General features: G+C 59.1%; 105 protein-coding genes and 2 pseudogenes (2 of these 107 running past the window's edge). 40 read left to right on the top strand and 67 right to left on the bottom strand.

Going from position 1 to position 112,943, the window contains the following annotated elements:
- A protein-coding gene (locus BLL42_RS14410) for a cation:proton antiporter (RefSeq protein ID WP_071552704.1) crosses the window boundary here: on the bottom strand, positions 1 to 694 show its 5' end (the start). Its footprint begins 1,070 nt before the window's first position; only the first 694 of its 1,764 coding nucleotides appear in the window; its start codon is at positions 692 to 694; its stop codon lies off the left edge, out of view.
- A 263-nt stretch (positions 695 to 957) separates the two neighbouring features.
- On the opposite strand from BLL42_RS14410, the gene BLL42_RS14405 reads away from it, so the two are divergent.
- Positions 958 to 1,440 carry an acyl-CoA thioesterase gene (locus BLL42_RS14405; RefSeq protein WP_071552703.1) on the top strand — a complete coding sequence of 161 codons (483 nt, stop codon included), beginning with the start codon at positions 958 to 960 and terminating at the stop codon, positions 1,438 to 1,440.
- A gap of 92 nt (positions 1,441 to 1,532) precedes the next feature.
- Here BLL42_RS14405 and pdxY read toward each other — a convergent pair whose 3' ends face one another.
- Positions 1,533 to 2,405: a pyridoxal kinase PdxY gene (gene pdxY / locus BLL42_RS14400; RefSeq protein ID WP_071552702.1), complete on the bottom strand. Its 873-nt coding sequence runs from the start codon at positions 2,403 to 2,405 to the stop codon at positions 1,533 to 1,535.
- 115 nt (positions 2,406 to 2,520) lie between these two features.
- Here pdxY and BLL42_RS14395 point away from each other — a divergent pair, with 115 nt between their 5' ends.
- Positions 2,521 to 2,919 (top strand): DUF3301 domain-containing protein, encoded by a 399-nt coding sequence (locus tag BLL42_RS14395; protein ID WP_071552701.1) that lies wholly within the window; start codon positions 2,521 to 2,523, stop codon positions 2,917 to 2,919.
- 13 nt (positions 2,920 to 2,932) lie between these two features.
- Here the strand turns inward: BLL42_RS14395 and BLL42_RS14390 are convergent, their stop codons facing one another.
- Positions 2,933 to 3,904: a CobW family GTP-binding protein gene (locus BLL42_RS14390; protein WP_071552700.1), complete on the bottom strand. Its 972-nt coding sequence runs from the start codon at positions 3,902 to 3,904 to the stop codon at positions 2,933 to 2,935.
- A 27-nt stretch (positions 3,905 to 3,931) separates the two neighbouring features.
- Between BLL42_RS14390 and BLL42_RS14385 the strand changes: the two genes are divergently transcribed.
- Complete coding sequence (locus tag BLL42_RS14385; protein ID WP_071552699.1) at positions 3,932 to 4,288, top strand: NADH:ubiquinone oxidoreductase; 357 nt, start codon at positions 3,932 to 3,934, stop codon at positions 4,286 to 4,288.
- Position 4,289: 1 nt separating this feature from the next.
- On the opposite strand, the gene BLL42_RS14380 is transcribed toward BLL42_RS14385, so the two are convergent.
- The 3 genes and pseudogenes from BLL42_RS14380 to BLL42_RS29670 all read right to left on the bottom strand — a co-directional run.
- On the bottom strand, positions 4,290 to 4,931 hold the full coding sequence (locus BLL42_RS14380) for a DUF1826 domain-containing protein (RefSeq protein WP_071552698.1): 642 nt from the start codon (positions 4,929 to 4,931) through the stop codon (positions 4,290 to 4,292).
- Positions 4,931 to 6,139: a zinc metallochaperone GTPase ZigA gene (gene zigA / locus BLL42_RS14375; protein ID WP_071552697.1), complete on the bottom strand. Its 1,209-nt coding sequence runs from the start codon at positions 6,137 to 6,139 to the stop codon at positions 4,931 to 4,933. Before zigA ends, BLL42_RS14380 begins: the two co-directional genes overlap by 1 nt.
- A 27-nt stretch (positions 6,140 to 6,166) precedes the next feature.
- A pseudogene (locus tag BLL42_RS29670) lies at positions 6,167 to 6,238 on the bottom strand (RNA polymerase-binding protein DksA); the annotation flags it as partial.
- A gap of 146 nt (positions 6,239 to 6,384) precedes the next feature.
- Here BLL42_RS29670 and BLL42_RS14370 point away from each other — a divergent pair.
- Positions 6,385 to 6,762: a glutamine synthetase gene (locus tag BLL42_RS14370; RefSeq protein ID WP_071552696.1), complete on the top strand. Its 378-nt coding sequence runs from the start codon at positions 6,385 to 6,387 to the stop codon at positions 6,760 to 6,762.
- Here BLL42_RS14370 and BLL42_RS14365 read toward each other — a convergent pair.
- Positions 6,759 to 7,970 carry an N-acetylmuramoyl-L-alanine amidase gene (locus BLL42_RS14365; RefSeq protein WP_071552695.1) on the bottom strand — a complete coding sequence of 404 codons (1,212 nt, stop codon included), beginning with the start codon at positions 7,968 to 7,970 and terminating at the stop codon, positions 6,759 to 6,761. The two genes, BLL42_RS14370 and BLL42_RS14365, sit on opposite strands and share 4 nt — an antisense overlap.
- Before the next feature lie 86 nt (positions 7,971 to 8,056).
- Here BLL42_RS14365 and folE2 point away from each other — a divergent pair, with 86 nt between their 5' ends.
- The 4 genes from folE2 to BLL42_RS14345 are packed head-to-tail and all read left to right on the top strand — an operon-like array spanning position 8,057 to position 11,380.
- On the top strand, positions 8,057 to 8,953 hold the full coding sequence (folE2, locus tag BLL42_RS14360; protein ID WP_071552694.1) for a GTP cyclohydrolase FolE2: 897 nt from the start codon (positions 8,057 to 8,059) through the stop codon (positions 8,951 to 8,953).
- Positions 8,950 to 9,618, top strand: coding sequence for a metal ABC transporter ATP-binding protein (locus tag BLL42_RS14355; RefSeq protein WP_071552693.1), 669 nt, complete (start codon positions 8,950 to 8,952; stop codon positions 9,616 to 9,618). The genes folE2 and BLL42_RS14355 overlap by 4 nt, the downstream gene beginning before the upstream one ends.
- A complete protein-coding gene (locus BLL42_RS14350; RefSeq protein WP_071552692.1) occupies positions 9,618 to 10,484 on the top strand; it encodes a metal ABC transporter permease in 867 nt (288 codons plus the stop codon). The genes BLL42_RS14355 and BLL42_RS14350 overlap by 1 nt, the downstream gene beginning before the upstream one ends.
- Before the next feature lie 11 nt (positions 10,485 to 10,495).
- Positions 10,496 to 11,380, top strand: a complete 885-nt coding sequence (locus tag BLL42_RS14345) for a metal ABC transporter substrate-binding protein (protein ID WP_071552691.1) — start codon at positions 10,496 to 10,498, stop codon at positions 11,378 to 11,380.
- A gap of 111 nt (positions 11,381 to 11,491) precedes the next feature.
- Here the strand turns inward: BLL42_RS14345 and BLL42_RS14340 are convergent, their stop codons facing one another.
- Positions 11,492 to 12,013, bottom strand: coding sequence for a DUF3617 domain-containing protein (locus BLL42_RS14340; protein ID WP_071552690.1), 522 nt, complete (start codon positions 12,011 to 12,013; stop codon positions 11,492 to 11,494).
- A gap of 131 nt (positions 12,014 to 12,144) precedes the next feature.
- On the opposite strand from BLL42_RS14340, the gene cls reads away from it, so the two are divergent.
- Entirely contained in the window at positions 12,145 to 13,584 is a 1,440-nt protein-coding gene (gene cls / locus BLL42_RS14335; RefSeq protein ID WP_071552689.1) for a cardiolipin synthase, read from the top strand.
- On the opposite strand, the gene cfaB is transcribed toward cls, so the two are convergent.
- From cfaB to BLL42_RS14305, 7 genes and pseudogenes are all read right to left on the bottom strand, one after another.
- A complete protein-coding gene (gene cfaB / locus BLL42_RS14330) occupies positions 13,581 to 14,768 on the bottom strand; it encodes a C17 cyclopropane fatty acid synthase CfaB (RefSeq protein ID WP_071552688.1) in 1,188 nt (395 codons plus the stop codon). The two genes, cls and cfaB, sit on opposite strands and share 4 nt — an antisense overlap.
- Before the next feature lie 84 nt (positions 14,769 to 14,852).
- A pseudogene (locus BLL42_RS30490) lies at positions 14,853 to 14,975 on the bottom strand (HvfC/BufC N-terminal domain-containing protein); the annotation flags it as partial.
- A gap of 54 nt (positions 14,976 to 15,029) precedes the next feature.
- A complete protein-coding gene (locus BLL42_RS14325; protein ID WP_071552687.1) occupies positions 15,030 to 16,940 on the bottom strand; it encodes a cation-translocating P-type ATPase in 1,911 nt (636 codons plus the stop codon).
- Complete coding sequence (gene hflK / locus BLL42_RS14320) at positions 16,937 to 17,995, bottom strand: protease modulator HflK (protein WP_071552686.1); 1,059 nt, start codon at positions 17,993 to 17,995, stop codon at positions 16,937 to 16,939. Before hflK (BLL42_RS14320) ends, BLL42_RS14325 begins: the two co-directional genes overlap by 4 nt.
- On the bottom strand, positions 17,992 to 19,035 hold the full coding sequence (gene hflC, locus BLL42_RS14315) for a protease modulator HflC (protein ID WP_071552685.1): 1,044 nt from the start codon (positions 19,033 to 19,035) through the stop codon (positions 17,992 to 17,994). The genes hflK (BLL42_RS14320) and hflC overlap by 4 nt, the downstream gene beginning before the upstream one ends.
- Complete coding sequence (hflK, locus tag BLL42_RS14310; protein ID WP_071552684.1) at positions 19,032 to 21,005, bottom strand: protease modulator HflK; 1,974 nt, start codon at positions 21,003 to 21,005, stop codon at positions 19,032 to 19,034. The genes hflC and hflK (BLL42_RS14310) overlap by 4 nt, the downstream gene beginning before the upstream one ends.
- A 180-nt stretch (positions 21,006 to 21,185) precedes the next feature.
- Complete coding sequence (locus BLL42_RS14305) at positions 21,186 to 21,659, bottom strand: Lrp/AsnC family transcriptional regulator (protein WP_054594814.1); 474 nt, start codon at positions 21,657 to 21,659, stop codon at positions 21,186 to 21,188.
- Positions 21,660 to 21,803: 144 nt separating this feature from the next.
- Between BLL42_RS14305 and BLL42_RS14300 the strand changes: the two genes are divergently transcribed.
- Positions 21,804 to 22,433 (top strand): LysE family translocator, encoded by a 630-nt coding sequence (locus BLL42_RS14300; RefSeq protein ID WP_071552683.1) that lies wholly within the window; start codon positions 21,804 to 21,806, stop codon positions 22,431 to 22,433.
- A 3-nt stretch (positions 22,434 to 22,436) separates the two neighbouring features.
- On the opposite strand, the gene BLL42_RS14295 is transcribed toward BLL42_RS14300, so the two are convergent.
- The 7 genes from BLL42_RS14295 to BLL42_RS14265 all read right to left on the bottom strand — a co-directional run bounded on the left by BLL42_RS14295 (position 22,437) and on the right by BLL42_RS14265 (position 31,727).
- The gene (locus BLL42_RS14295) at positions 22,437 to 24,581 is read right to left on the bottom strand and encodes a hypothetical protein (RefSeq protein WP_071552682.1); all 2,145 of its coding nucleotides are present in this window, start codon (positions 24,579 to 24,581) and stop codon (positions 22,437 to 22,439) included.
- Positions 24,568 to 25,767, bottom strand: coding sequence for a DUF3142 domain-containing protein (locus BLL42_RS14290; RefSeq protein WP_071552681.1), 1,200 nt, complete (start codon positions 25,765 to 25,767; stop codon positions 24,568 to 24,570). Before BLL42_RS14290 ends, BLL42_RS14295 begins: the two co-directional genes overlap by 14 nt.
- Before the next feature lie 216 nt (positions 25,768 to 25,983).
- Positions 25,984 to 26,817, bottom strand: a complete 834-nt coding sequence (locus BLL42_RS14285; RefSeq protein WP_071552680.1) for a class I SAM-dependent methyltransferase — start codon at positions 26,815 to 26,817, stop codon at positions 25,984 to 25,986.
- A complete protein-coding gene (locus BLL42_RS14280; RefSeq protein WP_071552679.1) occupies positions 26,811 to 27,965 on the bottom strand; it encodes an acyltransferase family protein in 1,155 nt (384 codons plus the stop codon). The genes BLL42_RS14285 and BLL42_RS14280 overlap by 7 nt, the downstream gene beginning before the upstream one ends.
- Positions 27,962 to 28,849, bottom strand: a complete 888-nt coding sequence (locus BLL42_RS14275; RefSeq protein ID WP_071552678.1) for a class I SAM-dependent methyltransferase — start codon at positions 28,847 to 28,849, stop codon at positions 27,962 to 27,964. Before BLL42_RS14275 ends, BLL42_RS14280 begins: the two co-directional genes overlap by 4 nt.
- A complete protein-coding gene (locus BLL42_RS14270) occupies positions 28,846 to 30,150 on the bottom strand; it encodes a glycosyltransferase (RefSeq protein WP_071552677.1) in 1,305 nt (434 codons plus the stop codon). Before BLL42_RS14270 ends, BLL42_RS14275 begins: the two co-directional genes overlap by 4 nt.
- Positions 30,144 to 31,727: a glycosyltransferase gene (locus BLL42_RS14265; protein WP_071552676.1), complete on the bottom strand. Its 1,584-nt coding sequence runs from the start codon at positions 31,725 to 31,727 to the stop codon at positions 30,144 to 30,146. Before BLL42_RS14265 ends, BLL42_RS14270 begins: the two co-directional genes overlap by 7 nt.
- A 274-nt stretch (positions 31,728 to 32,001) precedes the next feature.
- On the opposite strand from BLL42_RS14265, the gene BLL42_RS30045 reads away from it, so the two are divergent.
- From BLL42_RS30045 to BLL42_RS14225, 9 genes are read left to right on the top strand one after another with little or no spacing between them, the layout of a single operon-like run.
- Positions 32,002 to 32,172, top strand: a complete 171-nt coding sequence (locus BLL42_RS30045) for a hypothetical protein (RefSeq protein WP_161492347.1) — start codon at positions 32,002 to 32,004, stop codon at positions 32,170 to 32,172.
- A gap of 12 nt (positions 32,173 to 32,184) precedes the next feature.
- Positions 32,185 to 33,099 carry a GDP-mannose 4,6-dehydratase gene (locus BLL42_RS14260; RefSeq protein WP_071552675.1) on the top strand — a complete coding sequence of 305 codons (915 nt, stop codon included), beginning with the start codon at positions 32,185 to 32,187 and terminating at the stop codon, positions 33,097 to 33,099.
- Positions 33,096 to 34,067 carry a GDP-mannose 4,6-dehydratase gene (gene gmd / locus BLL42_RS14255; protein WP_071552674.1) on the top strand — a complete coding sequence of 324 codons (972 nt, stop codon included), beginning with the start codon at positions 33,096 to 33,098 and terminating at the stop codon, positions 34,065 to 34,067. Before BLL42_RS14260 ends, gmd begins: the two co-directional genes overlap by 4 nt.
- Positions 34,068 to 34,070: 3 nt before the next feature.
- Positions 34,071 to 35,513 carry a mannose-1-phosphate guanylyltransferase/mannose-6-phosphate isomerase gene (locus tag BLL42_RS14250; RefSeq protein ID WP_071552673.1) on the top strand — a complete coding sequence of 481 codons (1,443 nt, stop codon included), beginning with the start codon at positions 34,071 to 34,073 and terminating at the stop codon, positions 35,511 to 35,513.
- Complete coding sequence (locus BLL42_RS14245; RefSeq protein ID WP_071552672.1) at positions 35,514 to 36,311, top strand: ABC transporter permease; 798 nt, start codon at positions 35,514 to 35,516, stop codon at positions 36,309 to 36,311. It begins immediately after the preceding gene.
- Positions 36,311 to 37,576 (top strand): ABC transporter ATP-binding protein, encoded by a 1,266-nt coding sequence (locus tag BLL42_RS14240; protein WP_071552671.1) that lies wholly within the window; start codon positions 36,311 to 36,313, stop codon positions 37,574 to 37,576. Before BLL42_RS14245 ends, BLL42_RS14240 begins: the two co-directional genes overlap by 1 nt.
- Entirely contained in the window at positions 37,573 to 38,949 is a 1,377-nt protein-coding gene (locus BLL42_RS14235; RefSeq protein ID WP_071552670.1) for a glycosyltransferase family 4 protein, read from the top strand. Before BLL42_RS14240 ends, BLL42_RS14235 begins: the two co-directional genes overlap by 4 nt.
- On the top strand, positions 38,933 to 40,063 hold the full coding sequence (locus BLL42_RS14230) for a glycosyltransferase family 4 protein (protein WP_071552669.1): 1,131 nt from the start codon (positions 38,933 to 38,935) through the stop codon (positions 40,061 to 40,063). The genes BLL42_RS14235 and BLL42_RS14230 overlap by 17 nt, the downstream gene beginning before the upstream one ends.
- A complete protein-coding gene (locus BLL42_RS14225) occupies positions 40,064 to 41,194 on the top strand; it encodes a glycosyltransferase family 4 protein (RefSeq protein ID WP_071552668.1) in 1,131 nt (376 codons plus the stop codon). It abuts the gene before it with no gap.
- An 82-nt stretch (positions 41,195 to 41,276) separates the two neighbouring features.
- Here BLL42_RS14225 and BLL42_RS14220 read toward each other — a convergent pair whose 3' ends face one another.
- The 5 genes from BLL42_RS14220 to BLL42_RS14200 all read right to left on the bottom strand — a co-directional run bounded on the left by BLL42_RS14220 (position 41,277) and on the right by BLL42_RS14200 (position 48,149).
- Entirely contained in the window at positions 41,277 to 43,307 is a 2,031-nt protein-coding gene (locus tag BLL42_RS14220; RefSeq protein WP_071552667.1) for a 2Fe-2S iron-sulfur cluster-binding protein, read from the bottom strand.
- A 63-nt stretch (positions 43,308 to 43,370) separates the two neighbouring features.
- Positions 43,371 to 43,994 carry a glutathione S-transferase family protein gene (locus BLL42_RS14215; protein WP_071552666.1) on the bottom strand — a complete coding sequence of 208 codons (624 nt, stop codon included), beginning with the start codon at positions 43,992 to 43,994 and terminating at the stop codon, positions 43,371 to 43,373.
- Positions 43,995 to 44,123: 129 nt separating this feature from the next.
- Complete coding sequence (locus tag BLL42_RS14210) at positions 44,124 to 45,026, bottom strand: LysR family transcriptional regulator (protein ID WP_071552665.1); 903 nt, start codon at positions 45,024 to 45,026, stop codon at positions 44,124 to 44,126.
- Between the two features lie 43 nt (positions 45,027 to 45,069).
- Complete coding sequence (locus tag BLL42_RS14205) at positions 45,070 to 46,392, bottom strand: ABC transporter ATP-binding protein (RefSeq protein ID WP_071552664.1); 1,323 nt, start codon at positions 46,390 to 46,392, stop codon at positions 45,070 to 45,072.
- Positions 46,393 to 46,406: 14 nt separating this feature from the next.
- Complete coding sequence (locus tag BLL42_RS14200) at positions 46,407 to 48,149, bottom strand: ABC transporter permease (protein WP_071552663.1); 1,743 nt, start codon at positions 48,147 to 48,149, stop codon at positions 46,407 to 46,409.
- A 1,319-nt stretch (positions 48,150 to 49,468) separates the two neighbouring features.
- Between BLL42_RS14200 and BLL42_RS14195 the strand changes: the two genes are divergently transcribed.
- On the top strand, positions 49,469 to 51,109 hold the full coding sequence (locus BLL42_RS14195; RefSeq protein ID WP_071552662.1) for an Nramp family divalent metal transporter: 1,641 nt from the start codon (positions 49,469 to 49,471) through the stop codon (positions 51,107 to 51,109).
- A gap of 201 nt (positions 51,110 to 51,310) precedes the next feature.
- On the opposite strand, the gene glmS is transcribed toward BLL42_RS14195, so the two are convergent.
- The 21 genes from glmS to rpmH all read right to left on the bottom strand — a co-directional run bounded on the left by glmS (position 51,311) and on the right by rpmH (position 71,672).
- Complete coding sequence (glmS, locus tag BLL42_RS14190) at positions 51,311 to 53,143, bottom strand: glutamine--fructose-6-phosphate transaminase (isomerizing) (RefSeq protein WP_071552661.1); 1,833 nt, start codon at positions 53,141 to 53,143, stop codon at positions 51,311 to 51,313.
- A 1-nt stretch (position 53,144) separates the two neighbouring features.
- A complete protein-coding gene (locus tag BLL42_RS14185; RefSeq protein WP_071552660.1) occupies positions 53,145 to 53,921 on the bottom strand; it encodes a DeoR/GlpR family DNA-binding transcription regulator in 777 nt (258 codons plus the stop codon).
- A 206-nt stretch (positions 53,922 to 54,127) separates the two neighbouring features.
- Positions 54,128 to 55,495, bottom strand: coding sequence for a bifunctional UDP-N-acetylglucosamine diphosphorylase/glucosamine-1-phosphate N-acetyltransferase GlmU (glmU, locus tag BLL42_RS14180; protein ID WP_071552659.1), 1,368 nt, complete (start codon positions 55,493 to 55,495; stop codon positions 54,128 to 54,130).
- A 116-nt stretch (positions 55,496 to 55,611) separates the two neighbouring features.
- A complete protein-coding gene (locus tag BLL42_RS14175) occupies positions 55,612 to 56,037 on the bottom strand; it encodes a F0F1 ATP synthase subunit epsilon (protein ID WP_071552658.1) in 426 nt (141 codons plus the stop codon).
- Positions 56,038 to 56,081: 44 nt separating this feature from the next.
- Positions 56,082 to 57,461: a F0F1 ATP synthase subunit beta gene (gene atpD / locus BLL42_RS14170; RefSeq protein WP_042556890.1), complete on the bottom strand. Its 1,380-nt coding sequence runs from the start codon at positions 57,459 to 57,461 to the stop codon at positions 56,082 to 56,084.
- A 27-nt stretch (positions 57,462 to 57,488) separates the two neighbouring features.
- Positions 57,489 to 58,349, bottom strand: coding sequence for a F0F1 ATP synthase subunit gamma (atpG, locus tag BLL42_RS14165; protein WP_054048164.1), 861 nt, complete (start codon positions 58,347 to 58,349; stop codon positions 57,489 to 57,491).
- Between the two features lie 50 nt (positions 58,350 to 58,399).
- Entirely contained in the window at positions 58,400 to 59,944 is a 1,545-nt protein-coding gene (gene atpA / locus BLL42_RS14160; RefSeq protein ID WP_071552657.1) for a F0F1 ATP synthase subunit alpha, read from the bottom strand.
- A gap of 21 nt (positions 59,945 to 59,965) precedes the next feature.
- Complete coding sequence (locus BLL42_RS14155; protein WP_071552656.1) at positions 59,966 to 60,502, bottom strand: F0F1 ATP synthase subunit delta; 537 nt, start codon at positions 60,500 to 60,502, stop codon at positions 59,966 to 59,968.
- A 12-nt stretch (positions 60,503 to 60,514) separates the two neighbouring features.
- On the bottom strand, positions 60,515 to 60,985 hold the full coding sequence (locus BLL42_RS14150; protein ID WP_019694394.1) for a F0F1 ATP synthase subunit B: 471 nt from the start codon (positions 60,983 to 60,985) through the stop codon (positions 60,515 to 60,517).
- A gap of 58 nt (positions 60,986 to 61,043) precedes the next feature.
- Positions 61,044 to 61,301 carry a F0F1 ATP synthase subunit C gene (gene atpE / locus BLL42_RS14145; RefSeq protein ID WP_019694395.1) on the bottom strand — a complete coding sequence of 86 codons (258 nt, stop codon included), beginning with the start codon at positions 61,299 to 61,301 and terminating at the stop codon, positions 61,044 to 61,046.
- Positions 61,302 to 61,434: 133 nt separating this feature from the next.
- Entirely contained in the window at positions 61,435 to 62,304 is an 870-nt protein-coding gene (atpB, locus tag BLL42_RS14140; protein ID WP_071552655.1) for a F0F1 ATP synthase subunit A, read from the bottom strand.
- 16 nt (positions 62,305 to 62,320) lie between these two features.
- Positions 62,321 to 62,728, bottom strand: a complete 408-nt coding sequence (locus tag BLL42_RS14135; protein WP_071552654.1) for a F0F1 ATP synthase subunit I — start codon at positions 62,726 to 62,728, stop codon at positions 62,321 to 62,323.
- 148 nt (positions 62,729 to 62,876) lie between these two features.
- A complete protein-coding gene (locus BLL42_RS14130) occupies positions 62,877 to 63,749 on the bottom strand; it encodes a ParB/RepB/Spo0J family partition protein (RefSeq protein ID WP_071552653.1) in 873 nt (290 codons plus the stop codon).
- 9 nt (positions 63,750 to 63,758) lie between these two features.
- Complete coding sequence (locus BLL42_RS14125; RefSeq protein ID WP_019694399.1) at positions 63,759 to 64,556, bottom strand: ParA family protein; 798 nt, start codon at positions 64,554 to 64,556, stop codon at positions 63,759 to 63,761.
- Positions 64,557 to 64,574: 18 nt separating this feature from the next.
- Entirely contained in the window at positions 64,575 to 65,210 is a 636-nt protein-coding gene (gene rsmG, locus BLL42_RS14120) for a 16S rRNA (guanine(527)-N(7))-methyltransferase RsmG (protein ID WP_174553357.1), read from the bottom strand.
- Positions 65,211 to 65,215: 5 nt separating this feature from the next.
- Positions 65,216 to 67,108: a tRNA uridine-5-carboxymethylaminomethyl(34) synthesis enzyme MnmG gene (mnmG, locus tag BLL42_RS14115; protein ID WP_071552651.1), complete on the bottom strand. Its 1,893-nt coding sequence runs from the start codon at positions 67,106 to 67,108 to the stop codon at positions 65,216 to 65,218.
- Positions 67,109 to 67,746: 638 nt separating this feature from the next.
- Positions 67,747 to 69,117, bottom strand: coding sequence for a tRNA uridine-5-carboxymethylaminomethyl(34) synthesis GTPase MnmE (gene mnmE, locus BLL42_RS14110; protein WP_071552650.1), 1,371 nt, complete (start codon positions 69,115 to 69,117; stop codon positions 67,747 to 67,749).
- Positions 69,118 to 69,196: 79 nt separating this feature from the next.
- Positions 69,197 to 70,879: a membrane protein insertase YidC gene (gene yidC / locus BLL42_RS14105; protein ID WP_071552649.1), complete on the bottom strand. Its 1,683-nt coding sequence runs from the start codon at positions 70,877 to 70,879 to the stop codon at positions 69,197 to 69,199.
- A gap of 2 nt (positions 70,880 to 70,881) precedes the next feature.
- The gene (yidD, locus tag BLL42_RS14100) at positions 70,882 to 71,127 is read right to left on the bottom strand and encodes a membrane protein insertion efficiency factor YidD (protein ID WP_071552648.1); all 246 of its coding nucleotides are present in this window, start codon (positions 71,125 to 71,127) and stop codon (positions 70,882 to 70,884) included.
- Complete coding sequence (rnpA, locus tag BLL42_RS14095; protein WP_031319651.1) at positions 71,120 to 71,521, bottom strand: ribonuclease P protein component; 402 nt, start codon at positions 71,519 to 71,521, stop codon at positions 71,120 to 71,122. Before rnpA ends, yidD begins: the two co-directional genes overlap by 8 nt.
- A gap of 16 nt (positions 71,522 to 71,537) precedes the next feature.
- Entirely contained in the window at positions 71,538 to 71,672 is a 135-nt protein-coding gene (gene rpmH / locus BLL42_RS14090; RefSeq protein WP_003213577.1) for a 50S ribosomal protein L34, read from the bottom strand.
- Between the two features lie 564 nt (positions 71,673 to 72,236).
- On the opposite strand from rpmH, the gene dnaA reads away from it, so the two are divergent.
- The 5 genes from dnaA (at position 72,237) to BLL42_RS14065 (ending at position 79,047) form a co-directional block, all read left to right on the top strand.
- On the top strand, positions 72,237 to 73,748 hold the full coding sequence (dnaA, locus tag BLL42_RS14085) for a chromosomal replication initiator protein DnaA (protein ID WP_071552647.1): 1,512 nt from the start codon (positions 72,237 to 72,239) through the stop codon (positions 73,746 to 73,748).
- Between the two features lie 39 nt (positions 73,749 to 73,787).
- The gene (gene dnaN / locus BLL42_RS14080) at positions 73,788 to 74,891 is read left to right on the top strand and encodes a DNA polymerase III subunit beta (RefSeq protein ID WP_071552646.1); all 1,104 of its coding nucleotides are present in this window, start codon (positions 73,788 to 73,790) and stop codon (positions 74,889 to 74,891) included.
- Positions 74,892 to 74,911: 20 nt separating this feature from the next.
- A complete protein-coding gene (gene recF / locus BLL42_RS14075; RefSeq protein WP_019694407.1) occupies positions 74,912 to 76,015 on the top strand; it encodes a DNA replication/repair protein RecF in 1,104 nt (367 codons plus the stop codon).
- Between the two features lie 4 nt (positions 76,016 to 76,019).
- Complete coding sequence (gyrB, locus tag BLL42_RS14070; protein WP_071552645.1) at positions 76,020 to 78,437, top strand: DNA topoisomerase (ATP-hydrolyzing) subunit B; 2,418 nt, start codon at positions 76,020 to 76,022, stop codon at positions 78,435 to 78,437.
- A 280-nt stretch (positions 78,438 to 78,717) separates the two neighbouring features.
- Positions 78,718 to 79,047 (top strand): hypothetical protein, encoded by a 330-nt coding sequence (locus BLL42_RS14065; RefSeq protein WP_071552644.1) that lies wholly within the window; start codon positions 78,718 to 78,720, stop codon positions 79,045 to 79,047.
- A gap of 145 nt (positions 79,048 to 79,192) precedes the next feature.
- Here BLL42_RS14065 and BLL42_RS14060 read toward each other — a convergent pair whose 3' ends face one another.
- Complete coding sequence (locus BLL42_RS14060; RefSeq protein WP_071552643.1) at positions 79,193 to 79,906, bottom strand: response regulator transcription factor; 714 nt, start codon at positions 79,904 to 79,906, stop codon at positions 79,193 to 79,195.
- Positions 79,907 to 80,088: 182 nt separating this feature from the next.
- On the opposite strand from BLL42_RS14060, the gene BLL42_RS14055 reads away from it, so the two are divergent.
- From BLL42_RS14055 to BLL42_RS14045, 3 genes are all read left to right on the top strand, one after another.
- A complete protein-coding gene (locus BLL42_RS14055) occupies positions 80,089 to 80,379 on the top strand; it encodes a hypothetical protein (RefSeq protein ID WP_071552642.1) in 291 nt (96 codons plus the stop codon).
- Between the two features lie 429 nt (positions 80,380 to 80,808).
- Entirely contained in the window at positions 80,809 to 81,810 is a 1,002-nt protein-coding gene (locus BLL42_RS14050) for a FecR family protein (protein ID WP_408003998.1), read from the top strand.
- An 18-nt stretch (positions 81,811 to 81,828) separates the two neighbouring features.
- Positions 81,829 to 84,135, top strand: a complete 2,307-nt coding sequence (locus BLL42_RS14045) for a CHASE2 domain-containing protein (protein WP_071552640.1) — start codon at positions 81,829 to 81,831, stop codon at positions 84,133 to 84,135.
- Positions 84,136 to 84,618: 483 nt separating this feature from the next.
- On the opposite strand, the gene BLL42_RS14040 is transcribed toward BLL42_RS14045, so the two are convergent.
- The 5 genes from BLL42_RS14040 to glyQ form a co-directional block, all read right to left on the bottom strand.
- A complete protein-coding gene (locus BLL42_RS14040) occupies positions 84,619 to 85,644 on the bottom strand; it encodes an IS110 family RNA-guided transposase (protein WP_071550690.1) in 1,026 nt (341 codons plus the stop codon).
- A 229-nt stretch (positions 85,645 to 85,873) separates the two neighbouring features.
- On the bottom strand, positions 85,874 to 86,644 hold the full coding sequence (locus tag BLL42_RS14035; RefSeq protein ID WP_071552639.1) for a lysophospholipid acyltransferase family protein: 771 nt from the start codon (positions 86,642 to 86,644) through the stop codon (positions 85,874 to 85,876).
- A gap of 81 nt (positions 86,645 to 86,725) precedes the next feature.
- Positions 86,726 to 87,259: a D-glycero-beta-D-manno-heptose 1,7-bisphosphate 7-phosphatase gene (gene gmhB, locus BLL42_RS14030; RefSeq protein ID WP_071552638.1), complete on the bottom strand. Its 534-nt coding sequence runs from the start codon at positions 87,257 to 87,259 to the stop codon at positions 86,726 to 86,728.
- A gap of 10 nt (positions 87,260 to 87,269) precedes the next feature.
- On the bottom strand, positions 87,270 to 89,324 hold the full coding sequence (gene glyS / locus BLL42_RS14025) for a glycine--tRNA ligase subunit beta (protein WP_071552637.1): 2,055 nt from the start codon (positions 89,322 to 89,324) through the stop codon (positions 87,270 to 87,272).
- Positions 89,321 to 90,274 carry a glycine--tRNA ligase subunit alpha gene (glyQ, locus tag BLL42_RS14020; RefSeq protein ID WP_031319418.1) on the bottom strand — a complete coding sequence of 318 codons (954 nt, stop codon included), beginning with the start codon at positions 90,272 to 90,274 and terminating at the stop codon, positions 89,321 to 89,323. The genes glyS and glyQ overlap by 4 nt, the downstream gene beginning before the upstream one ends.
- 81 nt (positions 90,275 to 90,355) lie before the next feature.
- Here glyQ and tag point away from each other — a divergent pair, with 81 nt between their 5' ends.
- The 3 genes from tag to BLL42_RS14005 all read left to right on the top strand — a co-directional run bounded on the left by tag (position 90,356) and on the right by BLL42_RS14005 (position 92,218).
- Entirely contained in the window at positions 90,356 to 90,919 is a 564-nt protein-coding gene (tag, locus tag BLL42_RS14015; RefSeq protein WP_071552636.1) for a DNA-3-methyladenine glycosylase I, read from the top strand.
- Positions 90,920 to 90,970: 51 nt separating this feature from the next.
- Positions 90,971 to 91,858, top strand: a complete 888-nt coding sequence (locus tag BLL42_RS14010) for a lysophospholipid acyltransferase (protein WP_071552635.1) — start codon at positions 90,971 to 90,973, stop codon at positions 91,856 to 91,858.
- A 120-nt stretch (positions 91,859 to 91,978) separates the two neighbouring features.
- Entirely contained in the window at positions 91,979 to 92,218 is a 240-nt protein-coding gene (locus tag BLL42_RS14005) for a PilZ domain-containing protein (protein WP_071552634.1), read from the top strand.
- A gap of 16 nt (positions 92,219 to 92,234) precedes the next feature.
- Here the strand turns inward: BLL42_RS14005 and BLL42_RS14000 are convergent, their stop codons facing one another.
- The 5 genes from BLL42_RS14000 to def all read right to left on the bottom strand — a co-directional run bounded on the left by BLL42_RS14000 (position 92,235) and on the right by def (position 96,905).
- Positions 92,235 to 92,549: a tetratricopeptide repeat protein gene (locus BLL42_RS14000; protein WP_071552633.1), complete on the bottom strand. Its 315-nt coding sequence runs from the start codon at positions 92,547 to 92,549 to the stop codon at positions 92,235 to 92,237.
- 115 nt (positions 92,550 to 92,664) lie between these two features.
- Positions 92,665 to 94,038 (bottom strand): Trk system potassium transporter TrkA, encoded by a 1,374-nt coding sequence (gene trkA, locus BLL42_RS13995; RefSeq protein ID WP_071552632.1) that lies wholly within the window; start codon positions 94,036 to 94,038, stop codon positions 92,665 to 92,667.
- A 27-nt stretch (positions 94,039 to 94,065) separates the two neighbouring features.
- On the bottom strand, positions 94,066 to 95,376 hold the full coding sequence (gene rsmB, locus BLL42_RS13990) for a 16S rRNA (cytosine(967)-C(5))-methyltransferase RsmB (RefSeq protein WP_071552631.1): 1,311 nt from the start codon (positions 95,374 to 95,376) through the stop codon (positions 94,066 to 94,068).
- Positions 95,373 to 96,332: a methionyl-tRNA formyltransferase gene (gene fmt / locus BLL42_RS13985; protein WP_071552630.1), complete on the bottom strand. Its 960-nt coding sequence runs from the start codon at positions 96,330 to 96,332 to the stop codon at positions 95,373 to 95,375. Before fmt ends, rsmB begins: the two co-directional genes overlap by 4 nt.
- A gap of 66 nt (positions 96,333 to 96,398) precedes the next feature.
- On the bottom strand, positions 96,399 to 96,905 hold the full coding sequence (gene def, locus BLL42_RS13980; protein ID WP_071552629.1) for a peptide deformylase: 507 nt from the start codon (positions 96,903 to 96,905) through the stop codon (positions 96,399 to 96,401).
- Positions 96,906 to 97,075: 170 nt separating this feature from the next.
- Here def and BLL42_RS13975 point away from each other — a divergent pair, with 170 nt between their 5' ends.
- From BLL42_RS13975 to tsaC, 3 genes are all read left to right on the top strand, one after another.
- Complete coding sequence (locus tag BLL42_RS13975) at positions 97,076 to 98,101, top strand: LysM peptidoglycan-binding domain-containing protein (RefSeq protein WP_071552628.1); 1,026 nt, start codon at positions 97,076 to 97,078, stop codon at positions 98,099 to 98,101.
- Between the two features lie 80 nt (positions 98,102 to 98,181).
- Entirely contained in the window at positions 98,182 to 99,285 is a 1,104-nt protein-coding gene (gene dprA / locus BLL42_RS13970) for a DNA-processing protein DprA (protein WP_071552627.1), read from the top strand.
- Positions 99,286 to 99,352: 67 nt separating this feature from the next.
- Positions 99,353 to 99,910, top strand: coding sequence for an L-threonylcarbamoyladenylate synthase type 1 TsaC (tsaC, locus tag BLL42_RS13965; RefSeq protein ID WP_071552626.1), 558 nt, complete (start codon positions 99,353 to 99,355; stop codon positions 99,908 to 99,910).
- Positions 99,911 to 99,952: 42 nt separating this feature from the next.
- Here the strand turns inward: tsaC and BLL42_RS13960 are convergent, their stop codons facing one another.
- Positions 99,953 to 100,930 carry an NADPH:quinone reductase gene (locus BLL42_RS13960; protein ID WP_071552625.1) on the bottom strand — a complete coding sequence of 326 codons (978 nt, stop codon included), beginning with the start codon at positions 100,928 to 100,930 and terminating at the stop codon, positions 99,953 to 99,955.
- A gap of 179 nt (positions 100,931 to 101,109) precedes the next feature.
- Here BLL42_RS13960 and hemF point away from each other — a divergent pair, with 179 nt between their 5' ends.
- On the top strand, positions 101,110 to 102,024 hold the full coding sequence (gene hemF, locus BLL42_RS13955; protein WP_071552624.1) for an oxygen-dependent coproporphyrinogen oxidase: 915 nt from the start codon (positions 101,110 to 101,112) through the stop codon (positions 102,022 to 102,024).
- Positions 102,025 to 102,037: 13 nt separating this feature from the next.
- Complete coding sequence (gene aroE / locus BLL42_RS13950) at positions 102,038 to 102,859, top strand: shikimate dehydrogenase (protein WP_071552623.1); 822 nt, start codon at positions 102,038 to 102,040, stop codon at positions 102,857 to 102,859.
- 79 nt (positions 102,860 to 102,938) lie between these two features.
- Here aroE and BLL42_RS13945 read toward each other — a convergent pair whose 3' ends face one another.
- From BLL42_RS13945 to betC, 3 genes are all read right to left on the bottom strand, one after another.
- Complete coding sequence (locus tag BLL42_RS13945) at positions 102,939 to 104,507, bottom strand: SulP family inorganic anion transporter (RefSeq protein ID WP_071552622.1); 1,569 nt, start codon at positions 104,505 to 104,507, stop codon at positions 102,939 to 102,941.
- Positions 104,508 to 104,582: 75 nt separating this feature from the next.
- The gene (gene choX, locus BLL42_RS13940) at positions 104,583 to 105,515 is read right to left on the bottom strand and encodes a choline ABC transporter substrate-binding protein (RefSeq protein WP_071552621.1); all 933 of its coding nucleotides are present in this window, start codon (positions 105,513 to 105,515) and stop codon (positions 104,583 to 104,585) included.
- A gap of 15 nt (positions 105,516 to 105,530) precedes the next feature.
- Positions 105,531 to 107,045 carry a choline-sulfatase gene (betC, locus tag BLL42_RS13935; protein WP_071552620.1) on the bottom strand — a complete coding sequence of 505 codons (1,515 nt, stop codon included), beginning with the start codon at positions 107,043 to 107,045 and terminating at the stop codon, positions 105,531 to 105,533.
- A 114-nt stretch (positions 107,046 to 107,159) separates the two neighbouring features.
- Here betC and BLL42_RS13930 point away from each other — a divergent pair, with 114 nt between their 5' ends.
- Positions 107,160 to 108,110, top strand: a complete 951-nt coding sequence (locus BLL42_RS13930) for a choline sulfate utilization transcriptional regulator (protein ID WP_071552619.1) — start codon at positions 107,160 to 107,162, stop codon at positions 108,108 to 108,110.
- A 56-nt stretch (positions 108,111 to 108,166) separates the two neighbouring features.
- Positions 108,167 to 108,493 carry a DOPA 4,5-dioxygenase family protein gene (locus BLL42_RS13925; RefSeq protein ID WP_071555760.1) on the top strand — a complete coding sequence of 109 codons (327 nt, stop codon included), beginning with the start codon at positions 108,167 to 108,169 and terminating at the stop codon, positions 108,491 to 108,493.
- A gap of 68 nt (positions 108,494 to 108,561) precedes the next feature.
- On the opposite strand, the gene BLL42_RS13920 is transcribed toward BLL42_RS13925, so the two are convergent.
- From BLL42_RS13920 to trpB, 3 genes are all read right to left on the bottom strand, one after another.
- A complete protein-coding gene (locus tag BLL42_RS13920) occupies positions 108,562 to 108,996 on the bottom strand; it encodes an anti-virulence regulator CigR family protein (RefSeq protein ID WP_071552618.1) in 435 nt (144 codons plus the stop codon).
- A gap of 123 nt (positions 108,997 to 109,119) precedes the next feature.
- Positions 109,120 to 109,932, bottom strand: a complete 813-nt coding sequence (gene trpA, locus BLL42_RS13915) for a tryptophan synthase subunit alpha (RefSeq protein WP_071552617.1) — start codon at positions 109,930 to 109,932, stop codon at positions 109,120 to 109,122.
- Positions 109,932 to 111,152, bottom strand: a complete 1,221-nt coding sequence (gene trpB / locus BLL42_RS13910) for a tryptophan synthase subunit beta (RefSeq protein WP_071552616.1) — start codon at positions 111,150 to 111,152, stop codon at positions 109,932 to 109,934. Before trpB ends, trpA begins: the two co-directional genes overlap by 1 nt.
- 112 nt (positions 111,153 to 111,264) lie before the next feature.
- Here trpB and BLL42_RS13905 point away from each other — a divergent pair, with 112 nt between their 5' ends.
- On the top strand, positions 111,265 to 112,155 hold the full coding sequence (locus BLL42_RS13905; protein WP_071552615.1) for a LysR family transcriptional regulator: 891 nt from the start codon (positions 111,265 to 111,267) through the stop codon (positions 112,153 to 112,155).
- A 156-nt stretch (positions 112,156 to 112,311) separates the two neighbouring features.
- On the opposite strand, the gene BLL42_RS13900 is transcribed toward BLL42_RS13905, so the two are convergent.
- Positions 112,312 to 112,638, bottom strand: coding sequence for an ElaB/YgaM/YqjD family protein (locus BLL42_RS13900; RefSeq protein WP_071552614.1), 327 nt, complete (start codon positions 112,636 to 112,638; stop codon positions 112,312 to 112,314).
- A gap of 154 nt (positions 112,639 to 112,792) precedes the next feature.
- Here BLL42_RS13900 and BLL42_RS13895 point away from each other — a divergent pair, with 154 nt between their 5' ends.
- Positions 112,793 to 112,943: the 5' portion of a dodecin gene (locus BLL42_RS13895; protein WP_071552613.1), read on the top strand. The gene runs 65 nt beyond the window's last position; only the first 151 of its 216 coding nucleotides appear in the window; it begins with the start codon at positions 112,793 to 112,795; its stop codon lies off the right edge, out of view.

Here is a 112,943-nt window from a genome sequence, read left to right as displayed (position 1 = left end):
AGCCAAAACACAGGCCAAGCACGGTAATCAGCAACATTTCATTGCTTTCGAACTTCGCCACATAGGCCAGCAAACGCGGCACCAACAGGATGCCGACCACCAGCGCGACGATCATGAACAGCGAGAGTTTGCCGACGGTGGAAAACACTTCGCCGGAGCTCACGGTGCCGCTGACGGCGATACTCGAGAGCAAGGCAATGATGCCGATTCCGAGGATGTCTTCGACGATCAACACGCCGAAGATCAACTGGGCAAAGCGCTGATTCTTCATCTTCAAGTCGTTGAGCGCCTTGACGATGATGGTGGTCGAGGAAATCGCCAGGATCGCGCCGAGGAACAGCGAATCCATGGTGCTCCAGTCGAACCAGCGGCCGATTTCGTAACCGATCCAGATCATCAGCACAATTTCCAGGAACGCCGCAATGAACGCCGTGGCGCCGACCTTGAACAGCTTGCGCAAACTGAACTCCAGGCCCAGGCAGAACATCAGGAAAATCACCCCGAGTTCGGCGAGGGTCTTGATGGTTTGCTCGTCGTGGATCAGCCCGAACGGCGGGGTGTGCGGGCCAATGATGAAACCAGCAACGATATAGCCCAGGACGACCGGCTGTTTGAGCCGATGAAAAACAATGGTCACCACACCTGCAACCAGCATGATCACTGCCAGATCCTGAATAAAACTGATGGCATGCATGGCGAAGGCTCCTAAGCGGGTGTGCCGAAGGCGTTAAGTCGTTGGGTGGTTACCAGATCGGATGAAAGGGCCCTTGAGGCGGGCTTTTGAAGGGTAACACCGCGACTTCGGGCGCAAAGGCGGTGCAATATATGGAAACAGATCGATCCGGGCGTGACGGCCGCCATCGGTGCGGCGTCCCGTTAACGGTGGTTTTGAAAAGCCCGCCAGGCACCCACAGAGGTGCTCCCGAAATCCCAGCCTTGAACCGTGAGTAGTGTGCTATGGAACCCGGAAACGCCCAGCTGTCGATGACGGTATTGATGACCCCCGACATGGCCAACTTCTCTGGCAATGTCCACGGTGGCACCCTGCTCAAATACCTCGACGAAGTCGCCTACGCCTGCGCCAGCCGTTATGCCGGGCGCTACGTGGTAACCCTGTCGGTGGATCAGGTGATCTTTCGCGAACCGATCCATGTCGGTGAGCTGGTGACCTTTCTGGCGTCGGTCAACTACACCGGCAACACCTCGATGGAAGTGGGTATCAAGGTAGTGACCGAGAACATCCGCGAGCGCTCGGTGCGTCACACCAATAGCTGCTTCTTCACCATGGTTGCGGTCGACGATCAGCGCAAACCAGCGGCCGTCCCACCGTTGCAACCGCAGAACAGCGAAGATAAACGCCGATTTGCCCAAGCCAAACAGCGCCGACAGATTCGTCAGGAACTGGATCAGCGTTATCGCGAAATAAAGGCTGACGCTTAAAGCACAAGATCGCAGCCTGCGGCAGCTTCTACAGGGATACGTATTCCTATGTAGGAACTGGCGCAGCCTGCGATCTTTGCGCCGCGACCGGACTACAAGCTGATCGCCGTCGCCTCGAACCTCACCCGAGGATGGGCAATACGGTCCTGGGCGCGCACCAGTTCCAGCTCATAGCTTGCGCAGGCCTGGGTTTCCAGCAGTACTTCATGCACTGCGGACGCCGTAAATTCGAAGGCCGCGACCAAACTGTCGCCCAACAACACCCGAGCCAGGAAAAGGCCCGACGTCAGGTCGCCCACGCCCACCGGCTGACGTGGAAACGCCAGCAATGGACGACGCAGATGCCAACTGCCTTCGGCCGTCACCAGCAACATCTCGAAGCTGTCCGGCAATTTGCCGGGATAGTCCAGATGCTTGACCAGCACCGCCTTCGGGCCACGCGTCAGCAGCGCGCGGGCCATCGCCAGGCAATCGAACAATGACTGCGGCTTACGACCGGAGAAACTGTCCAGCTCCAGCTGATTCGGGCACATGAAATCCGCCACCGCTGCCGCTTCATCCAGCAGGAAGTCGCTGACTTCAGCCGGCACGATGCAGCCTTTCTCCGCATGCCCCATCACCGGATCGCACAAGTACAAGGCGCTGGGGTTGATCGCCTTGATGCGTGCAACGCCGCTGAGGATCGCCCGTCCTTGAGCTGCACTGCCCAGGTAACCGGACAGCACGGCGTCGCAGTTGCCCAGCTCACCAATGGCCGCGATGCCTTCCACCAGCTCGGGAATCTGCTGCGGCGCCAGCACTTCACCGGCCCACTGACCGTATTGAGTGTGGTTGGAAAACTGCACGGTATTGAGCGGCCAGACGTTCACCCCGACCCGCTGCATCGGGAAAACCGCGGCGCTGTTGCCGGCGTGACCGAAAACCACGTGGGACTGGATGGCGAGCAGATGGGGAGTACGTTTCATGCGGGATTTCCGTAAAACGATTGAAATTCGAGCCGCGCAGTATGCGACTAAACGGAGCCTGTACGACAGACCAGAGACACAGTTAAGCTGACACTAATTTGTTGGAGCACTGTTCATGCTGACCCTTGGAAATATCTTCGTGCTGATGCTGCTGGCGACCGGTGCCGCCTGGCTGTGGCACAACCATGGCTTGCGTGAGAGGGCCCTGGAACGGGTCAAGCGGCATTGCGCCAAACTCGACATCGAATTGCTCGACGGCAATGTGGCGCTGAAAAAAATCGGCTTCGTGAAGGACGCCAACGGGCGACGACGTCTGGCCCGTGTGTATAACTTTGAGTTCACCGTGACTGGCGAAACGCGTCATACAGGCACCATCACCCAGTTCGGCGCCCACAGCGCGCAGATCGAACTGGCGCCCTACCCGTTTCCATTCGAGGAAAAACCTGTGCTGCCCAGCGCTGAAGTGATTGAGCTGAGTCAATGGCGCCAGGACCACAACAAGTCGCGTAACTGAGCCCTGAACCGCGTTAAATCAGGTTCACCCGGCAACTCGCGAGTTTCCTCTGTAGTGATTCGGCATCCTGTGGCTTATCGAAAATAAGCTCGATGCGCGAATCCTGGCGCCATTCACTGGGTTGCCAGTGCAGCGCAGCGTTATCCAGCGAATTGGCCGAAACCCACCCCTCGGCGCTGTGGATAACCAGCTTGGCCCGGCGCCACTCCAGCGCCTCCAGGTAGGCCTGGATCAGTGAAAGGTCGAACGACTGTCCCGGATACCAACGCCAACCGATGCTCCAGCCACCTTCCTGCTGCTGGCTCAGGCAAATCGGCTGCGTCGGATCAGTCCAGACTGCCGGCATTTGCGCCAGACCTTTTGGCACACTGAAGTTATCCACACCCTCAACCGATCGACTGTGCACGCCCGGCAAGTCACTCAACGCCAGAGTGCCCTGCTGCGTCCAATACAGCGGGCATTCTGGCAATTGCGCAGTGATGCGCTGGCGCTGTTCGTCGTTCAGTTGCTCGGCCTTGTTCAACAGCAACAGACCGGCGCTCGGTAGCGCTTGCTGTTGCGCTTCTGGCAGTGGTTTTCCGGCAGCGAGTGCTTGCGCGTCGAGCACTAGAACGCTTGGCTGAATCGCCAGCACCCCCTGCCACGGCGCTTCGCTTAATTGCTTGAGTAGTTGCGCCGGATGCCCCAGCCCCGAGGGTTCGATAAACAAGCGATCCGGCCGTGATTTGCGCAGCAACCGCCCGAGGCCGATCTGAAACGGCGCACCATTAACGCAACACAAACAGCCGCCAGCCACTTCACCCAGTGCGATACCATCGGCGCCGGTGGTCAACAGCGCGGCGTCGAGACCGATCTGGCCGAACTCGTTGATCAGCACCGCCCAGCGCTCGTTCGCCGGCCGCTGCGTCAGCAGATGCTGGATCAGGCTGGTCTTGCCGGCGCCTAACGGTCCGGCAATGACGTGAGTGGGAATGTTCTGCAACATGTTCGACGGCTTCTTGGGAGAAAAAGGATGCGACTGATCGGCTTGCCGTTGCTGTTAGCCTTCGCTTCGGGCGAGGCGCTGGCCCAGGCCTGCGTGGTTCATAGTCAGGCGGAGCGGCTCGACGTCAAAGTCTGCCAACAGAACCGCAACATCCCGGAAAAGATGTTCCATGACGGCTTCTGTCAGCCAAACCTCGCGGGGCAGAAGGTCGAAGTCGCATTCCTCGAGCAATGCCCCAGCGGCGCCTTCGGTGTGTGCAACAACGCTCAAGTCGCCAATATGCCTTACCGGCAGGATATTCACTATTACGGCGTGGCCACAGACGCGGCGTACCTGAAACCGTATTGCGAAAGCCAAAGCCAGGGCGCTTGGCTCACGCCTTGAGTCACGCGAGCCAGTCGAGGGTCAGAATCAGCCGGCGCTCACCCGGTGCCGGTTGCGGCGAACGATGAATCAACCCGAAGCCCTCGTTGCCGTACCATTTTTCGCCCTTGAGCAACGCCACTTCACCACAAGCCATTTGCTCACAGTCCTGCGGCTCGCCCTCCACGCTGGCCAGGTTCTTACGATCCATGGCGCCCTCTCTGAGCCACTGACTGCCGATGCCGGCGTAGGTGGTGATCAGCCGCACCGGCACATGATCAACATGAAAACGCGGGCACATGGCGTTATCCAGCACCCGCAAACGCAAGCCGATACGCGTCGCGCCGAGCAAGCAGGCAAACGCGCTGACCAACCATGAAACATCGGCTATAAAGCCTTCATAGCCCTCCAAGTCACTGAAGCTTTCGGCCAGGCCGCGCAGATCGGGATCAGCGTCGTCAGTCGCCAACTCCACCACCAACGACTCGGCCAGCGGTTCGTTCAGCGATAACAACAAGGTGCCGAAGTCGGCGATGTGTGCCGGCAAACAGCGCTGCCAGAGCGCCAGGTTGGTGCCGTCTTCAAGTATCTGCGTGAAGACGTCAGGGGTTTGGCCCTGTACCTGACGAACCACCGGGTGCGCTTTCAGGCTCGGCGCTAACATCAGGCCGCCTCCTCTTCGAGCCATGGACCAAACGGGTCTGCCATCAGACGCCAACCTTCGACACCCAAGGACATTTCGTCATCGTTGAGCAGGCAGTTGTCGAGGCGTGCAGTCAGTTGGGCAAAGTCAATGTTCTGACCGATGAACACCAGTTCCTGACGGCAATCACCCGTGACGGATGTCCAGTTCTCCATGATCGCTGTAGTACTTTCCTGATCCTGCGGCCACTGCGCTTTCGGCACAAAACGCCACCAGCGACCGGCGAACCCGTGACGCATCAAACCACCGGCCTGGGACCAACTACCGGCGTCCTGGTGCTTGCTGGCCAACCAGAAAAAACCCTTGGAGCGCAACAACTTGCCATTCACCCATGGACGATTGATGAAGCTGAAGAAGCGCTGCGGATGAAAGGGCCGACGTGCCCGATAAGCCATTGAAGCGATACCGTATTCAGCAGTTTCCGGCACATGTTCGCCGCGCAACTCCTGCAACCAACCCGGCGCTTGGGAGGCTTTTTCAAAATCGAAGCGGCCGGTGTTGAGGATCTGTTTCAGCGGTACTTCGCCCATGACCATCGGGATAATGTGCGCCTGAGCGTTGAGCCGTTTGAGGATTGCGATCAACTCTTCGCGCTCCGAGCTGCTGATCAGATCGATCTTGCTGATCAGTAATACGTCAGCGAATTCAATCTGCTCGATCAGCAGGTCGGTGATCGAGCGCTCGTCTTCTTCGCCCAGGGTTTCACCTCGTGAAGCGAGGCTTTCGGCGGCCTGATAATCGAGCAGAAAATTCATCCCGTCGACCACCGTGACCATGGTGTCGAGCCGCGCGATGTCGGCCAGGCTTTGGCCTTCCTCGTCGCGAAAGGTGAACGTTTCCGCCACGGGAAGAGGTTCGGAAATGCCGGTGGACTCGATCAGCAGGTAATCGAAGCGACCGTCCCTGGCCAGTTTGCTGACCTCTTCCAGCAAGTCTTCGCGCAAGGTGCAGCAGATGCAGCCGTTGCTCATCTCGACGAGTTTTTCTTCGGCGCGGTTCAAGGTGACATCGCGCTGAACTTCGCTGCCGTCAATATTGATTTCGCTCATGTCATTGACGATCACCGCAACCCGGAGGTTCTCGCGGTTGCGCAGTACGTAGTTGAGCAGCGTGCTTTTGCCGGCGCCGAGAAAGCCGGACAACACGGTAACGGGGAGACGATTGGGCATCAGGTATTCCTCATCAGGAGTAGCCGGTCAAATCGCCCGTTGATGGCGTTCGCGCAGCTCTTCACGTTCTTTGGCTTCGATACACAGGGTGGCGGTGGGCGAGGAGTTCTTGTTCCGTCAGGGGCGGATCACAGGTCAGGCAACCGTTTTATGTTATAGTATAACAACACAAATAAGCCAATCCCCTCTTGCTCCCAACGACGAAGGGCGCAATGCTTGAGCCCGTTCGCACCACGAGAAAACCTATGCATAACGCCTTGAAATGCACGCTGTTAAGCCTTTCGCTGTTGGCCGCGGCAAACGCTTGCGCGCAGGCACCGAGCCTGGCGAAGTGCACGCGCAGCGCCAATCTGCTGGCCTGCGTGGACCCCGACGGCAATGCTTACAGCGTCGCCACGGCGGGCAGTACGACCTACATGCGCGGGTTTGAAGTGAGCGGTAAACGCTACTGGGCGCAGACCAGCAGCCGTTACGGCCAACTGACGTTCTTCACCGGTTTGGCGTCCGACGGCGAAGCCTGGGTCGGTTACAGCCGCCGCGTTGGCTGGACCACCCTTAATCGGTTTTCCAGCTCCGGCGGTTCCAGCGGCAAATTCACCTGTAGCCGACTGACTGGCTGCTAGACCTGCGATTTTTGCTGCGACTGCTGCCAGGCCATGTAGCTGTTCACGGGCGGATTCTTCTGAAAATAGCGCTGTAAACCTTCAAAAAGACCGTCGGCTACCGCCTTTTGGTGCCGCGCCGTTACCAGCCGCCGACTGTCGCGGGCGTTGGACATGAAGCCGGTCTCGACCAGAATCGATGGCACATCCGGTGACTTCAGCACTGCAAAACCGGCCTGCTCCACGCGTTTCTGATGCAGCGTAGTAATGCCCGCCAGGCTGCCGAGCACCGAGTTGCCGAGCTGCAAACTGGCGGCGATGGTGGCGCTCATCGACATGTCGAGGATCACTCCGGCGAGCATCGGATCCTTGTCCTTCAAGTTGAGCAGACTGGTCGCACCCAGCAAGTCGGCACCGTTTTCCCGTTGCGCCATGAAGCGCGCCGTGGCCGAAGTCGCACCCCCTTCGGACAATGCGTAAACCGAAGCGCCAGACGCCGTGAGCCGTGGCGCCGCGTCAGCGTGCACCGAGATGAACATGTCGGCCTTGTGCGTACGGGCGATCTCCACGCGCTTGCGTAGCGGCACGAAGAAGTCGTCGTTGCGCACCAATTTCACATCAAAACCTTTCTCGCGCTTCAAACGCTTGGCCAGCAATTGTGCGATGGACAGCACCACGTCTTTCTCGCGCTCGCCTTTGGCGCCAATCGCGCCGGGGTCCTTACCACCGTGGCCGGGGTCAACCACGACGATGATGTCGCGCTTGGGATGAGCCTTGCCGAGCGGTGTTTCACGCTGAACAAAAGGCGCAGCCGCAGCGATCTGCGCAGGCGCCGCGCTGAGCAGGTCGAGCACCAGGCGATGGCCCTGCCCGTCCTGTGGCGGCAGTTGAAAACTATTGAGTCGCACCGGGCCAGTCAGGTCGAGCACGATCCGCGTAATGCCTTGCCCGAAGTGCCCTGAACGAATCGAACGAATCACCGTGTTGGTGAGCGCTAATTGGCTGAAGTCACCGCTGAGTTGCGCACCGCTCAAGTCGATGATCAGTCGCTCGGGCGCGCTCAACGAGAAGGTTTTGTACTGCACCGGTCCGCTCAGATCGAGTACCAGGCGAAGCTTGTCATCCGAACGCCAGAGCCGCGCATTGCGGATCTGCGTCGCCGACGCGCCGAAAGGTAAAACCAGCGCAGCGCTGGCCAACAACAGTTTGAGCAATTGTCGCCTGTGCATAGTGAAAGACCGCTCGAGAAAAAGGCATCGTCGATTTTATTGTTATAATATAACATGGCAAAACATTTCCAACGATGGACCTGCTCATGAATGCGCTGACTCTGCCGGATATCGCCGCGCAGGCCTCACGCCAAGCCTTGCCACTCGAATGGGTGGGCATGTGCGGCATTGCTCTTCCTGTTGTGTTCGACGGCCAGCGATTAAGCGCGAGAGCCGACGCAGGCGTCAGTCTCAATGATGGCGAAGCGCGCGGCATCCATATGTCGCGGCTGTATCTGGCGCTGGAAATGCTTGAACAGGAAAACCTAACCCCGGCGCTGTTGCGGCACGTTCTGCAACGCTTCCTCGACAGCCACAAGGGTTTATCCAATGCCGCTTACCTGCGCATTCACGCCGATTTACTGCTCAAACGCCCAGCCTTGATCAGCCCTTTGGCCGGTTGGAAAAGCTATCCGATCACCGTCGAAGCACGTTTTGAAAACGCAGTGTTCCACGTGGAACTAAAAATTGAGGTGTCTTACTCGTCCACGTGCCCCTGTTCAGCTGCACTTTCGAGACAACTTATTCAGCAGCAGTTCATCGACGACTTCGCCAACAAACCATTGCAGCACGCTGACATTCTGGCTTGGCTCGGCTCTTCGAAAGGCATCGTCGCGACGCCGCACAGTCAACGCAGCAGTGCGCAATTGCGGCTACGACTGGATGACTATCTGGACGATCTGCCCTTGATCGCGGCGATCAACGACGCCGAAGCCGCGCTCGGCACCGCCGTTCAAACCGCAGTCAAACGCGCCGACGAACAAGCCTTCGCTCTCGCTAACGGTCAAAACCTGATGTTCTGCGAAGACGCTGCACGACGTTTGAATCTGGCGTTGAAACGCTCGTCCGGCATCAAGGCATTTCAATTGCGCGTGGTTCACGCCGAAAGTCTGCACGCCCACGATGCGGTCGCCGAAAGTCGTTGGAACTGGGAGGCCGCATGATTCGTTGCCAAGGACTCCGCTGGGGTGCACCCGGCCAACCACTGACGCCCCCCGTCGATGTCGAGTTGCCCACTGGTAGCCTGACGGCAGTAATCGGCGCCAACGGCTCGGGTAAAAGCAGCTTGCTGAAAGTCATCGCAGGCCTGCAAAAACCGTTAGCGGGCAAAGTCGTCCTCGATGTTTCACCACGGGGTGGTTTGTCTTTTTTGCCACAACAACAGCACCTTGACCGACAGTTCCCCATCAGCCTCCAAGCGTTGGTGAGCGCCGGATTCTGGGGCAGCAAACAAGCGCCAGACGTTCGCCGCCAACGCCTCGACAGCGTGCTGAATGACTGGTGTTTGAACGGTTTGGAGCAACGCCCATTGATGGCGTTGTCGGGCGGCGAATTGCAACGCGCCCTGCTCGCCCGTTTGAGCCTCGCCGAGACGCCGCTGTTGTTGCTCGACGAGCCTCACGCAGCGCTGGATGACCTCGGCCAGGCGCTGCTGTGGAAACACATCCACACCTGGCACAACGAAGGCCGAACGCTGGTCGTGGTGTGTCATGACCTGGCTGCGGTTCGACAGCACATGCCTCAAGCATTGCTGATCAAAAACACTGGCTGCGCCCTGGCGCCGAGCCGTGAACTGATTCTCCAGCAACCACACACGCAGGTGGCGTAATGCTCGTCGCTGCGCAACTTTGGCAACCCTTCCACGAATTCGTGTTCATGCGCCGAGCCCTCATCGGCGGTCTGGTATTGGCTTGCAGCACTGCACCGCTTGGGGTGTTTTTGATCCTGCGGCGTATGAGTCTGATCGGCGACGCCGTGGCTCACGGCATCTTGCCCGGTGCCGCGTTAGGGTTCTGGTTCGCCGGTTTGAGCTTGCCAGCGCTGACCATCGGAGGCCTCGGCGCCGGCCTGAGTATGGCCGGATTGGCGGCATGGATCACCCGCCGCACCGGTCTTCGGGAGGATGCAAGCCTCGCGGCGATCTACCCCATCTCGTTGGCCAGCGGCGTGTTGATTCTGGGGATCGCCGGAAAACGCCTCGACTTGCTCCACCTGCTGTTCGGCTCGGCGTTGGCCGTCGACGGCCCGACGTTGACCGGCATGCTGTGGGTCTCGGGGATCAGCCTGATCGCCATGGCGCTGATCTATCGGCCACTGCTGCTGGACACCCTTGACCCGTTATTTCTTCAAACCGTCAGCCGTCTTGGCCCGTTGGCCCACGGTGTGTTTTTGACCCTGGTGGTGCTGAATCTGGTGATCGGTTTCCAGGCCATCGGTGCACTGATGGTGGTCGGTTTAATGATGTTACCGGCCGCCGCTTCACGCTTCTGGAGCCGCCACTTGCCGATGCTGATGGCCATCGCCGGGCTGCTCGGCTGCCTCTCGGTATGGCTCGGTCTGTTGCTGTCGTTCTACTACTCGCTGCCCAGTGGCCCGGCCATCGTGCTGGTGGCCGGCGCGTTGTACCTGCTGTCCGTGGTGTTCGGTCCGGTGCACGGTTTACTGCGCCGCCCGCCTTCGCTCACATCCCAATGAGGTGTTTCCCGATGCGCGCTCTACTTGTGCTGTTCAGTGTGTGGTTGTCGATGTCGCTATCAACGGCATCGGCAGCAGAAAAGCTCCCGGTGGTCACCAGCTTCAGCATCCTTGCCGACATGGTTCATCAGGTAGGCGGTGAGCATATTCAGATCACCAACATGGTCGGTCCGGATGCTGACGCTCACACCTACGAGCCCACTCCGGACGACGCCAAGGCCCTGCTCAAGGCCAAGCTGATCTTCAAGAACGGCCTCGGTTTCGAGCCATGGCTGGACCGCATGGTTGCCAGTACCTCCACCAAAACCCCGGTAATCACTGTCAGCCGCGGAGTCATTCCAAGGACCATGAATGAGGGCGGTGAGACCATGCCCGACCCACACGCCTGGCACAATCTGGCGAATACCGAACTCTATGTGAACAACATCACCAAGGCGCTGATTGCCGCAGACCCGGTGAACAAAGCCGACTACGAACACAACAGCCAGACCTACCTGAAACAGATCTACCATTTGCTGGCAGAAGCCAAAGCCAAGCTCGGCGCATTACCGCCGGGTAACCGCAAGATCGTTACCTCTCATGACGCCTTCGGCTATCTGGGTCAGGCGTACGGCATCGACTTCATGGCACCTCAAGGCTTGTCCACCGAACGTGAGCCGTCCGCCGCCGAAGTCGCCGCATTGATCACGCAGATCCGTCAGGCCAAGGTCAAAGCGGTGTTCATGGAAAACATCAGGGACGCCCGGCTGCTCAAGCAAATCGCCGATGAAAGCGGCGCGCAAATTGGTGGCACCCTGTACTCGGACGCGCTCGCCGCCGAAGGTCCGGCCAGCACCTTTGCGGGGCTGTTCGAATACAACCTCAACACGCTTTACGACGCCTTGAGCACGCCATGATCTGCAAGCAGCGGGATCTGGGGCGGATGAGTGTTGAGGCGATGTGTGAACGGTTGCGGATCGAAGAGGACGCTATCGCTGGCAAGGCCAGGGCCTTGCCAGCGATAGATATCAGGCGCGAGGTTTGACCGCCCCGCAATCCTGCCCGAGCCACACGGCGCGAGTATCCATGCTGCCGTTTTGCTGGACGCCGGTGGCGTTGAACGTGCCGTTGACCGTGGTGTTGAACTCACGGTCGCTAAGGAACGTAGCAACACCGGCGCCCTGCGCTTTCGGACAACTGAAGCGGAACTTCCATTGGTTGCCGGTGCGGTCGGTGACCTGCTGAGTGCAACCCGACTGCGGATCTTGCAGGGGAATGGTATCGGATTGAACCTGTGCCTGAGTCAGGCACACGCGAATCCCTTTACCGCCCATAGTGATGCCCTGTTTCTCCAGTGCAGCCTTTTGTGCCGGCGTCATCTGGCTGCCCAACTGGTTAAGGATCAACTGCAGATCCGGCAGATTCTGGTCATCAACCTTCATGTTACTTGAGGTCAATTCCCACAAACCCGGTTGCAGCATCTGTGCTTGAGCGACCACAGGAAGTGACAAGCCAACAGCCATGGCCAAACCCAGCAGACGTACGTTCATCGAGTAACTCCTAGACATTAGTGGCCGTTAGACGTCGCCAATCTACTTCGGTTGCATGTCTAATTAAATAGCGACATTCACCGTGGAACATGGTCTGTTAAGCATTGAATTGTCAGGAGCACGATTGCCCCATGGATTTTTTTGGACCCCATCTTTTCGCTTATCTGATCGCACTCATCCACTCGCTGGGCACGATCGCGGCCATTCATGCCGTATTGACCGTCAGGACTGCTCAAGGCTCGATTGCCTGGGCCTTGTCACTGGTGTTCATACCCTATCTGACGCTCATCCCTTATCTGGTCTTTGGTCGCAGCAGCTTCGACGCTTATATCAAGGCGCGTCGACAGGCCAACGAAGAAATGCGCAAGGCCATCGCCGATCTGGACTGGCGCCCGTGGGTCGAGGAAGCGTTAACCGCGCGCGCCTCTAATGCCTACGCGTCGTTGCGGGCGATGCCGAAGCTGGGGCGGATGCCGTGCCTGGCGAACAATCAGGTGCGCCTGTTGATCAACGGCCATTCGACCTTTGATGCGATTTTCGAAGCGATACGCACCGCCCGCGAAGCTGTGCTGATTCAGTTCTTCATCATCCATGACGACCAGCTCGGCCGACGCCTGCAAACACTGCTGATGGAAAAATCCGCGGAAGGTGTCGCCATTTACCTGCTCTACGATCGAATCGGTAGCCACTCCCTGCCTTACAGCTACGTTGAACCTTTGCGCGATGCCGGGGTGCAGGTCGAAGCATTCGCCACACGCAGTGGCTGGCTCAATCGGTTCCAGGTGAACTTCCGTAACCACCGCAAGATTGTCGTGGTCGACGGTCTGCAGGGATTTGTCGGCGGGCATAACGTCGGCGACGAATACATGGGCGAGAAACCACCGCTGGCACCGTGGCGCGATACCCACGTTGCCGTCAGCGGCCCCGTGGTTGCGTGCATGCAGGAGTCATTCGCGGAAGACTGGTTCTGGGCCTCCCGCAAACTGCCACCGCTGATACTGCCGCAGAGCTACCCCGATGACGGCGTGCTCTGCCAACTGCTGGCCAGTGGCCCGGCGGACCCTTACGAAACCTGCTCACTGTTTTTCGTTGAAGCCATCCAGTCCGCGACCGAGCGCGTGTGGATCACCAGCCCGTATTTCATTCCTGATGAGGCAGTGTTTGCCGCGCTGCGCCTGGCGGTGCTGCGCGGGGTCGATGTGCGAATTCTGCTGCCATCTCGCCCGGATCACCGGATCGTCTACGCCGCCTCCAGCCTGTACGCCTTCGAAGCGGTACGCGCCGGGGTTCGGGTGTTCCGTTACCAGCCGGGTTTCCTGCATCAGAAGGTCGTGTTGATCGACAGCGAAATCAGCGCCATCGGCAGTGCGAATCTGGACAACCGTTCGTTCCGACTCAACTTCGAAGTGATGCTACTGACCGTCGACAGCACATTCGCTAATGAGGTGGAACACATGCTCAACGACGACTTTGCTCAGGCCCACGAAATTGCCAAAGGCGAAAGCCGCAAGACCCACCGCCTGCAACAGCTTGGCATGCGGATCGCCCGGCTTATCTCGCCGATCCTTTAAGGGTTGTAGATGTCGTCACGCGTCCACGGTAGCTCATGGCTGCCGTCGGCGTGGGTCTTGACCGCGAGGATCTGGTGCAAGTTGATCCAGCCCCGCGCAAACGCGTAGGCGCAGCCTGCCAGATACAGTCGCCAGATCCGCAACGCCTGCACTGGAACCTCTTTAGAAGCGGCTTCCAGGTTGTCCTCTAGCCGCTCGCTCCAGTGGTCCAGCGTGCGTGCGTAATGCAAGCGCAGGCTTTCGACATCGACGATCTCCAATCCCGCGTCACTGATCTCGGCCGAGATCATCGACAGGTGCGGCAATTCCCCGTTGGGGAAAACGTAACGCTCGATGAACTCACCGGCACCGCGCCCCACTGGCCGGCCATCGATGTGTTTGGCGGTAATGCCGTGGTTCATCACCAGGCCACCTTCGCGCACGACACCGAACAATGTCTTGCAGTACTCCGCCAGGTTGGCATGCCCGACGTGTTCGAACATGCCGACACTCACGACCTTATCAAACCGCCCGTCCTGCGGCAGGTCGCGGTAATCGAGCAGCTGTAGCTCGACCTGATCCTGCAAACCTTCAGCGATCACCCGTTCCCGGGCCAACGCCAGTTGCTCTTTACTCAAGGTGATGCCAAATACTTTCACCCCAAACTCCCGCGCAGCATAACGCGCCAACCCTCCCCAGCCGCAGCCGACATCCAACAGATACTCGCCGGGTTGCAGGCGTAGTTTGCGACACAGGTGGCGAAACTTTGCTTGTTGGGCCTGTTCCAGGGTTTCGCTGCCGGTCTCGAAGTAGGCGCAGGAGTACGCCATGTCACTGTCGAGCCAGAGCTGATAGAAGGCATTCGAAAGATCGTAGTGATAGGAAATTGCCGCCGCGTCAGTGGCTTTGTCATGGACAGAGCGCACCGGTTGATTGTCGTCAGCTTCATTCAGCAAAGCCTGGCTCCACTCATCACACACCCGGATCACATCGCTGATCGAGCCTTCGAGTTCGAGCTTGCCCTCGACGAAGGCAGCCCCCAGCAAGTCGAGGCTTGGGCGGGTGAATTGAGACACCAGTTGCGGGTCCTTGACCACAATCGTGACGCTGGGCGCGGGCCCCAGATTAAATTCATGACCATCCCAGAGTCGCAAGCGAAGCGGTAATTGCAGATTCTGTAAGGCCGGCGGAAGTTGCGCGAGCATGAATAGCCCCCCTTGTTTCAGACGTCTGAATTGAGGGTAGACCATCATGGAAAATTAGCTGGCTATCGATTTAATAGCCTTTTCCTATAAGTCACGACGGAGCAACAAACTGTCGTAAACCCATTGCTTCAGCCACGTGACGGCCTGAAGAGGTGCGCCCTCTTCACAGTTGACTGTCAATTGTGCGCACAGTTCGGCAAAGCTCCACGTTCAGCGCCTGTGCCTTATCAGGCGGCAGGCTGACCTGGTAAGGCCAGGCCCTCAACCCTCTTCTTTCAGCTTGAGCAGCGGCTCCTGGAACCGCAGCAAACGCCCGGCATTGCCCAGCACCAGCAAAGTGCTCAGGTTATGCAGGACCGCAGCAATCATCGCCCCCGCGGCCCCCAGCCAGCCAAACGCGGCGAACGCAACAATCGCCAGCGTCCAGCCCAGACCAATGATCACATTGACCTGCAGGGTCTGCCGGCACTGGCGACTCAGGCGTACACAGGTGCCGAGCCGACGCAAATCGCTGCCGATCAACACGATGTCGGCCGAGGCCAGAGCAATGTCCGCCCCGCCCGCACCCATGGCCACACCAACCACACCGGCCTTGAGCGCCAACGAATCGTTGATGCCATCGCCCACCACCATCGGCCGGAAACCATTGTCGATTTCGGTCAGAACCCGATTGAGTTTGTCTTCCGGTAAGGCTTGAGCCTCGACATCGCTGATCCCGACTTCCTGGGCCAGGCTGTGGGCGACGCTCTGCCGATCACCCGTCAACAACAACTGCCGGCCAAGGCCCAGCTCGCGCAGTTCTCTCATGGCAAAACGCGCTTCCGGTTTGACGCTGTCCGCCAGCAACAACCACGCAAGGAAACGCCCATTCAACGCCAGACCGGCAATAGGCCCGTCGTGCTCCGGCACGGTCGAGGTGGCGATGCCCAATTGCGCAAACAACTCCGGTCGGCCGAGCGCCGCTTCGCCCTGCTCGGTCATCGCCACCACACCCAGGCCCTGGCGTTCGCGAATGTCCGACAGCAGCAGGAAATGCTCCTGAGCGACCAACCCGGCCAACGCCCGACTGACCGGGTGACTGCTGGCCGAGCCGAGGCTGGCGGCCAGCTTCAGCAAGGGGCCGCGGTCCTCGATCGGGCTGTCGATTGACTGTAAACGCAACGTGCCGAACGTCAGGGTGCCGGTCTTGTCGACCACCAGTGATGTCAGGTCCGCCAACTCTTCGAGGAATGCCGAGCTGCGAATCAGGATCCCGTGGCGCGCCGCCACCGCGATCCCGGCAATCGCGGTGGCCGGGGCCGACAGCACCAACGCGCACGGGCACGCGGCAACCAGTACCGCGAGCATCGCTTGCGCATCATTGGTGACAAACCAGGTCACAGCGGCCAACAGCAACACCAACACCATGTAGCTGCCGGCATAGCGTTCCAGCAAACGGGTGATCGGTGGTTTGGAGCGCTCGGCACTTTGCATCAGCGCAATGACTTTGCCGAGGGTCGATTCGTTACCGGTGCGGGTCACTTCCAGCCGCAGCAAACCATCAAGGTTGATCGCCCCGCCGAATACCTGCATGCCGACAGTGGCCTCAAGCGGCACCGACTCACCGGTAATCGGCGCGGTGTCCAGGCTCGCCTGGCCAGACAGCACCAATCCATCGGCCGGTACTCGATCGCCTGCGCGCACTTCGACGATGTCTCCAGCCTTCAACGCAGCGTTGTCGATTTCGATTATCGAGCCATCGGCCTGAACCTTGCGGGCGTGGCTACGCGTCAGACGACCCAGCGCGTGGATCGCTTCCTGCGAGCCAATCACACTGCGCTCTTCCAGCACGTGGCCAAAGATCATGATGATCGGCAACAAGGCCGCGGTCAGCAGATCGCCCGTAGCCCAGGCCCCCATCATCGCCAGAGCGATCAGTTGATCGGTGATCCCGTGCAGGCTCGGGTAACGCAGGCTGTACCAGGCCGAACGCATGACCGGAACGGCTACCAGCAACGAAGCCAGCCCGAGCAACAACTGGCTGACACCGGTTTGCTCCGGCGACAACCAGCGCCAGACCAGCCCCAGACCGAGCAAGCCCAAAGCGAGCATCGCCAAGGTCAATTGGCGTGCAGCGCTGCGTTGTTCGGCCGTGCTGAGCATGCTTGGCGCGGCGGCGGTTTGAGCTGTCATTGTTCGGCTCCCTGAATGATCAGGCGGGAATCGTCTTTAGGGTTGACCGTCGTGACCGAGCCGGCTTGGCCGAGAATTTTCGGCATACGCTCGCGGTAGATCCGCAGAAGCATTTCCGGGTCGGTCCCCTTCTGTTGCGCCTGCGCCAAGCTGAGCACCGCAGCGGTGTCGGCCGACGCTTTGGCCAGGCGTTCGCTGGCTTGAGCGTGAGCCACTTGCAGTGCGCGGTCAGCTTGCTGGGTAGCGGTCTGAGTGAGTTTTTCGGCATCAGTACGTGCGTTGGCGACGGCTTTATCTGCCTGCTGACTGGCGGTCAGTACCGCGTTGAAAGCATTGACCGCAGGTCCGGGCAGACTCGATTGCACGTCGACCCGGGCGACCTCGATGCCCAGTCCCTGCCCCGTCGCGGCTAACTCGGCCAAGCGTTGATTGATCCCTTGCACCAGATCACCGCGCAGGCGTTCGCGACGTTCGGCGGCCTGATTGTCAGCACCGATCAACTCCGGCCGAGCGACCAGAATAGTGTCGAGGTCTCGCGCAGCCGTCAGCGCCACCGCACTGCGAGTCACCAAACGATCCAGCGCCGGCAGTACATGTTCACCCTGCCGGACGAAGGCGTAAGGTTCGGTCACTTTGTAAAACACCCGAACGTCCAGTTGAACCACGCCCGAATCGCCGGTGAGCAAATACCCCGAGCCGGCCAGCGCATCGCTGAGCGGTGTGGCGAAACTCGCCACTCGCTCACCTTGCAGTGCGGCATCAGAGCGCAGCAGATTCTCTACCCGCCGCTCGATCACCCGATCCGCCGCCGGCAACAAAATCACCTGTTCGAACGGACGCGGCCACGCCAACAGCAAACCGGCGTTCTGAATACGATCCAGTGCTCCGAAGTGCAACACCACGGCGCGATTCTGCGGATCAATTTGCCGCACATTGGAGAAAGCCCAAGCCAACGCAGCCAGCACCGTAATCGCATAAAGCGCGAGAAATGTCAGGCGCCCCGCCTGAATCCACGGGCTGCCAAGTTCATTTGTTCCACGTGGAACCACACTCATGGCTGCGACCCGGATTTGTTATCCAGTGTCGGTGGCCCATCCACCAACACCCGGAATGGCGCGGCATCGGTACGCAGGATCAGCTTGGTGCCCGGCGTTACCATCGTGCCCAAGGTGTCCAGCGAACGCAGCAAGTTGTACAACTGCGGCGAACCAGCGTAAGCCTTGCCGTAGATTTGCGCGGCTTCAACCCGCGATTGAGCCTCAATGTCTGCAGCTTTCACCGTGGCGTCGGCCTGGACGATACGCGCATCGCGCTCGGCGGCAGAACGGATTTGCGCCGCTTCGCGCTTACCGATAGCCGTGCGTTCAGTGGCAATGGTTTCACGCTCGGCGCGCATACGGTCGACGGTTGCGGTCAGGGTTACGGACGGCAATGTCAGCCGTTCGATGCCCACTTGCAGCACACGCACGCCGTAAGTGGTCAGCAGTTGCTGATCGATCTGCTTACGCAGTTGCGCCTCAAAATCAGCGATATGCACCTGGTTGGCGTCGGTGTTCACCAGATTGGCCAGGTCGAAACTGCTGGCGGTAGTTTCGAGCGCGGAGCCCACAAACGTACGAATCTGCCGCGCCGCCTCGTCCGGTTGGTTCTGCACCGCTCGCATGAAGCGCTGCACATTGTCCGGATCACCCTGCACCTGCCACGCGACGTAGGCCTGAACGATGATCCGCAAACCATCGCGTGTGCCCACGTCCTGCAAACCGCTGGAGGTGGTACGCAGTCGCAGGTCTACCGGAATCGCCGCCTCGAACGGTGCCGGCCAGCGCCAGCCGAGGCCTGGCTCCAGCAGTACTCGCGAAGGATTGCCAAAACGGGTAATCACCGTCGCCTCGCCCGAGCGCACTTGCACCAGACTGGCCGCGGCAATGGCAAACAGTACCAGCAGCGCCGCCCAGCCCATACGCCGCCACGGGAACGGACCCGCCTCTTGCGGATCACCATGGTGATGATGATGGTGGCCGTGATGATGTCCGCCATGGTCATGGCCGACGTGGTCGTGATGATCATGCGGCTCGTGGGTATGTGACGGGCTCAATTGACGGCTCCTGACTGAACGGGTTGACGTGACGGCGCAGTGTCAGTCGGTAAAGTGGCGGGTAACGCGTAGCTGCGTAAGTCGATGGTCGGCGTGCTGTTGCCGCCCAGACGATGATCAAGAACCAGCACTTTGGCGTTGGCCAGGCCTTGCGACAGCTGGGCGAAGTATTGCTCCAGCACGAAGGCCCGACCGGCTGCCGCGTAAGCCTTGCGCTCGGCTGCAAAACGCAAGTCGGCGGCCTGGGCCGTGGCGTTGACTTCGCGGGCCGTGGCCAGCGCCTGGTCATGGGCGACACTGGCCTGAAATTGCGCCTGATTGGTCTGCTCGGCAGCCGCACCGCGCTCGCGCGAGATCAAGGCTTGCGCGCCAATTTGCGCGGCTTGCACACCGTGATAGGCGTTGGCCGCACCGGCCGGCGGATGAATGGCTTCGACGACTGTGGCGAGGATTTCCACGCCGCTGTCGAGTTTCTGCAAATCAGCCTGCACCGCACGACCAATGTCTTCGGCGAGTCCTATCCGATCTGCGCCTAGTAAACCGTCGAGGGTCCGTGAGGCGAAGTCGTGCACCAGAATCCGGCTGGCGGTGCTGCGAATCAGCGTCGGGACATCGGCGCTGTTGTAAGTCGCGGCCAACGCCGCCTGATCGCTCAGACCGATGCGATAAACGAAACGCACGTCCATGTTGACGATCTGGAAGCTCTGTTTATCGTTGCTGCTACTGGCAATCACCTGAGACTTGTCATTCACGTGGCTGGCGTCCCACAACCGATTGGCAATGGCCGGCGCAGGCCCCTCCGCAGGATCGGCCACCGTCACCGCTGGCGCGTCACCGACGCTGGTCGCCAATTCGTGAACCACGCCATTTTCGACGCTTAGCACCCGACCCAGCGGCCAAGGCAAACCCGCATGCAAACCCGGACCAAACACCTGCACCGGTTTGCCGAAGCGCTCGTAGATCCCCCGCGCTTGCAGCGGTATTTCGTGAATCCCGGTGAGCAGCCAACCCACGACCAGCACCACGGTCAGCACAGGCAAGAATGCCCGACGCATATAAGTGAAAGCCCAGATCTGCCGCAGGTCGATGCCAAAACGGTTATGCAGCTCGTGCTGCAACGCCAGCAAGGGTTGTGGCGGCCAACGCAACATATCCGCGACAAAACTTCGCGCCAGCAACGTCGGTTCGAGCAGATCGCGACGCGGACTGAACAACGACAACACCGCACGCAGCAACAATTCTGCGGCGACCAGCCCCGGCAGTAAACCAATCAACACCGCCAGGCGCACCGGCCAGACGGCAGTTTCGCTGCTGAACAACAGGCAGAATGCGCTGGTCACCAGACAGATGATCGCCACGCGGGTGAGCTGCGCCAACTGCCCGGCTTCGGGCCACTCGGCGGGATTTTCCTGGGCCAGTTGGCGCTCGCACACCAGCAAACCGAACGCCAGGAGCAACGATAGCGCTGCCCCGACACTGGCCGAAAGGCCCAGCGCAGCAGCGGGTAACGTCAGGTTCCAGAACTGTTCGAGGCTGAACAACGCCAGCAATGACCAACCAGCCAGCCACAACGTCGGCGCGCCGATCTGCGCCAGCAACCCGGCCCATCGCTCGCTGATGCGTGTCAGCAGGCGTTCATACCAGCCCTGCGCCTCAAGAGGCTCGACGGTTTCCGCAGCCAGCACAACCACCGGTTCAACCAGCGCCCGCGCTCGCCATTGGGTAATCCACCAGGCCGATTGCAGACCCGCCACCCCCACGATCAACGCCGAGGACTGACTGACCAATAGCGGCGCCCAGAGCGATTGCGGTGCAAACAGCCCGACAAAAAACGCCAACAACAATCCTGCCACCGCGAGACTCGCCAGGCCGATGCCCACCCGCTTCAACCGACGTCCGTGAAACACCGCCTGCTGAAAGCGCGGCAGTCCTTCCACGTTCGCCCCCTCAGCCTCCAGATCGACTTGCATACCACCTCAGTACTTGCTGTTACGTGAACCAGGCCTGTGGATAAGTCATCAGACCGTTGCATTTATTGCAAATCGTTACGATATAACGATGGTAGTGAATTTACTGTGCTCCGCCCATCACCAAACTCGCACAAATGATGAATCAGAAAGATGAAAGCGTAGCCGGGCTGAGCAAGGGCATCAGCTCGGCAAATGCCCCAGCGGCAGCGGCCCTGGGGTTTTCACGGTGTGAATTGCAAAGTTGCTGCGAATATCACTCACGCCTGGCAACTTGAGCAGGCTGCCGGTCAGAAAGCGCTCATAACCGCGCAAATCCGGGACCACCACTTGCAGCAGAAAATCCGACTCGCCTGACACCAGAAACGCCGAAATCACCTCGGGCAATGCCGTTACTGCCAGACGAAACGCTTCGGCCTCTTCATCGTTGTGGCGCTCCACCTTGACCCCGACAAACACGGTCAACCCCAGCCCCACTTCGTCGCGGTCCAGGTTGGCTTGATACCCGCGAATCACCCCGGCCTCCTCCAGCATCCGCACCCGGCGCAAGCACGGCGAAGCCGACAGGCCGATCTCATCCGCCAGCTGCACGTTGCTCAAGCGACCGTCGCGTTGCAGCGCGGCGAGAATTCGGCGGTCGTAGGCGTCCAGTTTCATGGTTTGGCAGTTCCCGACTGTTTTCGTTCATGGATTGGTAGAAGCTGCCAAGTCTAGCCGTTTCCGAGCGCGACTACGCAAGCACCTGCCCTGCCCTTCGGCCCTAGACTTTGATCACCGAATCGCTAACGAATGGGGCGCAACATGGCAGAACTCTGGATGTTCCTTTTAGCCTTGGCAGTGGTTTACCTGTTGCCCGGGCCGGACATGATTCTGCTGCTGCAAACCGGCGCCCGGCAGGGCAAAGCCGCCGCGCTGGCCACCGCCATCGGCCTGGCGATTGCCCGGGGTTGCCACGTTGCACTGGCCGCACTGGGCTTGGCGACGCTGTTCAAGGCTGCGCCCTGGACCTTTGAAGTGGTGCGCCTCGCGGGTGCGGCCTATCTGCTGTGGCTGGGGATTCAATGCTTGCGTTCGAACATGCTGCCGAACCTGAACGCCAATGGCCCGGCCGCCGCTAAACTGGCGTGGCGCGAGGCGATCCAGCGCGGCTTGCTGACCAATCTGCTCAACCCCAAGGCGCTGCTGTTTTGCTCGGTGCTGTTGCCGCAATTCATCGACCCGCAAGCAGGGCCGGTGTTGACGCAGTTCGCGACCCTGGGCGTGTTGTTGGTGGTGGCCGGTTTGCTGTTCGACAGTTGCTACGCGCTGATCGGCGCCTGGCTCGGGCGCTGGCTGGAACGCAGCCCATCGGCGCAGCGCGTGCAGCAATGGCTGTTTGGCAGCCTGCTGATCGGTTTTGCGCTGCGCCTGACGTTTGTTCAGCAGGCCTGAAACCTACGACGCCTTGCGCCGACGGCGATTGATCAGCAGCAAGGCGGCTGCCGTGACGACTACCACGCCTCCCATCTGCAGCCACTTTTTATACGGCCGCAAGGTTGAGCGCACGGGCTCCAGCGCTTGGGTCACATAACGTTTATCGGCGCTCTGAAAGTCGGGAGAGGGGCATTGATGCCCAAAGTTCACCGCCCAATCCACATACGGACCTTCTTTGACGTAGCGCTGATAGAACGCACTCTCTTCCTCAAGACTGGTTCCCCAGCCCGCCGCGGAACACAGCACCGCGGCAAAGGCCTGGCTGCTATGGGGCAGCAGGTCGGCGGCTTTGCTGGCCAACCCCGTGGCGACATACCGGTAGTGGAAGCGTTCATCCGGTTTGGCGGCGCTGGCCCGCTGGCGTTGCACCTCACCTTCGGTGATCAGCGGACCGACTTTTAGCTCAGTCCTCTCAAGGCTGTAGTTGCCATCGAATGTGGCGTAATCCGGGCCCATTTCGTAACCGAGCAGCTCCATCCCCCACTCGCGAGCAGCCATGCCTGCGTTGAAATAAGCCGCTGCACGACGAGAGGGCCACCAGGCTGATTCAGCCAGCTGACGCTGTTCTGCGTAGTGCTTGGCCTTGGCTTGCAACTCAGGATTATCGAAGTACCCCGGCGCTTCGTCATAGCGCTCCTCCCGCAGTAACCGACGCCCGAGCAAATCACGCAGACGTGCTGCGACCGACAGGGGTACATAGCGCTCGCGCTCCTGCTGGGTCAACGGCGCGGGCGCCGGGACCTGGCGGTCGACAAACTGCTTGAGTTCATCGACAGTCAGCACCCGTTCCGCCACGACAGCCGCGTCCTGCCAATACAGATCCTGGCTCCGATACAGCTGCTCGAAAGCTTGCAGATAATCGCCACGGTCCAGTGCCAGCAGCGCACTTTCACCGTCGACCCGGCAGCCGGGCTTGAGCGTTTCATAGTCGCCGCTGAAGGTGCTGCGCTCACCCCAGTTTTCATCCTGCGGGAAGGCTTTGGCCGCCTTGGCATAGGCGCTGGCAGCCGCCGCTTTGTCACCCTCACGCAACGCCATTTTGGCTCGCAGCCACCAGGCCAGGCCGCCGTCACCGGCATGTTCGAGCAAGGTTTTGGTAGTGCCGTAATCACCGATCTGATAATTCAGCGCCGCCAGGCGGTCAGCGTTATCCAGGCTGCCGACGGTGCTCCCCGTCAGCGCCTTGATCAGTTTTTGTTCACTGGGGGGTTGTTCACCGTATGACCAACCGACATGGCTGATCAACGCCGCCGTGATCAATTGCTGCACCGCTTTGCCCTTGAGCAACTCGCTGAGCTGCGCGTCTGGTATCGCGCTCAATTCACCTATCAATTGCTTGAGCGAGCTGTAGCCGACCTGCGAGCCTTGCAGGCTTTGAGTCGCGTAAAGCTCGATGGCGGTGTTCCAATCGCCCGTCTGACGCACCAGCCGCGCTTCCTCGCCGAGGCTCGCGATGCCCAGCTCCAGAGGATCGCTAAAGCCTTCGACACTCAATTGGCGAGCCTGCACAAAGGCCTGACGGGCCTGCTGCAGACTCTCGCGGCGCCCAGCTTCGTCGAGGTCATTGGCCTCCTGGCTGATGGCGAACAAGGCCCGCCCCAGCGAGTAAGCCGCCCAGGTGCTACGCAACGCACGCTGATCGGCCGGCAGCGCCAGCACGTTGCGGAAATACTCCGCCGCTGCGGCATGTTCGCCCGCCTTGAAGGCCACGGCGCCGGCGGTGTACAGGCTGAGTTCAGGCGGCAGGCTGGCGCCCTCGGCTTGCACGTGCTGCGCATCCTGAAGCGTTCGAAGCTGCGCCACCTGAATGCGCTGGGCGTCGCTCAAACCCATCTGTTCAGCGGTGTTTCGCGCCTGCACATAAAGATCATTGTCAGCGCCATAAACGTAGTCGACCGTCATCCTCTCGGCCTGCTTCAGACCGGTGATGGCTTTGCCCAGTCGATTCACTTCGAACCGGAAGCTGCCTTCCGGCAATTCGCCCAGGGTCTGTGCCCGGTCGCCGAGCAAGCGCAGCGGAAAATCAGGCCCACAGGCCATCGCGCAGCCCAGCGGCAGACAGAGACTTAAAGCGAGCAATTGACACGGCCAGTTACGGATAGACATGTGAGCTTCCTTGATCGATTTTTGTACAGCGCGCCCAACCAAGGGTGCGTTCGGCATCCGCCAGTAAACGGCCGTCTTGGAGGCGGGTAAAGCTGAGTTGTCCGGGCGTTTGATGCACGGCATAACCGTTGACCGCGTCAACCGCATCGCATTGCGTGACCGCCAGCGTCACGCGTTCGGGCAGACCACCGTCGAGGTTGCCGCGATTGCTCACGCGGATGTCGTACAGACCGTCGTTGCTGGAAAGGTTCAACTTGAGCTGACTCGCCAGCCGATCCCCCCGCGCCACCGCACGCAACGTTGCCAGGCTCCAGGCACGTCGGTCGCCCTTGAGCGGCAGACGGAACCAGATCAACCCGGCCAGATGAGGCGGTGGCTCGGCGCGCAATTGGCTGGCGAGTTTCGATAACTGCAGCGGGTCGGCCAGTAACTCACGGCGCTGCCCAACGTGCTCGATGGGCACTTCGCTTTCAACCATCGGTGCCCCGCTATCCCCCGGCAACAAAGCAATGCCGTAGGCCGGCAACGCCAGATAGAAGGGTTTCGCAGTGATCCGGCTCCAGCGCCCGGCCCATTGCTTCGCCTGCGCCGGATCAAACAACCCGCGTTCCGGACTGCTCACCGCATGCACCTGCAACACGCTGCTGTCGACCACGGTCAGCAACGCGGGTAACTCTGGACTGTCGAGCCAGGCGGGCAGCGCGGTGATGCTCAGTTTCAGTGTGGCAGGCAACACGTTGCGCAACCCGGCGAGAAACTCACGGTAGGCCGGCAAGCGCGCCGTGCCGGCATCGTGGTCAATCTCGACGCCGGCCAGCATCAGGCCCTGAGCCTGCCAATCGGCCACTACACGCTGGATCTGCACCGTGGTTTCGGTTTGATCCAGGGTCTTGAGCTGGCCATCGAGTCGAATCACCGCGATCAGTGGGCGACCATCGTTTTTCAATAGCGCCGGGTTGATTCGCGCACGACGCCAGCCGGCCTGTGGATAAGTCTGCAAGGCCAGCACCCGCAATGTTGAAAAGTCCCCGCGCGATTGAGCCAGGGCGTCGTCATGGGCGTCGGTCCATTGCCGCTGCCAGACGTAAAGCTGTTGATCGAGCGGCGGCGCGTCCTGCTGCTGGCAACCGTTGAGCAGCACAGCGGCTAGCAATAGCGCGCAACGGACGAAAAAAGTCGCTGACATAAAGGCCTGTGGTTGAGCTAATCCCTTAACGCAAAAAGGGCCTTTCACAGGCCGTGTGAAAACGTAGCGAGCGAAGGCAAGACAAGGCAAAAACAGGCGAGGAAGCGGAGTTTACGGGTTGTAAATGAGCATTCCGAGCCTGTTTTTAACGCAGGATTGTCGAGCGCAGTAGTTTTCACACGGCCTGCTCAGGGACCTTGTTGCTCAGCGCGCAGCCTACTCAGCCAACGGCTTGCGAGCAATGATCACCTGACTTTTCGCCACAACGGCGTCCAGCGCCTGTTTGATTTGCGCTCCACGTGGTGAGTCCAGCACAGCCTGCCAGGTGTCGGCCCAGTGATTGAGCAGCGGATGATCGGCGTTGCTGAAATCGACCTTGGCTTCCCAGAACAGCAGCATCCACATCGACCAGTAGAAGCCGTACTGGCTATGGCTGATCAGTTCGAGGCCGGCATCGCTGACCATCTGCTTGAACTGCTCTTCACTGATGATGCGAATGTGGTTGGGCTTCTGGAAATACTCGGGAGCGGCGATGTCTTTTTGCAGATCTTCGGAACTGGGGTGCGGAACGCTGAGCAAATACAGCGCGCCGGGCTTGCCTACGCGCACCAGTTCGGCGAGGAACTGTGCCGGATCATCGACGTGTTCAATGACCTCGGTGGAGACCACCCGCGTGGCGGTTGCATCGGCAATCGGCAAGGGATTGCAATCTGTGACGTGGCACTCGACGCTGGGTGCAATGGTGTCACTGAGACGCTGACGGGTTGCCTCGACCTTGGCCGCGTCGATGTCGGCAATGATGATCTTCGCCCCCCGCGTGGCACAGAAATGCACGTTACCACCGTCACCGCAGCCGACGTCGAGCAGCGTGTCCTCGGCGGTCACCGGGAAACCGGTGAACAGCTCGCCGGTTTGCTGGTTGAACCAGCCGCTGAGGATCGCATCGTGCAGCCCCAGCATGTATGGATCGACTTTGGCCGCGGGCGCCTCTGGCTGCACGGGTGCGGGGACGGGTGCACCCGCCGTGAGTTTCTTCAAAAGGCTCAGCATGAGGTCACTCCAGAGGATGGGACGGCGGTTCGGGCCGTGCCCAAGCGTTGCACCAGCGCAGCGCCACGGTTACGCATGGGCATTTCGATGCAACGGTAATTGAGCTCACTCAACAGGACGATCAGCCCGCCAGCGATCAGTAGGGTCAGGATTGGGTGCCCGGCCGGATTGGGCAGATCGACCGCCTGCAAGCGGAAGATGAATTCGCGGACCAGCGAATAGGCCGGGATATGAATAAGGTAAATACCGTAGGAGCGACTGCCGATCCAGGTCATCAGATTCTTCAGCAGTCCCCCTGGCATCAGGTAATCACGGTTGTAGGACGCCACCCAGACCAGCACCGCACTGAGCACGGCAATCGCGCCGATTCGGTAGTGGGTGAACGTGAAGCGATCGGTGGCCAGCACACTCAGCGCCACCGCAACGACCAGCAACACCGACACACCGGCCCATGGCCGACGCAAAAACGTTGGTTCCCAGCGCACATAACCGGGTCGCGCACTCCACATGGCCAACAGCACGCCAAGGGCCAGCGCGTCGGTTCGGACCACCATCAGAATCGGCGTGCGCAATGTCAACAACTGCACCACGACCAACGCCAGCAGTGCCCACACCAGGTGTTTGCGACAGACAAGGATCAGCAGCGGAAACAACAGGTAGAACTGCTCCTCCAGCGACAGGCTCCAATAGACGAAACTGGTGCCGTACTCGTAGTGGTAGAAGCTGTCGGCGAAGCGAAAATTGGCGTACTCCGCGATCCCCGCCAGGGTCGCCTGCAAATTGGCGTACAACGTGCCAAAGGCCCCGGAGCGGTTGAAAAACACACAGGCCAGCAACATCAGCGCCAGCCACAGCCAGCCCGACGGCAACAGCCGAAAGGCTCGGCGCAGCCAGAAGTTGCGCGTCTGTTGCCAGTATTCCTGACGCGTGCTGCAGCCTTGTAACGCCGGTATCAGACTGCGAGCGATGACAAACCCCGAAATGGCGAAAAACAGATCGACGCCCCACCAGGGTTGGCCATACTCGGTAATGGTGTGCAGCAACGGCACAACGTCCGTGAACAGACTGCCTTGCAGGTGATGAAACAGTACGCCGAGCACTGCAATGCCCCGCAACAATTCGATGTCCATGATCCGTTTGCGGCTCATGCCGTCCTCCTGGACGCTGCATCGGCATCCGTCGGTTTGCGGGCAATGATCACCTGGCTCTTTGGCATGAATTGATCGAGCATCTGCTTGATTGCCAGCCCGTTGGGTTGCGCCAGCAGGTCTTGCCAGGTTCGCGCCCAACTCTCCATCAGGGGTGGGTATGGCGCCTGAATCCGATCCCGCACCGCGCCCCCAAGATCGCGCCCGGCTGCCCGTTCGCTGGCCCAGAAGAAGATCATGCCCATGACCCAGAAAAACCCGCTGGCCTGACGATGCTCGATCACCAGCCCGGCCTCCTCGACCAGCGCGGCAAAACGCTCCCGGGAAAAAATCTGCACATGGTTGGGTGACTGGAAGTAGCCCGGCGGCGCGATGCCCTTTTGCAGGTGCTCGCCCACAGGGTCCGGCACGCTGAGCAAATACTGAGCACCGGGACGGCCCATTCGTACCAGCTCGGCCATGAATTGTTCAGGCGCATCGACGTGCTCCAGCACTTCCATGCACACCACTTTGGTCGCACAGCCGTCGGCCAATGGCAGCGGCAGGCTGTTGCTGACCAACCCCAGAGACGACGCCTGAGTCTGGGCGTTTACCTGACGGGCCAGGTCACGCACCTTGTCATGCTCGCTGTCAGTGAAAATCACTGAAGCACCCTGGCGCACCGCAAACAGGGTCGCCACGCCCTCGCCACACCCGACATCGAGCAACGTGTCCTCAGCGGTGATGGCAAAGCCTTTGAGTAACTCACCACTGTCGCCCAGGAACCAGCCGTCGAGCATCGCGTCGGTCAACCCGCAATCGCGGGGCGACACCGGGCTTACCGGGGCAGCCACAGGTGCGGGAGCAGGTGTCGGACGCAACCACCCGAGCAGCCCGCGAATCATACTTGGGCGGTTTCCGGGACGAGCGCCTTGGTGCGCTGCAATAACTGCGCGAAAAAGGTCTCCAGACGTTGCTCGGTACTGGCCTGGCTGCAGAATTTCTCCAGGCTGTTCACAGCATGGGCGGACATTCGCGCATAACGCTCGTCATCCGCCTTTGCCACTTCGTAGCTGGCCTGGTACGCCGCACACAGAGAGTCCCAGTGGGTGATGTAACGCAGGGTCCGATAGGCTGCACGAGGATCGTGGGGCCACGCTGTCAGCTCATCCGTCGAGTCGACGATGAAGGTGTTGTCGCGGTCGATGTAATCCGCCATCGCCGTGTTGCAGGGGGCAACGGCCGGTTTACCGCAAGACATGAACTCCATCAACGGCAAGCACTGACCTTCGCCAAACGAGCTGTTGACCACGTAACAGGTGGCTTCGACCAGACGCTCATAATCGGCATCGGCAAGGAAGCCGTGAATCAGCACAATGCGGCAGCTGTAAGACTGGTTCTTGTAGAGGTGATGCAGCATGTCGTTCAGCGCATCGGCGATATCGTGGTGCGTCAGCTTCAGCACCAGCGTGGCATCGGGCGTATTGCGGAACGTGGTACAGAACGCACTGAGCATGTCCTGCCAGTTTTTGCGGCCATCGTAAGGGTTGAAGACCGAGGTATAGATCACGCCATCGAGCACCAGCTCGCAATCACGCACCGGCCCATCGAACGCCACCGCCTCGCCTTCGCGCAGCGCCTCGGGCCCGTAAGGCCGCAGGTCCAGCTCGCGACTGTCGATCAACAGGCCGCGCAAGTTGAGTTTCACCTGTTCGGCCTGGGGCTTTTTACTCAAGCCCCGGCCCCGCCCGGCAAAGCGGTCCCAGACCGGTGCCGGGATGGCGCTGATCGGGTAGTCCGGCCCCATCACGTCGCGCACGGCGTTTACCGTGAAACTGGAATGGGTAATCGCCGCACCCGATGCGCCCAGCACCAGACGCCAGTCATGCCGTGGCTCGCCGTGCCAGCTTTCGGTGGGAATGGTGCTGAACTCCCAGGCGAACACCGGAATGGTCGGGCAGGCGTAGTGCATCGGGGTGCGATGCGGTGGCGAGAAGGACAGGAACACACAGTCCTCGCCACGGCTTTGGCAATCGAAATACAAACGGTCGACCAGTTCGTCGGGATTGCTGACCTCGATGACCTGCCCCAGCCGCTCCAGCACCGGGCGAAATTCCTTGAGCACAAAGTAGTAGCTGTACTCGGGGCGACCGAGGTTCTGCACGATGTTGCTCTTGTTGGTTTCCGAATGAATGATGATCAGCATGATGCCGTACCTGCCACAGCGGCAATCGATGCCGGCGTAGGCTCAGAGGCCTGGGCTGATTCGAAAAAACCCGTCAGGCGTTTTTGCACCGCCGTGAAACTGCAGTAATCGCGCATGCGTTCGCTCGCCGCCACAGACATCGCCTGGTACCTGGCCGGTTGTTCTTTGGCCATCCGGTAACTGTTTTGATAGGCGGTTTTCAGCGAGCCCCAGTCGGGTCGATGGCGCAAGGTGCGGAACAGGATGCGCGTGTCCTGCGGCCAGACGGCCGGCTCCTGACTGGACTCGACGATGAAGGCCACGCGGTCGTCGATGTAATCCTGCATCGCGGTATGCGCCGGTGCGATCACCGGCTTGGCGCACGCCATGAATTCCATCAGTGGCAAGCACAACCCTTCGCAACGCGAGGCATTAACGTAAAAGCTCGCAGCCCCATACAACCGGGCGAACTGCTGATCATCCAGGTAGCCATGCATGACGACCACGCGACAGGCAAAGGGCGACAGCTGCGACAGCAGGGTCAGCATTTCGACGTAGTAGGTGGACAGGTCACTCTGGGTCATTTTCAGCACCAACGTGGCGTCTTCGACGTCACGCATGGCCCAGCAAAACGCGGTGATCAGTTGGTGCCAGTTCTTGCGCCCGTCATCGGGGTTGAACACGCTGACGTAAATCACGCCATCGACCCGGGTTTCGACCAGCTCGGTGGTCTGCGGGAAGCAGGCTTGCGGGTGCAGGTCTTGAGGCGGCGGAGCCTCGACCACTACCTCAACCACCGCGTCCGCCACAGGCTCTGCCACGACCGGACGCTCGGGTCGCAGACTGGCGATCAGCGTACGCAGCCGCTCGGGTAGCAGATCGCGAAAGGCTTCACGATAGGTCTGCCGCAGGTAGTGCTTGACGATGAACAGACGTCGGCACCAGGTCAGAGGGGGCGCCTCGTTAACGATTTCGGGTTCTGCTGGCGCTGACGGTTGCGCCGGCTCAAGTTCTGGCTCAGTGACTATCGGTGCAATCAGCCCGTCAGCGGAAAGACCCAGAACGCGACTGTCGATGATGCAGCCCTTGGTCTGCAACGTCGTGCCCGGATTGATCGGTACATTCGCGAACTGGTTGCGAACCTCGGCGAAGGTTTCCCATAGCGGTGTCGGCAGGACCAGCACCGGGAAGTCCTCGCCCAACGCGTTGCGCACAGCCTGCGCAGTATGGCTGGACAAGGTAATCACCCGCCCATGACGTGTCAGCGTGCGGCTCCAGTCCTGCTGCGGGTCGTTATCCCATGACTCGTTCGGGACCGAATCGAACTCCCAGGCAACCACGCAGATCGTCGGGCATTGCAGGTGGGTCGGGGTTTTGTGGGGAGGCGTGAACGAGAGGAACAGGCTTTCTTCGCCATTGAGCTGAAGCTGCCGATACAGCGGATCGATCTCGGTGGTCGATTCAACCACGTGGACCCGCCCAAGGCTTTCCAGGACTGGACGATAAGCCTTGAGGACGAAGTAATAACTGTATTCGGGACGGCCGAGGCTCAGGCTGATCGAGCGGTCGTTGACGTCCGAGTAGAGAATGAAATTCATGGCATCCCACGATGAAACCACCACACCGGCAGCCTCATTCTTATGACGGTAGCGCCACAGGTCGAGCCGGTAAACGGTGCTCGCCCATCGTCTGCATGCCCGCCTGCATTCTTGTTTTAGTGGTCAGCTTCGCCTGGTCAGATAACCGCCATGCTGATCGCTGGGCAATCGTGATGAAGGGCATTCTAAACACATCCGCTGGGGATTCGTGAACCGTCCGGCGAGAATAAATCAGGCTACGCTGACGAGAACTGACCGGTCACGGTGGGACCTGTTGAAATTGCCGCACAATTGGCACAGATTGGCTACCAAACAACTACAACAACAACAACAACAACAACAACAACAACAACAACAACTTCGCACGTTAGACATTTCCGAGAAAGCAGCCAGTGCTTTCCGGTTTACCCAGCAAAGACTGGGGGTGCCGAAGTCTGCTCATTGAGGGAGCTGCTGTTTGAAGAAGCGTCTGTTCGTGACGGGGCTCAGTGGATTCGTAGGACGTCACATCCAATCTCGCCTGAACGCTTCGGAGTCGGAGTGGGAATTGTCGCCCGTCCCATCCCGTTATGATCTTTGCGAACCCAAGAGCCTCGACGGCCTGTGGCCGCAACTGCCTGATGCCGTAATTCACCTGGCGGGACAAACCTTTGTCCCCGAAGCCTTTCGTGACCCGGCGAAGACTTTTCAGGTCAACCTGCTGGGTACCCTGAATCTGCTGCAAGCCCTCAAGGCCCGAGGCTTCAACGGCACCTTTCTGTATATCAGCTCCGGCGATGTCTACGGCCAGGTTCGTGAAAGCGCCTTGCCGATCGACGAGCACCAGCCGCCCTGCCCGCGCAACCCCTATGCCGTGAGCAAACTCTCGGCGGAAATGCTGTGTCTGCAATGGGGCATGACCGAAGGCTGGCCGGTACTGGTCGCGCGCCCCTTTAACCACATCGGTGCCGGGCAGCTGGACAGCTTTGTCATCGCCAGCGCCGCCCGGCAGATCTGCCGGATCAAGCACGGCCTGCAAGCGCCTGAACTGGAAGTGGGTGACATCGACGTGACACGCGATTTTCTCGACGTCAGCGATGTCGTCTCCGCCTACCTGGCATTGCTTGAACGCGGTGCGCCCGGGCAGGTCTACAACATCTGCTCCGGTGTCGAACAGAGCATCCGCGCCCTGATCGAGCAACTGGCGGATCTGGCCCAGGTCGACATGCAACTGATTCAAGACCCCGCGCGCCTTCGCCGCGCAGAACAGCGTCGCGTCTGTGGCAGCCATGCCAAGCTGCACCAGGCCACAGGATGGGCGCCTGAACTTACAACACAACAATCCTTGCGGGCGATCCTGTCCGACTGGGAGTCACGGGTACGACAAGAATGACAAAAAGTGCATTGATCACAGGGATCACCGGTCAAGACGGCGCCTACCTCGCCAAGTTGCTGCTCGACAAGGGCTATAAAGTCCACGGTCTGGTGGCGCGGCGCAGCAGCGACTCGCGCTGGCGTCTGCGCGAAATGGGCGTCGAAGGTGACATCGTCTATCTGGACGGCGACATGGCTGACGCCTGTTCGGTGCAGCGCGCGGTGATCAAGTCGGCGCCCGACGAAGTCTATAACCTGGCAGCGCAAAGCTTTGTCGCCGCGTCCTGGGACCAACCCGTGACCACCGGGATCGTCGACGGGTTGGGCGTGACCCACCTGCTCGAAGCGATCCGTCAGTTCAGCCCGCACACCCGTTTCTACCAGGCCTCGACCAGCGAAATGTTTGGCCTGATCCAGGCCGAGCGGCAGGACGAAAACACCCCGTTCTATCCGCGCAGCCCGTACGGCGTGGCCAAGCTCTACGGTCACTGGATCACCGTGAACTACCGCGAAAGCTTCAACCTGCATGCCAGTAGCGGCATCTTGTTCAACCACGAATCACCGCTGCGCGGGATCGAGTTCGTGACCCGCAAAGTTACCGACGCCGCCGCACGGATCAAACAGGGCAAACAGCAGGAATTGCGCCTGGGCAACATCGACGCCAAACGCGACTGGGGCTTTGCCGGCGACTACGTCGAAGCCATGTGGCTGATGCTGCAACAGGACAAGGCCGATGACTTCGTGGTCGCCACAGGCGTGACCACCACCGTGCGCGAGATGTGCCAGATCGCTTTCGAACACGTCGGCCTCGATTACCGTGATTTCGTGAAGATCGACCCGGCGTTTTTCCGCCCGGCCGAAGTCGACGTACTGCTGGGTAATCCGGCCAAGGCGCAACGATTGTTGGGCTGGAAGCCAAAAACAGATTTGCAGACCCTGATCCGCATGATGATGGATGCGGACATGAAGCGCGTCGCCAAGGAGTAGGCCATGCTGATTCCCGTGATTCTTTCAGGGGGTGCCGGAACCCGGCTGTGGCCGGTTTCGCGTGAAGGTCATCCCAAGCCGTTCATGACCTTGCCCGATGGCCAGACGCTGCTGGGCAAGACCTATCAGCGCGCGGCCGGGTTGCTCGGCACACACGGTGATATCGTCACGGTGACCAACCGCGACTACTACTTTCAAAGCAAGGATCACTATCAGGACGCCCATCTGGGTCATCACCGCGGCCACTTCGTGCTGGAACCGGTAGGCCGCAACACCGCCCCGGCCATTGCCGTCGCCGCCCTGTCGCTGCAGGCATTGCATGGCAACGAAGCGATTCTGGTGGTGATGCCGGCAGACCACCTGATCCAGAACGAAGAGGCTTTCAAGACCGCCGCCAGGCATGCCGTGAAACTGGCCGAGGCCGGGCATCTGGTGACCTTCGGTGTGATCCCGACGGCGCCGGAGACCGGCTTCGGTTATATCGAACGTGGCGAGCCACTGGGCGAGCAAGGGGCGGCCAAGGTCGCACGCTTCGTCGAAAAACCCGACCTGCAAACCGCCACACACTATCTGGAAAGCGGCAACTTCCTGTGGAATTCAGGCATGTTCTGCTTCTCGATCGGCACCTTGCTGACGGAGTTGCAGACCCACGCCCCACAACTGCTCGAACAGGCCGACGCGTGCCTGGCGGCCAGTGCCACGGTCGAGACCGGCGGCTGCCTGCAACAGGAATTGTCGGCGACACATTTCGCCGAGATGACCGATATCTCTATCGACTATGCCTTGATGGAGCACTCCGACAAGGTGGTGGTAGTGCCCGCCGGTTTCGACTGGAGCGACATCGGTTCATGGGGCGCCGTCAGTGCCCTGGTTCCAGCCGACGCGCAAAACAATCGCGCCAGCGGCGATGCGCTGTTCATCGACAGCCACAACAACTTCGTCCAGAGCGATGGCCGTATGATCGCGACGGTGGGTGTGGATAACCTGATCGTCATCGACACCGCCGACGCCGTGCTCGTGGCCCATGCCGACCGCGCGCAAGACGTGCGCAAGGTGGTCAAACAGCTCAAAGAGAAAGAACACGAAAGCTATCGCCTGCACCGCACCGTCAGCCGGCCGTGGGGCACTTACACCGTGCTGGAGGAAGGCCCGCGCTTCAAGATCAAACGCATCGTGGTCAAACCCGGCGCCAAGCTGTCGCTGCAGATGCATCACCACCGAAACGAACACTGGGTGGTGGTCGAAGGCATGGCCAAGGTCACCAACAACGGTTCGGGGTCGCATCTGGTGGCCAAAAACGAGTCCACCTTCATTGCCGCCGGGCACAAGCATCGTCTGGAAAACCCGGGAGTGATCGACCTGGTGATCATTGAAGTTCAAAGCGGTGAGTATCTGGGAGAGGACGATATCGTCCGCTTCGAAGATCAGTACGGCAGGACGGTCTGAATGTTGCTCAATTTGTATCGCTCGCTGTGGAGCTACCGGGGCTTCATCCTCGGTAGCGTCAAGCGAGAGTTCCAGTCGCGGTATCGCAATTCGCTGTTCGGTGCGCTCTGGACCGTACTCAACCCGCTGTCGATGATCGTCGTCTACACGGTAATTTTTTCCCAGATCATGCGCGCCCGGTTACCGGGCGTGGATGACGGGCTGGCCTACAGCGTTTACCTCTGCGCCGGTCTGCTGACCTGGGGGCTGTTCTCCGAGATCACCCTGCGCAGCCAGAACATGTTCCTGGAAAACGCCAATCTGCTGAAAAAAATCAGCTTCCCGCGGATCTGCCTGCCTGTGATCGTGTTGCTCAACGCGGGGATCAACTTTGCGATCATCCTTGGCCTGTTCCTGGGCTTTTTGCTGATCAGTGGGCGTTTGCCCGGCATGGCGTTGTTGGCACTGGTGCCGCTGCTGATACTCCAGGTGATCTTCTGCGCCGGGCTGGGGATGATTCTCGGGGTGCTGAACGTGTTTTTCCGCGATGTCGGACAGTTCTTCGGGATTTGCCTGCAGTTCTGGTTCTGGCTGACACCGATCGTCTACCCGATGTCGATCCTGCCCGAACCCATTCAACGGTTGCTAGGGCTCAACCCCATGACCGCCTTGATGCACAGCTACCAGAATCTGTTTCTCTACAACCAATGGCCGGTCTGGAGTTCGCTGACACCGCTGTTGGTGATTGGCCTGCTGTTCTGCGTGATGGGGCTGCGGCTTTTCCGCCAGCGTGTCGGTGAAATGGTGGACGAGCTCTGATGGGACATATACGCGTCAGTGGCCTGGGCAAGGCCTATAAACAGTATCCAAACCGCTGGAGCCGGCTGTTCGAATGGCTGGTGCCGTTTTCCCGGTCCCGCCATCACTTGCACTGGGTTTTGCAAGGTGTCGATTTTGAAATCCAGCCAGGTCAAGCGGTCGGCATTGTCGGGGTCAACGGCGCCGGTAAAAGTACCTTGCTGAAGATGATCACCGGCACCACTCAACCCACGTGCGGGCAGATCCAGCTGCAAGGGCGTGTTGCCGCGTTGCTTGAGTTGGGCATGGGCTTTCACCCCGATTTCACCGGCCGCCAGAACGCCTTCATGGCCGGTCAGTTGCTGGGGATGCACGTCGAAGAGATCGAAGCGCTGATGCCGGAAATCGAAGGTTTTGCCGAGATTGGCGAAGCCATCGACCACCCGGTACGCACCTACTCCAGTGGCATGCAGATGCGGCTGGCTTTCAGTGTCGCCACGGCACGGCGGCCAGACATCCTGATCGTCGACGAAGCGCTGTCAGTGGGTGACGCCTACTTCCAGCACAAGAGCTTCGAACGCATCCGCAGCTTCCGTCGGGCCGGGACTACCTTGCTGATCGTGTCTCATGATCGCTCGGCGATTCAGTCGATCTGCGACACCGCGATCCTCCTGGAAAAGGGCCGCATGGCCTTGCACGGCAAGCCGGAAGAGGTGATGGACTACTACAACGCCATGCTCGCCGAACGCGAAGGCCAGATCGTGCGCCAGGAAATGCTTGCCAACGGCCAGGTGCAAACCATCTCCGGCACCGGCGAAGCGACCATCCACAGCGTGCGTTTGCTGGATCAACGCCAGCGCTCGGTGGAAGTGGCCGAAGTCGGCCAGCCGATGGTGCTGGAGGTGCAGGTTGACATCCGCCAGGACATCGAACGACTGGTGCTGGGTTTCCTGATCAAGGATCGCCTGGGCCAGGCGATGTATGGCATCAACACCCACCGGCTTGAACAGGCGTTGACCGGCCTGAGCGCCGGAGAACGGGTGACCTACCGCTTTGCCTTTCCCATGCGTCTGGGCAAGGGCAACTATTCCGTCGCCCTGAGCCTGTCGCGCCTGGACTCGCACCTGGACCGCAATTTCGAATGGCGTGATTACGGCCTGGTGTTCCATGTCATCAACAACCGTCAGGAAGACTTCGTCGGCTGTTCATGGCTTGAGGCGCAGACCAGCATTACTCGCTCATCGGCCACCCCGGTAGAACCCATCACCCCGGAGACAGCACCATGACGCGGTTACTGGTCGAGTGCACCTATGTATTCGAGCATCCCCAGACCAATTCCGGGATTCAGCGCGTGGTGCGCAATGTCATCCGCGAGTTACCCAAAAAAGACCCGTCGGTGGAATGCATTCCGGTGGTGATGCTCAACGGAACACTGTATCGAGTGACAAGCCTGGCCCCCCTGCCGACGCCGAAGCTGGACCTGATGAGCCTGCGTATACGGCTTGAGCAAGTCGCCAACAACTTCTGGCTGCGCCAGCGAACCCTCGAACGCCGCCGGCCGTTCCGCCAATCGCTGTTCGCCCGTCGCGTGCTGTACATCGGTTGCCGACTCTTTGCATTCGCCTGCTTGAGCATTCCCTTGCGGATTCTCGATCGCTGCCTGAGGAACCAGGAAATCCCAACCCGTTGCACGCCGCTGCAACACCAACCGGGCGATCAACTGGTGCTGCTGGATTCCTCCTGGCATGCGGATTTTTTCCCCTTGGCCGAACAGCTCAAGCGTGACGGCGTGGGTATCGTTTCGGTGATCTACGACCTGATTCCGCTGACCCATCCGCAGTATTGCGACGCTGGGCTCGTCAGGGTGTTCAATGACTGGTTCGACTGGATCGCCCGCACCGCGGATGGCTATATCGCCATTTCCGCGACCATTCGCGATCAGGTCTGTGATGAAATGCTGCGCCGGGTCGGGGCCGAGCACGTTCGACATCGCTGGTTCGACTACTTCCACCTGGGCAGTGAACTGGACTTGTGCGATGACGCGTCGAAGGTCGACGCAGACCTTCAGCAGATGTTCAAGAGCAAGGACCCGGTGTTCCTGATGGTCAGCACCATCGAGCCGCGCAAGAACCACGACTATCTGCTCGATGCGTTCGAACTGGCCTGGGCCAAAGGGTCGCGGGCACGTCTGTGTATCGCTGGACGCATTGGCTGGAAGTGCGATGCATTGATTGAGCGGATTCGTGAACATCCGGAGCTCAATGCGCGTTTGTTCATGTTCAACACGCTCTCGGACAAGAGTCTGGAGTACGCGTATTCCAAAGCCACATCGCTGGTGTTCCCCTCGTACGTCGAAGGTTTCGGCCTGCCACTGGTGGAAGCGATGCAGCGCGGCTTGCCGGCGATGGGCAGTGACATTCCGGTGTTCCGCGAGATTGGCGGTGAGTTCATGGCCTATTTCGACCTCGCGTCCCCGCAAAGCCTGGTCGATCTGGTCACCCACCTGGAAAACACCGGGACCTTTCCGGCCGCACGCAAGGTAAGCGAGTGGCGCTGGCTTGGTTGGCGCGAGGCCAGTACGCAATTGGTCGAGCGAATCCTGCGCAACCTGAAGAAGACTCCGATCACCGTTGAGAGGCAGCATGCAGATTGCCCTTAACGCACGAATTCTGCAGGCACCTCGAACCGGTATCGGCCACTATCTGGCCGAACTGGTCAGCGCCCTGACCCATGAGCCAGACCTGGAACTGTCGTTGTTCCACGGCTGGGGCTGGAGTTCGTCACTACCGCAGGCGGCAATGCCCGGCTACTCACGGCTGACACCGTTGCTGCGGCAGATCCCCGGTGCCTACCAGGCACGGCGCTGGCTGGAGCAACGGCGCTTCGACCGGGGACACTCGGCGGCCATCGACCTCTACCACGAACCGAGTCTGTGGCCCTTGGCATTCAAGGGCCCGACCATCATCACCCTGCACGACCTGACCCATCTGCACTACCCTTCGACCCAACCGGCAGCGCGGTTACGGGAGATTGAACGTCGACTGGGCAAAGGCGTGCGACAGGCACGCCTGATCCTGACCGACTCGCAGTTTGTCGCCGACGAGGCCCAGCGCTACTTCGGCCTCGGGCCTGAGCGTTTCGTGGTTGCGCCACTGGGGGCCGCGACACGTTTTCATCCACGCTCGAACGAGTCCTTGCAGCAGACGCTGCAACCTCACGGTGTGCAGCCACAGCGGTACTTCCTGTGTGTCGGGACTCTGGAGCCGCGCAAGAACCTGTCGCTGGCATTGCGTGCTCACGCGCAACTGCCGCAGGCACTGCGTCAGCGTTTTCCTTTGCTGGTCATCGGCATGGCCGGGTGGAAGGGAGACCAACTCAATGATGAACTGCACAAGGCCCTGGCAGCCGGCCATGTCCGCCTGCTGGGGTACCTGCCTGATGAGCAGGTCGCACAACTGGTAGCTGGGGCCCGGGCGCTGGTTTTCCCCTCTGTTTATGAAGGTTTTGGTCTGCCGGTTCTGGAGGCCATGTCCAGCGGCACACCCGTAGTACTGACCCGATACTCGTCCATGCCCGAAGTTGCGGGCACCGCGGGCAATTACATTGAGCCGGATGATGTGCACGGGTTGTGTGAAGCCATGAGTCGTTTGGCCGACGATGAAGCGCATCGGCAAGTATGCCGAGAAGCGGGATTGCAACGGGCGAAGCTTTTTTCCTGGGAGCGCTGCGCGAAGCTGACCGTCCGCGCCTACCGCCAGGCTTTGGGAGGTTGAATGCGTGTTCTTCATTTTTACAAAACGTATTTATCAGAAACCGTCGGCGGTATCGAACATGTCATGTTCGAACTATGCGAAAGCGGCGCACAGCACGGCATTCAGAGCAAGGTTCTGACGTTAAGCGCCAACCCGACGCCTGCGGTCATCCGGTTTTATCAGCACGAGGTCCATCGCGCCAAACTCGATGTGCAATTCGCATCTACCGGTTTGTCCTACAGCGTCTTCAAGCAGTTTCGGGAATTAGCCGCAGAAGCCGACGTGGTCAACTATCACTTTCCCTGGCCGTTCATGGATGTGGTGCATTTCCTCAGCGGCATGAACAAACCCAGCGTAGTGACGTACCACTCGGACATCATCCGGCAAAAGCATCTGCTCAAACTCTACCGGCCGTTGATGACGCGCTTTCTTGCCAGCGCTGACCGGATTGTCGCGGCGTCGCCAAACTACCTGCATACCAGTGACGTCCTGAAAAAATTCTCGGACAAAACCCGGGTCATTCCCTACGGCCTGAACAAATCCGCTTATCCAAAACCCGACATCGAACGCATGGCCTGTTGGCGGCAACGCCTGGGAGAACGTTTCTTTCTGTTCGTCGGTGTCATGCGTTACTACAAGGGTCTGCACATCCTGCTCGATGCACTCAAAGATATTGATTACCCGGTGGTGATTGTCGGCGCCGGGCCTCTGGAAAATGAGCTGCACGCCCAAGCCGCCGCGCTGGGTCTGCGCAACCTGCATTTCCTCGGGCGCCTGGATGATGAAGACAAAGCCGCGGTGCTACAACTGAGCTACGCGATTGTCTTTCCGTCACACCTGCGCTCGGAAGCGTTTGGCATCTCCCTGCTCGAAGGGGCAATGTATGGCAAACCGATGATCTCCAGCGAAATCGGCACCGGCACCAGTTATATCAATATTCACGAAGAAACCGGGCTGGTGGTGCCTCCGAGTAATCCACAGGCGTTTCGCGAAGCCATGCGCGCACTCTGGGAAAACCCTGTCCGCGCAGCGGAAATGGGCGTGAAGGCTGAAGCTCGTTACCGGCAGCTGTTTACCGCTGACGAAATGGGTCGCAAATGGACCGAGCTGTATCGGGAGCTGCTGGAGGAGAAATCGCTGTCCTACGCTTGATGATCAAAAGATCGCAGCCTGCGGCAGCTCCTACGAAGTACGCCGATCCTCTGTAGGAGCTGCCGCAGGCTGCGATCTTTTATTACAGGTCGAGCACCAGCGGTGTCTGGCCCTGAGCCGGAACTGCACAGCAAATCAGCACTTCCCCGGCACCGGGTAACTCCGCCGGAGGCTGTGGATAATTCACCTGACCGCTGATCAAACGAGTCTTGCAGGTGCCACAGGATCCGCCGCGGCAGCTGAACTCTGGCCGCAATCCCTGGCTTTCCGCCAACTCCAGCAAACTGCCGCTGTCCGGCTGCCAGCGTGCATCAATGGCCGAACGCTGGAACACCACCGCAACCGAGGCGGTGGCCGCTGGAGGCTGCTCGATGACTACCGCCTCTGGATCCGGCTGCCGACGCAGTGTCGAAGGACCAAAGGTTTCGGCGTGAATCCGCTCATCGCGGATGTCCAGCCTACGTAAATCGTCGTACAGCCCTTGAGTGAAACTGCTCGGGCCGCACAAGACAAAAGCCACCTGATCGTAGTCTTCCACCAACAGGATGGTTTTAAGCAGCGCCAGGTCGATACGCCCGGTCAGGTCAAAATCCTCGCCCTCCCGGGCCTGACTTTCCGGTTGGCTGAGCAGCCGAACGACCCGCACAGCGCCATCCGCCCCCTCCAACAAGCGATCAAGCTCAACCCGAAACGGTTGATCGGCCAGGCTGCGCGAACTCTGAATCAACCAGCTCGGCCGGGTACGCCGGGTGCGCTGGCCCTGGTAAACCACTTCACGCAGCATCGACAACAACGGCGTGATGCCGACCCCGGCCGCCAACAGCACCAGTGGCCGAGGCTCATTGGCGGCTACCGTGAAATGCCCTTGCGGTGCGCGTGCTTCAATCAGGTCACCGACCCGAATGTGTTCATGCAGATGCGAAGACACCAATCCATCACGCTTCACGCTGATGCGGAAGAATTCATCGGAGGGCGCACTCGACAGACTGTAAGTACGGATATGCACCTGGCCATCAAGCGTGAAACGCACCGGCAAGTGCTGCCCGGCCAGGAACAGCGGTAACCCTGCGCCGTCAGCCGGTTCCAGATAGATCGAGCGAATGCTCTGGCTTTCCCGCTCGATTCGGCTGACCCGCAAGGGCCGCCAACGATCGCCCAATGCCGCTGCCTGCAACCTGGCGGCAGCCTGTTCCCAGGTGCCGGTCATCAAACTGTTGGGCGAAACCCCGTCGAAGCGCCAGCGCAACGCCAACGCTGCGGGCCGCCGTACGACGTGCTGCACGTGCAGCTTCCACAACCGTTCGGCACCTTGAAAGGCCTTGACTTGCAGGCCATCGAGGATGATTTCCGTGCGACCGCTGACCTGCAACAGGTCACCCGAGGTGAAATCGATAAACAGCAACCCGGCTCGCGGATTGAGTAACAGGTTGCCCAAGGTATTGAAGTGCAGATTGCCGGCAAAATCAGGGATGGTCAGGCAGTCGCCCTCGACTTGAACGAAACCCGCCTGACCACCGCGGTGGGAAACATCCACAGCCCTTGAGTTATCCACATCCACGTAACTGGCGACAAAGAAGGTGTCTGCACCACAAATCATCGCCCTCGCTGCGTCATCCAGGGTATTCAGACGCTGTGCGATACGGGTCGACGGATCCGCCAGCGGCACCGATTTGAACTGACGTAATTGAATGTACTGCGGGCAATTACCAAAGGCCTGCTCAACCACGACGCTCAGGCCTTGGGCACCGATTGTGCTGACCCGGCCATTGATCCGGTTACGGCGCCGGGTGTGCAGCTCGATCCCCAGCAAACCCATCGCCACCCCAGCCTGCAATTGCGCCGGGTCATCGACAGCAGGCAAACTATCCAGTTGCAAAAGCGCAGGCTCAGGGGAATGGGCAAAGCCCGGTTGACCTTCGAGGATGCTCGCCCAGGGGTTACCGTCGATGTCCACTGCACCGAACAGCATGAACGGCAGCTGCCGATAGAACTGCCGATGCTGATCCGGCATTTCACTGCGGATCACCTTGCGCCCGTGCGCTTCCATACGCTCGGCAACCCCTGCATGAGCCTGCAACTGTTTCTCGCCCGCATGCCAAGGTGAAAGCTCCATCGCAGTTCTCCCCTGCGCACCCGGCGCAGTGTGAACGGCCCACATCGTCGGGCCGTAAGCGCTTCAGGCAGTTTGCAAACCGGCCACGGTGCGTGGCATGCCGACGAAGCCGGGCAAGGCCTCGACACGCGCCAGCCAGGACTGCACGTTCGCATAGTCGGCCAGCGACACATTGCCTTCCGGCGCATGGGCGATGTAGCTGTAGGCAGCAACATCGGCGATGGTCGGCTCATTGCCGGCGAGGTAGGTAGATTTGCTCAGTTCCTGATCAATCACCTTGAGCAGATTGTGGGAACGAGCGATCACTTCTTCGGCATTGTAAGGCGCACCGAACACCGTGATCAGCCGTGCAATGGCCGGACCGAAGGCAATCGGCCCGGCCGCCACCGATAACCAGCGCTGAACCCTGGCCGTACCGACCGGGTCGGCGGGCAGCCAGCGGCCCTTGCCGTATTTCTGCGCCAGGTACACCAGAATGGCGTTGGAATCCGCCAGCACTACACCTTGGTCATCGATCACCGGGACTTGGCCGAAGGCGTTGAGTGCGAGAAAGTCCGGTTGTTTATGCGCGCCTTTCGCCAGATCGACAAAAATCAATTCCGTTGGCAGCTCAAGCAAGGACAGCATCAACTCCACGCGGTGGGCGTGGCCGGAACGTGGGAAGTTGTAGAGTTTGATAGCGTGCATGGTCGACTCCGGGGTGGATTGCGCCGCTCGGTAAAGAACCGCGCTGGATGGCCCTATCTTCTATCCGTCACCCAAACAACAGAATAGCCAGAAAAGACAATCCATCATTTCATCCCGTGCAATAACGCCTCAGGTACGTAACGCCGGATGTTCCCGTAACGCGCTCACCGCATAGTCCACAAAACTGCGGACCCGCACCGGCGCCTTGCGTCCGCCCTGATACACCACATGGATGGGCAACGGTGGAAGTTCGAAGTCTTGCAGGACGATTTCCAGCTCACCGGTAGCAACCTTGCTGGCCACCTGATAGGAAAGAACCCGGGTCAATCCAAGCCCCAGGGCTGCAGCCGTGATTGCCGCCTGATTCGCCGTCACCACCAGACACGGTTCAGGGCGAACGCTCAACACCTCACCGGCCTCGGTAAAGGGCCAGTTTCGCTGTTGCCCAATGGACGAGGTGGCGACGATCCGCGCTCGGCCCAGATCATTGGGATGCACAGGCCGGCCATGACGCCTCAGATAATCAGGAGACCCGCAGATAACCCGCCGCACCTCACCCACCAGAATGGCGTGCTGGTTGCTGTCGGGTAGCTCACCGATGCGCACGGCGACGTCGATGCCCTCCTCGACCATGCTCACCACTCGGTCGACCAGCAACGCGTTGATACTGATATCGGGAAACTGCTCAAGGTAGCCAACCATCACCGGCGTCACGAACAACTCACCGAACAGCACCGGTGCGGTGATCGTCAGCTGCCCACGCGGCTCTGCGTGACTGCCCGCGGCCGAAGCCTCGGCTTCCTGAATGTCCGCCAGAATGCGTCGGCAGTCTTCCAGGTAACGCTGACCGGCCTCACTCAAATGCAGACTGCGCGTGGTCCGTGTCAGCAGTTGAGTGCCGATCCGTACCTCCAGCGCCGCCACCGCCCGCGTCACGCTGGCCGCCGACAACCCCAGGCGCCGCGCCGCCGCAGAGAAGCCCTGCTCTTGCGCCACGGCAACGAATACCTGCATTTCCTGGAGTCTGTCCATGAGCTACCTGTTGCACCGTCGTGGCCAACCTTGAATGAGCCGGTTACAGACTGCCTTCGACATCCTCCAGACTGAAGGTTTCGGTGTTGTCGTCATAGGAGAATATTTCGGCGTACCGGCCCCAACTGATCACGTTCTCCAGTGTTTCTTCTACCGCGGTGTCATTGAGCGAATCTCCCAATTCCTGCTCGAAACGCACACGCGGCGCCCAGTGACCACGTCTTTCCTGCAACACCTGGCGAATACGGGCGGCCAATGGCACATACCTGAGCAGATGGTCGGCAAAAATGGTTTTGCGTTCCTGGGTACCGTACTCATCGAACAGCTTGCCCGCGTCGGTCAACTTGATGTCGGCGCCCTTGAGCTCGGCAAACCCCAGATGCTCGAGCATCTCCGCGACGGGAAACAGGTCATCGACCTCCAGCAGCAGACGCTCGGCGACATTGGAGAGACTGTCCTGCCCATAATACGGTTCGGCCGCCAGCGCCGAAATCAGACCGGCCATAAGGTTGGTCGATACCTCAGGCAACGGGCTGCCCAATTGCAGTTCGGCCTTGCCGGTTTTGGCGTCGGCACTGCGTCGGTTGGTCATCAGTGCATAGATGTCATCGACCATTTTGCGAAAGGCCGGGTCCAGACGGTTGCGCGGCTGGGGGAACGGCACATTGATTTGCGCTACGACCCGGCCGGGGTTTGACGACAACACCAGCACGCGGTCGCACATCAACACCGCCTCTTCGATGTTGTGGGTCACGATCAGGATGGACTTGATCGGCAACTGGCCGCCGCTCCACAGGTCCAGCAAATCGGTTCTCAGGGTTTCTGCCGTCAGTACATCCAGCGCCGAGAACGGCTCATCCATCAGCAGCAGGGTCGGGTTGACCACCAGCGCCCGGGCAAAGCCCACCCGCTGGCGCATACCGCCCGACAATTCCCGAGGGTAAGCGTTTTCGAATCCGTCGAGGCCGATCAGGTCGATGGCGGCCAGCGCACGTTTGCGCGCTTCCTTGGGTTCGACCTGCAACGCCTGTAGACCGGCCTCAACGTTTTCCAGAACCGTCAGCCAGGGAAACAGGGCAAAGGTCTGAAAGACCATGGCCACGCCTTCGGCAGGGCCGGTCAACAACGAGCCGTTATAGCGAACCTCGCCTGAAGAGGGCAGGATAAGCCCGGCAATGATCCGCAGCAGCGTCGACTTGCCGGACCCGGAGCGGCCCAGCATGCCAACGATTTCGCCCTCGCGCAGGGTCAGGTCAACATCGCTGAGCACCTGCAACTCGTCCTTGCCCTTGCCGAACCCGCGGCTGACGTTCTTGAGTGCATAAATTTCGGAGTGCGCGCCTGTTTTTTCAGTCTGGCTATTCATCAAATCGACACCTGTTAATTCAGACGGAGTTTGTTTTCAGCGATGGCGTACATCGGCCGCCACAGCAAGCGGTTGAACGCCACGACAAAGAACGACATCACCACCACGCCCAAGGTGATTTTTGGAAAGTCGCCAGCCGCGGTGGTCTGAGCGATGTACGCACCCAAACCGTGAGCGACCACTTTGTCCTGTCCCCAGGAAACGAATTCGGACACGATACTGGCGTTCCACGCCCCGCCCGAGGCAGTAATCGCACCGGTCACGTAATACGGGAAAATGCCGGGCAGCATGACCTTGCGCCACCACTGCCAGCCGCGAATGCGGAAGTTGGCCGCGGCCTCGCGAAAATCGTTGGGAAAGGCGCTGGCGCCAGCGATCACGTTGAACAGGATGTACCACTGGGTACCCAGCACGATCAGCGGGCTCAGCCAAATGTCCGGGTTCAACTGGTAGTGCAGAATCACGATGACAAACACCGGAAACAGCAGGTTCGCCGGGAACGCCGCCAGGAACTGGGCCAGCGGCTGGATTTTCTCCGCCAGATGCGGGCGCAAGCCGATCAGCACGCCCAGCGGTACCCAGATCAGCGAGGCCACCAGAATCAACAAGGCCACCCGCAGCAGGGTAATGGCACCCAGACCGATCACATGCCAGAGTTCGTCCAGCGTCACCTCGCTGCCGACGTAGATGACAATGTGATACAGAGCGTAAAGAGTCATCGCCACAATCGCCGCCGCCCAGACCCAATCGATAGCCCTTGAAACCGTCGGACTGGCCTGAACCACCACCGCTTTGGAGCGTGGCAGGCTCAGGCGCATATTGGTAATACGCACGATGGCCCGCAGAAATGGCCGCAACAGGCGCTGAACGACCCGGGTACGCTGGATCAGATTCAGTACCCAGGACTCCGGGGCCCCGGCCTGTGAAGCCGTGTCTTCCATCCGGAACTTGTCTGCCCAGGCTACCAGCGGCCGGAACAGGAATTGGTCGTAAATCAGGATGACCACAATCATCGCCAGAATGACGTAACCCACTGCGTGCATGTCGCGTTGCTCGATGGCCGTTGCCAGATAGGAACCGACCCCCGGCAAGGTGATGGTCTTGTCACCCACGGTGATCGCTTCCGAGGCCACCACGAAGAACCAGCCACCGGACATGCTCATCATCATGTTCCAGACCAGGCCCGGAATGGCGAACGGCACATCGAGCTTCCAGAACTTTTGCCAGCCGGAAAGCTGCAGGTTGCTGGACACCTCCTCCAGATCTCGAGGCACCGTGCGCAGCGACTGGTAGAAGCTGAACGTCATGTTCCAGGCCTGGCTGGTGAAGATGGCAAAGATCGCCGCGCACTCCGCGCCCAGCACCCGTCCTGGAAACAGCAGCAGGAAAAATGTCACGGTAAACGAGATATAGCCCAGCACCGGCACCGATTGCAGGATATCCAGTACTGGCACCAGCAGCTTCTCTGCCCGCCGGCTTTTGGCCGCCAATGTCCCGTACACCAGGGTAAAGATCAGTGACGCGACCATGGCGGCGAGCATGCGCAATGTCGTGCGGATCGCATATTCGGGCAAGTCGGCCGGATCCAGCGAAATGACCTGCGTCTGCAACGTCGAGATTGGAGCCCAGGTCTGGTGTGCGCCAATCGAGAAAAACAGCAGGAAGCCAATCACCAACGGCATGGCGATCAGATCCCAGCGATTGGGAAGCAACCGTTGTGCCGTGGCCGGTATGTAATGACGCAATACCTTATTCATGTTCAGTGATTCCAGTAGCGTTCTGGAGGTGATCGTTGACCACCGATCAACAGTTTCTAGAGCGACCGCGCACAGAACAGCTCAACAAGCAGTTGAAGCACAGCTAAGTACACTCTAGCGGGGTAATAAAACGACGGAGGGAGGCCACACAAACGAACGCTATAGGGGCGATGCAGAAAATGGTTCAGTGGCTCAGAAATCCAGGGAATCTGAACACACCATTTACCCTCTGCGCCTCATTTGGCATCTCAATGGGTGGCCCGCCGAGAATGGGCGGGATCCATGGCTGGAGTCTCCTGAACGGGAGTGAAAAGGACATTTGGACGGAAAATCACGACGTCATCCAGCCGCAGATTTTGCCTGCGGCACACGTAATCGAAATCGATGCCGACGCGCTGCATTTCCGGGGCGGATTGTACGTTTCAAATTGTTACAGAAACATAAACTTGACGTATTTTTTACGTATTTGTGAATGGCCACCATCCCATTGACGGAATCGATGCCCATTGCCGCATCTCGACTCCCCCGCCCAGCAGGTAGCGCGCGGGGGGGCGAATGAGCTGTGTTGACTTTCCCTGCTCGGCCGGCCAGAATTTACAACTTGTTACATCTGAGGTCATTTTTCTTTGGACAGTCATTGTTGTGAATCGGAGAAATTCTCCGTAAAAGCTTGGCACGACCTCAGCTAGTTCCCCTTAGCCAACGTCTTGCCGAGTGCAGGACGTTGCGCGCATCAGTATCAAACTCCTTCGCGTAACTAAAACATCAAACCTGAGCGGGCAGATTTTTCTGTGCGCTCTCTGATCCGTGCGTGCGTCTTGCGTTCGCTGCGGTCACAGGTTTGCGACCCCATCGCCTGCCTTCATCTGTGCAGTAGCGATTGTTTTTACGTGTTCGTACCGCCAGGTACGGAAAGGAGGGCGTCATGCCACCTGAAAGTAATCAAAGGCCATCTCAATATTCGAAGTTGTGCCGCCACGAAAATCATGAAGGAGAGACCCCTTATGGACCCCAGTAGTAGTAGTCCGGTCACTCTGACTGAAATGGCGGCGTCTAGCGGGTAGCAGTACAGCCATCACTGGCTGATCTCCTCCCTGCACTTCCCCCCGCATTTCTCTCCGAGTGACCTCTTCACGACCCTGACCAGTTTTGGTCGACGGTTTAGTGCCCGTTTATTTCGCGCCCCTGAGCGCCAGGACGCCTGATTTTCCACTCTGATCCAGCTTTAGGCTGTGGTTTGCAGAGGGAAAACACCTGCATACCTGTCCGGCGCGAATCGAAAGCGGCATCCAGCGTTACGCTTTTGGAGAGATTTTGTTATGTCCAACATGAAGATTGAAACTGCTGTTCTTGACAGCGCCCACGTCGGAGACATCCGCGGAGCATTCGGTACCATCCGTCATGACGACATCGCCCCGCGCAAGGGTTGGTGGCAACGCTTCAAAACACTGATGGCCATCCTGGGCCCAGGGTTGATCGTAATGGTCGGCGATAATGACGCCGGCGCATTCAGCACCTACGGCCAGGCCGGCCAGAACTACGGGACCATGCTGCTGTGGACAATGGCACTGTTGATCCCTGTGCTGTACGTCAATCAGGAAATGGTGCTGCGTCTGGGTGCAGTGACGGGTGTCGGCCACGCCCGGCTGATCATCGAACGCTTCGGCAAGTTCTGGGGTGCATTCAGTGCGATCGACCTGTTCATTCTCAACGCGCTGACCATCGTCACCGAGTTCATCGGCATCAGCCTCGGAATGGAGTTTCTCGGTGTGCCCAAGGTGGCCGGGGTGTGCGTGGCAGCAGTGTTCATCATGCTGGCAGCCTCTACCGGCGACTTCCGGCGCTTCGAACGCTTCGCATTGATCCTGGTCGTGGGTAGCCTGCTGCTGGTACCGATTTTCGTGATGATCCACCCACCCATGGCGCAAGTCGCTCACGACTTTTTCATCCCGCAACTGCCTGCTGACGGCAAGCTGTCGGAAGTGTTGCTGCTGATCATCGGCATCGTGGGTACCACCGTCGCACCATGGCAGCTGTTCTTCCAGCAAAGCTACTTGATCGACAAACGCATCACCCCGCGCTTCATCCAGTACGAACGCGCGGATCTATGGCTGGGCATTGCGATGGTGGTGATTGGTGCAGTGGCCATGATTGCCTTCACCGCGCAAGTTTTTGTCGGTAACCCGGAGTTCGGCCAGTTCACCGATGCCGGCGCCATCGCCACAGGCATCGCCAAATATCACGGGCGCCTGCCGGGCGTACTGTTTGCCATCGCGCTGATCGACGCCAGTATCATCGGTGCAATGGCGGTGTCGCTGTCGACTGCCTACGCACTGGGCGATGTACTGAACCTGAAACACTCGCTGCACCGTAAACCAAGCGATGCCAAAGGCTTTTACCTGATGTACTGCGGCCTGATAGCGCTGGCTGCGGCGCTGGTGTTGATTCCAGGTGTGCCGCTCGGCCTGCTGACCAATGCGGTGCAAACACTGGCTGGCGTGCTGCTACCGAGCGCCACCGTGTTCCTGTTGCTGCTGTGCAACGACAAGGAAGTGCTGGGCCCATGGGCAAACAAGCGCTTCACCAACGTCATTACTGCGGTCATTGTCGCGGTACTCGTACTGCTGTCGATCATCTTGACAGCAGCGGTGGCCTTCCCGGATATGTCCGGTGAAACCATCACCAACATCCTCATCGGTGGCGGCCTGGTGGGGCTCGTCATCGCCATTGCCGTGAATGTGCTGCACGCCCGCAAAGAAGTCGACGACGGGCTGTTGCCTGAAAACACCGTTACCTTCACCCAACAAATGATGTACTCGTGGCGGATGCCGCCACTGGCACAACTGAAGCCGATGGTCCTGTCGCAACGTAACCGCATCTGGATGGGGGTGTTGCGCGGTTACCTGGTGGTGGCGATGGGCATGGTGATTTACAAGGTCATTCAACTGGCGCTCGCATAATCTGTTAACCGGCCGGACGAATCGCGCACGCTTTCGTCCCGCCTTTAACGGCAGCCCCCTATCCCCTCCCTGGAAAACGTCCTCACAGCCACTTCGTGATGAAAGGGCCAGATAATAAAAAACCCCCTGAATCAGGGGGTTTTTGCATAACGTCGAAACCGGTTGGTAAGCACCCACTCAGGTTTCAGTCTTGTGGATAACTCACTCCACCGTCACCGACTTCGCCAGGTTGCGCGGCTGGTCGACGTCGGTGCCTTTGAGCACGGCGACGTAGTACGAGAGCAACTGCAGCGGAATGGTGTAGAGGATCGGCGACAGGATGTCGTGGATGTGCGGCATGTTGACCACATGCGTGCCTTCGCCATTGCTCATGCCGGCTTTTTCGTCAGCAAACACAATCAGCTGGCCGCCACGGGCACGAACTTCCTGCAGGTTGGATTTCAACTTCTCCAACAGTTCGTTGTTCGGTGCCACCGTTACCACCGGCATGTCGTCGTCGACCAGTGCCAACGGGCCGTGCTTGAGCTCGCCGGCTGGGTAGGCTTCAGCGTGGATGTAGGAGATTTCCTTGAGTTTGAGCGAGCCTTCCATCGCCACCGGGTACTGCGCACCACGGCCGAGGAACAGCGTGTGGTGCTTGTCGGCAAACAGCTCGGAGATTTTTTCGACGGTGCTGTCCATCGCCAGCGCTTCGCCAAGACGAGTCGGCAAGCGGCGCAGTTCTTCGACCAGTTCTGCTTCCACGTCTTTGTTCAGGGTGCCCCGCACCTGACCCAGGGACAGGGTCAACAGCAGCAGCCCCACCAACTGAGTAGTGAACGCTTTAGTCGAGGCCACACCGATTTCGCGACCGGCCTGGGTCAGCAAAGTCAGGTCAGACTCACGCACCAGCGAGCTGATGCCAACGTTGCAGATGGCCAGGCTGGCGAGGAATCCCAGCTCTTTGGCGTTGCGCAGTGCGGCCAGAGTGTCAGCGGTTTCGCCAGACTGAGAGATCGTGACAAACAGCGAATCGGGTTGCACGACTACTTTGCGATAGCGGAATTCGCTGGCGACTTCGACCTGACACGGGATCCCGGCCAGTTCTTCCAGCCAGTAACGCGCAACCATACCGGCGTGATAACTGGTGCCGCAGGCGACGATCTGCACGTTGCGGACCTTGGCGAACAGCTCGGCGGCTTGTGGGCCGAACGCTTGTACCAACACCTGATTCGGGCCAAGGCGGCCTTCCAGCGTGCGTTGCACGACCGATGGTTGCTCGTGGATTTCCTTGAGCATGTAGTGACGGAACTCGCCCTTCTCGGCGGATTCGGTGTTATCGCGGTACTGCACCGCTTCGCGCTCGACAACGTTGCCATCGATATCCCAGATCTGCACGCTGTCACGGCGGATCTCAGCGATGTCGCCTTCTTCCAGGTACGTGAAACGGTCAGTGACCTGACGCAGCGCCAGTTGGTCGGACGCCAGGAAATTCTCACCCAGACCCAGACCGATCACCAACGGGCTGCCACTACGAGCCGCGACCAAACGATCCGGTTGCTGTGCGCTGATAACGGCCAGGCCGTAAGCACCGTGCAATTCCTTGACGGTGGCCTTGAGGGCAACGGTCAGGTCAGGGAGGTCCTTGAGTTTGTGGTTCAGCAGGTGGGCAATGACTTCAGTATCGGTGTCCGAGGTGAACACGTAACCCAGTGCCTTGAGCTGCTCACGCAGGGCTTCATGGTTTTCGATGATGCCGTTGTGCACCACCGCCAGATCGCCGGAGAAATGTGGGTGAGCGTTACGCTCGCATGGCGCACCGTGAGTCGCCCAACGGGTGTGGGCAATACCCAGACGGCCGGCCAACGGCTCGGCGGCCAGCGCTTGTTCCAACTCGCTGACCTTGCCCGGGCGACGCATGCGCTCAAGTTTTTCACCGTTGGTGTAAACCGCCACACCTGCGCTGTCGTAGCCGCGGTATTCGAGGCGCTTCAGACCTTCGAGCAAAATGGCGGTGATATTACGTTCCGCGACTGCGCCGACAATTCCACACATGCTATTTCTCCTGGCTGACTGCCGCGCATATCAAGTTAATGCCGCGGGCCTGAATCTGGTCGCGAGCCTCTTGCGGCAGGCGATCATCGGTAATAAGGGTATGGATGCTGCTCCATGGCAGTTCCAGGTTTGGAATCTTGCGGCCGATCTTGTCGGATTCGACCATCACGATCACTTCACGGGCCACGTCGGCCATCACTCGGCTTAGACCGAGCAATTCGTTAAACGTCGTGGTACCTCGTACCAGATCAATGCCGTCGGCACCGATGAACAACTGATCAAAATCGTAAGAGCGCAGGACCTGCTCGGCGACCTGCCCCTGAAATGACTCGGAATGCGGGTCCCAGGTTCCACCGGTCATCAATAGCACCGGTTCATGTTCAAGCTCGCTCAACACATTGGCGACGTGCAAGGAATTGGTCATGACGACCAGACCCGGCTGTTGCCCAAGTTGCGGAATCATCGCGGCGGTCGTGCTGCCGCTGTCGATGATAATTCTCGCGTGTTCACGAATCCGCGTTACCGCAGCTCGAGCAATCGATTGCTTGTATTGGGAGACAGCTTGGCTCGGATCACTGACCAACTCGTGCGGCATGGTGATCGCGCCGCCGTAACGGCGTAGCAACAAGCCATTGCTTTCAAGCGCCGCCAAATCTTTGCGAATTGTAACTTCCGAGGTTTCAAAGCGCTTGGCCAATTCATCCACACTGACTTCGCCCTGCTCAGTCAGCAAGGCAAGGATATTATGGCGACGTTGTGGTGTATTGCGCTTTGACATGAGCTGGCAAATTTCGATTCGAAAGATAACGGAAGCAATCAAAACCTATCAGCGAAACTTCGTCAAGCCGGCGCACAAAAAAAACCTCTGTGGGTAACTCATGGAAACGATCGCAGCCTGCGGCAGCTCCTACGACGATCGAGTACACCTATTCCGTAGGAGCTGCCGAAGGCTGCGATCTTTTGATCTTGCGATCTGTGGATAACTCAGCTTTTGTGGACTTTCACCGGGCGCTTCCAGCCATCGATGTTCTTCTGTCGAGCCCGACCAACGGCCAACTGGGATTTATCCACATTCGAGGTAATCGTCGAACCCGCCGCAGTAGTCGCACCGTCCAAGATATCCACAGGCGCCACCAACGAGTTGTTGGAGCCAATGAATACGTCTTCACCCAGGACAGTTTTCCACTTATTGACGCCATCATAGTTGCAAGTGATGGTGCCGGCGCCGATGTTGGTGCGAGCACCGATCTCGGCGTCGCCCAGATAGCTCAGATGGCCGGCCTTGGCACCTTCACCGAGATGGGCATTCTTCAGCTCGACAAAGTTACCCACATGGGCGCGGGCTTCCAGCACAGTGCCCGGACGCAGACGCGCGAATGGACCGGCATCGCTGCCCTCACCCAGTACCGCGCCTTCGATGTGGCTGTTGGCCTTGATCACCACACCTTTGCGCAAGGTGCTGTCCTTGATCACGCAGTTCGGACCAATGACCACGTCGTCTTCGATGACCACACGACCTTCGAGAATCACGTTGATGTCGATCAGCACATCACGGCCGACAGTCACTTCACCGCGTACATCAAAACGTGCCGGATCGCGCAACGTCACGCCCTGGGCCATCAGTCGACGGCCTTCGCGCAACTGATAGTGACGCTCAAGCTCTGCGAGCTGTACGCGGTCATTGGCACCCTGCACTTCCATCGCGTCGTGAGGTTGCTCGGTGTCTACTACCAGACCGTCGCTGACTGCCATGGCAATTACGTCGGTCAGGTAGTACTCGCCCTGAGCGTTGTTGTTGGAGAGCCGGCTCATCCAGTCACCCAGACGATTGGCCGGCACCGCAAGAATGCCGGTGTTGCCTTCAGTGATCGCACGCTCGGCTTCGCTGGCATCTTTGTGCTCGACGATAGCGGTCACCCGACCGTCAGCGTTGCGCACGATACGACCATAACCCGTCGGGTCATCGAGCTCGACGGTCAACAGTCCCATTTGCAGCGGCGCTACAAGCTTGAGCAAGCGTTGCAGGGTCGGAACTTCAATCAGCGGCACATCACCGTAAAGAATCAACACGGTATCGGCGGTAATGAACGGCACAGCCTGGGCCACTGCGTGACCGGTGCCGAGTTGTTTGTCCTGCAACACGAAGTTCAAGTCATCTGCTGCCAGACGCTCGCGTACCGCGTCGGCGCCATGGCCGATCACCACATGAATGCGCTGTGGATCAAGTTGGCGGGCGCTGTGGATAACATGGCCAAGCATGGAGTTCCCCGCCACCGGGTGAAGAACCTTCGGCAGAGCTGAACGCATGCGAGTGCCTTGACCGGCAGCAAGAATAACGATTTCAAGTGACATGACTGGCTACCAATCCTGGGGGTCAGCGGCTGCGACCAAGAAGTGAATTACAAAAAAAGAAAAAGGGTAGCCGAGGCTACCCTTTTTAATCAATCACACAAAAAGCGGATGGCTGGTTAGCCGCCGAACTTTTTGCGGATTTGCTGGACGGTGCGCAGCTGAGCTGTCGCCTCTGCCAAACGTGCAGCAGCGGAACCGTAGTCGAACTCGGCGCCTCTTTCATGCAAGGCCTTCTCGGCAGCCTGAACGGCTTGCTGAGCGGAGGCTTCGTCCAGGTCGGCAGCACGTTGCACGGTGTCGGCAAGAACCTTGACCATGTTCGGCTGAACCTCGAGGTAACCACCGGAGATGTAAAACACCTCGGCTTCCCCACCCTGTTTTATCAGGCGGATCGGACCTGGCTTGAGTTCAGTGATCAGCGGAGCGTGACCCAGAGCGATACCAAGATCACCCAGGCTGCCGTGCGCAATCACCATCTCGACCAGACCGGAAAAGATTTCTCCTTCCGCACTGACGATGTCGCAATGGACTGTCATAGCCATCTGCTTGCCTCAACCTGATTAGCGCCCGTTGCCGGGCGCCGGGATTACAGTTTCTTGGCTTTCTCGATCGCTTCTTCGATGCCGCCGACCATGTAGAACGCTTGTTCTGGCAGGTGGTCGTAGTCACCGTTGAGGATGCCTTTGAAGCCAGCAATGGTGTCCTTCAGGGAAACGTATTTACCCGATGCACCGGTGAAGACTTCAGCCACGAAGAACGGCTGCGACAAGAAGCGCTGGATCTTACGAGCACGGTTTACCAACTGCTTGTCGGCTTCCGACAGCTCGTCCATACCCAGGATCGCAATGATGTCCTTCAGTTCTTTGTAACGCTGCAGAACATACTGAACGCCGCGAGCGGTGTCGTAGTGGTCCTGGCCGATCACGTTCGGGTCCAGCTGGCGCGAAGTCGAATCCAGTGGATCGACCGCTGGGTAGATACCCAGGGAAGCGATGTCACGGGACAGAACGACGGTGGCGTCCAAGTGGGCGAAGGTGGTCGCTGGCGACGGGTCGGTCAAGTCATCCGCAGGTACGTATACCGCTTGGATCGAAGTGATCGAACCTTCCTTGGTCGAAGTGATACGTTCTTGCAGAACGCCCATCTCTTCAGCCAGGGTCGGCTGGTAACCTACTGCCGAAGGCATACGGCCCAGCAGTGCGGATACTTCAGTACCGGCCAGGGTGTAACGATAGATGTTGTCGACGAACAGCAGAACGTCGTTACCTTCGTCACGGAACTTTTCGGCCATGGTCAGGCCGGTCAGTGCTACGCGCAGACGGTTACCCGGCGGCTCGTTCATCTGACCGTAAACCAGTGCCACTTTGTCCAGAACGTTGGAATCCTTCATCTCGTGGTAGAAGTCGTTACCCTCACGAGTACGCTCACCCACACCGGCGAACACGGAATAACCGCTGTGCTCGATGGCGATGTTACGGATCAGTTCCATCATGTTTACGGTTTTGCCTACACCGGCACCACCGAACAGACCGACTTTACCGCCTTTGGCAAACGGGCAAACCAGGTCGATAACCTTGATGCCGGTTTCCAGCAGGTCGTTGCCGCCTGCCTGTTCAGCGAACGAAGGTGCCGGGCGGTGAATGCCCCAGCGCTCTTCGGTGTCGATCGGGCCAGCTTCGTCGATCGGGTTGCCGAGGACGTCCATGATCCGGCCCAGGGTCGCTTTACCGACCGGTACGGAGATGGCTGCGCCGGAATCGGTAACTTCCAGACCGCGCTTCAAGCCCTCGGTGGAACCCATCGCAATGGTACGAACCACGCCGTCGCCCAGCTGCTGCTGAACTTCCAGAGTGGTGCCGGCATCGCTTTGTACTTTCAAAGCGTTGTAGATGCTCGGTACGCTGTCGCGTGGAAATTCCACGTCGATAACGGCGCCGATGATTTGAACGATACGTCCGCTACTCATAGCTGGATCCTCTGAATATTTGAACCGTTAAACCGCGGCAGCGCCGCCGACGATTTCCGAGATCTCTTGGGTGATCGCAGCCTGACGCGCCTTGTTGTAGATCAGCTGCAAATCGCTGATCAAATCACCGGCGTTGTCGGTAGCGTTCTTCATCGCGATCATCCGCGCCGCTTGTTCAGCTGCGTTGTTCTCGACCACCGCCTGGTAGACCTGCGACTCAACGTAACGGACCATCAAGCCATCAAGCAGCTCTTTGGCATCCGGTTCGTAGAGATAGTCCCAGTGATGCTTGAGTTCCTGATCCGGGGTTGCCACCAGTGGAATCAACTGCTCCACGGTAGGCTGTTGCGTCATGGTGTTGATGAACTTGTTGGACACCACGGACAGGCGGTCAATACGGCCGTCCAGGTAGGCATCCAGCATCACCTTGACGCTGCCAATCAGATCATTGATCGACGGCTCTTCACCCAGGTGGCTGATAGCTGCAACGACGTTACCGCCGAAGTTGCGGAAGAAAGCCGCACCCTTGCTACCAACAACACACAGATCGATCTCGACGCCGTTTTCACGGTTTTTCGCCATGTCCTTGACCAAGGCCTTGAACAGGTTGGTGTTCAAGCCACCACACAGACCACGGTCACTGCTCACCACGACATAACCCACACGCTTGATTTCACGGTCGATCATGAATGGGTGGCGATATTCCGGGTTAGCGTTGGCCAAATGACCAATAACCTGGCGGATGCGCTCCGCATAAGGACGGCTAGCAGCCATGCGCATTTGTGCCTTGCGCATTTTACTGACCGCCACTTTTTCCATGGCGCTGGTAATCTTTTGCGTGCTTTTGATGCTCGCAATCTTACTGCGAATCTCTTTTGCGCCTGCCATGTAACACCTATCAGGTTAGCAAGCGGGAGCCTTGCGGCTCCCGCTGCGGCTTACCAGGTTTGGGTGGCCTTGAACTTCTCGATACCGGCTTTCATGCCAGCGTCGATTTCGTCATTGAAGTCACCCTTCACGTTGATCTTCGCCATCAAATCGGCGTGATCGCGGTTGAAGAAAGCAATCAGCGCTTGTTCGAAGCTGCCGATCTTGGCGATTTCAACGTCAGTCAGGAACCCACGCTCAGCGGCATACAGCGACAGCGCCATGTCAGCGATCGACATTGGTGCGTATTGCTTCTGCTTCATCAGCTCGGTAACGCGCTGACCATGCTCAAGTTGCTTACGGGTCGCTTCGTCCAGGTCAGAAGCGAACTGGGCGAATGCCGCCAGTTCACGGTACTGAGCCAGAGCGGTACGGATACCACCGGAGAGCTTCTTGATGATCTTGGTCTGAGCGGCACCACCCACACGGGATACCGAAACACCGGCGTTCACAGCAGGACGGATCCCGGAGTTGAACATGGCCGATTCCAGGAAGATCTGACCGTCGGTGATGGAAATCACGTTGGTCGGAACGAACGCGGAAACGTCGCCAGCCTGGGTTTCGATGATCGGCAGTGCGGTCAGGGAACCGGTTTTGCCGGTCACTGCGCCGTTGGTGAACTTCTCTACGTATTCTTCCGAAACGCGGGACGCGCGCTCCAGCAGACGGGAGTGGAGATAGAACACGTCGCCTGGGTAAGCTTCACGGCCTGGTGGACGGCGCAGCAGCAGGGAAATCTGGCGATAAGCCACTGCTTGCTTGGACAGATCGTCATAAACGATCAGCGCGTCTTCACCGCGGTCGCGGAAGTATTCGCCCATGGTGCAACCGGAGTACGGTGCCAGGAACTGCAGCGCAGGAGATTCCGAAGCACTGGCAGCCACGATGATCGTGTTGGCCAGGGCGCCGTTTTCTTCCAGCTTGCGAACCACGTTGGCGATGGTCGATTGCTTCTGACCGATCGCTACGTAGACGCAGAAAATGCCGCTGTCTTTCTGGTTGATGATCGCGTCGATCGCCAGAGCGGTTTTACCGATCTGACGGTCACCGATGATCAGCTCACGCTGGCCACGGCCGACAGGAATCATGGCATCGACAGCCTTGTAGCCAGTCTGTACAGGCTGGTCTACCGACTTACGCCAGATCACGCCTGGAGCAACTTTCTCGACCGCGTCGGTCTCGGTGTTGTTCAGCGGACCTTTGCCGTCAACTGGGTTACCCAGTGCGTCGACTACACGACCCAGCAGTTCCTTACCAACCGGAACTTCAAGGATGCGGCCGGTGCACTTGGCGCTCATGCCTTCAGCCAGAGACTGGTAAGCGCCCAATACAACGGCACCTACGGAGTCTTGCTCCAGGTTGAGGGCCATACCGAAGACGCCGCCCGGAAACTCGATCATCTCGCCGTACATAACGTCGGCCAGACCGTGAATCCGCACGATGCCGTCAGATACGCTGACGACAGTGCCTTCGTTACGGGCTTGGGAGGTCACATCGAGCTTGTCGATGCGGCCCTTGATAATTTCACTTATTTCGGAAGGATTGAGTTGCTGCATTGCTCTGCTGCCCCTTCAAACTCAAGATTTCAATGCTTCGGCCAGGTTCGCGAGTTTGCCGCGAACCGAGCCATCGATAACCAGGTCGCCGGCGCGAATGACAATGCCCCCGATGAGGGATTTGTCTTCCGCAACTTGCAGGCGCACTTCCCGGTCGAGTCGTGCACTGAGAACCTTGGCGAGTTTGTCTTGCTGTTCTTGGTTCAATGCAAACGCACTGGTGACTTCAACGTCTATCGACTTCTCTTGCTCGGCCTTGTACAGGTCAAACAGAGCGGCGATCTCCGGCAACAGCAGGAGACGGTCGTTTTCGGCAACGACGTTAATGAAGTTCTGTGCCTTGGCATCAAACTTGTCGCCGCACACGTCAATAAACGTGGCGGCCTTGTCTGCGCTCGTCAGTCGCGGGGCCTTGAGCACGCGCTGCATGGTGTCGTCTTGCGACACTGCTGCAGCCAGGCCGAGCATGGCTGACCAAGAGGCCAGTTGCTGGTGGGCCTGGGCGTGCTCGAAGGCTGCCTTAGCGTAAGGTCGGGCCAACGTGGTCAGTTCTGCCATGATCGCCCTCGCTTAAATTTCAGCAGCCAGTTTGTTAACCAGCTCCGCGTGCGCGTTTTGATCGATTGTGGCACCCAGGATCTTCTCGGCGCCGCCAACGGCCAGAGCACCCAGTTGGGCACGCAGCGCGTCTTTGACACTGTTCAGTTCCTGCTCGATCTCGGCCTGAGCCTGCACCTTCACACGTTCAGCGTCGACACGGGCTTTATCAACAGCCTCTTCGACGATCTGATTACCGCGTTTCTTGGCTTGCTCAATGATTTCGGCTGCCTGAGCTTTTGCTTCGCGCAGTTGTTGACCCGCTTTATCTTGGGCCAATTCCAGGTCGCGAGCTGCTCGGGCGGCAGCGTCCAGTCCATCCGCGATCTTCTTCTGACGTTCGTGCAAAGCCGCGATGACCGGAGGCCACACGAACTTCATGCAAAACAGTACAAAAATGAAGAACGCAACGGACTGGCCAATCAGGGTTGCATTAATGTTCACGCCAACACCTCGCTCGTTCGTTGTCCATCACACTTGCTCAACTCGAAAAACCGAGTGATTAGTGAGCGAGTTGACCAACGAAAGGGTTCGCGAAGGTGAAGAACAGAGCGATACCAACGCCGATCATGGTTACGGCGTCGAGCAGGCCGGCAACGATGAACATTTTAACTTGCAGCATTGGAACCATTTCTGGCTGACGCGCTGCGCCTTCCAGGAACTTGCCGCCCAACAGGCCGAAACCAATTGCGGTACCCAGTGCGCCCAGGCCGATCAACAGTGCAACAGCGATAGCGGTTAGACCAACTACAGTTTCCATCTTTCCTCCCGACTTTTACGTCGTATGGTTTAGGTTTTTTAGATTTTAAAGCGGTAAAACAAATCGTTTCATAGCCCTCAACGGGCCCCCTCTCGTTTGACCGAGAGGGACATCAGACTAGCCGAAGCAGGTCTTAATGGTTCTCTTCGTGCGCCATCGACAGGTAGACGATGGTCAGCATCATGAAGATAAACGCCTGCAGGGTGATGATCAGGATGTGGAACACAGCCCACGCCCACTGCAGCACAATGCCCAGACCGCTAAGCCAGAGCAGGCCGCTGCCGAACATCACGGCGATCAGGATAAACACCAGCTCGCCAGCGTACATGTTGCCGAACAGACGCAGTGCCAGCGAAATTGGCTTGGCAATCAGCGTCACGAACTCCAGCAGGAAGTTCACCGGAATCAGCAGGGCTTGAAGGAAAATGTTCTTGCTGCCGAACGGGTGCAAGGTCAGTTCGCCGATAAAGCCGCCGATTCCCTTGATCTTGATGCTGTAGAAAATGATCAGCGCGAACACCGAGAAGGCCATGGCCAGCGTAGCATTCGGGTCGGTGGTCGATACGGCACGGAACGGGATCTCGTGGTTGCCGGAAATGGCCGCAGCCAGTTGCGGGATCCAGTCGACCGGTACCAGGTCGATGGCGTTCATCATGAACACCCAGACGAAGATGGTCAGTGCCAGGGGTGCAACCACCGGGCTACGACCATGGAAGCTGTCTTTCACGCTGCCATCGACGAATTCGACCAATACTTCAACGAAGTTCTGCAAAGCACCTGGAATACCGGAAGTCGCCTTCTTCGCCGCCATGCGGAAAAGAAGAACGAAGATCAGACCCAACGCGACCGACCAGCCGAGGGTATCGACGTGGAAAGCCCAGAAGCCCATTGCCTTGGCTTCTGCTGCGGTGTGGGCAAAGCCCCAGCCGCCGGTAGGTAACTGACCGAAGGTCAGGTTCTGCAAGTGGTGCTGGATATAGCCCGAAGCGGATTCTGCTGCCATGGTTGCCTCAAACGCCCTAAGGTCTCGAAAGTCTTGTTCTCATTAGCAGGGGAGCGAACCAGCTGACCAGTTGGGTCAGCACGAAGACGCCGAATACAGCTAGCGGCGCCAGTGGCTTCACACCTGCGAACGTCAATGCAAAGAGCACTGCCGTCAAAATCAGTTTGCCCGCCTCGCCGGCATAAAAAGACCGGACGATGGCTTGAGCTGCTCGGGCGCCGGAAAACCGAAATGCCCTGTGAGCGAAATAAACATTGGGAAGCAAGGCTATCAGGCCTCCGCAGAGTCCTGAGTATCCGGCTACGACTCCATGCCATTGCCACAGCGCCAAAGCGGCAAGCAGCAAAACGACAAATTGCGCCAATAACACGGGGAAAACCGCCAAGCGATGGAACGGCAAGCGGTTTGGCGTGCGGGTTTCCATCACTTTTGCTCCTCAAAGGCCGGCTGCCAAAACCCAATAACTTGGCATAATTTGTGCCGACAAAATGCGCGCAGAGTATAGGGGCGGTTCAGCCCCTATTCAACTGTCCGGTAGTGATTTCGAACTCCGCGCTACATGAGGAAATGTTTCAGCGGATATGTGCGAGGACGCCTTGAAGCTCATCCAGGGAGTTGTAACCAATCACCAACTGCCCTTTGCCCTTCTTCCCGTGGCGGATCTGCACCGCAGAGCCTAGGCGCTCTGCCAGGCGCTGTTCGAGACGAGCGATATCCGGGTCCGGTTTGGCGGGTTCAGTGACCTTTGGTTTGCCACTCAACCACTGGCGAACCAGTGCCTCGGTCTGGCGCACGGTGAGGCCGCGTGCGACAACATGTCGCGCCCCCTCCACCTGCTGATTTTCCGGCAAACCGAGCAAAGCACGCGCATGACCCATTTCCAGGTCGCCATGGGACAGCATGGTCTTGATGACTTCAGGCAATGCAATCAGGCGCAACAAGTTGGCCACGGTCACGCGAGATTTACCAACAGCCTCGGCGACTTGCTGCTGAGTCAGCTGGAATTCCTGCTGCAAACGCTGCAGGGCGACCGCTTCCTCGATCGGATTAAGGTCTTCGCGCTGAATGTTCTCGATCAACGCCATGGCGATTGCGGTTTCATCCGGTACATCGCGCACCATCGCCGGGATGGTTTCCTGGCCAGCCTGCTGGCTGGCACGCCAGCGGCGTTCGCCGGCGATGATTTCAAAGCGGCCAGCACCGATCGGGCGAACCACGATCGGCTGCATCACGCCTTGAGCCTTGATCGACTGCGCCAGTTCTTCCAGCGCCTGGGGGTCCATGTCCCGACGCGGCTGGTACTTGCCGCGCTGGATCAGGTCCAGCGGCAGGTGTTGCAACTCACGCTGATCGGCCTGCACCGCTTGTTCTTCCAGCAAGCTGACAGTCGGACCACTCAGCAGTGCATCCAGTCCACGTCCGAGACCTCGTTTCTTGACGGCCATGGGGATTCCTTAAGTTGCCTGAGCAGCGGCAATGCGTGAATTTTTGCGTTGACGACGAACCATCTCGCCCGCCAGGGCCAGATAGGCCAGTGCGCCACGGGATTGTTTGTCATAGGCCAACGCCGGCATGCCATAACTGGGTGCTTCAGCCAGACGGATGTTGCGCGGAATCACGGTGTCATACAGCTGCTCACCGAAGTGCTCCTTGAGCTGCGCCGACACGTCGTTCATCAGGCTCAGGCGCGGGTCATACATGGTCCGCAGCAGGCCTTCGATTTTCAGGTTCGGGTTCAGCAGTTCAGCGATGCGCTTGATGTTATCCACAAGGTCGCTCAACCCTTCGAGCGCGAAATACTCGCACTGCATAGGGATAATCACCCCGTCGGACGCAACCAGAGCATTGAGCGTGAGCATCGACAGCGACGGTGGGCAATCGATCAAAATGTAATCGTAGTTCTCACGGATCGGCGCCAAAGCGCTGCGCAGACGGCTTTCCTTCATCTGCATTTCCAGCAGAACGACTTCAGCCGCCGTCAAATCGCGGTTGGCCGGCAACAACTGGTAACCACCGTGTTCGGAGAAGTGCATGGCCTGAGCCAGGTCGCATTCGCCGATCAACAAGTCGTAGACCGAGTTTTCCAGGCCGTGTTTATCCACACCGCTACCCATGGTGGCGTTGCCCTGTGGATCAAGATCGATCAACAACACCCGGCGCTTGGTCGCGACCAGGGATGCTGCGAGGTTGATACAGGTGGTGGTCTTGCCCACACCACCCTTTTGGTTCGCTATCGCGAATACCTTAGCCATTCTTGCTTGTGTTCCCAATCATGCCGTGCGGCGCAGTATCAGCAGATGGCGTTGGCCTTGGCAACCGGGTACGGCCAGGGCGTGTTCGCTATCGAGGTGGAAGTCTGCCGGCAATGCTACCAGCTCGTCGCGTGGATGAACGCCCTTCATTGCCAGCCAACGTGTATCGCTATCGCCCAAGTGGCGAGTCCAGTTGCTGAAGTTCTCCATGCTGCTGAATGCCCGGGAAATGATCCCGTTGAACGGCAGTTCAGGCGTGAAGGCTTCGACGCGACTGTGGATAACTTGCAGGTTATCCAGTTTGAGTTCGAGTTTGACCTGAGTCAGGAAGCGGGTTTTCTTGCCGTTGCTGTCCAGGCACGTCACTTGCGACTCAGGAAACAGGATCGCCAGTGGAATACCCGGCATACCGCCGCCGCTGCCAACGTCCAGCCAGCGACCGTTTTCGATGAAGGACATCACGCTCAGGCTGTCGAGCAGATGCCGTGAAACCATTTCGTCCGGATCACGCACGGCCGTGAGGTTGTAGGCCTTGTTCCATTTGATCAACAGGGCGAGATAACCCAGCAGCTGCGCGTGCTGGGTTTCTGTCAGGTTGACACCGAGTTGGCGAGCACCTGTGGATAACTCTTCGGCGTGTTGCGAGGTGACCATCGAACTCAAGCGCTTTGCTCCAACTGACGGCCCGCGCCGCGTTTTTTCAAATGAATCATCAACAGCGAAATCGCTGCCGGGGTCACGCCCGGAATCCGCGAAGCCTGGCCCAGGGTCTCTGGTCGGGTCGCGCCGAGCTTGCTCTGGATCTCTTTGGAGAGACCGGAGATGTTTGTGTAATCGATATCCACAGGCAATTTGGTGTCTTCACTGGCCCGCAGGCGAGCGATTTCATCTTGCTGGCGGTCGATGTAACCGGCGTATTTGGTCTTGATTTCGACCTGCTCGGCGACCTGTGGATCTTCTGCACCGGCGCCTGTCACCGAGATCAGACCAGCGTAGTCGATTTCCGGACGGGTCAGCAGGTTCAGCAAGTTGTATTCGTGAGTCAGTGGCGTGCCGAATTTTTCGGCGATCGCGTCGCCCTGTTCCGTACCGGGGCGAACCCAAGTGCTTTTCAGGCGTTGCTCTTCCACTTCGATGCTTTCGCGTTTTTTGCAGAATGCCGCCCAGCGCACGTCATCCACCAGACCCAGTTCACGACCTTTTTCGGTCAAACGCAGGTCGGCGTTGTCTTCGCGCAGGATCAAACGGTATTCGGCGCGGGACGTGAACATCCGATACGGTTCCTGAGTCCCCAGGGTAATCAGGTCGTCGACCAATACGCCGATGTACGCTTCGTCGCGACGCGGGCACCAGCTGTCTTTGCCCTGAGCACGCAATGCTGCGTTGGCCCCGGCCAGCAAACCTTGAGCGCCGGCTTCTTCGTAACCGGTGGTGCCGTTGATTTGTCCGGCGAAGAACAGACCGCCGATGACTTTGGTTTCCAGGCTGTATTTCAGGTCACGCGGATCGAAGTAGTCGTACTCGATGGCATAGCCCGGGCGAACGATGTGGGCGTTTTCCATGCCGCGAATCGACTGCACGATCTGCAATTGCACATCGAACGGCAAGGAAGTGGATATCCCGTTCGGGTACAGCTCGTGGGTGGTCAAACCTTCCGGTTCGATAAAGACCTGATGGCTTTCCTTGTCGGCAAAGCGGTGAATCTTGTCTTCAATCGACGGGCAATAACGTGGGCCGATACCTTCGATCACTCCGGAATACATCGGCGAACGGTCGAGGTTCGAGGCGATGATCTCGTGAGTGCGGGCGTTGGTGTGGGTAATCCAGCAACTGACCTGTGCGGGATGCTGTTCTTTGGAACCCAGGAACGACATCACCGGAATCGGTGTATCGCCGGGTTGCTCAGTCATGACCGAGAAATCCACAGAGCGACCGTCGATACGCGGCGGCGTACCGGTTTTCAGGCGACCCACGCGCAATGGCAGTTCACGCAGACGATGTGCCAGGGCAATCGAGGGAGGATCACCGGCCCGACCGCCGGAATAGTTCTGCATGCCGATGTGGATAAGTCCACCGAGGAAGGTGCCAGTGGTCAACACCACGGAATCCGCAAAGAACCGCAGGCCCATTTGGGTGACAACACCACGCACTTGTTCCTGTTCGACGATCAGGTCGTCGGCCGCCTGTTGAAATATCCACAGGTTCGGCTGGTTCTCGAGAATCTCGCGCACAGCGGCCTTGTACAGAACGCGGTCGGCCTGGGCGCGAGTAGCGCGCACGGCTGGGCCTTTGCGGCTGTTCAAGACGCGAAACTGAATACCACCTTTATCGGTCGCCATGGCCATCGCGCCGCCAAGGGCATCGATTTCCTTGACCAGATGACTCTTGCCGATCCCGCCAATCGCGGGGTTGCAGCTCATTGCTCCGAGGGTTTCCACGTTATGCGTCAGCAACAGGGTTTTTGCCCCCATACGTGCTGATGCAAGTGCTGCCTCGGTACCGGCATGACCGCCGCCGATGACGATCACTTCAAAACGGGAAGGGAAATCCACCACGCACCTCGTGCCTGCTTCAGTTAGGTAATCAGGAATAGTTTGAGCTCAGGTTTTTGGACCTGGTCGACAAGTATAGGGACTTCGCCCTTTCTAAAGAACCCTTTGCACAAAATTTAACCAGCTGTGGGTAAGTCACGAACAATAGAAATTAAAAAGAAAGAAATTTATTAAATCTTTGTTTTTATGTTTATTTCTATAGAGCATCATTTCTGTGGATAGATCTATACAGATCTTTATTTTCAATGTGTACAGAGGATTTAAAACCTGTGGTCATGTGCCAAGGAGGCCCTTGGATAACCGGTGTAAGCCTGTGGATGAATGGGGTGGTTATCCACAGAGGTGGTTTTCCTCAGTTTTGAAGCCCTGTTATCAACTGTGCTCAGTGGCAGTTATTCACAGGGCTTAATCCACAGAAAATCGCTGAATAGGGCAAATTCCGCCCACGGGGAAACCACCAGGACGATGGATACGCATGGCAGCGGAAGAAGAAAAAGGGATTTGATGCGATACCCACCCTCGTAGGAGCTGGCGCAGGCTGCGATCTTTTAGCGGTTCATGTGCCTATAAAGCTGAAACGCACAGGCCAAAACATCAAAAGATCGCAGGCTACGCCAGCTCCTACGTGAAGGAATGGGCTATTTACCGATACAGAAGCTGGAAAAGATTCTGCCCAACAGGTCGTCAGAGGTGAATTCGCCGGTAATTTCACCCAACGACTGCTGTGCCTGACGCAAATCTTCAGCCAGCAACTCTCCCGCACCGGCCAAGGTCAGCTGCGCACGGCCATGTTCGAGTGAGGCACTGGCATGGCGCAGGGCTTCCAGGTGGCGCCGGCGAGCGCTAAAACTGCTTTCTGAGGTCTGCTCATAGCCCATACAGGCCTTGAGATGATCGCGCAGTAGCTCCAGACCTTCGCCTGCCGACCTGGCGCTCAGGCTGATGGTTACGTGGCCATCGTCGCTGACTTCCAGTGCTATCGCTTCACCGGTCAGGTCTGCCTTGTTACGGATCAAGGTCACTTTGGCCGGATCCGGGCGTTGCTCGAGGAATTCTGGCCACAAGGCAAAAGGATCGAGTGCCTCAGGGGCAGTGGCATCGACCACCAGCAACACCCGATCTGCCTCGCTGATGGCCTTCAATGCACGTTCCACACCGATTTTCTCGACCTGGTCATCGGTATCACGCAAGCCAGCCGTGTCGACCACATGCAACGGCATACCATCGATGTGGATATGTTCGCGCAGGATGTCCCGGGTGGTGCCGGCAATCTCGGTCACAATGGCCGCTTCACGGCCGGCCAATGCGTTCAGCAGGCTGGATTTACCGGCATTCGGACGACCGGCGATCACCACGGTCATGCCATCGCGCAGCAACGCGCCCTGCCCGGCTTCACGCAATACGGTGGATAACTCGTCGCGTACCGCGTCGAGCATCTTCAGTACGTGACCATCGGCAAGGAAGTCGATTTCTTCTTCCGGGAAGTCGATTGCCGCCTCGACGTAGATCCGCAATGCAATCAGTTGCTCGGTGAGGTTATGCACACGCTGTGAAAACGCACCTTGCAACGAACGCAAAGCGTTTCGTGCCGCCTGTGCAGAACTCGCTTCGATCAAATCGGCGATGGCTTCGGCCTGGGCCAGGTCGAGTTTGTCGTTGAGGAAGGCGCGTTCGCTGAATTCACCCGGCCGGGCCAGACGGCAACCCAATTGCAGGCAGCGCTGCAGCAACATATCCAGAACGATCGGACCGCCGTGGCCCTGGAGTTCCAGCACATCTTCGCCGGTGAATGAATTCGGCCCTGGGAAATACAGGGCAATGCCTTCGTCCAGCACCTCTTCGTTTTCACTGAGAAACGGGCCGTAATGAGCAAATCGCGGTTTCAGTTCACGACCGCTGATGGCTTTCGCTGCAAGACTCGCCAACGGCCCGGAAATACGGACGATACCGACACCGCCACGGCCTTGAGCAGTGGCGACGGCGGCGATGGTTTCACGAGGAACGCTCATGATTCGATATCCAGATAAAAATGGCAGATAGCAAAACGCCCCACTAGGGGGCGTTTTGAGTGGTTATCCACAGAGTAAGTTATGCGGCGGCTTTTTTGGTAGCCGCTTCAATCTTACGAGTGATGTACCACTGTTGGGTGATGGACAGGCAGTTGTTCACAACCCAGTACAGCACCAGACCTGCCGGGAACCACAGGAAGAAGAAGGTGAAGATGATTGGCATCAGCTTCATCACCTTGGCCTGCATCGGATCCGGAGGAGTCGGGTTCAGCTGCTGCTGGATGAACATGGTTGCGCCCATGATGATCGGCAGAATGAAGAACGGATCTTTGATCGACAGGTCGGTAATCCACAGCATGAACGGTGCCTGGCGCATTTCCACGCTTTCCAGGAGTACCCAGTACAGGGAAAGGAAAACCGGCATCTGCACGAGGATTGGCAAGCAACCACCCAGCGGATTGATCTTCTCTTTCTTGTACAGCTCCATCATGGATTGCGACATTTTCTGCCGGTCATCGCCATGTTGTTCTTTCAGAGCAGCCAGTTTCGGCGCCACTGCACGCATGCGCGCCATGGATTTGTAGCTGGCAGCCGACAGCGGGAAGAAGATCCCTTTGATCAGCATGGTCAGGAAGATGATCGACCAACCCCAGTTACCGACGATCGCGTGGATGTGTTGCAGCAGCCAGAAGATCGGCTGGGCAATGAACCACAGAATGCCATAGTCGACAGTCAGTTCCAGACCTGGGGACAACTCTTTCAGAACAGCCTGGCTTTTCGGACCTGCGTACAGCGTAGCGCTGGTTTCAGCCTTGGCACCTGGCGCAACGGACAATACCGGGCCAGTGAAACCGATGATGTAGTTGCCTTGGCTGTCTTTACGAGTCTGCACTACGTTGCTGTCGTTCTTGGCTGGAATCCAGGCAGTCACGAAGTAGTGTTGCAGCCAGGCGACCCAGCCACCGTTAACGGTTTCTTTCAGCGACGCCTTGTCGATATCTTTCATCGACACTTTTTTGTACGGCTCTGCACTTGTCCACAGGGCAGCGCCCAGGTAAGTGGCAGTACCGGTAGCGGTGGTCGAAGAAGGATCGGCACTTGCATCACGCTTGAGCTGGGCAAACAGGTTGCCAGTCCAGGCCTTGTCGCTGGTGTTGTCGATCAGATAAGTGACTTTCAGATCGTACAGACCGCGAGTAAAGCTGAAGCGCTTGATGTAATTGACGCCAGCGTCGCTGAATTTCAGGTCAACGTTGAGCTGGTTCTGGCCATCAGCCAGTTGATAAGTCTTCTGTTCGGTCGAGTAAACCGGACGACCGGTAGGGCGAGCATCCGGACCGTTGGTACCGGTCAGACCGCTTTGGGCCAGGTAAGTACGTTCGCCGCCGTTATCAAACAGCTGGAACGGAATTTCCGGATGGTCCTGACGACGTGGATACTGCGGCAGCATCAGCTGGGCGATATCACCACCTTGAGGATCGATAGCCAGTTCGAGCACATCCGTTTTGACGTGGATGAGGTCTTTATTGGTGACTACCGGCATTGCGGTAGGGGTACTGATATCGGTATTCGCGCTGGGTACATCGGCACTGGCGGCAGCATTGTTACCAAGTGGCGTGTCCGGAATAGCCGGGGCAGCCTGATTGGCAGCAACATTCTGAGTCGGCAGGGCAGCCTGACCATAGTCCTGGTTCCATTTCAGAACCATAACGTAGGACACGATTGCCAGGGCGACGATCAGGATCGTGCGTTTAATATCCATGATTACTCGGCCATCGAAGAAGAACGGGAGGTAGGGATAGATGGAACCGGGTCATAACCACCGGGATTCCACGGATGACAGCGACCTAAACGACGAAAGGTCAGCCAGCCACCGCGCAGAAGGCCATGATTTTCTATGGCTTCATACGCGTAGCAGGAACAACTGGGGTAGAAACGACAGTGGCTGGCCATCAAAGGACTGATGGCATAGCGATAAAACTGGATCGGAATGAGCGCCAGTTTACGCATCAGTGCTGTCTACCCCTACAGTTTCGGTTTTGACTGCTGGTACCGGCGTGCTGCGTGCCAGACGTTTCCAGAGTTTGCCGAAATGCTGAATCAATTCGGGGTTTTCTACGTCGCCCAAACCTTTGCGCGCGACGATAACGATATCCCAACCAACCAGAGAATCCTGGTGGAGGCGAAACGATTCGCGCATCAGACGTTTGAGGCGATTGCGCTCAACGGAGAGCTTCACACTCTTTTTCCCGATAACCAGCCCTAGACGGGGGTGATCGAGATCGTTGGTGCGTGCAAGGAGCAGGAGATTTTTCCCCGGAACCTTGCCGGTAGGGGAGTCAAAGACTGCCTTGAAATGCCGGGGGGTAAGCAAACGCTTTTCCCGACTGAAGTCCTGACTCACCTCCAGTACCGGATTATCAAACTGCCAGACGCGCACGACCTTTGGCGCGACGACGCGACAGGACGGCACGGCCGTTTTTGGTAGCCATGCGAGCACGGAAACCGTGGGTACGAGCGCGTTTGATAGTGCTTGGTTGGAAAGTACGTTTCATGTCGTGTTACCTGGTTCGTCCACAACGGGCCGGAATGGCCCCCGTTTTAAGAGACCGGGGATTCTAGAGAAAGCAAGCCTCTAGGTCAATTTCCAACCAACGTTTCCTTCAAATGGATATCCAGGGGGACGTCCTTGAAAGGTGGACAGCTAGATATAAAAATAAAGAAGGGAATTATTTAAAGCTTTTCTGTAAAGCTTATAAAAGCTAGGCCCGCCATGATCTGTGGATAACTACCTTAAGCCCATCTATTCCGTGCTGTACAGAGAATGACAACTACAGTGGAAAACGGTGTTAAGCCTGTGTTGCGCTGTCGGATAAGCTGTGTGTGGAATGGGTTGTTATCCACAGGCAGGTTATCCACCGGGTTTGCCCCCCACTTGTACAACGAGCTTAAGTGGGCTTATCCACAGAGCTTATGCACAGACCGTTGGTCGTCTTTTTTGCGTATAACGCGTTGATTCTTCGACCCCCGTGAGCAACCTACGTGTGGATAAGTCGGCGTCTGGCCGCTACAATGGCCGCTTGTTTTTGCCTCACCGGCTTTCAACTTAGGGGATATCCGTGTCAGTGGAACTTTGGCAGCAGTGCGTGGAGCTTTTGCGCGATGAGCTGCCTGCCCAACAATTCAACACTTGGATCCGTCCACTACAGGTCGAAGCCGAAGGCGACGAGTTGCGTGTCTACGCACCGAATCGTTTTGTTCTCGACTGGGTCAACGAAAAGTACCTGAGCCGCGTGCTCGAGCTGCTGGATGAGCATGGCAACGGCATGGCGCCGGCGCTTTCCTTATTAATAGGCAGCAAACGCAGTTCGGCACCTCGTGCAGCACCGAATGCACCGTTGGCTGCAGCGGCGTCTCAAGCCCAGGCAACTGCCGCGCCGGCACCGGTCAGCGCACCAGCCGTGCCGACCAAGCGCGCAACGCAAAAAGTCGCCGAGGTCAGTGAAGAGCCGTCCCGCGACAGCTTCGACCCAATGGCTGGCGCCAGCTCGCAACAGGCCCCGGTACGGGCGGAACAACGCACCGTGCAGGTCGAAGGCGCGCTCAAGCACACCAGTTACCTGAACCGCACCTTCACCTTCGAGAACTTCGTCGAAGGTAAGTCCAACCAACTGGCCCGCGCGGCCGCCTGGCAGGTTGCGGACAATCCCAAGCACGGTTACAACCCGCTGTTTCTGTATGGCGGCGTTGGCTTGGGTAAAACCCACTTGATGCACGCTGTGGGTAACCACCTATTAAAGAAGAACCCGAATGCCAAGGTTGTGTACCTGCATTCCGAGCGCTTCGTGGCCGACATGGTCAAGGCTTTGCAACTGAATGCGATCAACGAGTTCAAGCGCTTCTACCGTTCGGTCGACGCACTGCTTATCGATGACATTCAGTTCTTCGCCCGCAAGGAGCGTTCCCAGGAAGAATTCTTCCACACGTTCAACGCGCTGCTTGAAGGTGGCCAACAGGTCATCCTCACCAGCGACCGTTATCCGAAAGAAATCGAAGGCCTTGAAGAGCGCTTGAAGTCGCGCTTCGGCTGGGGCCTGACAGTTGCCGTCGAGCCACCGGAACTGGAAACCCGCGTCGCGATTCTGATGAAGAAGGCCGACCAGGCTAAAGTTGACCTGCCGCACGATGCTGCGTTCTTCATTGCCCAGCGTATTCGTTCCAACGTCCGTGAACTCGAAGGCGCGCTCAAACGCGTGATCGCCCACTCGCACTTCATGGGCCGCGATATCACCATCGAGTTGATTCGCGAGTCCCTGAAGGACCTGTTGGCACTTCAGGACAAACTGGTCTCTGTGGATAACATTCAGCGCACCGTCGCCGAGTACTACAAGATCAAGATTTCCGATCTGCTGTCCAAACGCCGTTCGCGTTCGGTCGCACGTCCGCGGCAAGTGGCCATGGCCCTGTCCAAGGAGCTGACCAACCACAGCCTGCCGGAAATCGGCGATGTGTTTGGCGGCCGCGACCACACCACGGTGTTGCACGCCTGCCGCAAGATCAACGAACTTAAGGAATCCGACGCGGACATCCGCGAGGACTACAAGAACCTGCTGCGTACACTGACCACTTGATGAACACCAGCGCAGCTTATTAAGGCAAGGGACTAGACCATGCATTTCACCATTCAACGCGAAGCCCTGTTGAAACCCCTGCAACTGGTCGCAGGCGTCGTCGAACGCCGACAGACCTTGCCGGTGCTTTCCAACGTGCTGCTGGTTGTCGAAGGCCAGCAGTTGTCGCTGACCGGTACCGACCTGGAAGTCGAGCTGGTCGGTCGTGTGCAACTCGAAGAGCCGGCCGAGCCGGGCGAAATCACTGTCCCGGCGCGTAAGCTGATGGACATCTGCAAGAGCCTGCCGAACGACGCGCTGATCGACATCAAGGTCGATGAGCAGAAGCTCGTGGTGAAGGCCGGCCGCAGCCGCTTCACCCTGTCGACGTTGCCAGCCAACGACTTCCCGACTGTCGAAGAAGGCCCGGGATCGCTGACCTGCAGTCTTGCGCAGAGCAAGCTGCGTCGTTTGATCGAACGCACCAGCTTTGCCATGGCTCAGCAGGACGTTCGCTACTACCTCAACGGCATGTTGCTGGAAGTCTCGGCCGGCATCATCCGCGCCGTGGCCACCGACGGTCACCGTCTGGCCATGTGCTCGATGCAGGCTGACATCGGTCAACCGGATCGCCATCAGGTGATCGTTCCACGTAAAGGTATTCTGGAACTGGCGCGTTTGCTGACCGAGCCGGATGGCAATGTCAGCATCATTCTGGGCCAGCACCATATTCGCGCTACCACCGGCGAGTTCACCTTTACCTCGAAACTGGTCGACGGAAAGTTCCCTGACTACGAGCGTGTTCTGCCCAAAGGCGGCGACAAGCTTGTACTGGGCGATCGTCAGGCACTGCGCGAGGCATTTAGCCGTACTGCGATTCTGTCCAACGAGAAGTACCGCGGCATTCGTCTGCAACTGGCCAACGGTCAGCTGAAGATCCAGGCGAACAACCCGGAACAGGAAGAGGCGGAAGAAGAAGTTGGCGTTGAGTACAACGGTGGTTCGCTGGAAATCGGCTTCAACGTGAGCTATCTGCTTGACGTGCTGGGCGTGATGACCACTGAGCAAGTGCGTTTGATCCTGTCTGATTCCAACAGCAGTGCGCTGGTGCAAGAGTCCGACAACGACGACTCGGCTTACGTTGTCATGCCGATGCGCCTGTAAACATGTTCAGCAGACGCTAGATGTCCCTCAGTCGTGTCTCGGTCACCGCGGTGCGCAATCTGCACCCGGTGACCTTCTCCCCCTCCCCCCGCATCAACATCCTGTACGGCGCCAACGGCAGCGGCAAAACCAGTGTTCTGGAAGCCATCCATCTGCTGGGGCTCGCCCGTTCGTTTCGTAGTACCCGCCTTTTACCGGTCATCCAGTACGAGCAGTTAGCGTGCACGGTGTTTGGCCAGGTCGAGTTGGCCGAGGGTGGGCACAGCGCATTGGGGATATCCCGGGACCGCCAAGGGGAGTTTCAGATTCGCATCGACGGTCAGAACGCCCGCAGTGCTGCGCAACTGGCAGAAATCCTGCCGCTGCAATTGATCAACCCCGACAGCTTCCGCCTGTTGGAAGGCGCGCCGAAAATTCGCCGGCAGTTTCTGGATTGGGGTGTGTTCCACGTGGAACCACGGTTCATGTCCACTTGGCAGCGCTTGCAGAAGGCCCTGCGCCAGAGAAACTCTTGGCTGCGGCATGGTACACTTGACGCCGTTTCGCAAGCGGTTTGGGACAGAGAATTGTGCCAGGCCAGCGCTGAAATTGATGAATACCGCCGCGCTTATATCAAAGCCTTGAAACCAGTCTTTGAACAGACCTTGAGCGAACTCGTCGAACTCGAGGGCTTAACGCTTAGCTATTACCGGGGTTGGGACAAAGAGCGAGAGCTGAGTGCAGTGCTCGCCGCGTCTGTTCACCGGGATCAGCAAATGGGTCATACCCAGGCCGGACCACAACGCGCTGATTTGCGTCTTAGATTGGGCGCACACAATGCCGCGGACATCTTGTCTCGTGGTCAGCAGAAGTTGGTGGTCTGTGCGTTGCGGATTGCCCAAGGGCATTTGGTCAGCCAGGCCCGGCGCGGCCAATGTATTTATCTGGTGGATGACTTGCCGTCCGAGCTGGATGAGCAGCACCGCCGCGCGCTTTGCCGTTTGCTGGAAGACTTACGCTGCCAGGTTTTTATCACCTGTGTAGATCACGAATTATTGAGGGAAGGCTGGCAGACGGAAACGCCAGTCGCCCTGTTCCACGTGGAACAGGGCCGTATCACCCAGACCCACGACCATCGGGAGTGAAGGCATGAGCGAAGAAAATACGTACGACTCAACGAGCATTAAAGTGCTGAAAGGCCTGGATGCCGTACGCAAACGTCCCGGTATGTACATTGGTGACACCGACGATGGCAGCGGTCTGCACCACATGGTGTTCGAGGTGGTCGATAACTCGATCGACGAAGCTTTGGCCGGCCATTGCGACGACATCAGCATCATCATCCACCCGGACGAATCCATCACCGTGCGCGACAACGGTCGTGGCATTCCGGTAGACGTGCATAAAGAAGAAGGCGTCTCGGCGGCTGAGGTCATCATGACCGTGCTGCACGCTGGCGGTAAATTCGATGACAACTCCTACAAAGTATCCGGCGGTCTGCACGGTGTAGGTGTGTCGGTTGTAAACGCCCTGTCCGAAGAACTGATCCTGACCGTTCGCCGTAGCGGCAAGATCTGGGAACAGACTTACGTTCACGGTGTTCCACAAGAACCGATGAAGATCGTTGGTGAAAGCGGGTCCACCGGTACACAGATCCACTTCAAGCCTTCGGCTGAAACCTTCAAGAACATCCACTTCAGCTGGGACATCCTGGCCAAGCGGATTCGTGAATTGTCCTTCCTCAACTCCGGTGTCGGCATCGTCCTCAAGGACGAGCGCAGCGGCAAGGAAGAGCTGTTCAAGTACGAAGGTGGCCTGCGTGCGTTCGTTGAATACCTGAACACCAACAAGACTCCGGTCAACCAGGTGTTCCACTTCAACGTCCAGCGTGAAGATGGCATCGGCGTGGAAATCGCCTTGCAGTGGAACGACAGCTTCAACGAGAACCTGTTGTGCTTCACCAACAACATTCCTCAGCGCGATGGCGGTACTCACCTGGTGGGTTTCCGTTCCGCACTGACGCGTAACCTGAATACCTACATCGAAGCGGAAGGCCTGGCGAAGAAGCACAAAGTCGCCACCACCGGTGACGATGCCCGTGAAGGCCTGACCGCGATCATTTCGGTCAAGGTGCCGGATCCGAAGTTCAGCTCCCAGACCAAAGACAAGCTGGTTTCTTCCGAAGTGAAGACCGCGGTCGAACAGGAAATGGGCAAGTACTTCTCCGACTTCCTGCTGGAAAACCCGAACGAAGCCAAGCTGGTTGTCGGCAAAATGATCGACGCGGCCCGTGCTCGTGAAGCAGCGCGTAAAGCCCGCGAGATGACCCGTCGTAAAGGCGCACTGGATATTGCCGGCCTGCCGGGCAAACTGGCGGACTGCCAGGAAAAAGACCCAGCCCTGTCCGAACTGTACCTCGTGGAAGGTGACTCTGCTGGCGGCTCCGCCAAGCAGGGACGTAACCGCAAGACCCAGGCGATTCTGCCCCTCAAGGGCAAGATCCTGAACGTCGAGAAGGCGCGTTTCGACAAGATGATCTCTTCGCAAGAAGTGGGCACTTTGATCACTGCGCTGGGTTGCGGCATCGGCCGCGACGAGTACAACATCGACAAGCTGCGTTATCACAACATCATCATCATGACCGATGCTGACGTCGACGGTTCGCACATCCGTACCCTGCTGCTGACCTTCTTCTTCCGTCAGTTGCCGGAGCTGATCGAGCGTGGCTACATCTACATCGCTCAGCCGCCGTTGTACAAAGTGAAAAAGGGCAAGCAAGAGCAATACATCAAAGACGACGACGCCATGGAAGAGTACATGACGCAGTCGGCCCTGGAAGATGCGAGCCTGCACCTGAACGAGGAAGCACCGGGTATCTCCGGCGAAGCCCTTGAGCGTCTGGTGAATGACTTCCGTCTGGTGATGAAGACCCTCAAGCGTCTGTCGCGCCTGTACCCACAGGAACTGACCGAGCACTTCATCTACCTGCCAGCGGTGAGCATGGAGCAACTGTCCGATCATGCAGCGATGCAGAATTGGCTGGCCCAGTTCGAAGTTCGCCTGCGCACCGTCGAGAAGTCCGGCCTGGTCTACAAAGCCAGCCTGCGTGAAGACCGTGAACGTAACGTCTGGCTGCCAGAGGTCGAACTGATCTCCCACGGCCTGTCGAACTACGTCACCTTCAACCGCGACTTCTTCGGTAGCAATGACTACAAGACCGTCGTGTCCCTGGGCGCTCAACTGAGCACCTTGCTGGACGAAGGCGCTTACATTCAGCGCGGCGAGCGCAAGAAAGCCGTCACCGAGTTCAAGGAAGCCCTTGAATGGTTGATGGCCGAAAGCACCAAGCGTCATACCATCCAGCGATACAAAGGTCTGGGTGAGATGAACCCGGATCAGTTGTGGGAAACCACCATGGACCCAGGCTCGCGCCGGATGCTCAAAGTGACCATCGAAGACGCCATTGGCGCGGACCAGATCTTCAACACCCTGATGGGTGATGCGGTCGAGCCACGTCGTGACTTCATCGAAAGCAACGCCTTGGCGGTGTCTAACCTGGACTTCTGATCCTGTTGTAGGTTCGCAAAAAAGATGCACACTTTCAAAAGTAAATGAGTCTGGCCTACCCTAAGAGGTAGGCCAGACAAAAGGCCAGCGCACAGCGCTGGCCTTTTTTTTTGGGGATTTTTCGGACATCGAGGGTCGACCTAACTGCTAGGCTTATTCTCAATGAACTGTCGGCACTTAATCGTGTCTATGGAAGCAGGGACGATTCAGTAACTACATGGCCGGCGGTGCTGATCAAATCAACCGGGCCAGCCCTTAAAGTATTCAGTAGGAATCAAACATGGCTAAGAAGCTCGCTGCTATTCTGTTGTCCGCCGTTGTGGGTCTGGTTGCCGCTAATGCAATGGCTGCTGATGGCCAGTGGAAAAAAGATCACCCACGTCGAGCCGAAGTAAATAATCGTCTGGCCAACCAGAACAAGCGAATCCATAACGAAGTCAAAGAAGGCGAAATTTCCAAGCGACAGGCGAGCAACCTGCATAAGGAAGACCACCAGATTCGTCAGGAAGAACGGGACATGGCTAGCCAGAATAAAGGGCACATCACCAAGCAGGAGCAAAAGACCCTTAACCAGCAAGAAAATGCGGTAAGCCACCAGATTGGTGGCTAGGTTCAATTTGCTTCTGTTGATTGGGTGTCTATTTTGAGACCCTGCACCCGGTACAACCTGCAAAAATAAAAAAGGCCAACGCTCAGCGTTGGCCTTTTTTATTGTTCGCGAGAAGACATTTGAAGATCGCAGCCTGCGGCAGCTCCTACGCGCTAACCACGCTTTCCAGTCGATACCCATACCCATAGATCGTCAGCAACTGCCAACCGCGATCCGCCGTCAGCCCAAGCTTGTTGCGCAAGCGGTAGATGTGAGTGTCCAGTGGTCTGGAAGACACCATTTCTTCATGGGTCCAGAAACGCTCGTAGAGATACTCCCGTGACAGCGGCCGGCCCAGGTTAGCAAACAGGCAGCGGGCCAGACGGTATTCACGTTCGGTCAGGCTGATGGGTTTTCCAGCGCGGGTCACTGTCAGTTCGGCGTCGTCGAAGTTCAGATCGTTGAACGTAAGCACTTCGCTGGCCGCACCGTGCGGCAATCCATGTCGGCGCAGTACGGCACTGACGCGGGCCTTGAGTTCGTTGGGGCGAAACGGTTTGCTGACGTAATCATCGGCGCCGGCGTTCAAGGCCTGGACGATGTCACTCTCGGCATCGCGGCTGGTGAGCATGATGGCGGCGGGAGGTGCCTCCATATGTTCGCGGGTCCAGCGTAGTAGCGATAGACCGCTGAGATCGGGCAACTGCCAGTCGAGTATCAACAGATCGAAGGTCTCGCGTCGAAGCTGGCGTAGCAGGTCTTCGCCCCGCTCGAAGCTGTGCAAGGTCCACGCTTGCTCCCCGGTTCCGGGAATCTGTCGCAGTGTCTGTTCCACCCGGCGTAGCTCGGCGGGTTCGTCATCCAGTATTGCGACACGCATGCGGGGCGTTTCCTTCAGCTCGTAGAGTGCGATGGGTAAAAAATCCTATGTGCGGAGTTTAGGCTGATTGTCTGAATCTGAACAATTGTGGTGAATTGCTCTCGATTCCATGCGTCTGGGTAGGCTGATATCAATTGGCCGTCAACCGACGGATATCAGCTCGAAGACTCGAGGACGCAAGGATGAGGAACAGCCTGAATGTTCGTGCACTGATCGTGAAGGTGACCAAGGACAAGGCGCTGGCACGCTGCCTGTCGTTGGCATTTTTGGTCTATGTGGGAGTTGTTTCGCTGACCGTGAATTCAAGCAGCGAAGTACCGGATGAACACATGACACAGCGCTATTTCAGTCCCGCGGTGGTGAATGTGGCGTTCAGTGATTCACGGGGCTTCGCACCGGTGAGCGCTCCCGCAGACGGCGAGCAACCGGCGCCACTTCGGCTTCCTGAAGAGCAGCAGCGCTGGGTGTTCTAACGAGGGCTCGGGCAATTCTGAACAAATATGGAGAATTGCCTCATCGACTGTCGTGGTCGGTAAATTCTCAAGCGTTGAGTGGCACAGGAGCATTCGGAAGTGCTCCGACACAGGGAGTGTCATCGCCAACCTGGCGGGACCGCCGATCGCCGGTTCGCTTGCGGTCGGCAGTTCAGGGGAAAAAAGGGAGTGCCCTCTCACCTTGTAAAACCGGATTGATACTGACCCGGTTCTGACACACGGATGTGTCACCTCCTACCCTCTTTGATTTGTTTGCCTTTATGGATATCCGCGATTGCTTTTGTAATTGATAGGGGCGTTATGCATAGATGTGGGCTATCTGCCGTAGAGCCCTGTCGGGTAAGGTGCGTAAGGCTGATGAATCAGATGAGCGGCCAGATTCTAATAAAAGCGTGAAAAGCGAATCCAATGAGCCAAATGACTTCTTTGCATCGTCACCGCCTGGGCAGCTGCCTGTTGCTGGTCGTTGGCCTGGTGAGTCCATTGACCCAGAGCGCATCTGCAGCGTTCTTCGATTCAAAGCGCTTGCCGTATATCGATGACCATCAGCAATGCCGTGGACAACCCCTGCCCGCCACTGTCGAACACCTGACGGGCGAAGCCTGGAAGCTCGACCGCAAGGGCAATCAGGTGGCGCTCGAAGAAGGGATGACGGTTGACGAGCAGGAAGGCGTGAAGACTTCCCCTTCTGCGTTCGTCAGTCTGTCGCTGGGCGATGGATCTCGCATCGTTCTTCCGTCCAGTTCGCAGGTCACGTTGCGATTGAACGAAGAACTTGTTGTCCCTCAGGTGATTCTTGAGCAAGGTCAGGTCGAGTCGTATGTGATTAAGCGCGCCAGCGACTATGATCGTTTTCAGATCGTGACGCCGGTCGGCGTGCTGGGTGTCCGAGGCACACACTTTCGGGTGCGGAACAACGACAATGGGCAATCGCTGATCGAAGTGCTGAATGGCCAGGTGGCCGTCGATCGTGGTGAAGACGCTGACGCGCCAGCGAAAAAACGCACGGGTAAACCTCTCGCGAAAAAAGCCGAAAAACCGGCAGATGAAGTGCAGGTCATGGCTCGCCAGGGTTTACGCATTCAGAAGGAAGGCAAGCTGACGCCGATTGAGCTGTTGCCCGCGCCTCAGTTATTGGGGCAGACCGGTCAAACTGGCCCCGCTCCGGTCTGGCAATTGATCATGAAACCCTTGCACGGGGCCACGCGCTACCGGGCGCAAGTGGCGACCGACACGGACTTCCTGAACATCAAGCAGGAACAGTTTTCCAGCACACCAGAGATCAACTTCAGTGGGTTGAAGGCGTTTTTCTACCATGTTCGACTCTCTGCGTATGACGAGCAGGGGCTTGAGGGAGAGACCGGGGTATATGACATCTTCTATTACCCCAGGACCACGCGTGTCCAATAACGACTCGGCTATTTGCCGATGAAGCACTGGCCAAGGAAGGAGGGGCGCGAGCCGACCCAGGCCCAGCGGCTGTTTCGTCGGATGGTCCGGGAATGGCTGTGGGTCAGTCTGATCCTGCTGCCGCTGACGGCGCTTCTGTCCTTGAACCATGGGCTGACGCTGAGCAATCTGCTGTACGACAATCTGCGTCGGCTGAGTCCGCTACCGGTCGACCCGCGAATCCTCATCGTCACCATCGACGATTACAGCTTGCAGCAACTCGGTCAGTGGCCCTGGTCACGAACCTTGCACGCCGACCTGCTGGATCGGCTCAGCGATGCAAAGGCCAAGGGCGTGCTGTTCGATGTCATTTTCAGCGAGCCTGACAAACTTCCCGACAACGATCTGCGCCTGGCACACGCTGCATGCCGGGCCGGCAACGTGTTCGTGCCTTTGCTGCGCGAAGGGGTTGCCCGTTATGGGCAGCCGCTGGGTGAAATCGAACCCGTGGCGCCGCTGAGTCGCTGTGCCAAAGGTATCGGGCATATCAACGCTGAGGCGGACGCTGATGGCATCGTGCGCAGCGTGTACCTGCGCGAAGGCCCTGAGCGCAACCCAAGGTCGCAACTGGCCTGGCTGCTCTACGAGACGACCACAGACGGGCTGGCTACCCTGCCCGGCTCGCCGTTGTCATTGACGGTTCAAGGCTGGCAACGAACCAACGGCATTCGAATTCCCTTTATCAGCGCGAATGCGGGTTTCCCCAGCGTTCCTTACGTCAGCGTGTTGCGTGGTGAAGTGCCACCCGAGTTGCTGCGTGATCGCCTGATCCTGATTGGCTCCACGGCGCCAGGGTTGGGTGACCGCTATGTGACACCGCAATCGGCGAGCATCGGCACAACGCCAGGCATCGAGATTCAAGCCAACATCCTCAACGGTCTGCTGCAACAGCGCAGTATTGTGGTACTTGCCGATGGCTGGGCGGTCGGGTTGTCGACGGCCATTGTCGCGTTGCTGCTGGCCTTGTTGTTATTTCGTCCACGGCGCGCCTTGTGGTTGACCCTGGTTTGCATGGTGATGGCGTTGCTCGCCTCGGCGCTGTTGCTCCGAGCCGGTTGGTGGTGGTCGCCCACCGCCAGTTTGCTGGGGATGCTGCTGGGGTATTTGATCTGGAACTGGCGACGCCTGAGCGCGGTGCTCGCCTACTTCGGCTGGGAACTGGCACGGCTTGATAGTGAGCCGAAAGTGTTTCCCGAGCGCCGCCGCACGTCGTCACCGGCCGGCGATGTATTGCAGGGGCAGATCGTCGCGCTGGAACAGGCGATGAGCCGGACCCGCGACACCCGACGGTTCATCGCTGACGGCCTGGAGTACCTGCCGGTGGCGACGTTGATCAGCGATCCCGGCGGGAGAATCCTGCTGGCCAACCGTAATGCGCGGGGGCTGTTTGCCAGCGATCTGGTCGGTGAAGACCTGCTGCAACGGCTCTCGGAGATTGGTTATCCGGGGCTGTTTGAGCAGGGAAGTCCTGCGTTGTCGACGCTTGAGACCAGCGAGTTTCGCGACACCCAAGGGCGGAGTTTGCGTCTGGACCTGGCGCCATTGCTGCCGGCTGAAGGCGGAACGGCAATTGGCTGGCTGCTCAGCCTTACGGATTTGAGCCTTGAGCGCGATGCCGAGGAACAGCGCGCAGTGCTGCTGCGGTTCCTTTCCCATGACCTGCGCGCTCCTCATTCGGCGATTTTGGCCTTGCTCGACGTCCAGCATTACCAAGGCACGGGTGACACGCAGCTGCTCAACCAGATCGAGTTGCAGGTACGCAAAGCCTTGGGCCTGACCGAGGCCTTTGTGCAACTGGCCAAGGCCGAGTCCGAGGCTTACCAGTTCGAGCCGAGCATGTTCGCGATGCTGGTGCTCGATGCGTTCGATCAGGCGATGAGTATCGCGCAACTCAAGCAGATCGAGTTGCTGCATGATCTGGATGAAGAGGCGGAAGGCATGGTCCTTGCCGACCAGTCGTTGCTGACTCGGGCGCTGTTCAACCTGTTGGAAAACGCCATCAAATACAGCCCGGCAGGGTCGCACGTCAGCGTGCGGGTCAGTTGTGCACAGGGCTGGCTGACCTGCGAGATCACCGACCAGGGCAAGGGTATTGCAGCCGAAGAACTCCCCGAACTGTTCAGCCAGTACCGGCGCTTTGCTTCGTCGCAAGGCAGTGAGGGACTGGGTCTGGGATTGTCGATGGTCAAGGCCGTGGTGGATCGCCACGGCGGACGGATTTTCTGTGAAAGCGCGATCGGGCAAGGCACGACGTTCAGCGTTCAACTGCCGTTGCTGGAAGAGTGAAGTACTTCCTGAAATACGGTATGGAGCTGCCCTCCGTAGCAGCTGTCGAGCCTGCGAGGCTGCGTCCGGCTAGGTCCGCGCTCGGGCGAAGCAGTCGTAAAATCAGAAACCGCGGTGATTCAAGTAGCCCCTGCAAGCAGGATTTACGACTGCTGCGCAGCCGGACGCAGGCTGCGCCAGCTGCTACGGATCGCGTGATAACCAGGGATTTAAACAGGCATAAAAATCTATGGTCACCCCCGTTTTTGCAATACTGATTAATGGGTGAAGTGGTTGGCTTGCTTAAATCTATCCGGCGTCTGTTTGGGGCATGCCCCGCGCCACGATGAGAGTCGCGCCTGACGATCCTGAAAAAACCGACGGCTTTCTAAAGCCGATTTTTGTGCCAGGTTGTTCGTCAGGCCGGTGGGCCGTTCACGTCATCCGTTGTTCAGCTATCGCAAAACCTGAAGGGTGGTTCGTGGTACTGCAACAACCGCAGGGTCAGGCGTTCAGCGCGTCTGGCCCTGCTTCATACTGCGTATGGTGGGCCGCTAGCGCCCACGCGATCCGCGCCAGCTTGTTAGCCAAGGCACAGGCCACCACGTTCGAGTGGCGTCGCGTCAGCATTGAGCGTACCCAGTCGGCCAAACGGCCGCGCTGGTAGTCCAGCCTTTGCATGTAGACCCGAGCACACTGCACCAGCAATTGCCGTAGGTGCTTGTCACCGCGCTTGCTGATGCCGAGCAAATTCGCCTTGCCACCGGTGCTGTATTGTCTGGGCACCAGACCCACAGACGCGGCGAAGTCGCGACTGCACTTGTACTGTTGGCCGTCGCCCATTTCGACAGCCAACAGGCTGGCGGTGATCGGGCCGACACACGGCATGCTCAGCAGGCGACTGCCCAGATCATCGGCGGCCAGTTGGCTTGCCAGCTCTTTATCCAGTTCCTTGATCTGCTCATCCAGGCAAACGAAGTGATCGTGCAGTTGTTGCAACAGCCCGGTGAGCCGAACCGGCAACTCATGCTCGGCCAAGATACTCGCCAAACGTTTCATGATCGCCAGACCTTTGGGCAGGCTGATACCAAACTCCAACAGGAAACCGTGCATCTGATTGGCGGCTTTGGTGCGGTCGTGCACCAGCGATTCGCGCAGGCGGTGCAGAACGGAAAGAGTCTGCTGGGCCTCGGTTTTAGGCGAGACGAAGCGCATCGACGGACGTGAAGCGGCTTCGCAAATGGCCTCGGCATCCACGAAGTCGTTTTTGTTGCCCTTGACGAAGGGCCGGACGAACTGCGGAGAAATCAGTTTGGCCTGATGCCCCATGGCGATCAGCTGACGAGCGACAAAATGCGCGCCGGCACACGCCTCCATCACCACGGTACAGGCCGGTAGGTTGCCGAAGAACTGCATCATCTGTGGGCGCGAGAGCTTCTTGCGAAACACCTCTCGCCCGGATTTGTCCTGGCCGTGCAGATGGAAACTGTGTTTACCGAGATCGATTCCGATCAGCGCTGACTCGCTCATGATGATGGCCTCCGAAAACAAAACACCCTGCGAAAGCGTAGCCCTCGCAGGGTGTGGGGGTGACCATCTCATTAAACCGGCGCCAATAGCCGGTTTTTTTTTGCGTCGTGAAAACTTATGCACGTTTTCCTGCGTTTTATGAGCTTAAGAAATATCTATATAAATCATAAATTTAGATAACAAATAAGACGCTTTTCAACAAAACGGTACACAGGTTATCCACAGAAGCTCAGACAGCCTCTTTATCTGCCGCAGCGGGCTGTGGCGGCAGCGAACCCATGTCCCGTTGGGTCTGTTCGTTCCAGGCCGCGGCACGGTCGTTGAGCTCGGCAATCGCCCGTGGGCCGGTGCCTTCTGCATACATCGGCGCACCGATGACCACGGTGATGGTGCCAGGTTTTTTGAACCAACCGGTTTTCGGCCAGAACTTGCCGGCGTTATGGGCGATTGGCAGCACAGGCAACTGCGCATTGACCGCCAACGCCGTGCCACCACGAGAGAACTTGCCGACCGTGCCGAACGGAACGCGGGTACCTTCCGGAAAAATCAGCACCCAGACATTGTCCTTGAGCAGCTCATCGCCCTTCTTCGCCACATGCTTGAGCGCGGCTTTCGGGTTGTCGCGGTCGATGGCGATCGGTCGCAGCATGGCCATCGCCCAACCAAAGAACGGCACATACAGCAATTCGCGCTTGAGCACCTGGCTCAATGGCTCGAAGTAGGCCGACAGGAAGAACGTTTCCCAGGTGCTCTGGTGGTTCGACAGAATCACGCACGGTTGGTCGGGGACGTTCTCGGCGCCTTTGACTTCATAGCGGATGTCCAGGAACACCTTGCTCAGCCACAGTGCGCAGCGGCACCAGTAGACGTTGATGAAACGGTAGCGCGCCTTGAACGGTAAAAAAGGCGCGATAAAAAAGCTCAGGCTGCACCAGAGCAACGAGCTGGTGCCCAGCAGCAGGTAAAAAAGAAAGGTTCTGATTGCCTGCAAGATCGACATGGCCGCATTTACCGTTGCGGGGCTGTGCCCGCCTGTTAAAAGCGCTTCCCGAACAGTCCTTGATCAGGATGTCAGAAGAGCCTAGTTGTAGATAAGTTCTGCGGCAATCGCCGCCAGATCGTCAAAAATCAAGGTGCCAGCCGGAAGGGTCAAGCCCCGCGTCTTTTCGCCTTTTCCGGTTTTTACCAAAACTGGCTGACAGTCGACGGCTTTTGCCGCCTTCAGGTCACCGAGACTGTCGCCGACGAACCATAGGTCAGTCAGCGCCACGTCGTAATGTGCGGCAATGGTTTTAAGCATGCCGGGTTTGGGCTTACGACAGTCGCAGCCTTCGTCCGGCCCGTGAGGGCAATAGACGATGAGGCCGAGTTCGCCGCCCTGCTCCGCCACCAACGCGCGCAAGCGCTCGTGCATGGCGTCGAGGGTAGCGACATCGTAGTAGCCGCGAGCAATGCCTGACTGGTTGGTAGCCACCGCTACCGTCCAGCCGGCCTTGCTCAACTGCGCGATGGCTTCGATCGAGCCGGGGAGCGGAATCCACTCCTCCACCGACTTGATGTAAGCGTCGGAGTCGTAATTGATCACTCCGTCCCGATCGAGAATCAGCAGTTTCAACAGTAGCTCCTCAGCCCAGCAACGAGATGTCGGCAACGCCGAGGAACAGGCCACGCAAACGTGCCAGCAACGCATAACGGTTGGCGCGGACCTTGGCGTCCTCCGCGTTGACCATCACCGCTTCGAAGAACGCATCGACCGGCTCGCGCAACGCGGCCAGACGCGCCAGCGATTCGCGGTACTGACGGGCCGCAGCCATTGGCTGCACCGCTTGATCCGCTTGCTGGATCGCCGAGTACAGGGAGAATTCAGCGGCGTTGTCGAAGTACTTGGCTTCAACGGTGGTCGGCACGCTGCCTTCAAGTTTGCTCAGCAGGTTCGATACGCGCTTGTTTACCGCGGCCAGTGCAGCGGCTTCCGGCAGTTTGCGGAACGCTTCCACCGCTTGTACGCGCTGATCGAAGTCCAGGGCCGAGCCCGGTTTCAGGGCACGAACCGACAGGTAGGTGGCGACATCCACGCCTTCGTCTTCGTAACGGGCACGCAGACGGTCGAAGATGAACTCCAGCACCGAATCAGCCAGGCCGGCAGCCTTGACCTTGGCGCCGAACGCGGCGACGGCGAAGGCCACGGCGTCGGTCAGGTCGAGTTCGAGCTTCTTGTCGATCAGGATCCGCAGCACGCCGAGCGCGGCACGGCGCAGGGCATACGGGTCTTTGCTACCGGTTGGCAGCATGCCGACACCGAAGATCCCGACCAGGGTGTCGAGCTTGTCAGCGATTGCCACGGCCGCACCGGTCAGGGTGGTCGGCAGTTCGGCGCCGGCACCGCGCGGCATGTATTGCTCGTTCAGCGCCAGTGCGACATCTTCCGGCTCGCCATCGTTGAGGGCGTAGTAGTAACCGGCGACGCCTTGCATCTCCGGGAACTCGCCGACCATCTCGGTCGCCAGGTCACACTTCGACAGCAGGCCGGCACGCGCCGCCCACTGGGCGTTGCCGCCAATGTGTGGCGCGATGAACGCGGCCAGTTTGGAAACGCGCTCGGCCTTATCGTAGACGCTGCCGAGTTTTTCCTGGAACACCACGTTCTGCAGGCGCAGGTTGAAGTCTTCGAGTTTCTGCTTCTTGTCTTGCTTGAAGAAGAATTCGGCGTCGGTCAGACGTGGGCGAACCACTTTCTCGTTACCGTCGATGATCTGCTGCGGGTCTTTGCTCTCGATGTTGGCCACGGTAATGAAACGTGGCAGCAACTTGCCGTCGGCATCCAGCAGGCAGAAGTACTTCTGGTTGTCCTGCATGGTGGTGATCAGGGCTTCTTGCGGCACATCGAGGAAACGCTCCTCGAACGAGCACACCAGCGGCACTGGCCATTCCACCAGCGCGGTCACTTCGTCGAGCAGGCTCGGCGGCACGATCGCGGTGCCTTCCTGCATCGTTGCCAGCTCGGCGGTGCGCTTGCTGATCAGCTCGCGGCGCTCATTGGCATCGGCCAACACGTAGGCCGCGCGCAGGTCGTTCAGGTAGTTGGCGGGCGAAGTGATGCGCACGCTTTGCGGGTGATGGAAGCGGTGACCACGGGAATCGCGACCGGCCTTCTGGGCGAGGATAGTGCAGTCGACAACCTGGTCGCCGAGCAGCATCACCAGCCATTGGGTTGGACGAACGAACTCTTCCTTGCGAGCGCCCCAGCGCATGCGCTTGGGAATCGGCAGGTCGTTCAGCGAATCTTCGACGATGGTCGGCAACAGGCTGGCGGTCGGCTTGCCGGCGATGTTTTGGCTGTAACGCAGCTTCGGCCCGCTCTGATCAATTTCGCTCAGCTCGACGCCGCACTTCTTGGCAAAACCCAGGGCAGCCTGGGTCGGGTTGCCTTCGGCATCGAAGGCGGCCTGACGTGGCGGACCGTCGAGGTTGATGCTGCGATCCGGCTGTTGAGTGGCCAGTGCGGTGATCAGCACGGCCAGGCGACGCGGTGCGGCATAGACCTGTTTGGCTTCAAAGCCCAGGCCAGCGGCCAGCAGGCCCTTCTCGATACCGGCGAGGAACGCTTCAGCCAGGGTGTTAAGGGCCTTGGGTGGCAGCTCTTCGGTGCCCAGTTCAACCAGGAAATCTTGAGCACTCATTGTGCAGCCTCCAGCTTAGCCAACACTTCATCACGCAAATCCGGGGTCGCCATCGGGAAGCCCAGCTTGGCCCGAGCCAGCAAATAGGCTTGCGCAACGGAACGCGCCAGGGTGCGGACACGCAGAATGTATTGCTGACGCGCCGTCACCGAGATGGCCCGGCGTGCATCCAGCAGGTTGAAGGTGTGCGAGGCCTTCAGCACCATTTCATAGCTCGGCAGTGGCAGCGGTTGATCGAGTTCGATCAGGCGCTTGGCTTCGCTTTCGTAGAAGTCGAACAGTTCGAACAGTTTCTCGACGTTGGCGTGTTCGAAGTTGTAGGTCGACTGCTCCACTTCGTTCTGGTGGAACACATCGCCGTAGGTCACTTTGCCGAACGGACCGTCAGCCCAGACCAGGTCGTAGACCGAATCCACGCCTTGCAGGTACATGGCCAGGCGCTCGAGACCGTAAGTGATCTCGCCGGTCACCGGGTAGCACTCGATGCCGCCCGCTGCCTGGAAGTAGGTGAACTGGGTCACTTCCATGCCGTTGAGCCAGACTTCCCAGCCCAGACCCCAGGCACCGAGGGTCGGCGACTCCCAGTTGTCTTCGACGAAACGGATGTCGTGCACCAATGGGTCCAGGCCCACGTGCTTGAGGGAGCCCAGGTACAGTTCCTGGAAGTTGTCCGGGTTCGGCTTCAGAACTACCTGGAACTGGTAGTAGTGCTGCAGACGGTTCGGGTTTTCGCCGTAGCGGCCGTCAGTCGGGCGACGACTGGGCTGCACATAAGCGGCGTTCCAGGTTTCCGGGCCGATGGCGCGCAGGAACGTGGCAGTATGGAAAGTGCCGGCGCCTACTTCCATATCGTAGGGCTGAAGTACCACACAACCTTGCTCGGCCCAGTATTGCTGGAGGGCGAGGATCAAGTCTTGGAAGGTACGCACGGCTGGCGTAGGCTGGCTCACGAAATTCACCTGTTTCTTGGGCTGCGATTTAAAGAGCGGGAGTATACCCGATTCGTTCGTCCGCACGCCCCCTGGAGCCTTATGCCACGCTGCTTTTGGTGTTCCGAAGATCCGTTGTACATGGCTTATCACGATCAAGAGTGGGGCGTACCGCTACGCGATGCGCAGCGCTTGTTCGAGTTGCTTTTGCTCGAAGGGTTCCAGGCCGGTCTGTCATGGATCACCGTGCTGAAGAAACGCGAGCGCTACCGTGAGGTGTTGTTTGGCTTCGATGTACAGCGGGTGGCTCAGATGAGTGACGCTGAGATCGACGATTTGATGCTCGATCCGGGGATCATCCGCAACCGTCTCAAGCTTAACGCCGCCCGGCGCAATGCCCAGGCCTGGATGGCGCTGGAGGACCCGGTGGAGCTGCTCTGGTCGTTTGTCGGCGGCGTCCCGAAGATCAATCATTTCAAGGATCGCAGCGAAGTGCCGGCCGTGACGCCGGTCGCCGTGGAGATGAGCAAAGGTCTGAAAAAAGCCGGCTTCACCTTTGTCGGCCCGACCATCTGCTACGCGTTGATGCAGGCCTCGGGCATGGTCATGGATCACACCACCGATTGTGATCGTTACGCCATCTTGCGCAATGGGCGGTTAGAATAGCCGGCTCGTGATACGGATCATGACGTCGGATTAGAAGATCAGGAGTGACCTGTGGATAAGTTTAAAGGCGCCTTGCTGGTAGGCGCTCTGCGTTTGTTTGCCCTGCTCCCGTGGCGGGCGGTGCAAGCGGTCGGCGCGGCGATTGGCTGGGTCATGTGGAAAACCCCCAACCGTTCCCGCGACGTGGTGCGCATCAACCTTGCCAAGTGTTTCCCGGACATGGACGCCGCCGAGCGCGAGCGTTTAGTGGGACAGAGCCTGATGGACATCGGCAAATCATTGACCGAAAGTGCCTGCGCCTGGATCTGGCCGGCCCAGCGCTCCATCGATCTGGTGCGTGAAGTCGAAGGCCTCGATGTGCTCAAGGACGCGCTGGCTTCCGGCAAAGGCGTGGTCGGCATTACCAGTCACTTGGGCAACTGGGAAGTGTTGAACCACTTCTATTGCAGCCAGTGCAAACCGATTATTTTTTACCGTCCACCCAAGCTCAAGGCCGTGGACGAATTGCTGCGCAAACAACGGGTGCAACTGGGCAACCGCGTGGCGGCCTCCACCAAGGAAGGCATCCTCAGCGTCATCAAGGAAGTGCGCAAAGGGGGGGCGGTAGGGATTCCGGCTGACCCGGAACCGGCCGAATCCGCCGGGATCTTCGTACCCTTCTTCGCCACCAAGGCCTTGACCAGCAAGTTTGTGCCGAACATGCTCGCGGGCGGGAAAGCGGTCGGAGTCTTCCTGCACGCCCTGCGCCTGCCGGACGGTTCAGGCTACAAAGTGATCCTGGAAGCCGCGCCCGAGGCGATGTACAGCACCGATACCGAGACGTCCTGCGCAGCCATGAGCCAGATTGTCGAGAAGTACGTGCGGGCTTACCCGAGCCAGTACATGTGGAGCATGAAGCGCTTCAAGAAACGTCCGCCAGGCGAAGAGCGCTGGTATTGATCCCATTGGCATGATCTGTGGATAACGTGTAGGAGCTGCCGCAGGTTCGGGCCGCGTTCGGACGGTCTTTTGATCTTGCTCTTCGGATTATCCACAACCGTTCAATCAAGGGCGCAGAAGATGTCCGAACACCGTAAGTCATTTCGAATCAAGATCCAGCACGAGAGCTTCGGCGAGTGCCTGGGCCAAACCCGCAACCTATCCGCCAGCGGCGTCTACGTGAAGCATCCGACGCTCGCGGCGTTGGCCAAGGGCGCAGTGGTCTATGGCCAGGTGCAGGATTTGCCGTGCGGTGCGCCGCGCGTGCGCATGGAAGTGGTGCAGGTCGACGCTGAAGGCATCGGCCTGCGATACCTTTGACCTGAGCGTTTTTCGATCAGTTGCCCAGCCGGTCAAGCTTCTTCAGAAACACCGTCATTTCCTTTTCCGCCTGCTTGTCACCGTGCGCGCGGGCGGCTTCCAGACCCTGCTCCCAGGCCTGGCGGGCGGCGGCATGGTCAGCCAGCGCCAAGTGAGCCTTGCCCAACAACTTCCAGGCCGCCGAGTACTTCGGATCGAACGCCACGCACCGGCTGAAATGCTCGGCCGCCTTGGCATTTTCGCCCAGATCCAGATAACCCTTGCCCAGGCCGAAGCGCAGCAGCGAGTTATCCACACCCTTGGCGAGCATTTTTTCCAGTGATTCGATCATCGGTAGCCTCTTCGTAAGCTTGGAGAATCAAAAGATCGCAGCCTTCGGCAGCTCCTACGGGATAAATCCGTTCGGCGTAGGAGCTGCCGCAGGCTGCGATCTTGGCAATGTCGGATCAGAAAAAGCTCAACCCCACGTGGAACAACTTCTCCACATCGCGAATATGCTTTTTATCCACAAGGAACAGAATCACATGGTCGCCAGCTTCGATCACGGTGTCGTCGTGGGCGATCAACACTTCTTCGTCGCGAATGATCGCACCAATAGTCGTACCCGGCGGCAGGACGATGTTTTCGATGGCCTTGCCGATCACCTTGCTCGACTTCGCATCACCGTGGGCAATCGCCTCGATGGCTTCTGCCGCACCGCGGCGCAGCGAGTGCACGCTGACGATATCGCCACGGCGCACGTGGGCCAGCAAGGTGCCGATGGTCGCCAGCTGCGGGCTGATGGCGATATCGATATCACCGCCCTGGATCAGGTCGACGTAGGCCGGGTTGTTGATGATGGTCATCACCTTTTTGGCGCCCAGGCGTTTGGCCAACAGTGATGACATGATGTTGGCTTCGTCGTCGTTGGTCAGCGCCAGGAAGAGATCGGCGTCGGCGATGTTCTCTTCCAGCAGCAAGTCGCGGTCCGAGGCGCTGCCCTGCAACACCACAGTGCTGTCGAGGGTGTCCGAGAGGTAGCGGCAGCGCGCCGGATTCATCTCGATGATCTTCACCTGATAGCGGCTTTCGATGGCCTCGGCCAGCCGTTCGCCGATCTGCCCGCCGCCGGCGATGACGATACGTTTGTAGCTCTCATCGAGCCGGCGCATTTCGCTCATGACTGCGCGAATGTTCGCTTTGGCGGCGATGAAAAACACTTCGTCGTCGGCTTCGATCACCGTATCGCCTTGCGGCAGGATCGGTCGGTCACGACGGAAAATCGCCGCCACGCGGGTGTCGACGTTCGGCATATGTTCGCGCAACTGGCGCAGTTGCTGACCCACCAGCGGCCCACCGTAGTAAGCCTTGACCGCCACCAGCTGGGCCTTGCCCTCGGCGAAGTCGATCACCTGCAAGGCACCGGGGTGCTCGATCAGGCGCTTGATGTAGTGGGTAACCACTTGTTCCGGGCTGATCAACACGTCGACCGGAATCGCGTCATTGTCGAACAGGCCGGCGCGGGTCAGGTACGCGGCTTCGCGCACCCGGGCGATTTTGGTCGGGGTGTGGAACAGGGTGTGCGCGACCTGGCAGGCGACCATGTTGGTTTCATCGCTGTTGGTTACCGCCACCAGCATGTCGGCGTCGTCGGCACCGGCCTGGCGCAGTACTGTCGGGAGCGAGCCGCGACCGTGCACGGTGCGGATATCGAGGCGATCACCGAGGTCACGCAGGCGTTCGCCGTCGGTGTCGACCACGGTGATGTCGTTCGCTTCGCTGGCCAAGTGTTCCGCCAATGTGCCGCCCACCTGCCCGGCGCCGAGGATGATGATCTTCATCCAGTCACTCCCTCCCTTGAGGTCCGCTTAACCGCGCGCAGCGGCAATCTTGATCAGCTTGGCGTAGTAGAACCCGTCGTGACCGCCCTCTTGCGCCAGCAACTGGCGGCCATGCGGTTGCTTGATGCCGGCCTGGCTGGCGATATCCAACTCGCGAGCACCCGGCGTGCGGGCGAGGAACGCTTCGATGACTTCGGTATTTTCGGTCGGCAAGGTCGAGCAGGTGGCGTACAGCAGGATGCCGCCGACGTCGAGGGTCGGCCACATCGCGTCGAGCAGTTCGCCCTGAAGCACCGCCAGCGCGCCGATATCATCCGGCTGGCGGGTCAGCTTGATGTCCGGGTGCCGGCGAATCACGCCGGTCGCCGAGCAGGGCGCGTCGAGCAGGATGCGCTGAAACGGCTTGCCGTCCCACCACGTCTGAGTGTCGCGGCCGTCGGCGGCGATCAATTCGGCGCTGAGGCCCAGCCGCTCAAGGTTTTCCCGTACGCGAACCAGACGCTTGGCCTCCAGGTCCACCGCCACTACCCCGGCCAGTTTTGGCTCGACTTCGAGGATGTGGCAGGTCTTTCCGCCCGGTGCGCAGCAGGCGTCGAGCACCCGTTGGCCCGGTGCCAGGTCCAGCAGATCCGCCGCCAGTTGTGCGGCTTCGTCCTGCACGCTGATCCAGCCTTCGGCGAAACCCGGCAGCTGGCGCACATCGCCCGGTGTGTCGAGCACGATGCCGTCCTGGCTATACACGCACGGTTTGGCCGCGACGCTGGCATCGCTCAGCAAGGCGAGGTAGGCATCGCGAGTGTGATGACGACGGTTGACCCGCAAAATCATTGGCGGGTGCGCGTTGTTCGCGGTGCAAATGGCTTCCCACTGCTCAGGCCAGAAGGCCTTGAGGGATTTTTGCAGCCAGCGCGGGTGAGCGGTGCGCACCACCGGATCGTGCTCAAGCTCGGCCAGCAGTGCTTCGCTTTCCCGTTGGGCGCGGCGCAGCACGGCGTTGAGCAAGGCTTTGGCCCACGGCTTTTTCAGCTTGTCGGCGCAGCCCACGGTTTCACCGATGGCGGCGTGGGCCGGGACGCGGGTGTACAGCAACTGGTAGAGGCCGACCAGTAACAGCGCTTCGACGTCAGCATCGGCGGCTTTGAAAGGTTTTTGCAGCAGCTTGGCCGCCAGCGCCGATAAGCGTGGCTGCCAGCGTGCGGTGCCGAAGGCCAGGTCCTGGGTGAAGCCGCGATCGCGGTCTTCGACCTTGTCCAGTTGTGTCGGCAACGAACTGTTCAGCGAAGCCTTGCCGTTAAGGACGGCGGCCAGGGCTTTGGCGGCGGCCAGACGCGGGTTCATTGGACGTCCACCGCTTGGCCCAAGACAGTGCCAACGGCAAATTTCTCACGACGGCTGTTGAACACGTCGCTGAAGTTCAGCGCTTTGCCACCGGGTAATTGCAGACGTGTCAGGCACAGCGCTTGTTCACCGCAGGCGACGATCAAGCCGTCCTTGCTGGCGCTGAGGATTTCACCCGGTGTGCCCTTGCCTTCGGCGAGGCTGGCCGCGAGCACTTTCAGCGCTTCGCCATTGAGCGTGCTGTGGCAGATCGGCCACGGATTGAATGCGCGAACCAGACGTTCCAACTCGACCGCAGGGCGGTTCCAGTCGATGCGCGCTTCGTCTTTGTTCAATTTGTGCGCATAAGTAGCGAGGCTGTCGTCCTGCACTTCGCCTTCCAGCGTGCCGGCGGCCAGACCGGCAATTGCCTGAACCACTGCTGGCGGACCCATCTCGGCGAGACGGTCATGCAGGCTGCCGCCGGTGTCATCGCCACTGATCGGCGTGGTGACCTTGAGCAGCATCGGCCCGGTGTCGAGGCCGGCTTCCATGCGCATCACGGTCACGCCGCTTTCAGCGTCGCCTGCTTCGACGGCGCGCTGGATCGGCGCCGCACCGCGCCAGCGTGGCAGCAACGAGGCGTGGCTGTTGATGCAGCCCAGGCGCGGAATATCCAGCACCACTTGCGGCAGGATCAGACCGTAGGCCACGACGACCATCAGGTCCGGCTTGAGTGCGGCCAGTTCAGCCTGGGCCTCGGCATTGCGCAGGGTCGGCGGCTGCAGCACGGCAATGCCGTTTTCCAGCGCGAGTTGCTTGACCGGGCTCGGCATCAGCTTTTGCCCTCGACCCGCCGGGCGATCCGGTTGGGTGTAGACCGCAACGATCTCATAAGGGCTGTCGAGCAGGGCCTTGAGGTGTTCGGCGGCAAATTCGGGGGTGCCGGCAAAGACGATGCGCAGTGGCTCAGTCATGGGAATTCTCGGTTGAAAACACGCGGAAAAGAAAAAGGCTTGCCGCAGCAAGCCTTTGGAAGGGCATCAAGCGTTCTGGCGATGGAGCTTTTCCAGCTTCTTCTTGATCCGGTCGCGTTTGAGCGTGGACAGGTAATCGACGAACAATTTGCCGTTGAGGTGGTCGCATTCGTGCTGAATGCACACCGCCAGCAGCTCTTCGGCGATCAGTTCAAATGGCTGGCCGTCACGGTCCAGGGCCTTGATCTTGACCTTCTGCGGACGGTCGACGTTTTCGTAGAAGCCCGGTACCGAAAGGCAGCCTTCCTGGTACTGACCCATCTCGTCGGTCAGGGTTTCGAACTCGGGGTTGATGAACACCCGCGGTTCGCTACGGTCTTCGGAAAGGTCCATGACCACGATGCGTTTGTGCACGTTGACCTGGGTCGCCGCGAGGCCGATGCCGGGTGCTTCATACATTGTTTCAAACATATCATCGACCAACTGCCGCACTTCGTCGTCCACTACGGCCACCGGTTTGGCGATAGTACGCAGGCGCGGGTCGGGAAATTCGAGGATGTTCAAAATAGCCATAAGCGTAATTGCTGCACGTGTGAAGTAAAGTCTGGGCCGATTGCCTGGCGGGTCCGAAGATGCAGGCTACCGTTGTAAAACGTAGCTCCCTTCTTTTTGAGAAGAGCCAGGAGCGAGCCACGGGGGCTCTGGCGTTCTACGCGAATGCACATAATAAAGGGATTCACTGCATGAGGAAATCACTACTCGCCTTGCTGCTTCTGGTCTCGGCCGGTTTCGCACACGGACAAGTGCAACTCAAGGAAGGTTTTCCACAGCATTACACGGTGGTGGCGGGAGACACACTTTGGGACATCTCCGGGAAATTCCTCCGCGAACCCTGGAAATGGCCCGAACTCTGGCAGGCCAACCCGCACATCGAAAACCCCAACCTGATCTATCCCGGTGACTCGCTGTCACTGGTCTATATCAACGGGCAGCCGCGCCTGACCCTCAATCGCGGGGCTTCGCGGGGCACCCTCAAGCTCTCGCCGCAAGTGCGTAGCACGCCGATGGCCGACGCTATTCCTAGTATTCCGCTGCGATCCATCAATAGCTTCCTGCTGAGCAACCGCATCATCGACAACGTCGAAGACTTCAACAAGGCGCCGTACATCGTTGCCGGCGACGCCGAACGGGTGCTCAGCGGCATGGGCGATCGCATCTATGCACGCGGCACGCTGGACCCGGCGCAGTCGGTGTACGGCATCTTCCGTCAGGGCAAGGTCTACAGCGATCCGCAAAGCAAAGAGTTTCTGGGGATCAACGCCGACGACATCGGTGGCGGCGAGATTATTGCCACTGAAGGCGATGTAGCGACCCTTGCCTTGCAACGCACTACCCAAGAGGTTCGTCTCGGCGACCGTTTGTTCAGCGGCGAAGAACGGGCGATCAATTCGACCTTCATGCCCAGCGCACCCACAACCGATATTCACGGCTTGATCATTGACGTGCCACGCGGTGTTACGCAGATCGGCGTGCTTGACGTGGTGACCCTGAACAAGGGCCGGCGCGACGGCTTGGCCGAAGGCAACGTGCTGGTGGTGATGAAAACCGGTGAAACCGTGCGTGACCGGGTCACGGGCGAGCAGGTGAAAATCCCGGATGAGCGTGCCGGTTTGCTGATGATTTTCCGTACTTACGAAAAACTCAGCTATGGCTTGGTACTCAACGCCTCGCGCTCTCTGGCGGTGATGGACAAGGTGCGTAATCCGTAAAAGACTCAACAAGTTACCAACAGACTTATCCACAGCTTGTTCCTGATTCAACAGGACCAATAACGATCAAGGATGATCTTATGCCGCTGTTTGCATCGACGCAGGTTTCACTGACGGAACTGGAAGCGCGTTTGCGTTTGCACCGTCTACCGGAGCTCGGTCCACGACGTTTTCAAAAACTGCTCGAAGCCTTTGGCTCGGCCTCAAAAGCCATCAGCGCACCGGCCAGTGCCTGGCGCGCCCTAGGGTTGCCGACTGCGTGTGCGGACGCTCGACGCAGTCTGGACATTCGTGACGGCGCCTACCACGCATTGGCCTGGTTAGAGCGTGAGGGCCAGCATTTACTGATGGTTGACCAACCGGGCTACCCGGCACTGCTGGCAGAAATCAGTGATCCGCCACCGCTGCTGTTTGTCGCGGGTGATCCGGGCATTCTGGAAAAACCGCAGCTGGCGATGGTCGGCAGCCGGCGCGCATCGAGGCCGGGGATGGACACCGCCGCGGCATTTTCCCGCAGCCTCGCGGGTGCCGGTTTTGTCATCACCAGCGGCTTGGCACTGGGCATCGATGCGGCCGCGCATCAGGCCGCGCTGGATGTGGGTGGGCAGACCGTCGGGGTGCTCGGCACCGGTCTTGAAAATTTTTATCCACAGCGCAATCGGCGCATTGCCGACGCGATGATTGCGCAAGGCAGCGCGGTGATTTCCGAGTTCCCGCTGGACGCCGGACCGCAGGCCAGCAACTTCCCGCGCCGCAATCGGATCATCAGCGGTTTATCCCTCGGGGTGCTGGTGGTCGAGGCCAGTGTCGCCAGCGGTTCGCTGATCACTGCACGGCTGGCGGCGGAACAGGGCCGTGAGGTGTATGCCATTCCAGGATCGATCCATCATCCCGGCGCCCGTGGCTGCCACCAGTTGATCCGCGACGGTGCGGTGTTGGTGGAAACCATCGAGCATATTCTGGAAGGCCTGCGCGGCTGGCAGCATCTGCCGTTATCCACAGAAACCCCGGCGCCTATCGAGCACCCGTTGCTCTGCCTGTTGTTTGCCGCGCCGCATACCAGCGAGGCCTTGGCCGACGCGGCGGGATGGGCGTTGCCGAAGGTATTGGCCGCGCTGACAGAGCTGGAAATGGATGGGCGGGCGGTGAGTGAAGGCGGACGCTGGTTTGCGCGCCTAAGCTAGGTTCATGAGCTGGGTTTTATAAGGAAGATCGGTAAACTGCGCACAGCCTTATTTTGGAGAGTCGGTAATGGTCAACAGTTGGCGTGTGCAACAAGCCGCACGAGAAATTCGCGCAGGGGCGGTGATTGCCTATCCAACCGAAGCTGTCTGGGGCCTGGGTTGCGACCCGTGGGACGAAGAGGCGGTGTATCGCTTGCTGGCGATCAAGGGCCGCTCGGTGGAAAAGGGACTGATCCTGATTGCTGACAACATTCGCCAGTTCGACTTCCTGTTCGAAGACTTCCCGGAACTGTGGATGGATCGTATGGCCAGCACCTGGCCAGGGCCGAACACCTGGCTGGTGCCCCATCAAAACATGCTGCCGCAATGGATCACCGGGGTCCACGAGACCGTGGCGCTGCGGGTTAGCGATCACCCGCAAGTGCGGGATTTGTGTGCGTTGGTCGGGCCGCTGGTGTCGACTTCAGCCAACCCGCAAGGCCGCCCGGCGGCGCGCACGCGAATTCGCGTCGAGCAGTATTTCCGTGGGCAAATCGACCTGGTGCTGGGCGGCAACCTGGGTGGGCGGAAAAACCCGAGCCTGATTCGCGATCTGGCGACCGGCAAGGTGGTGCGCCCGGCCTAGTCAATGATCGTTCCCACGCTCCCGCGTGGGAACGATCGGTGGTCAGGGCAAAAGCACCGTCGACCCGGTGGTCCGCCGTGCCGACAACTCAATCTGCGCCTTTCCCGCTTCAGCCAGTGGATAACGCTGGTTGATGTCCACCTTCAACTTGCCGCTGATGATCATCCCGAACAATTCGTCGGCCATGGTTTGCAGGTTTTCAGCGTTATTGGCGTAAGTCCCCAGGGTTGGCCGGGTCACGTACAACGAGCCTTTCGCGGCGAGAATTCCCAGGTTCACCCCGTCCACCGCACCCGATGCGTTGCCGAAACTCACCACCAGCCCGCGTGGCGCCACGCTGTCGAGCGACGTTAGCCAGGTGTCCTTGCCAACGCCGTCATAGACCACAGGGCACTTTTTGCCGTCAGTCAGTTCCAGCACCCGCTGTGCGACGTTTTCCTTGCTGTAGTCGATGGTTGCCCAGGCGCCGAGGGATTTTGCCAGTGCGGCTTTCTCCGGAGAGCTGACGGTGCCGATCAACTTCACGTCCAAAGCCTTGGCCCATTGGCAGGCGAGCGATCCAACACCACCGGCCGCGGCGTGGAACAGAATGGTTTCGCCGCCCTTGAGTTCATAGGTCTGACGCAACAGGTACTGCACGGTCAGGCCCTTGAGCATGACGCCTGCGGCCTGTTCGAAGCTGATGGCGTCCGGCAGATGCACCAGATTGTCTTGCGGCAACACATGCAACTCGCTGTAAGCACCCAGCGGGCCACTGCCATAGGCCACGCGGTCGCCGACCTTGAAGCGCGTGACGTCGCGGCCCACCGCGTCGACCACGCCCGCGCCTTCCGCGCCCAGACCCGATGGCAGGGCGGGTGGTGCGTAGAGGCCGCTGCGGTAATAGGTGTCGATGAAGTTCAGACCAATGGCCTTATTGCTCACGCGTACCTGCTGCGGGCCCGGCTCGGCCGGCTGATAATCCACATACTCAAGCACTTCGGGGCCGCCATGGGCTCGGAACTGAATACGTTTGGCCATCTGCACTCTCCTTGGGTCTTAGCTACTAGAGTTGTAGCGCGTAGCGCCCTATCGGACTCCTAAGCTTGATCTTCGTCAACTGCGACGGGCACGGGCGCAGTGTTATGCTACGCGCCCATTTGCGCCGGCTGCCGTTCTGATCGAGCGCCGTGTAGCTTTGCCCGATTCAAGGTGATGCCATGACTACCCGCACCGAGGCCGTTAAAGCCTACCTGCTCGACCTGCAAGACCGTATTTGTGCCGCGCTGGAAGCCGAGGACGGCGGTACCCGCTTCGTCGAAGATGCCTGGACCCGGCCTGCCGGTGGTGGCGGTCGCACGCGGGTGATCGAAAACGGCGCGGTCATCGAGAAGGGCGGCGTCAACTTTTCCCACGTCTTTGGCAGCGGTCTCCCGCCGTCCGCCAGCGCCCATCGGCCGGAACTGGCCGGGCGTGGCTTCGAAGCCCTCGGCGTGTCGCTGGTGATTCACCCGCACAATCCGCATGTACCGACATCCCACGCCAATGTGCGCTTTTTCATCGCCGAGAAAGAAGGTGAAGAGCCGGTCTGGTGGTTCGGCGGCGGCTTCGACCTGACCCCTTACTACGGCAACATCGATGACTGCGTGCACTGGCACCGTGTGGCCTTCGATGCCTGTGCACCGTTCGGTCCGGATGTTTACAGCCGTTACAAGGACTGGTGCGACAGCTATTTCCACATCAAGCATCGCAACGAGCCCCGGGGTATTGGCGGCCTGTTCTTTGATGACTTGAACGAGTGGGACTTCGATACCTGCTTCGCCTTCATACGCGCTATCGGCGACGCTTACATCGATGCTTACCTGCCGATCGTCCAGCGTCGCAAGGCGCAAGCCTTCACCGCGAAGCAGCGCGAATTTCAGGAATTCCGTCGTGGGCGTTATGTTGAGTTCAACCTGGTGTACGACCGTGGCACGCTGTTTGGTCTGCAATCGGGCGGGCGTACCGAGTCGATCCTCATGTCGCTACCGCCGCAAGTGCGCTGGGGCTACGATTGGAAGGCCGAGCCTGGCAGCGAAGAAGCGCGCCTGACCGAGTATTTCCTGCAAGACCGCGATTGGTTGGCTAACGCCTGAACGAGGAGTCCTGATGGACCGTTACGTCGTATTCGGTAACCCGATTGGCCACAGTAAATCCCCGTTGATCCATCGCCTGTTCGCCGAGCAGACCGCTCAGCAGCTGGACTACAGCACCTTGCTGGCGCCGCTCGACGATTTTTCTGGTTGTGCCACGGAGTTTTTCCGCGAAGGCCGTGGCGCCAACGTCACGGTGCCGTTCAAGGAAGAGGCCTATCGTCTGGCCAACAGCCTGACGGAACGGGCGCAGCGGGCCGGTGCGGTCAACACCTTGAGCAAACTGGACGACGGTAACCTGTTGGGCGACAACACCGATGGCGCCGGGTTGGTACGGGACCTGATGGTCAATGCCGGGTTCAGTCTGCGCGGTAAACGCATTCTGCTGCTGGGCGCTGGCGGCGCGGTGCGTGGCGCGCTGGAGCCTTTGCTGGCCGAGCAGCCGGCGTCGGTGATCATCGCCAATCGCACGCTGGAAAAAGCCGAGTTGCTGGCCGAACTGTTCGCCGATCTCGGCCCGGTGTCCGCCAGTGGTTTCGACTGGCTGCGTGAGCCGGTGGACCTGATTATCAATGCCACGTCGGCCAGTCTGTCAGGCGATGTACCGCCGATTGCCAGTAGCCTGATCGAGCCGGGCAAGACCGTTTGCTACGACATGATGTACGGCAAGGAACCGACTTCGTTTTGCCGCTGGGCCAGCGAACATGGCGCTGCGGTGTCGATGGATGGCCTGGGGATGCTCGCCGAACAGGCAGCTGAAGCGTTCTACCAGTGGCGCGGCGTGCGCCCGGACACTGCACCGGTGCTCGCCGAACTTCGCCGCCAACTGGCGCTTTAAGATCAAAAGATCGCAGCCTGCGGCAGCTCCTACAGGGAAATGACGCTCGGCGTAGGAGCTGCCGAAGGCTGCGATCTTTTCAGTCCTCAAACCGGATCGGGCATTTCTCCGGTCCTTCCAGTCTCAACAATTCTTCGACCACATGCCCCCGCGCCCGGCGCAGGATCAGGCTGCGGTCTTGTCTGAGCAGTCGTCGCGCTTCCTGGTGCAGCATCTCTACACCTGAATAGTCGATGAAATTGATGTACTGCGCTTCAATCACCACCTTCAGGCCTTGAGTGCGTTGCAGGCGCACTTGCAGGTAGTGGCTGGCGCCGAAGAAGATCGAGCCGCCGACTCGCAGAATCTCTTCATCGCCTTCGCTCCATTGCTGCACGCGGGGTTGCGAGGTGCGCTTGAGGTAGAAGAACAGCGAGACCAGCACACCGGCGTAGATCGCCGTTTGTAGCTCCAGCAGCAAGGTGGCGATGCAGGTCAGCGCCATCACCACGAACTCGGCGCGACTGACCCGGAACAACGCGCGAATGCCGCGGTGGTCCACCAATCCCCAGCAAATCAGCAGAATGCTCCCTGCCATGGCCGGAATCGGGATATGCGCTATCAGCGTTGCCCCAGTCAGCGCAAACACCGCCACCCACAGCGCCGAGAACACCCCGGCCAGTGGTGAGCAGGCCCCCGCCTCATAACTCAATCCCGAACGGGTAAAGGAACCGGCCGACAGTGAGCCTGCGAAAAAGCTGCCGACGATATTCGAAAGCCCTTGCGCACGGACTTCCTGATTCGCATCGAGCAACTGCTGCGAACGCGCCGACAAGGAGCGGGCAATCGACAGGCTGGTCACCAGCCCGAGCATGCCGACCGCCACGGCACTGGGCAGCAGGCGCAACACCAAATCCAGATCCAGTGGCAACGGGTTGAACGGCGGCAGCCGGCCCACGAATGAGCTGACCAGCTTCACATGGCCAAACATCGATGGCCACCACCACACCAGCAGGCCGCTGAAGATCAGGCTGATCAGCAGGCTAGGCCAGCGCGGCACCAGCAGTTTCAGCGCGACGCCCACTGCCAGCGTGCCGAGGCCCAGCAGCAGCGACGGTTTATCCAGCGCGCCGATGTCGCCGATCAATGACACCAGACTATTCAGCGCCGTGGCCTGATTCGGCAGATCCAGCCCCAACAGGTTTGGTAACTGCCCGAGGGCGATTACCACTGCCGCACCGAGGGTGAAACCCAGTACCACCGAGTGCGAGACAAAGTTCACCAACGCGCCAAAGCGCAACATGCCCAGCAGCCACTGGAAAATACCGGCGAGGAAGGTCAGCAGCAGGATCAGCGTGATGTAGTCCTGGGAACCGGGCACTGCCAAGGGACTGACGCTGGCGTAAAGTACGATAGAGATTGCCGCTGTCGGGCCACAGATTAAATGCCAGGAGGAGCCCCAGAGGCAGGCGATCAACACCGGGATGATGGCGGCGTACAAGCCGTATTCGGCGGGTAACCCGGCGATCAGGGCATAGGCAATGGATTGCGGCAACGCAAGAATTGCCCCGCTGAGGCCAACGACAAGGTCGCGGCCGACGCTGGCGCGGGTTTGCCGGGGCAGCCAGCTGAGAAAGGGGAAGAGCTTATGGCGTCTGGAGATTGCCATGGGGCCTCTTGGTTGGGGTTTTTGTAGAAGAGTAACTGATCGTTCCCACGCTCTGCGTGGGAACGATCATAGGGCTCAGAGTTTGGCTTTCACCGCTGGCAATGCGTCTTTGCCGTCCGCGGTTTTCACGCCATCAAGCCACTTGTCCAACACCGCCGGATTAGCCTTGATCCACGCCTTCGCCGCATCGGCGTTGCTGACCTTCTTGTTGAGCACCTCGGCCATGATGCTGTTCTCCATCTCCTGGGTGAAGCTCAGGTTGGTCAGCAGCTTGCCGACGTTCGGGCAGGCTTGTGCATAACCTTTGCGGGTCAGGGTGTGGACGCTGCCGGTGTCGCCGAAATATTTCTCGCCACCCTTCAGGTAATGCATTTTCAGCTGCACGTTCATTGGGTGCGGGGTCCAGCCGAGGAAGGTCACGAACTTCTGTTTTTTAACCGCACGGGACACTTCGGCGAGCATCGCCTGTTCGCTGGACTCGACCAGCTTCCACTGGCCGAGGTCGAAATCGTTCTTCTTGATGATTTCTTGCAGCGAGAGGTTCGCCGGTGCTCCGGAGCCTATGCCGTAGATCTTCTTATCGACTTCTTTTGGGTGTAGCTCGGCGTACTTGTTCAGGTCGGCAAAGGTTCGCACACCGGCGTCCCATACATAGTCTGGCACCGCCAGGGTGAACTCGGTGCCGTCGAGGTTATTCGACAGCTGGGTGACATCGCCATTGGCCACGAACTTGTCGTAGAAGCCCTGTTGCGCCGGCATCCAATTACCCAGGAACACATCGATCTGGCCGTCCTTGAGCCCGCCAAAGGTGATCGGTACGGCCAAGGTATCGACCTTGGCCTTGTAGCCCATGCCCTCAAGCAGGAAACCGGTGATGGCGTTGGTCGCGGCGATGTCGCTCCAGCCCGGGTCCGCCATTTTCACTGTGTCGCAACTTTGCTCGGCCCAGGCCGACACACTGCTCAAGGCCAGCAGCCCCGCCGTCAATACTGTGGATAACCTTTGCATGTTCTTCCCCTTACGTTATTGGTTTTGGCAGGGTTGTGGATAACGGGCTTTGCGCTCCAGATCATCGAGGTCGATGTGGTTGCGCATGTACTGCTGGCTGGCGTCGACCAGCGGCTGGTGGTCCCAGCTCTTCAGCTTGCCGAGGGTCAGCGCCTGAGCGACGAAACGTCGTCGACGCTGGCTGGCGAGCACCTGTTGTTGGATCGCCGGGATGTTCCACTTGGTCCGCGATTCGGCAAGAAAGTCGTCGAACAACTGGCGATGTTGCACGGATTGGCTGAGTTCCTCCTGTTCATGCGGATCGTTGTGCACGTCGAAGAGCAGGCACGGGTCATCTTCGCTGTAGATGAATTTGTACGCGCCACGGCGGATCATCATCAGCGGACTAATGGTGCCTTCGGCCATGTATTCGCCAAACACTTCGTCGTGCCCGCCCTGCCCCTGCAAGTGCGGCACCAGCGAGCGACCGTCCAGTGGCAAACCGGGTTCCAGGCTGCCACCGGCCAGTTCCACCAGGGTCGGCAGCAGGTCGGCGGTGGACACCGCGGCACTGACTCGCCCGGCGGCGAACTGCCCCGGTGCGCTGACCAGCAGCGGCACGCGGGCGGCCATTTCGAACCAGTGCATTTTGTACCAGAGCCCACGCTCGCCGAGCATGTCGCCGTGGTCACCGGAGAAGACAATGATGGTGTCGTCGATCAGCCCGGTTTCTTCAAGGGTTTGCAGGAGTTTGCCGACGTTGCTGTCGATATAGCTGCACGCACCGAAATAGGCGCGGCGCGCATCGCGAATCTTACCCACAGGCAGTGGCTTGTCCCACAGGTCGTAGACCTTGAGCAGACGCTGGGAATGCGGATCGAGATCGGTTTGCGCCGGCGTTTCCGGCAGCGGGATGTCTTTGTCGTCGTACAGGTCCCAAAAGGCCTTGGGAATGGTGTAAGGATCGTGTGGGTGAGTCATCGACACGGTCAGGCAGAACGGCTGATCGCCGTCTTCGCGGATGTGATCGAACAGGTACTGCTGGGCCTTGAACACCACCTCTTCGTCGAAATCCAGCTGATTGGTGCGCACGCAGGGCCCGGCCTGCAGCACCGAGGACATGTTGTGATACCAACTCGGACGCACGTCCGGCTCATCCCAGTTCACTGCCCAGCCGTAGTCGGCCGGGTAGATGTCGCTGGTCAGGCGTTCTTCGTAGCCATGCAACTGGTCCGGACCACAGAAGTGCATCTTGCCGGACAGCGCGGTGCGGTAGCCGAGACGCCGCAGGTAGTGGGCATAGGTCGGCACATCCGCAGGAAAATCCGCCGCGTTGTCGTAGGCGCCGATCTTGCTCGGCAACTGGCCGCTGATCAGGGTGAAGCGCGAAGGTGCACACAATGGGCTGTTGCAATACGCGGCGTCGAACACCACGCCTTGCGCGGCGAGGCGGCTCAGGTTGGGCAGCTTGATCGGCGATGAACCGTAGAACGGCAACAGGGGCGCGGCCATTTGATCGGCCATGATGAAAAGAATGTTCTTGCGCTTCATGTGATCGCGGCATTCCATAGTGAGCAGTTATGCGAAAGTGCTGTGATCGAGCATGTGGCCCGTGCACTTCGTGGTAAAGCCCTCGCCCGGCAATGACTAGGATAAGCACAGCTTATGTATGACGCCCTTGGTGATGTGTCCCTGGACCTGTTCCGCGCCTTCGAAGCCGCCGCGCGCCATCGCAGCTTCACCGCCGCGGCAGTGGAGCTCGGCACCACACAGCCCGCTGTCAGCCAGCAGATCAAACGGTTGGAGGAGCAACTCGGCACCCGGCTGTTCGACCGCATCTACCGAGGCATCGAGCTGACCGAGGCTGGAGCGAGTCTGTTCGAGCACGTACAGGCGGGTTTGCAGAGCATCGACGCAGGGTTGAATGCGATCAGTGCTCAGCATCAGCACGAGGTGTTGCAGGTGGCCACCGACTTCGCCTTCGCCGCGTATTGGCTGATGCCGCGCCTGCACCGTTTTCATGAAGCCAACCCGGATGTGGACGTCAGCCTGGTCACCAGCGAACGCAGCCACAACATGCTGCGCACCGACATCGACGTGGCCGTGTTGTTCGGTGATGGGCGTTTCAAACAGGGTGAAAGCCATTGGCTGTTCAGCGAAGAAGTGTTTCCGGTGTGCAGTCCGCTGCTACTCAAGGAGCGCACGGCGCCCCTGCCCGCTCACGCCTTGCAGGAGTTGCCGCTGCTGCATTTGCGCGGGGAAAACAGCGGTCATTGGTTCGACTGGAACGGTGTGTTCCGCACGTTGGGCATCGCCACCCCACCTGCGCCGGGGCAGTTGCGTTTCGACAACTACACGCTGTTGATTCAAGCGGCGATTGGCGGCCAGGGCGTGGCCATCGGTTGGCGGCACCTTGTGGATAACTTGCTGGCGCAAGGTTTGTTATGCCGGCCGATTACCGAGACGGCGATGTCGAGTTTTGGCTATTACGTGGTGCTGCCTCAGCGCAAACGCCGCAGCGCGCTGATTCAGCAGTTCGTCGACTGGCTGATGACCGAACAGGCCAGCAGTGCGGAATCGCTGACAGGTTTGGCCCTGCCGTCGATTGCGGTGTAGCGTTACGGGTGGAATGAATCCCAAGACACGAGAACGCTATGCAACGGATCAAGGGCATGCAACAGATCAAGGGCTACCACGCCCACGTTTACTTCGACGCGAACACCATCGATCAGGCGCGGGCCCTGTGTGAGCAGGCTGCGCAGCTGTTCCCGCTGAAGATGGGCCGGGTGCACGAACGGTTGGTCGGCCCGCACCCGGACTGGAGCTGCCAACTGGCCTTCACGCCGGATCTGCTCGGCGAAGTGCTGCCGTGGCTGGCGCTCAATCGCAAAGGTCTGGTGGTGCTTTTGCATCCGGACACCGGCGATGACCTGGCCGACCACACCGACCATGCGATCTGGATGGGCGCGATCCGGCCGCTGGATCTGTCGATTTTTTGAGCAAGTCCGATCGCAGACGTTGATCGTTCCCACGCAGGAGCGTGGGAATGATCAGTGGGTGCTACTGACTACAAAACCCCTTCCAGCACTTCATAAACCACCCCGGTGCCCACGGCGATCAGCACGATGTCGCCGCCCATGCGTCGCCATTCGTAACCTGGGTAGTACGGCAAGCGTTCGAGGGCTCGGCTGTCCAGGCGTTCGCCGTAGTAGCCGCGTGGCAAGGGCTGGCCTCTGACCCAGCGAATGCCCGGCGGTGGGGGTGCGCCGCGCCCGAAATACCCGTGGTTGACGCGGATCACTTCGCGTACCGGGCCGAAGTCCTGAGGTGGCCGTCTGTATTCAGGGCGGTGATCGCGCTGATCATCGCCGCGATGCTCGTACTGCGGGCCGCCACGATCATGCTCGCGATAGTCACGTTCATCAGCGCTTGCGTGGAGCAAGGGCGTGGCGCTGAGCATCAATACACCCAGGCTGGCGATCAGGCGTTTGGGCATTTTCATTCGGGTCTTCCTCACAGCATCCACCGCAAAAAAAGGGGTTCAGAACTCGGTCCTGAACCCCTGGGTCTTGCTATTTAGTCTGCGGCGCCGGGCACTAATTCCTCTGTATCAGGAACTTTACTCTTAGCTGACGCGGGCTTTACGCACGCCTTCAGACAACGCCGAGCACAGGCTCAGTACGCCGTCGATGGCCTGGTCAGGTGTGGTCGCGTTAGCGATGTGGTCGATCAGTGCCGAGCCCACGACCACGCCGTCTGCCAGACGGGCGATGGACGCCGCTTGCTCGGGTGTACGGATGCCGAACCCGATGCTGATCGGCAGGTCGGTGTGGCGACGCAAACGGGCCACGGCTTCTTCGACGTGTTCCAGAGTCGCTGCGCCAGCGCCTGTCACACCGGCCACCGATACGTAGTACACGAAACCGGAACTGCCATTGAGTACCGTCGGCAGACGCACGTCGTCGGTGGTCGGCGTGGTCAGGCGGATGAAGTCGATGCCTGCCGCTTGCGCCGGGTCGCACAGCTCGCCGTTATGCTCAGGCGGCATGTCGACCACAATCAGACCGTCGACGCCGGCTTCTTTCGCATCAGCGATAAAGCGCGGTACGCCGTAGTAATGAATCGGGTTGAAGTAACCCATCAGCACCAGCGGAGTGTCGTTGTTGTCTTTGCGGAACTCGCGAACCATTTGCAGGGTTTTCGCGAGGTTCTGCTTGGCGCCCAGGGCGCGGATGTTGGCGAGCTGAATCGCCGGGCCGTCGGCCATCGGATCGGTGAAGGGCATGCCCAACTCGATCACGTCGGCACCGGCCGCTGGCAGACCTTTGAGGATCGCCAGCGAGGTGTCATAACTCGGGTCGCCGGCAGTGACGAAGGTCACCAGGGCGGCGCGGTTCTGTTCTTTGAGTTCGGCGAAGCGTGTTTGCAGGCGGCTCATCAGTGTTTCTCCTGCTGGGACTGTTCCATATGGTGCATCACGGTTTGCATGTCTTTGTCGCCACGGCCGGACAGGTTGACCACCATCAGGTGATCTTTCGGCAGGGTCGGTGCGCGTTTGAACACTTCGGCCAGGGCGTGGGCGCTTTCCAGTGCAGGAATAATCCCTTCCAGGCGGCAGCATTTGTGGAAGGCGTCCAGGGCTTCGTGGTCAGTTACCGAGGTGTACTGGACGCGGCCGATGTCATGCAACCAGGCGTGTTCAGGGCCGATACCCGGATAGTCGAGGCCAGCGGAGATCGAGTGAGCGTCGATGATCTGGCCATCGTCGTCCTGCAACAGGAAGGTCCGGTTGCCGTGCAGCACGCCCGGTACGCCGCCGTTCAGGCTGGCCGCATGTTTGCCGGTTTCGATGCCATGACCCGCCGCTTCAACGCCGATGATTTCGACGCTTTTGTCATCGAGGAACGGGTGGAACAGGCCCATGGCGTTGGAACCACCGCCGATGCACGCCACCAGGCTGTCCGGCAGACGGCCTTCCTGGGCTTGCAGCTGTTCGCGGGTTTCTTTACCGATCACCGCCTGGAAGTCACGGACCATCGCCGGATACGGGTGTGGGCCGGCCACGGTGCCGATCAAGTAGAAGGTGCTGTCGACGTTGGTCACCCAGTCACGCAACGCTTCGTTCATCGCGTCTTTCAGGGTGCCGGTGCCAGCAACCACGGGGATCACTTCGGCGCCCAGCAGTTTCATGCGAAACACGTTGGCCTGTTGGCGCTCGATGTCGGTGGTGCCCATGTAGATCACGCAATCGAGGCCAAAGCGTGCAGCGACAGTGGCGGTGGCCACGCCGTGCATGCCGGCGCCGGTTTCGGCGATGATGCGCTTTTTACCCATGCGCCGTGCCAGCAGGATCTGACCGATGCAGTTGTTGATCTTGTGCGCGCCGGTGTGGTTCAGCTCTTCGCGCTTGAGGTAGATCTTCGCGCCGCCGCAGAACTCGGTCAGGCGCTCGGCGAAGTACAGCGGGCTTGGGCGGCCGACGTAGTCGCGCTGGAAGTAGGCCAGTTCTTCTTTGAACGCCGGATCATCCTTGGCCGCTTCGTATTCGCGGGCCAGGTCGAGAATCAACGGCATCAGGGTTTCGGCAACGTAGCGGCCGCCGAACGCGCCAAACAGGCCGTTGGCATCAGGGCCGTTGCGCAGATTAGTCTGGGTCATGGAGCGCTCCAGGTGAATTCGTGAAGTGGCAATGGCGTTCACTCTACCCCTGACGTCCCGAGCTGAAAACCGATAAGATCGCCGTAACCTGTCAGGAAAACTCACAGATCCCATGAGCCACGACCTTCCCCCGCTGAACGCCCTGCGCGCCTTCGAGGCCACTGCCCGCCTGAACAGCGTCAGTCAGGCTGCGGAGCAATTGCACGTGACCCATGGTGCGGTCAGTCGACAGCTGAAAGCGCTGGAGGAACATCTGGGGGTGAGCCTGTTCGTCAAGGATGGGCGCGGCCTTAAACTCACAGATGCCGGCGTGCGGTTACGCGATGCCAGCAGCGAGGCTTTTGAGCGTTTGCGCACCGTTTGCAGTGAGCTGACGCAGGGCCATGCCGATGCGCCGTTCGTGCTCGGCTGCTCTGGCAGCTTGCTGGCGCGCTGGTTCATTCCACGTTTGGGCCGGTTGAATGCTGACCTTCCGGACTTGCGTTTGCACCTGTCGGCGGGTGAAGGCGATCTTGACCCTCGGCGGCCGGGGCTGGATGCCTTGCTGGTGTTTGCCGAGCCACCGTGGCCTGCGGACATGCAGGTATATGAACTGGCCAGCGAGCGCATCGGCCCGGTGCTCAGCCCACGCTTTGCCGGTTATGACCGTCTGCGTCAGGCGCCGGCCGCTGCGCTGCTCAACGAACCCTTGTTGCACACCACGTCGCGCCCGCAAGCCTGGCCCAGCTGGGCACAGCGCAACGGCCTCGATGCCAAAGCGTTGAAGTTCGGGCAGGGTTTCGAGCATTTGTATTATTTGCTGGAGGCAGCGGTGGCCGGGCTGGGTGTGGCGATTGCGCCTGAGCCGCTGGTGGCCGAAGACTTGAAGGCCGGTCGCCTGGTTGCGCCGTGGGGGTTCAGTGAAACCCCGGCGCAACTGGCGTTGTGGCTACCCAAGCGCGCCGCAGACGGGCGCGCTCGGCAGTTGGCGCAGTGGCTGAAAAACGAGCTGCGCCAAACCTAATGGCCTGTGTGGCTAGTTCTGTTAGTCAACTTCGGCGCCATAACCCCATATCCTGCGTTGCTGCTCCTCGCCATAGCGGGCTATGACTCGTCACAGCGCCTTGGCTCTGGGCTTCTGGCATCCGAATTTGAACTAACGAACTAGCCGTACAGGCCACTAATCACCGCGTTTGTACAGCAGATAGGCCGCCAGCAAACCCAAGGCTCCAACTGCGACGCTGGCGGTGGTCCACGGGTGTTCCTGGGCGTAATCGCGGGTGGCGATCCCGGTTTCACGGGTTTTGACTTTGACGTCTTCGTACGCATCGCTGAGCAGGTGGCGCGAGTGCTTCAGTGCGCTCTCGGCGTTGCTTTTGAGGGTCTTGAGGGTTTTCAGCGACTCGTCCGAGGCATCGCTCTTCAAGCTTTCCAGCGACTTGAGCAGACTCTCGATCTCGGCTTCCATGCTTTGCAATGAGGCTTTACGCAACGAAGTGTTGGCCATGGTGACTCTCCTGCATTGATTGAATGGCGTGTGTTGGTTGGGACTCCAGCGGTTCGGGAAAGTGCAGTCAATCTGAACCTGCGCTTGGGAATGATAGCCACAAGAAATACGAAAAATCGCTGCTAGGCTCTAAGCACTACTCAAGGAGAGCGCCATGACTGACCATCACACTTACAAGAAAGTCGAACTGGTTGGTTCGTCCCCCACCAGTATTGAAGAAGCCATTAACAACGCCTTGGCCGAGGCCAGCAAAAGCATCAAGCACATGGAATGGTTCGAGGTCACCGAAACCCGTGGGCATATCA

It is taken from the genome of Pseudomonas frederiksbergensis, from assembly GCF_001874645.1.
Classification (GTDB): Bacteria; Pseudomonadota; Gammaproteobacteria; order Pseudomonadales; family Pseudomonadaceae; genus Aquipseudomonas; species Aquipseudomonas frederiksbergensis_B.
Note: the sequence above shows the minus strand (reverse complement) of the source record. Positions and strands in the feature narration are given on the sequence as shown.

Excerpts from the sequence above, each read along its gene's own strand:
- BLL42_RS14405 (WP_071552703.1), top strand. The coding sequence starts at position 958 with ATGGAACCCGGAAACGCCCAGCTGTCGATGACGGTATTGATGACCCCC.
- pdxY (WP_071552702.1), bottom strand. The coding sequence starts at position 2,405 with ATGAAACGTACTCCCCATCTGCTCGCCATCCAGTCCCACGTGGTTTTC.
- BLL42_RS14395 (WP_071552701.1), top strand. The coding sequence starts at position 2,521 with ATGCTGACCCTTGGAAATATCTTCGTGCTGATGCTGCTGGCGACCGGT.
- BLL42_RS14390 (WP_071552700.1), bottom strand. The coding sequence starts at position 3,904 with ATGTTGCAGAACATTCCCACTCACGTCATTGCCGGACCGTTAGGCGCC.
- BLL42_RS14385 (WP_071552699.1), top strand. The coding sequence starts at position 3,932 with ATGCGACTGATCGGCTTGCCGTTGCTGTTAGCCTTCGCTTCGGGCGAG.
- BLL42_RS14380 (WP_071552698.1), bottom strand. The coding sequence starts at position 4,931 with ATGTTAGCGCCGAGCCTGAAAGCGCACCCGGTGGTTCGTCAGGTACAG.
- zigA (WP_071552697.1), bottom strand. The coding sequence starts at position 6,139 with ATGCCCAATCGTCTCCCCGTTACCGTGTTGTCCGGCTTTCTCGGCGCC.
- BLL42_RS14370 (WP_071552696.1), top strand. The coding sequence starts at position 6,385 with ATGCATAACGCCTTGAAATGCACGCTGTTAAGCCTTTCGCTGTTGGCC.
- BLL42_RS14365 (WP_071552695.1), bottom strand. The coding sequence starts at position 7,970 with ATGCACAGGCGACAATTGCTCAAACTGTTGTTGGCCAGCGCTGCGCTG.
- folE2 (WP_071552694.1), top strand. The coding sequence starts at position 8,057 with ATGAATGCGCTGACTCTGCCGGATATCGCCGCGCAGGCCTCACGCCAA.
- BLL42_RS14355 (WP_071552693.1), top strand. The coding sequence starts at position 8,950 with ATGATTCGTTGCCAAGGACTCCGCTGGGGTGCACCCGGCCAACCACTG.
- BLL42_RS14350 (WP_071552692.1), top strand. The coding sequence starts at position 9,618 with ATGCTCGTCGCTGCGCAACTTTGGCAACCCTTCCACGAATTCGTGTTC.
- BLL42_RS14345 (WP_071552691.1), top strand. The coding sequence starts at position 10,496 with ATGCGCGCTCTACTTGTGCTGTTCAGTGTGTGGTTGTCGATGTCGCTA.
- BLL42_RS14340 (WP_071552690.1), bottom strand. The coding sequence starts at position 12,013 with ATGAACGTACGTCTGCTGGGTTTGGCCATGGCTGTTGGCTTGTCACTT.
- cls (WP_071552689.1), top strand. The coding sequence starts at position 12,145 with ATGGATTTTTTTGGACCCCATCTTTTCGCTTATCTGATCGCACTCATC.
- cfaB (WP_071552688.1), bottom strand. The coding sequence starts at position 14,768 with ATGCTCGCGCAACTTCCGCCGGCCTTACAGAATCTGCAATTACCGCTT.
- BLL42_RS14325 (WP_071552687.1), bottom strand. The coding sequence starts at position 16,940 with ATGACAGCTCAAACCGCCGCCGCGCCAAGCATGCTCAGCACGGCCGAA.
- hflK (WP_071552686.1), bottom strand. The coding sequence starts at position 17,995 with ATGAGTGTGGTTCCACGTGGAACAAATGAACTTGGCAGCCCGTGGATT.
- hflK (WP_071552684.1), bottom strand. The coding sequence starts at position 21,005 with ATGCAAGTCGATCTGGAGGCTGAGGGGGCGAACGTGGAAGGACTGCCG.
- BLL42_RS14305 (WP_054594814.1), bottom strand. The coding sequence starts at position 21,659 with ATGAAACTGGACGCCTACGACCGCCGAATTCTCGCCGCGCTGCAACGC.
- BLL42_RS14300 (WP_071552683.1), top strand. The coding sequence starts at position 21,804 with ATGGCAGAACTCTGGATGTTCCTTTTAGCCTTGGCAGTGGTTTACCTG.
- BLL42_RS14295 (WP_071552682.1), bottom strand. The coding sequence starts at position 24,581 with ATGTCTATCCGTAACTGGCCGTGTCAATTGCTCGCTTTAAGTCTCTGT.
- BLL42_RS14290 (WP_071552681.1), bottom strand. The coding sequence starts at position 25,767 with ATGTCAGCGACTTTTTTCGTCCGTTGCGCGCTATTGCTAGCCGCTGTG.
- BLL42_RS14285 (WP_071552680.1), bottom strand. The coding sequence starts at position 26,817 with ATGCTGAGCCTTTTGAAGAAACTCACGGCGGGTGCACCCGTCCCCGCA.
- BLL42_RS14280 (WP_071552679.1), bottom strand. The coding sequence starts at position 27,965 with ATGAGCCGCAAACGGATCATGGACATCGAATTGTTGCGGGGCATTGCA.
- BLL42_RS14275 (WP_071552678.1), bottom strand. The coding sequence starts at position 28,849 with ATGATTCGCGGGCTGCTCGGGTGGTTGCGTCCGACACCTGCTCCCGCA.
- BLL42_RS14270 (WP_071552677.1), bottom strand. The coding sequence starts at position 30,150 with ATGCTGATCATCATTCATTCGGAAACCAACAAGAGCAACATCGTGCAG.
- BLL42_RS14265 (WP_071552676.1), bottom strand. The coding sequence starts at position 31,727 with ATGAATTTCATTCTCTACTCGGACGTCAACGACCGCTCGATCAGCCTG.
- gmd (WP_071552674.1), top strand. The coding sequence starts at position 33,096 with ATGACAAAAAGTGCATTGATCACAGGGATCACCGGTCAAGACGGCGCC.
- BLL42_RS14250 (WP_071552673.1), top strand. The coding sequence starts at position 34,071 with ATGCTGATTCCCGTGATTCTTTCAGGGGGTGCCGGAACCCGGCTGTGG.
- BLL42_RS14245 (WP_071552672.1), top strand. The coding sequence starts at position 35,514 with ATGTTGCTCAATTTGTATCGCTCGCTGTGGAGCTACCGGGGCTTCATC.
- BLL42_RS14240 (WP_071552671.1), top strand. The coding sequence starts at position 36,311 with ATGGGACATATACGCGTCAGTGGCCTGGGCAAGGCCTATAAACAGTAT.
- BLL42_RS14235 (WP_071552670.1), top strand. The coding sequence starts at position 37,573 with ATGACGCGGTTACTGGTCGAGTGCACCTATGTATTCGAGCATCCCCAG.
- BLL42_RS14230 (WP_071552669.1), top strand. The coding sequence starts at position 38,933 with ATGCAGATTGCCCTTAACGCACGAATTCTGCAGGCACCTCGAACCGGT.
- BLL42_RS14225 (WP_071552668.1), top strand. The coding sequence starts at position 40,064 with ATGCGTGTTCTTCATTTTTACAAAACGTATTTATCAGAAACCGTCGGC.
- BLL42_RS14220 (WP_071552667.1), bottom strand. The coding sequence starts at position 43,307 with ATGGAGCTTTCACCTTGGCATGCGGGCGAGAAACAGTTGCAGGCTCAT.
- BLL42_RS14215 (WP_071552666.1), bottom strand. The coding sequence starts at position 43,994 with ATGCACGCTATCAAACTCTACAACTTCCCACGTTCCGGCCACGCCCAC.
- BLL42_RS14210 (WP_071552665.1), bottom strand. The coding sequence starts at position 45,026 with ATGGACAGACTCCAGGAAATGCAGGTATTCGTTGCCGTGGCGCAAGAG.
- BLL42_RS14205 (WP_071552664.1), bottom strand. The coding sequence starts at position 46,392 with ATGAATAGCCAGACTGAAAAAACAGGCGCGCACTCCGAAATTTATGCA.
- BLL42_RS14200 (WP_071552663.1), bottom strand. The coding sequence starts at position 48,149 with ATGAATAAGGTATTGCGTCATTACATACCGGCCACGGCACAACGGTTG.
- BLL42_RS14195 (WP_071552662.1), top strand. The coding sequence starts at position 49,469 with ATGTCCAACATGAAGATTGAAACTGCTGTTCTTGACAGCGCCCACGTC.
- glmS (WP_071552661.1), bottom strand. The coding sequence starts at position 53,143 with ATGTGTGGAATTGTCGGCGCAGTCGCGGAACGTAATATCACCGCCATT.
- BLL42_RS14185 (WP_071552660.1), bottom strand. The coding sequence starts at position 53,921 with ATGTCAAAGCGCAATACACCACAACGTCGCCATAATATCCTTGCCTTG.
- glmU (WP_071552659.1), bottom strand. The coding sequence starts at position 55,495 with ATGTCACTTGAAATCGTTATTCTTGCTGCCGGTCAAGGCACTCGCATG.
- BLL42_RS14175 (WP_071552658.1), bottom strand. The coding sequence starts at position 56,037 with ATGGCTATGACAGTCCATTGCGACATCGTCAGTGCGGAAGGAGAAATC.
- atpD (WP_042556890.1), bottom strand. The coding sequence starts at position 57,461 with ATGAGTAGCGGACGTATCGTTCAAATCATCGGCGCCGTTATCGACGTG.
- atpG (WP_054048164.1), bottom strand. The coding sequence starts at position 58,349 with ATGGCAGGCGCAAAAGAGATTCGCAGTAAGATTGCGAGCATCAAAAGC.
- atpA (WP_071552657.1), bottom strand. The coding sequence starts at position 59,944 with ATGCAGCAACTCAATCCTTCCGAAATAAGTGAAATTATCAAGGGCCGC.
- BLL42_RS14155 (WP_071552656.1), bottom strand. The coding sequence starts at position 60,502 with ATGGCAGAACTGACCACGTTGGCCCGACCTTACGCTAAGGCAGCCTTC.
- atpE (WP_019694395.1), bottom strand. The coding sequence starts at position 61,301 with ATGGAAACTGTAGTTGGTCTAACCGCTATCGCTGTTGCACTGTTGATC.
- atpB (WP_071552655.1), bottom strand. The coding sequence starts at position 62,304 with ATGGCAGCAGAATCCGCTTCGGGCTATATCCAGCACCACTTGCAGAAC.
- BLL42_RS14135 (WP_071552654.1), bottom strand. The coding sequence starts at position 62,728 with ATGGAAACCCGCACGCCAAACCGCTTGCCGTTCCATCGCTTGGCGGTT.
- BLL42_RS14130 (WP_071552653.1), bottom strand. The coding sequence starts at position 63,749 with ATGGCCGTCAAGAAACGAGGTCTCGGACGTGGACTGGATGCACTGCTG.
- BLL42_RS14125 (WP_019694399.1), bottom strand. The coding sequence starts at position 64,556 with ATGGCTAAGGTATTCGCGATAGCGAACCAAAAGGGTGGTGTGGGCAAG.
- rsmG (WP_174553357.1), bottom strand. The coding sequence starts at position 65,210 with ATGGTCACCTCGCAACACGCCGAAGAGTTATCCACAGGTGCTCGCCAA.
- mnmE (WP_071552650.1), bottom strand. The coding sequence starts at position 69,117 with ATGAGCGTTCCTCGTGAAACCATCGCCGCCGTCGCCACTGCTCAAGGC.
- yidC (WP_071552649.1), bottom strand. The coding sequence starts at position 70,879 with ATGGATATTAAACGCACGATCCTGATCGTCGCCCTGGCAATCGTGTCC.
- yidD (WP_071552648.1), bottom strand. The coding sequence starts at position 71,127 with ATGCGTAAACTGGCGCTCATTCCGATCCAGTTTTATCGCTATGCCATC.
- rpmH (WP_003213577.1), bottom strand. The coding sequence starts at position 71,672 with ATGAAACGTACTTTCCAACCAAGCACTATCAAACGCGCTCGTACCCAC.
- dnaN (WP_071552646.1), top strand. The coding sequence starts at position 73,788 with ATGCATTTCACCATTCAACGCGAAGCCCTGTTGAAACCCCTGCAACTG.
- recF (WP_019694407.1), top strand. The coding sequence starts at position 74,912 with ATGTCCCTCAGTCGTGTCTCGGTCACCGCGGTGCGCAATCTGCACCCG.
- gyrB (WP_071552645.1), top strand. The coding sequence starts at position 76,020 with ATGAGCGAAGAAAATACGTACGACTCAACGAGCATTAAAGTGCTGAAA.
- BLL42_RS14065 (WP_071552644.1), top strand. The coding sequence starts at position 78,718 with ATGGCTAAGAAGCTCGCTGCTATTCTGTTGTCCGCCGTTGTGGGTCTG.
- BLL42_RS14060 (WP_071552643.1), bottom strand. The coding sequence starts at position 79,906 with ATGCGTGTCGCAATACTGGATGACGAACCCGCCGAGCTACGCCGGGTG.
- BLL42_RS14055 (WP_071552642.1), top strand. The coding sequence starts at position 80,089 with ATGAGGAACAGCCTGAATGTTCGTGCACTGATCGTGAAGGTGACCAAG.
- BLL42_RS14050 (WP_408003998.1), top strand. The coding sequence starts at position 80,809 with ATGAGCCAAATGACTTCTTTGCATCGTCACCGCCTGGGCAGCTGCCTG.
- BLL42_RS14045 (WP_071552640.1), top strand. The coding sequence starts at position 81,829 with ATGAAGCACTGGCCAAGGAAGGAGGGGCGCGAGCCGACCCAGGCCCAG.
- BLL42_RS14040 (WP_071550690.1), bottom strand. The coding sequence starts at position 85,644 with ATGAGCGAGTCAGCGCTGATCGGAATCGATCTCGGTAAACACAGTTTC.
- BLL42_RS14035 (WP_071552639.1), bottom strand. The coding sequence starts at position 86,644 with ATGTCGATCTTGCAGGCAATCAGAACCTTTCTTTTTTACCTGCTGCTG.
- glyS (WP_071552637.1), bottom strand. The coding sequence starts at position 89,324 with ATGAGTGCTCAAGATTTCCTGGTTGAACTGGGCACCGAAGAGCTGCCA.
- tag (WP_071552636.1), top strand. The coding sequence starts at position 90,356 with ATGCCACGCTGCTTTTGGTGTTCCGAAGATCCGTTGTACATGGCTTAT.
- BLL42_RS14005 (WP_071552634.1), top strand. The coding sequence starts at position 91,979 with ATGTCCGAACACCGTAAGTCATTTCGAATCAAGATCCAGCACGAGAGC.
- BLL42_RS14000 (WP_071552633.1), bottom strand. The coding sequence starts at position 92,549 with ATGATCGAATCACTGGAAAAAATGCTCGCCAAGGGTGTGGATAACTCG.
- trkA (WP_071552632.1), bottom strand. The coding sequence starts at position 94,038 with ATGAAGATCATCATCCTCGGCGCCGGGCAGGTGGGCGGCACATTGGCG.
- rsmB (WP_071552631.1), bottom strand. The coding sequence starts at position 95,376 with ATGAACCCGCGTCTGGCCGCCGCCAAAGCCCTGGCCGCCGTCCTTAAC.
- fmt (WP_071552630.1), bottom strand. The coding sequence starts at position 96,332 with ATGACTGAGCCACTGCGCATCGTCTTTGCCGGCACCCCCGAATTTGCC.
- def (WP_071552629.1), bottom strand. The coding sequence starts at position 96,905 with ATGGCTATTTTGAACATCCTCGAATTTCCCGACCCGCGCCTGCGTACT.
- BLL42_RS13975 (WP_071552628.1), top strand. The coding sequence starts at position 97,076 with ATGAGGAAATCACTACTCGCCTTGCTGCTTCTGGTCTCGGCCGGTTTC.
- dprA (WP_071552627.1), top strand. The coding sequence starts at position 98,182 with ATGCCGCTGTTTGCATCGACGCAGGTTTCACTGACGGAACTGGAAGCG.
- tsaC (WP_071552626.1), top strand. The coding sequence starts at position 99,353 with ATGGTCAACAGTTGGCGTGTGCAACAAGCCGCACGAGAAATTCGCGCA.
- BLL42_RS13960 (WP_071552625.1), bottom strand. The coding sequence starts at position 100,930 with ATGGCCAAACGTATTCAGTTCCGAGCCCATGGCGGCCCCGAAGTGCTT.
- hemF (WP_071552624.1), top strand. The coding sequence starts at position 101,110 with ATGACTACCCGCACCGAGGCCGTTAAAGCCTACCTGCTCGACCTGCAA.
- aroE (WP_071552623.1), top strand. The coding sequence starts at position 102,038 with ATGGACCGTTACGTCGTATTCGGTAACCCGATTGGCCACAGTAAATCC.
- BLL42_RS13945 (WP_071552622.1), bottom strand. The coding sequence starts at position 104,507 with ATGGCAATCTCCAGACGCCATAAGCTCTTCCCCTTTCTCAGCTGGCTG.
- choX (WP_071552621.1), bottom strand. The coding sequence starts at position 105,515 with ATGCAAAGGTTATCCACAGTATTGACGGCGGGGCTGCTGGCCTTGAGC.
- betC (WP_071552620.1), bottom strand. The coding sequence starts at position 107,045 with ATGAAGCGCAAGAACATTCTTTTCATCATGGCCGATCAAATGGCCGCG.
- BLL42_RS13930 (WP_071552619.1), top strand. The coding sequence starts at position 107,160 with ATGTATGACGCCCTTGGTGATGTGTCCCTGGACCTGTTCCGCGCCTTC.
- BLL42_RS13925 (WP_071555760.1), top strand. The coding sequence starts at position 108,167 with ATGCAACAGATCAAGGGCTACCACGCCCACGTTTACTTCGACGCGAAC.
- BLL42_RS13920 (WP_071552618.1), bottom strand. The coding sequence starts at position 108,996 with ATGAAAATGCCCAAACGCCTGATCGCCAGCCTGGGTGTATTGATGCTC.
- trpA (WP_071552617.1), bottom strand. The coding sequence starts at position 109,932 with ATGAGCCGCCTGCAAACACGCTTCGCCGAACTCAAAGAACAGAACCGC.
- trpB (WP_071552616.1), bottom strand. The coding sequence starts at position 111,152 with ATGACCCAGACTAATCTGCGCAACGGCCCTGATGCCAACGGCCTGTTT.
- BLL42_RS13905 (WP_071552615.1), top strand. The coding sequence starts at position 111,265 with ATGAGCCACGACCTTCCCCCGCTGAACGCCCTGCGCGCCTTCGAGGCC.
- BLL42_RS13900 (WP_071552614.1), bottom strand. The coding sequence starts at position 112,638 with ATGGCCAACACTTCGTTGCGTAAAGCCTCATTGCAAAGCATGGAAGCC.